Origin of the sequence: Pseudomonas sp. Irchel s3b6 (genome assembly GCF_900187415.1) — a bacterium.
Lineage (GTDB): Bacteria > Pseudomonadota > Gammaproteobacteria > Pseudomonadales > Pseudomonadaceae > Aquipseudomonas.
Genome location: NZ_FYDM01000006.1, coordinates 1 through 112895 on the forward strand (window position 1 = coordinate 1; position 112895 = coordinate 112895).

At 60.3% G+C, this 112895-nt stretch carries 103 protein-coding genes (1 of these 103 running past the window's edge); 45 read left to right on the forward strand and 58 right to left on the reverse strand.

The genetic code is table 11. From position 1 onward, the window contains the following. Nucleotides 1–188 precede the first annotated feature (188 nt). Together CKW07_RS12235 and CKW07_RS12240 are read right to left on the reverse strand one after the other, a co-directional pair. Complete coding sequence (locus CKW07_RS12235; RefSeq protein WP_095145136.1) at nucleotides 189–2597, reverse strand: glucose/quinate/shikimate family membrane-bound PQQ-dependent dehydrogenase; 2409 nt, start codon at nucleotides 2595–2597, stop codon at nucleotides 189–191. A gap of 89 nt (nucleotides 2598–2686) precedes the next feature. Beyond that, on the reverse strand, nucleotides 2687–4069 hold the full coding sequence (locus CKW07_RS12240) for a carbohydrate porin (protein ID WP_095145137.1): 1383 nt from the start codon (nucleotides 4067–4069) through the stop codon (nucleotides 2687–2689). 278 nt (nucleotides 4070–4347) lie between these two features. On the opposite strand from CKW07_RS12240, the gene CKW07_RS12245 reads away from it, so the two are divergent. Together CKW07_RS12245 and CKW07_RS12250 are read left to right on the forward strand one after the other, a co-directional pair. After that, a complete protein-coding gene (locus tag CKW07_RS12245; RefSeq protein ID WP_095079985.1) occupies nucleotides 4348–4578 on the forward strand; it encodes a VF530 family DNA-binding protein in 231 nt (76 codons plus the stop codon). A 9-nt stretch (nucleotides 4579–4587) separates the two neighbouring features. Then, entirely contained in the window at nucleotides 4588–5259 is a 672-nt protein-coding gene (locus CKW07_RS12250) for a Pr6Pr family membrane protein (protein WP_095145138.1), read from the forward strand. 135 nt (nucleotides 5260–5394) lie between these two features. Here CKW07_RS12250 and CKW07_RS12255 read toward each other — a convergent pair whose 3' ends face one another. The 3 genes from CKW07_RS12255 to CKW07_RS12265 form a co-directional block, all read right to left on the reverse strand. After that, nucleotides 5395–6180, reverse strand: coding sequence for a siderophore-interacting protein (locus CKW07_RS12255; protein ID WP_095145139.1), 786 nt, complete (start codon nucleotides 6178–6180; stop codon nucleotides 5395–5397). Beyond that, on the reverse strand, nucleotides 6177–6740 hold the full coding sequence (locus CKW07_RS12260) for a PadR family transcriptional regulator (protein ID WP_095145140.1): 564 nt from the start codon (nucleotides 6738–6740) through the stop codon (nucleotides 6177–6179). The genes CKW07_RS12255 and CKW07_RS12260 overlap by 4 nt, the downstream gene beginning before the upstream one ends. A 425-nt stretch (nucleotides 6741–7165) precedes the next feature. Further along, complete coding sequence (locus tag CKW07_RS12265) at nucleotides 7166–10282, reverse strand: transglycosylase domain-containing protein (protein WP_095145141.1); 3117 nt, start codon at nucleotides 10280–10282, stop codon at nucleotides 7166–7168. 657 nt (nucleotides 10283–10939) lie between these two features. On the opposite strand from CKW07_RS12265, the gene CKW07_RS12270 reads away from it, so the two are divergent. From CKW07_RS12270 to CKW07_RS12285, 4 genes are all read left to right on the forward strand, one after another. Further along, the gene (locus CKW07_RS12270) at nucleotides 10940–12361 is read left to right on the forward strand and encodes an amino acid permease (protein ID WP_095145142.1); all 1422 of its coding nucleotides are present in this window, start codon (nucleotides 10940–10942) and stop codon (nucleotides 12359–12361) included. Between the two features lie 182 nt (nucleotides 12362–12543). After that, nucleotides 12544–12924: a GtrA family protein gene (locus tag CKW07_RS12275; RefSeq protein WP_095145337.1), complete on the forward strand. Its 381-nt coding sequence runs from the start codon at nucleotides 12544–12546 to the stop codon at nucleotides 12922–12924. Then, complete coding sequence (locus tag CKW07_RS12280; protein ID WP_095145143.1) at nucleotides 12921–13874, forward strand: glycosyltransferase family 2 protein; 954 nt, start codon at nucleotides 12921–12923, stop codon at nucleotides 13872–13874. The genes CKW07_RS12275 and CKW07_RS12280 overlap by 4 nt, the downstream gene beginning before the upstream one ends. A 25-nt stretch (nucleotides 13875–13899) precedes the next feature. Further along, nucleotides 13900–15390, forward strand: a complete 1491-nt coding sequence (locus CKW07_RS12285; protein WP_095145144.1) for a glucosyltransferase domain-containing protein — start codon at nucleotides 13900–13902, stop codon at nucleotides 15388–15390. Here the strand turns inward: CKW07_RS12285 and CKW07_RS12290 are convergent. Genes CKW07_RS12290 through CKW07_RS12300 form a run of 3 tightly spaced genes read right to left on the reverse strand, consistent with a single transcriptional unit; the run spans nucleotide 15365 to nucleotide 18178 of the window. After that, complete coding sequence (locus CKW07_RS12290; RefSeq protein WP_095145145.1) at nucleotides 15365–15670, reverse strand: putative quinol monooxygenase; 306 nt, start codon at nucleotides 15668–15670, stop codon at nucleotides 15365–15367. The genes CKW07_RS12285 and CKW07_RS12290 overlap by 26 nt on opposite strands. A gap of 56 nt (nucleotides 15671–15726) precedes the next feature. Beyond that, nucleotides 15727–17343 (reverse strand): FMN-binding glutamate synthase family protein, encoded by a 1617-nt coding sequence (locus CKW07_RS12295; protein WP_095145146.1) that lies wholly within the window; start codon nucleotides 17341–17343, stop codon nucleotides 15727–15729. A 34-nt stretch (nucleotides 17344–17377) separates the two neighbouring features. After that, nucleotides 17378–18178 carry a helix-turn-helix transcriptional regulator gene (locus tag CKW07_RS12300; RefSeq protein ID WP_095145147.1) on the reverse strand — a complete coding sequence of 267 codons (801 nt, stop codon included), beginning with the start codon at nucleotides 18176–18178 and terminating at the stop codon, nucleotides 17378–17380. A gap of 148 nt (nucleotides 18179–18326) precedes the next feature. On the opposite strand from CKW07_RS12300, the gene CKW07_RS12305 reads away from it, so the two are divergent. After that, the gene (locus CKW07_RS12305) at nucleotides 18327–18761 is read left to right on the forward strand and encodes an NUDIX domain-containing protein (RefSeq protein WP_095145148.1); all 435 of its coding nucleotides are present in this window, start codon (nucleotides 18327–18329) and stop codon (nucleotides 18759–18761) included. A 24-nt stretch (nucleotides 18762–18785) separates the two neighbouring features. Beyond that, the gene (locus CKW07_RS12310; RefSeq protein ID WP_095145149.1) at nucleotides 18786–19424 is read left to right on the forward strand and encodes a LysE family translocator; all 639 of its coding nucleotides are present in this window, start codon (nucleotides 18786–18788) and stop codon (nucleotides 19422–19424) included. A gap of 29 nt (nucleotides 19425–19453) precedes the next feature. Here CKW07_RS12310 and metR read toward each other — a convergent pair whose 3' ends face one another. Then, a complete protein-coding gene (gene metR / locus CKW07_RS12315; RefSeq protein ID WP_095145150.1) occupies nucleotides 19454–20371 on the reverse strand; it encodes a transcriptional regulator MetR in 918 nt (305 codons plus the stop codon). Between the two features lie 108 nt (nucleotides 20372–20479). Between metR and metE the strand changes: the two genes are divergently transcribed. Together metE and CKW07_RS12325 are read left to right on the forward strand one after the other, a co-directional pair. Then, nucleotides 20480–22789, forward strand: a complete 2310-nt coding sequence (metE, locus tag CKW07_RS12320) for a 5-methyltetrahydropteroyltriglutamate--homocysteine S-methyltransferase (protein WP_095145151.1) — start codon at nucleotides 20480–20482, stop codon at nucleotides 22787–22789. 199 nt (nucleotides 22790–22988) lie between these two features. Further along, nucleotides 22989–24008 carry an alpha/beta fold hydrolase gene (locus tag CKW07_RS12325; protein WP_095145152.1) on the forward strand — a complete coding sequence of 340 codons (1020 nt, stop codon included), beginning with the start codon at nucleotides 22989–22991 and terminating at the stop codon, nucleotides 24006–24008. A 131-nt stretch (nucleotides 24009–24139) separates the two neighbouring features. Here the strand turns inward: CKW07_RS12325 and CKW07_RS12330 are convergent, their stop codons facing one another. From CKW07_RS12330 to CKW07_RS12380, 11 genes are all read right to left on the reverse strand, one after another. Beyond that, a complete protein-coding gene (locus tag CKW07_RS12330; RefSeq protein ID WP_172736522.1) occupies nucleotides 24140–24469 on the reverse strand; it encodes a GlpM family protein in 330 nt (109 codons plus the stop codon). A gap of 28 nt (nucleotides 24470–24497) precedes the next feature. Next, on the reverse strand, nucleotides 24498–25823 hold the full coding sequence (locus CKW07_RS12335) for a sigma-54 dependent transcriptional regulator (RefSeq protein ID WP_095145153.1): 1326 nt from the start codon (nucleotides 25821–25823) through the stop codon (nucleotides 24498–24500). After that, nucleotides 25820–27721: a sensor histidine kinase gene (locus CKW07_RS12340; protein ID WP_095145154.1), complete on the reverse strand. Its 1902-nt coding sequence runs from the start codon at nucleotides 27719–27721 to the stop codon at nucleotides 25820–25822. Before CKW07_RS12340 ends, CKW07_RS12335 begins: the two co-directional genes overlap by 4 nt. Nucleotides 27722–27959: 238 nt before the next feature. Then, the gene (locus tag CKW07_RS12345) at nucleotides 27960–28694 is read right to left on the reverse strand and encodes an amino acid ABC transporter ATP-binding protein (protein ID WP_095145155.1); all 735 of its coding nucleotides are present in this window, start codon (nucleotides 28692–28694) and stop codon (nucleotides 27960–27962) included. Continuing rightward, a complete protein-coding gene (locus CKW07_RS12350; RefSeq protein ID WP_095145156.1) occupies nucleotides 28691–29362 on the reverse strand; it encodes an amino acid ABC transporter permease in 672 nt (223 codons plus the stop codon). Before CKW07_RS12350 ends, CKW07_RS12345 begins: the two co-directional genes overlap by 4 nt. Then, nucleotides 29362–30108 carry an amino acid ABC transporter permease gene (locus CKW07_RS12355; protein WP_095145157.1) on the reverse strand — a complete coding sequence of 249 codons (747 nt, stop codon included), beginning with the start codon at nucleotides 30106–30108 and terminating at the stop codon, nucleotides 29362–29364. The genes CKW07_RS12350 and CKW07_RS12355 overlap by 1 nt, the downstream gene beginning before the upstream one ends. 355 nt (nucleotides 30109–30463) lie before the next feature. Further along, nucleotides 30464–31378, reverse strand: a complete 915-nt coding sequence (locus CKW07_RS12360; RefSeq protein ID WP_046041277.1) for a glutamate/aspartate ABC transporter substrate-binding protein — start codon at nucleotides 31376–31378, stop codon at nucleotides 30464–30466. A 365-nt stretch (nucleotides 31379–31743) separates the two neighbouring features. Further along, on the reverse strand, nucleotides 31744–33279 hold the full coding sequence (glpD, locus tag CKW07_RS12365; protein WP_095145158.1) for a glycerol-3-phosphate dehydrogenase: 1536 nt from the start codon (nucleotides 33277–33279) through the stop codon (nucleotides 31744–31746). A gap of 346 nt (nucleotides 33280–33625) precedes the next feature. After that, nucleotides 33626–34381 (reverse strand): DeoR/GlpR family transcriptional regulator, encoded by a 756-nt coding sequence (locus tag CKW07_RS12370; protein WP_095145159.1) that lies wholly within the window; start codon nucleotides 34379–34381, stop codon nucleotides 33626–33628. A gap of 275 nt (nucleotides 34382–34656) precedes the next feature. Continuing rightward, nucleotides 34657–36162 carry a glycerol kinase GlpK gene (gene glpK, locus CKW07_RS12375; protein ID WP_095145160.1) on the reverse strand — a complete coding sequence of 502 codons (1506 nt, stop codon included), beginning with the start codon at nucleotides 36160–36162 and terminating at the stop codon, nucleotides 34657–34659. 78 nt (nucleotides 36163–36240) lie between these two features. Next, nucleotides 36241–37092, reverse strand: coding sequence for an MIP/aquaporin family protein (locus CKW07_RS12380; RefSeq protein ID WP_095145161.1), 852 nt, complete (start codon nucleotides 37090–37092; stop codon nucleotides 36241–36243). Nucleotides 37093–37460: 368 nt separating this feature from the next. On the opposite strand from CKW07_RS12380, the gene ybaK reads away from it, so the two are divergent. Together ybaK and CKW07_RS12390 are read left to right on the forward strand one after the other, a co-directional pair. Beyond that, on the forward strand, nucleotides 37461–37931 hold the full coding sequence (gene ybaK / locus CKW07_RS12385; RefSeq protein ID WP_095145162.1) for a Cys-tRNA(Pro) deacylase: 471 nt from the start codon (nucleotides 37461–37463) through the stop codon (nucleotides 37929–37931). Between the two features lie 100 nt (nucleotides 37932–38031). Beyond that, nucleotides 38032–38814: a PhzF family phenazine biosynthesis protein gene (locus tag CKW07_RS12390; RefSeq protein WP_095145163.1), complete on the forward strand. Its 783-nt coding sequence runs from the start codon at nucleotides 38032–38034 to the stop codon at nucleotides 38812–38814. Between the two features lie 110 nt (nucleotides 38815–38924). Here the strand turns inward: CKW07_RS12390 and CKW07_RS12395 are convergent, their stop codons facing one another. Then, on the reverse strand, nucleotides 38925–40034 hold the full coding sequence (locus tag CKW07_RS12395; protein ID WP_095145164.1) for an ABC transporter ATP-binding protein: 1110 nt from the start codon (nucleotides 40032–40034) through the stop codon (nucleotides 38925–38927). After that, nucleotides 40031–40951 carry an ornithine carbamoyltransferase gene (gene argF / locus CKW07_RS12400; RefSeq protein ID WP_095145165.1) on the reverse strand — a complete coding sequence of 307 codons (921 nt, stop codon included), beginning with the start codon at nucleotides 40949–40951 and terminating at the stop codon, nucleotides 40031–40033. Before argF ends, CKW07_RS12395 begins: the two co-directional genes overlap by 4 nt. A gap of 452 nt (nucleotides 40952–41403) precedes the next feature. Here argF and CKW07_RS12405 point away from each other — a divergent pair, with 452 nt between their 5' ends. Next, on the forward strand, nucleotides 41404–43512 hold the full coding sequence (locus CKW07_RS12405; RefSeq protein WP_095145166.1) for a molybdopterin oxidoreductase family protein: 2109 nt from the start codon (nucleotides 41404–41406) through the stop codon (nucleotides 43510–43512). A 97-nt stretch (nucleotides 43513–43609) separates the two neighbouring features. Then, nucleotides 43610–43951: a Grx4 family monothiol glutaredoxin gene (gene grxD / locus CKW07_RS12410; protein WP_095080024.1), complete on the forward strand. Its 342-nt coding sequence runs from the start codon at nucleotides 43610–43612 to the stop codon at nucleotides 43949–43951. 98 nt (nucleotides 43952–44049) lie between these two features. Here grxD and bfr read toward each other — a convergent pair whose 3' ends face one another. Then, nucleotides 44050–44523, reverse strand: coding sequence for a bacterioferritin (gene bfr / locus CKW07_RS12415; protein ID WP_095080025.1), 474 nt, complete (start codon nucleotides 44521–44523; stop codon nucleotides 44050–44052). A gap of 200 nt (nucleotides 44524–44723) precedes the next feature. After that, nucleotides 44724–44942: a bacterioferritin-associated ferredoxin gene (locus CKW07_RS12420; RefSeq protein ID WP_093423249.1), complete on the reverse strand. Its 219-nt coding sequence runs from the start codon at nucleotides 44940–44942 to the stop codon at nucleotides 44724–44726. A gap of 316 nt (nucleotides 44943–45258) precedes the next feature. Between CKW07_RS12420 and CKW07_RS12425 the strand changes: the two genes are divergently transcribed. After that, a complete protein-coding gene (locus tag CKW07_RS12425; RefSeq protein WP_095145167.1) occupies nucleotides 45259–45861 on the forward strand; it encodes a peroxiredoxin in 603 nt (200 codons plus the stop codon). Between the two features lie 72 nt (nucleotides 45862–45933). On the opposite strand, the gene rnt is transcribed toward CKW07_RS12425, so the two are convergent. Both rnt and pyrC read right to left on the reverse strand, forming a co-directional pair. Continuing rightward, the gene (rnt, locus tag CKW07_RS12430) at nucleotides 45934–46605 is read right to left on the reverse strand and encodes a ribonuclease T (protein ID WP_095145168.1); all 672 of its coding nucleotides are present in this window, start codon (nucleotides 46603–46605) and stop codon (nucleotides 45934–45936) included. After that, nucleotides 46602–47648: a dihydroorotase gene (gene pyrC / locus CKW07_RS12435; protein WP_095145169.1), complete on the reverse strand. Its 1047-nt coding sequence runs from the start codon at nucleotides 47646–47648 to the stop codon at nucleotides 46602–46604. Before pyrC ends, rnt begins: the two co-directional genes overlap by 4 nt. A gap of 156 nt (nucleotides 47649–47804) precedes the next feature. Here pyrC and CKW07_RS12440 point away from each other — a divergent pair, with 156 nt between their 5' ends. Together CKW07_RS12440 and CKW07_RS12445 are read left to right on the forward strand one after the other, a co-directional pair. After that, on the forward strand, nucleotides 47805–48713 hold the full coding sequence (locus tag CKW07_RS12440) for an OmpA family protein (protein ID WP_095145170.1): 909 nt from the start codon (nucleotides 47805–47807) through the stop codon (nucleotides 48711–48713). Between the two features lie 128 nt (nucleotides 48714–48841). Beyond that, on the forward strand, nucleotides 48842–50059 hold the full coding sequence (locus CKW07_RS12445; protein WP_095145171.1) for an argininosuccinate synthase: 1218 nt from the start codon (nucleotides 48842–48844) through the stop codon (nucleotides 50057–50059). A gap of 112 nt (nucleotides 50060–50171) precedes the next feature. Here the strand turns inward: CKW07_RS12445 and CKW07_RS25715 are convergent, their stop codons facing one another. Beyond that, nucleotides 50172–50987 carry a hypothetical protein gene (locus CKW07_RS25715; RefSeq protein ID WP_256577047.1) on the reverse strand — a complete coding sequence of 272 codons (816 nt, stop codon included), beginning with the start codon at nucleotides 50985–50987 and terminating at the stop codon, nucleotides 50172–50174. Between the two features lie 390 nt (nucleotides 50988–51377). Here CKW07_RS25715 and CKW07_RS12455 point away from each other — a divergent pair, with 390 nt between their 5' ends. After that, nucleotides 51378–52004, forward strand: coding sequence for a response regulator transcription factor (locus CKW07_RS12455; RefSeq protein WP_095145172.1), 627 nt, complete (start codon nucleotides 51378–51380; stop codon nucleotides 52002–52004). A gap of 164 nt (nucleotides 52005–52168) precedes the next feature. On the opposite strand, the gene CKW07_RS12460 is transcribed toward CKW07_RS12455, so the two are convergent. From CKW07_RS12460 to metG, 8 genes are all read right to left on the reverse strand, one after another. After that, nucleotides 52169–52348 (reverse strand): PA3496 family putative envelope integrity protein, encoded by a 180-nt coding sequence (locus CKW07_RS12460; RefSeq protein ID WP_095145173.1) that lies wholly within the window; start codon nucleotides 52346–52348, stop codon nucleotides 52169–52171. Nucleotides 52349–52455: 107 nt separating this feature from the next. Continuing rightward, nucleotides 52456–53094 carry an endonuclease III gene (gene nth, locus CKW07_RS12465; RefSeq protein WP_095080032.1) on the reverse strand — a complete coding sequence of 213 codons (639 nt, stop codon included), beginning with the start codon at nucleotides 53092–53094 and terminating at the stop codon, nucleotides 52456–52458. Between the two features lie 25 nt (nucleotides 53095–53119). Further along, the gene (locus CKW07_RS12470; RefSeq protein ID WP_095145174.1) at nucleotides 53120–53710 is read right to left on the reverse strand and encodes an Rnf-Nqr domain containing protein; all 591 of its coding nucleotides are present in this window, start codon (nucleotides 53708–53710) and stop codon (nucleotides 53120–53122) included. Then, nucleotides 53707–54312, reverse strand: coding sequence for an RnfABCDGE type electron transport complex subunit G (locus CKW07_RS12475; protein WP_095145175.1), 606 nt, complete (start codon nucleotides 54310–54312; stop codon nucleotides 53707–53709). Before CKW07_RS12475 ends, CKW07_RS12470 begins: the two co-directional genes overlap by 4 nt. Then, a complete protein-coding gene (locus tag CKW07_RS12480) occupies nucleotides 54309–55307 on the reverse strand; it encodes an RnfABCDGE type electron transport complex subunit D (protein ID WP_095145176.1) in 999 nt (332 codons plus the stop codon). The genes CKW07_RS12475 and CKW07_RS12480 overlap by 4 nt, the downstream gene beginning before the upstream one ends. Continuing rightward, the gene (rsxB, locus tag CKW07_RS12485; RefSeq protein ID WP_095145177.1) at nucleotides 55294–56508 is read right to left on the reverse strand and encodes an electron transport complex subunit RsxB; all 1215 of its coding nucleotides are present in this window, start codon (nucleotides 56506–56508) and stop codon (nucleotides 55294–55296) included. Before rsxB ends, CKW07_RS12480 begins: the two co-directional genes overlap by 14 nt. Further along, complete coding sequence (locus tag CKW07_RS12490) at nucleotides 56505–57092, reverse strand: Rnf-Nqr domain containing protein (protein ID WP_095145178.1); 588 nt, start codon at nucleotides 57090–57092, stop codon at nucleotides 56505–56507. The genes rsxB and CKW07_RS12490 overlap by 4 nt, the downstream gene beginning before the upstream one ends. Before the next feature lie 119 nt (nucleotides 57093–57211). Continuing rightward, nucleotides 57212–59263 carry a methionine--tRNA ligase gene (gene metG, locus CKW07_RS12495; protein WP_095145179.1) on the reverse strand — a complete coding sequence of 684 codons (2052 nt, stop codon included), beginning with the start codon at nucleotides 59261–59263 and terminating at the stop codon, nucleotides 57212–57214. Between the two features lie 333 nt (nucleotides 59264–59596). Here metG and apbC point away from each other — a divergent pair, with 333 nt between their 5' ends. Next, the gene (apbC, locus tag CKW07_RS12500; RefSeq protein WP_095145180.1) at nucleotides 59597–60691 is read left to right on the forward strand and encodes an iron-sulfur cluster carrier protein ApbC; all 1095 of its coding nucleotides are present in this window, start codon (nucleotides 59597–59599) and stop codon (nucleotides 60689–60691) included. 70 nt (nucleotides 60692–60761) lie between these two features. Here apbC and CKW07_RS12505 read toward each other — a convergent pair whose 3' ends face one another. Further along, nucleotides 60762–61520 (reverse strand): SDR family oxidoreductase, encoded by a 759-nt coding sequence (locus tag CKW07_RS12505; protein WP_095145181.1) that lies wholly within the window; start codon nucleotides 61518–61520, stop codon nucleotides 60762–60764. A gap of 164 nt (nucleotides 61521–61684) precedes the next feature. Between CKW07_RS12505 and CKW07_RS12510 the strand changes: the two genes are divergently transcribed. The 4 genes from CKW07_RS12510 (at nucleotide 61685) to groL (ending at nucleotide 65189) form a co-directional block, all read left to right on the forward strand. Further along, nucleotides 61685–62416: a HugZ family protein gene (locus CKW07_RS12510; protein ID WP_095145182.1), complete on the forward strand. Its 732-nt coding sequence runs from the start codon at nucleotides 61685–61687 to the stop codon at nucleotides 62414–62416. Nucleotides 62417–62482: 66 nt separating this feature from the next. Beyond that, nucleotides 62483–62959 (forward strand): FxsA family protein, encoded by a 477-nt coding sequence (locus CKW07_RS12515; RefSeq protein ID WP_095145183.1) that lies wholly within the window; start codon nucleotides 62483–62485, stop codon nucleotides 62957–62959. A gap of 245 nt (nucleotides 62960–63204) precedes the next feature. Further along, nucleotides 63205–63498, forward strand: coding sequence for a co-chaperone GroES (locus CKW07_RS12520; protein WP_019827816.1), 294 nt, complete (start codon nucleotides 63205–63207; stop codon nucleotides 63496–63498). Nucleotides 63499–63548: 50 nt separating this feature from the next. Beyond that, a complete protein-coding gene (gene groL / locus CKW07_RS12525) occupies nucleotides 63549–65189 on the forward strand; it encodes a chaperonin GroEL (RefSeq protein WP_095145184.1) in 1641 nt (546 codons plus the stop codon). A gap of 98 nt (nucleotides 65190–65287) precedes the next feature. Here groL and CKW07_RS12530 read toward each other — a convergent pair whose 3' ends face one another. Then, nucleotides 65288–66031, reverse strand: coding sequence for a phosphatase PAP2 family protein (locus CKW07_RS12530; protein WP_095145185.1), 744 nt, complete (start codon nucleotides 66029–66031; stop codon nucleotides 65288–65290). 232 nt (nucleotides 66032–66263) lie between these two features. Here CKW07_RS12530 and colR point away from each other — a divergent pair, with 232 nt between their 5' ends. The 5 genes from colR to CKW07_RS12555 all read left to right on the forward strand — a co-directional run bounded on the left by colR (nucleotide 66264) and on the right by CKW07_RS12555 (nucleotide 70015). After that, nucleotides 66264–66947, forward strand: coding sequence for a two-component system response regulator ColR (colR, locus tag CKW07_RS12535; RefSeq protein ID WP_095145186.1), 684 nt, complete (start codon nucleotides 66264–66266; stop codon nucleotides 66945–66947). Beyond that, complete coding sequence (locus CKW07_RS12540) at nucleotides 66937–68223, forward strand: HAMP domain-containing sensor histidine kinase (RefSeq protein WP_095145187.1); 1287 nt, start codon at nucleotides 66937–66939, stop codon at nucleotides 68221–68223. Before colR ends, CKW07_RS12540 begins: the two co-directional genes overlap by 11 nt. A gap of 175 nt (nucleotides 68224–68398) precedes the next feature. Then, on the forward strand, nucleotides 68399–69067 hold the full coding sequence (locus CKW07_RS12545) for a class I SAM-dependent methyltransferase (RefSeq protein ID WP_095145188.1): 669 nt from the start codon (nucleotides 68399–68401) through the stop codon (nucleotides 69065–69067). Nucleotides 69068–69071: 4 nt separating this feature from the next. Next, nucleotides 69072–69785, forward strand: coding sequence for a lipopolysaccharide kinase InaA family protein (locus CKW07_RS12550; protein WP_095145189.1), 714 nt, complete (start codon nucleotides 69072–69074; stop codon nucleotides 69783–69785). Between the two features lie 2 nt (nucleotides 69786–69787). Further along, a complete protein-coding gene (locus tag CKW07_RS12555) occupies nucleotides 69788–70015 on the forward strand; it encodes a hypothetical protein (protein WP_095145190.1) in 228 nt (75 codons plus the stop codon). A gap of 106 nt (nucleotides 70016–70121) precedes the next feature. On the opposite strand, the gene CKW07_RS12560 is transcribed toward CKW07_RS12555, so the two are convergent. From CKW07_RS12560 to CKW07_RS12605, 10 genes are all read right to left on the reverse strand, one after another. Then, nucleotides 70122–73148 carry a multidrug efflux RND transporter permease subunit gene (locus tag CKW07_RS12560; protein ID WP_095145191.1) on the reverse strand — a complete coding sequence of 1009 codons (3027 nt, stop codon included), beginning with the start codon at nucleotides 73146–73148 and terminating at the stop codon, nucleotides 70122–70124. Between the two features lie 13 nt (nucleotides 73149–73161). Continuing rightward, a complete protein-coding gene (locus CKW07_RS12565) occupies nucleotides 73162–74313 on the reverse strand; it encodes an efflux RND transporter periplasmic adaptor subunit (protein WP_095145192.1) in 1152 nt (383 codons plus the stop codon). Nucleotides 74314–74581: 268 nt separating this feature from the next. Continuing rightward, complete coding sequence (locus CKW07_RS12570) at nucleotides 74582–75679, reverse strand: DUF1513 domain-containing protein (protein ID WP_095145193.1); 1098 nt, start codon at nucleotides 75677–75679, stop codon at nucleotides 74582–74584. A gap of 14 nt (nucleotides 75680–75693) precedes the next feature. Next, nucleotides 75694–76758 (reverse strand): imelysin family protein, encoded by a 1065-nt coding sequence (locus CKW07_RS12575; protein WP_095145194.1) that lies wholly within the window; start codon nucleotides 76756–76758, stop codon nucleotides 75694–75696. A 45-nt stretch (nucleotides 76759–76803) separates the two neighbouring features. After that, nucleotides 76804–78231 (reverse strand): di-heme oxidoredictase family protein, encoded by a 1428-nt coding sequence (locus CKW07_RS12580; RefSeq protein WP_095145195.1) that lies wholly within the window; start codon nucleotides 78229–78231, stop codon nucleotides 76804–76806. 182 nt (nucleotides 78232–78413) lie between these two features. Further along, nucleotides 78414–79754 carry an imelysin family protein gene (locus CKW07_RS12585; RefSeq protein WP_095078616.1) on the reverse strand — a complete coding sequence of 447 codons (1341 nt, stop codon included), beginning with the start codon at nucleotides 79752–79754 and terminating at the stop codon, nucleotides 78414–78416. 149 nt (nucleotides 79755–79903) lie between these two features. After that, on the reverse strand, nucleotides 79904–81955 hold the full coding sequence (locus CKW07_RS12590; protein WP_095145196.1) for a bifunctional diguanylate cyclase/phosphodiesterase: 2052 nt from the start codon (nucleotides 81953–81955) through the stop codon (nucleotides 79904–79906). A 329-nt stretch (nucleotides 81956–82284) separates the two neighbouring features. Then, entirely contained in the window at nucleotides 82285–82881 is a 597-nt protein-coding gene (locus tag CKW07_RS12595; protein ID WP_095078614.1) for a superoxide dismutase, read from the reverse strand. A gap of 175 nt (nucleotides 82882–83056) precedes the next feature. Further along, the gene (locus CKW07_RS12600) at nucleotides 83057–83659 is read right to left on the reverse strand and encodes a LysE/ArgO family amino acid transporter (protein ID WP_095145197.1); all 603 of its coding nucleotides are present in this window, start codon (nucleotides 83657–83659) and stop codon (nucleotides 83057–83059) included. 5 nt (nucleotides 83660–83664) lie between these two features. Next, on the reverse strand, nucleotides 83665–84066 hold the full coding sequence (locus CKW07_RS12605) for an ACT domain-containing protein (RefSeq protein WP_095145198.1): 402 nt from the start codon (nucleotides 84064–84066) through the stop codon (nucleotides 83665–83667). Between the two features lie 96 nt (nucleotides 84067–84162). On the opposite strand from CKW07_RS12605, the gene CKW07_RS12610 reads away from it, so the two are divergent. From CKW07_RS12610 to CKW07_RS12625, 4 genes are all read left to right on the forward strand, one after another. Next, nucleotides 84163–85062: a LysR family transcriptional regulator ArgP gene (locus CKW07_RS12610; protein ID WP_095145199.1), complete on the forward strand. Its 900-nt coding sequence runs from the start codon at nucleotides 84163–84165 to the stop codon at nucleotides 85060–85062. 95 nt (nucleotides 85063–85157) lie between these two features. Continuing rightward, nucleotides 85158–86162 carry an NAD(P)-dependent oxidoreductase gene (locus CKW07_RS12615; RefSeq protein ID WP_095145200.1) on the forward strand — a complete coding sequence of 335 codons (1005 nt, stop codon included), beginning with the start codon at nucleotides 85158–85160 and terminating at the stop codon, nucleotides 86160–86162. A 93-nt stretch (nucleotides 86163–86255) separates the two neighbouring features. Then, the gene (locus CKW07_RS12620) at nucleotides 86256–87092 is read left to right on the forward strand and encodes an ATPase (protein ID WP_176465310.1); all 837 of its coding nucleotides are present in this window, start codon (nucleotides 86256–86258) and stop codon (nucleotides 87090–87092) included. A 96-nt stretch (nucleotides 87093–87188) separates the two neighbouring features. After that, on the forward strand, nucleotides 87189–88037 hold the full coding sequence (locus CKW07_RS12625) for a cache domain-containing protein (protein ID WP_095145201.1): 849 nt from the start codon (nucleotides 87189–87191) through the stop codon (nucleotides 88035–88037). Between the two features lie 66 nt (nucleotides 88038–88103). On the opposite strand, the gene CKW07_RS12630 is transcribed toward CKW07_RS12625, so the two are convergent. Together CKW07_RS12630 and pobA are read right to left on the reverse strand one after the other, a co-directional pair. Then, entirely contained in the window at nucleotides 88104–89621 is a 1518-nt protein-coding gene (locus CKW07_RS12630) for an MDR family MFS transporter (protein ID WP_095145202.1), read from the reverse strand. A gap of 78 nt (nucleotides 89622–89699) precedes the next feature. Next, nucleotides 89700–90893, reverse strand: a complete 1194-nt coding sequence (gene pobA, locus CKW07_RS12635) for a 4-hydroxybenzoate 3-monooxygenase (RefSeq protein WP_095145203.1) — start codon at nucleotides 90891–90893, stop codon at nucleotides 89700–89702. Nucleotides 90894–91070: 177 nt separating this feature from the next. On the opposite strand from pobA, the gene CKW07_RS12640 reads away from it, so the two are divergent. Next, nucleotides 91071–91958, forward strand: coding sequence for a helix-turn-helix domain-containing protein (locus tag CKW07_RS12640; RefSeq protein WP_095145204.1), 888 nt, complete (start codon nucleotides 91071–91073; stop codon nucleotides 91956–91958). A gap of 9 nt (nucleotides 91959–91967) precedes the next feature. On the opposite strand, the gene CKW07_RS25465 is transcribed toward CKW07_RS12640, so the two are convergent. Both CKW07_RS25465 and CKW07_RS12650 read right to left on the reverse strand, forming a co-directional pair. Beyond that, complete coding sequence (locus CKW07_RS25465) at nucleotides 91968–92144, reverse strand: hypothetical protein (protein ID WP_176465311.1); 177 nt, start codon at nucleotides 92142–92144, stop codon at nucleotides 91968–91970. A 138-nt stretch (nucleotides 92145–92282) separates the two neighbouring features. Next, nucleotides 92283–93188, reverse strand: a complete 906-nt coding sequence (locus CKW07_RS12650; protein ID WP_095145206.1) for a LysR family transcriptional regulator — start codon at nucleotides 93186–93188, stop codon at nucleotides 92283–92285. A gap of 115 nt (nucleotides 93189–93303) precedes the next feature. Between CKW07_RS12650 and CKW07_RS12655 the strand changes: the two genes are divergently transcribed. The 4 genes from CKW07_RS12655 (at nucleotide 93304) to CKW07_RS12670 (ending at nucleotide 97550) form a co-directional block, all read left to right on the forward strand. After that, nucleotides 93304–94188: an MBL fold metallo-hydrolase gene (locus tag CKW07_RS12655; protein ID WP_095145207.1), complete on the forward strand. Its 885-nt coding sequence runs from the start codon at nucleotides 93304–93306 to the stop codon at nucleotides 94186–94188. 95 nt (nucleotides 94189–94283) lie between these two features. Continuing rightward, complete coding sequence (locus CKW07_RS12660) at nucleotides 94284–94898, forward strand: NAD(P)-dependent oxidoreductase (RefSeq protein ID WP_095145208.1); 615 nt, start codon at nucleotides 94284–94286, stop codon at nucleotides 94896–94898. A gap of 372 nt (nucleotides 94899–95270) precedes the next feature. After that, a complete protein-coding gene (locus CKW07_RS12665; RefSeq protein WP_141234449.1) occupies nucleotides 95271–96494 on the forward strand; it encodes an alpha-xenorhabdolysin family binary toxin subunit A in 1224 nt (407 codons plus the stop codon). Between the two features lie 33 nt (nucleotides 96495–96527). Next, entirely contained in the window at nucleotides 96528–97550 is a 1023-nt protein-coding gene (locus tag CKW07_RS12670) for an alpha-xenorhabdolysin family binary toxin subunit B (protein WP_095145210.1), read from the forward strand. Nucleotides 97551–97629: 79 nt separating this feature from the next. Here the strand turns inward: CKW07_RS12670 and CKW07_RS12675 are convergent, their stop codons facing one another. Continuing rightward, nucleotides 97630–98511: a LysR substrate-binding domain-containing protein gene (locus CKW07_RS12675; protein WP_095145211.1), complete on the reverse strand. Its 882-nt coding sequence runs from the start codon at nucleotides 98509–98511 to the stop codon at nucleotides 97630–97632. A 159-nt stretch (nucleotides 98512–98670) separates the two neighbouring features. On the opposite strand from CKW07_RS12675, the gene CKW07_RS12680 reads away from it, so the two are divergent. From CKW07_RS12680 to CKW07_RS12705, 6 genes are all read left to right on the forward strand, one after another. Further along, the gene (locus tag CKW07_RS12680) at nucleotides 98671–100308 is read left to right on the forward strand and encodes a 5-guanidino-2-oxopentanoate decarboxylase (protein ID WP_095145212.1); all 1638 of its coding nucleotides are present in this window, start codon (nucleotides 98671–98673) and stop codon (nucleotides 100306–100308) included. Continuing rightward, the gene (locus tag CKW07_RS12685; RefSeq protein WP_095145213.1) at nucleotides 100305–101756 is read left to right on the forward strand and encodes an aldehyde dehydrogenase family protein; all 1452 of its coding nucleotides are present in this window, start codon (nucleotides 100305–100307) and stop codon (nucleotides 101754–101756) included. The genes CKW07_RS12680 and CKW07_RS12685 overlap by 4 nt, the downstream gene beginning before the upstream one ends. Nucleotides 101757–101973: 217 nt before the next feature. After that, a complete protein-coding gene (locus CKW07_RS12690) occupies nucleotides 101974–103077 on the forward strand; it encodes an ABC transporter substrate-binding protein (protein ID WP_095145214.1) in 1104 nt (367 codons plus the stop codon). Nucleotides 103078–103284: 207 nt separating this feature from the next. Continuing rightward, nucleotides 103285–104193, forward strand: a complete 909-nt coding sequence (locus CKW07_RS12695) for an ABC transporter permease (RefSeq protein ID WP_095145215.1) — start codon at nucleotides 103285–103287, stop codon at nucleotides 104191–104193. After that, nucleotides 104190–105038: an ABC transporter permease gene (locus tag CKW07_RS12700; protein WP_095145216.1), complete on the forward strand. Its 849-nt coding sequence runs from the start codon at nucleotides 104190–104192 to the stop codon at nucleotides 105036–105038. Before CKW07_RS12695 ends, CKW07_RS12700 begins: the two co-directional genes overlap by 4 nt. Before the next feature lie 15 nt (nucleotides 105039–105053). Then, complete coding sequence (locus CKW07_RS12705) at nucleotides 105054–106109, forward strand: ABC transporter ATP-binding protein (protein WP_095145217.1); 1056 nt, start codon at nucleotides 105054–105056, stop codon at nucleotides 106107–106109. 50 nt (nucleotides 106110–106159) lie between these two features. Here CKW07_RS12705 and CKW07_RS12710 read toward each other — a convergent pair whose 3' ends face one another. Beyond that, nucleotides 106160–107089 (reverse strand): AraC family transcriptional regulator, encoded by a 930-nt coding sequence (locus CKW07_RS12710; protein ID WP_095145218.1) that lies wholly within the window; start codon nucleotides 107087–107089, stop codon nucleotides 106160–106162. A 335-nt stretch (nucleotides 107090–107424) separates the two neighbouring features. Between CKW07_RS12710 and CKW07_RS12715 the strand changes: the two genes are divergently transcribed. Then, the gene (locus CKW07_RS12715) at nucleotides 107425–107790 is read left to right on the forward strand and encodes a putative quinol monooxygenase (protein WP_095145219.1); all 366 of its coding nucleotides are present in this window, start codon (nucleotides 107425–107427) and stop codon (nucleotides 107788–107790) included. 9 nt (nucleotides 107791–107799) lie between these two features. Then, nucleotides 107800–108063 (forward strand): hypothetical protein, encoded by a 264-nt coding sequence (locus CKW07_RS12720; RefSeq protein WP_095078590.1) that lies wholly within the window; start codon nucleotides 107800–107802, stop codon nucleotides 108061–108063. Here the strand turns inward: CKW07_RS12720 and CKW07_RS12725 are convergent, their stop codons facing one another. From CKW07_RS12725 to CKW07_RS12745, 5 genes are all read right to left on the reverse strand, one after another. Next, entirely contained in the window at nucleotides 108064–108696 is a 633-nt protein-coding gene (locus CKW07_RS12725) for a flavin reductase family protein (protein WP_095145220.1), read from the reverse strand. 139 nt (nucleotides 108697–108835) lie between these two features. Next, nucleotides 108836–109171: a hypothetical protein gene (locus CKW07_RS12730; RefSeq protein WP_095145221.1), complete on the reverse strand. Its 336-nt coding sequence runs from the start codon at nucleotides 109169–109171 to the stop codon at nucleotides 108836–108838. Nucleotides 109172–109571: 400 nt separating this feature from the next. Further along, entirely contained in the window at nucleotides 109572–110891 is a 1320-nt protein-coding gene (locus CKW07_RS12735; protein ID WP_095145222.1) for an MFS transporter, read from the reverse strand. A gap of 189 nt (nucleotides 110892–111080) precedes the next feature. Next, a complete protein-coding gene (locus tag CKW07_RS12740) occupies nucleotides 111081–112409 on the reverse strand; it encodes a sigma-54 dependent transcriptional regulator (protein ID WP_095145223.1) in 1329 nt (442 codons plus the stop codon). Continuing rightward, nucleotides 112403–112895, reverse strand: the 3' portion of a protein-coding gene (locus CKW07_RS12745) for an ATP-binding protein (RefSeq protein ID WP_095145224.1). It continues 1274 nt past the right edge of the window; 493 of the gene's 1767 nt are visible here — the last part of the coding sequence; its start codon lies off the right edge, out of view; the stop codon is at nucleotides 112403–112405. Before CKW07_RS12745 ends, CKW07_RS12740 begins: the two co-directional genes overlap by 7 nt.

Sequence of the window (112895 nt, forward strand, 5' to 3'; positions counted from 1 at the left end):
TCGACCTGATCGACGACCGACAGTTTAAAAGCCAGCGTGTAATCCCGCTGACTGCGCCTTTTGCCTGAATCCATTGTGTCCTCCTGAAAATAGGTCAGAAGGTGTAAACCTTATTCAGGACGGGACATTGCTCACAAAAAAGGCGGCTACCTTGCGGTAGTCGCCTTTTTCGTTGTCGCTGCTGGCGTTTAGTTGGCCAGTTTGTACGCGATCACATAGTCGCCCATTTTGGTTCCCAGGGAGCCGTGACCACCGACCACCAGCAGTACGTACTGCTGGCCATTCTTGCCGGTGTAGGTCATGGGGGTGGCTTGGCCGCCGGCCGGCAGGCGTGATTTCCACAGTTCCTTGCCGGTGTTGACGTCGTAGGCGCGCAGGTACTGGTCCAGGGTGCCGCTGAGGAAGCCCACGCCACCGGCGGTGACGATCGAGCCGCCCATGCTTGGCACGCCGATGGGCAGGCCGATTGGCAGTGGCGAGCTGTCGCGGCTGGTGCCGTTCTTGCGTTTCCACACCACTTTGCCGGTGGTCAGGTCGATACCGGCCACGTAGCCCCAGGCCGGTGCCTGGCACGGTACGCCGATCGGCGACATGAACGGGTGCATGATCACCGCGTAAGGTGCGCCCGTGTTGGGTTGCACGCCAGCGGTTTCGCTCTCGCGCTTGCTGCCTTCCGCCACTTGGGCGCGGGGCACCATTTTCGAGACGAAGGCCATGTAGTTCGGGCTGGTGAACAGCATCTGGCGCACCGGGTCAACGGAGACGCCGCCCCAGTTGAACACACCGACGTTACCCGGATAGATCAGGCTGCCTTGTTCCGACGGCGGGGTGTACTGACCGTCGTAACGCAGTTCCTTGAACTGGATGCGGCACAGCATCTGGTCGAACGGGCTGGCGCCCCACATGGCTTTTTCAGTCAGGTCCGGAGCCAACAGGTTCAGGTCCGAGCGCGCCTGGGTCGGGGCGGTACGGTCGCCAGGCACCGCGCCTTGTGGCGCCGCGACCTCGCGAATCGGCACGATCGGCGTGCCGTCGCGACGGTCGAGCACGTACAGGCTGCCCTGTTTGGTCGGTGCGATCAGCGCCGGCTTGATGCCGTCGGCGGTCTTCATGTCCAGCAGGGTCGGCTGGCTGCCGACGTCCATGTCCCACAGGTCGTGGTGGGTGAACTGATAGTTCCAGCGCACCTTGCCGCTGGACAGGTCCAACGCGACGATGCCAGCGCTGAATTTCTCGGCGCCCGGGGTACGGTCGGCGCCCCATTGGTCAGGGGTCTGGTTGCCCAGTGGCAGGTAGACCATGCCCAGCTTCTCATCGACGCTGGCCAGGGACCACATGTTGGCCGAGTTGCGGCTGTAGTGCTCGCCCGCCGGCAAAGGCTCGGTGGCGTCTGGCTTGTCGCTGTCCCAGTTCCACACCAGGTGACCGTCACGCACGTCAAAGGCGCGGATCACACCGGAGGGCTCGTTGGTCGACTCGTTGTCGGTGACGTGGCCACCCATGATCACCAGGTCGCGAGTGATCGCGGCAGGCGAGGTGGAGTAGTAGCCGCCCGGGGTGAACGGGCCGATGCCCTGGGTCAGGTCAACCACGCCTTGATTGCCGAAGCCTTCGCAGAGTTTGCCGGTGTCGGCGTTCAGGGCGATCAGACGTGCATCGGCGGTCGGCAGGTACAGGCGACGCGGGCAGGCCTGGGCAACGGCCTTGCCGGCTTCGGAGATGACGGCGGCCGAGGTATCCGCTTTGGCGTAGGCATTCTCGTCGTAGTAGGAAACGCCACGGCAGGTCATGTGGGCGAAGCCCTTGAAACCCACCGGGCTCTTGATCTGCGGGTCGAAGCGCCAGATTTCCTTGCCGGTATCCGGGTCCAGTGCCAGCACCTTGCTGTGGGCGGTGCAGGCATAGAGCATGCCGTTGGCCTTGAGCGGGGTGTTCTCGTTGGTCAGCTCCACCGGGTCACCGGCGGTCGGCAGGTCGCCAGTGCGGATGCGCCAGGCTTCCTGCAGCTGGCCAACGTTGTCCGGGGTGATCTGCTTGAGTGGCGAGTAGCGGTCGCCGAATTCGGTACGGCCATAGGCCTGCCAGTCGCCATCGGGCATTTGCGGTGCGGTACTGCTCATGTCGGCGCTGTCGCGACCCAATTCACCGAGGATTTCACCGGGGTGAGTGAACTGGCTGGCCAGGGCCGTGGCCCCCGCCAGCACCACGGCCACGCTCAGCGCGCCGGTGCCCAGCGGTGCAGCGCCGTTGCGCAGCAGCGGGCGGCGGAACCATGGCAGCAGCATCACTACGCCGAGGGCGAACCACAGTGACAGGCGCGGCACCAGTTGCCACCAGTCCAGGCCCACTTCCCACAGCGACCACGCGGTACTGGCCAGCAGCACCAGTGCGTACAGGCCCAGGGCAGCGCGATGGCCGGCCAGCAACAGAATGCCGGTCAGTACCAGGCCGATGCCGGCCAGCAGGTAGTACAGCGAGCCGCCGAGCAGGCTCAGCTTGATCCCCCCGGCCAGCAAGGCCAGGCCCATGAGTAGCAGCACAATGCCGAGCAGGCTCGGCATCAGGCGGCTTGGACTTGAAGCACCTTCAGTGCTCATAGTGCGATTCTCCGTGACGTTTCAAGTAGTCCCGCGCCTGTTCACTGTAGATGACGAACAGGCGTGGGCAGGGTTCGGTTACTGCGGGGTTAGAAGGACGACTGCACCTTGATCCCGCCGATCAGCGCGTCGTCGACCTCATTCACGCCACCCGGGTGGCGGATGTATTGCAGGTTCGGGCGCACGGTCAGCCAGTTGGTGACATGCACGCCGTAATAGAGCTCGGCGCTGTATTCGGTGTCTTGCGGCGGCAGATACGTCGGGTCGTCGTAGTCGAAGGCAGCGTGGGCCTGGTTGCTCGCCTCGGCGTTCTTGCGGTAGGCCGGGTTGACGTGGACCCGGGCGATGGCTGCGCCGATATCGTCCTTGGCACGGGCATCGAACAGGCCTTTGTAGACGACGCCGGCCTGGACGTAGTTATCGATGGCGTTGGTTTTCTTGTCGTGCATCGTGCCGTTGGCGAACACGCTCAGGCCGCGCGAGTGGTCGCTGGCAACGCTGGTCAATTGCTGCTGGATGCCCAGCCACATGCCGTGCTTGCTCGATGCGCTGCGGTACGCCTCGCCACTCAAGGCCGCGGGCTGGCCGTTGCTGTCCTTGTAGACATCGCTGGCGCTGGCGCTGCTGTAGTAGTAACCGGCACGGTATTCGCCCGGCAGGTCATTGAGTGTCGGCGTCCATACCAGCTCCACCGGCACGACGGTGCCCTGGGTGCCGCTGCCGCTGAGCTTGAAGCCGTTGTCCTTGTCCAGGTTCGAGGGGTTCTGCTCATAGGCCCCGATTTGCGCGTACAGCTCGGGTGTCAGGTGATACTTGACCCGCAGTGCCCATTGGCTGACCGGCCAGTTGTACCAGATGCCTCCAGCCCAGTTGCCGACCTGGGAGCCACAGAACGCCAGGTTCTGGAAGTCGCAGGGGAAGCTGTTGAAATCTTCGCCTTCACCAAAGCGGCCGGCCTTGATGTCGAGTTTTTCATCGAGGAATTTCTGCTGGTACCACATCTGCGTCAGGCGCGTGGTCTGGCCACGCCCCCAGACTTCCTGGGCCGAGGTGAAGCCACCGACCCGTGGATCGTTGATCCGGTCGTTGCTGATGTTGTTGCCGCTGCGCTTGGTGATGGTCAGTTGAAACTCGGCATCGTTCCAGCCGAGGATCTTTTGCAGGTCCAGGTGGCTGCCGAAGGCGAACTGGTCGCTGTAGCGCGCGGTGCGGTCCTGGTCGTAGCCGCCGTGCAGGTTACTGCCCATTTCGCCGGTGTAGTCGATTTTGAAGTCGTAACCTTGTTCCGCCAGTTCGCTGCGTGTGCCGTTCCAGTCACCGAGCATCCACGGTGACTCGCTATCGAAGGCCGGGGCGGCATGGGTGCAGGTGGCGAGGCCCAGGGCGGTAAGACCACTGAGCAGGCTCAGGGCATTTCGGCGGGCAATCGCTGTTGAGACAGCGCTGTCTCGTAAGGTCTGAAGGTCAGGCATAAAGAAGAAATTCGGGTCTTTTTCTATAGGAGAGAGCTGAACGCGCAAGGGGGTGAAACGATTGGGAGAAACGTTTCAGCTTGAGGGCGCAAGGATAATGATCTGTTACAAATAGAGAAAGGGCTTTTCTCGACATGAATCCTTTCGGATTCGGTAACAGTCAGCCGGGGGGGAAACTTCGCCTAGAGTTAAGGCTGTGCCGCACAGAATCCTTCCACCGCGGGGCCCCCTCGGCTAAGGTGCGCGCCTTCCTTACTTTCTTTGTGCAAAGGCCCGGCATGACCGAACACAACACCAACCCGCTGCACGGCGTGACGCTTGAGCAGATTCTCAATGCGCTGGTCCAACACTACGAGTGGTCGGGGTTGGCCGAGCGTATCGATATTCGTTGTTTCAAGAGCGATCCCAGCATCAAGTCGAGCCTGACCTTCCTGCGCAAGACACCATGGGCCCGCGAGAAAGTCGAAAAGCTCTACGTGAAACTGATGCGCACCAAACGTCCGCTCTAAGGAAAATCGATGCCTGTCGAGTTGACTCGAGGCTCCCCCGCCCAGAGCGGTTTGATCCGTCTGGTTGCTGTGCTGGGCTGGCTGGGCCTGAGCATTCAGATGTACCTGGTGTTGTACGGGCGCTGGAGCGTCGAGGCCAGCTTGCTGGGCGGGCTGGTGAGTTACTTCAGTTTCTTCACGGTGCTGACCAACACCCTGGCGGCGGCGGTGCTGACCTGTGCCGTGACCTCGCGGCAGTCCAGAGGCCGGCGCTGGCTGTTGCAGCCCTGGGTCAGTAGTGGCATCGCCGTGAGCATTGCCGTGGTCGGCCTGGCCTACAACCTGTTGCTGCGGCACTTGTGGCACCCGCAGGGTTGGCAGTTCGTGGCTGACGAATTGCTGCACGACATCATGCCGCTGGTGTTTTTGCTGTACTGGTGGCGCTGCGTGCCCAAGGGCACCTTGTACCTGGGGCACATCGGGTTGTGGGTGATCTACCCGCTGCTGTACTTCGCCTATGTCTTGCTGCGCGGGCACTCGCTGGGGTGGTACCCGTATCCCTTCATCGACGTCGACACGCTGGGGTATGCCCAGGTGTTCATCAATGCCGGTGGGGTATTGCTGGGGTTTGTGTTGATGGCGCTGCTGGTGGTGGGGCTGGATCGCTGGGGCGGGCGACGGAGTATGGCTCAAGGCCGGTAGTGCCGCCGATGCCGCCCGGCCCGCGCCCACCCTCAATCAAGCTTGCTCGCCACAGGGGTAAGTGTTCGCTATTCCTCTGTGTGGCGAGAGCAAGCCATGCAATCAAGACCGTTAGCGGGAGCGCGCTGGCGACGATCAGGTTTCGTCGCTGTCTCCCAGCCGCCAGTAGCCGACGGCTTTGATCTGTTGTTCGTCCAGGCCATGCTCATCGAGCAGTATCCGGCGAATCTGCCGCGAGACTTTGCTTTCCGTGGCGACCCAGGCATACAGATTGCCCTTGGGCACCTGCAGTTGTTTGACCGTGGTCAGCAGGTTGTCCTTGCCTGCTTCACGCAGCACCCAGATGACATTGACCTGGGCTGAGCTTTTCAGGGCTTGCTGCTCGGCAGCATTTTCCACCTCGACCACTACCAGCGCGCATCGGTTGGCTGCCAGGCCTTCCAGGCGCCGGGCGATGGCGGGCAGGGCGGTTTCGTCACCGATCAGCACATAGCTGTCGAAGATGTCCGGGACTACCATCGAGCCTCGCGGCCCTCCGATGTGCAGGCACTGGCCGGGTTTGGCCTGCGCCGCCCATGTCGCGGCAGGGCCGTCGCCGTGCAGGACGAAGTCGATGTCCAGTTCCAGGGTGTCCAGGTCATAACGGCGGGGCGTGTAGTCGCGCATCGCAGGCATCGGCCCGTTGTCCTTGCCGGAGCCCAGCACCAGAGTTTCCAGCGCTGCTTGCTCCGCGGCGGTTTGCGGGAAAAACAGTTTGACGTGGTCGTCGGTTCCCTGGCTGACAAAGCCCGCCAGTTCCGGCCCGCCGAGGGTGATGCGGCGCATGCGCGGGGTCAGGTCGACCACCCGCAGCACATGCAGGCGGCGACGTTTGAGTTCGTGGCTGACGCGGTGAATGGTGCTGGCAATCAGTTCGCTCATTCGGCGTGCTCCTGAGGGCCGTCAACGATGGCCTTGGCAGTATTGTTGAGCAGGTCACGTACCCGCAGGATTTCTGCCGGGCTCCAGCGCCCGTGATGCATCTGCAGGGCATGGCGCAGGTTGTGCACCGCTTCGTGGATCTCGGCGGGGCGGTCGTGGCCGCGCAATGAGCGCTTGCTCACCTCGATGCGCATGCGCACGCCGTCCAGGGCAACGGCCTGTTCGCTCAATGACAGGCGCCCGGCCTCGGTGATGGCGTAGCGTTTTTTTCCGCCAGCGGCATCGCCCAGGATCATTTCGCTTTCTTCAAGGAAGGTCAGGGTCGGGTAGATCACCCCGGGGCTGGGGCTGTACGCACCGTCGAACATGCCCTCGATCTGGCGGATCAGGTCGTAGCCGTGGCACGGCTGTTCGGCGATCAGCGCCAACAGCAACAATTTCAGATCGCCAGGAGCGAAGACCCTAGGGCCGCGTCCGCCCCGTTCACGGCCGGGACCAGGGCGTTTTTCGAAGCCGTCGCGGCCTTCAAGGTGTTCACGGTGGACATGATGGTCGCTCATTTTTCTTTCTCTCGTCGTATTTAGATATAACTTAAGATATATCTTTATAGAAAATCAAGAGAACAGGACCAACGGTGCGTGGCGAGCGCACCCTTGCGCGCTGAAGTCAAATGAGGGCCATAGGCCGAAGTGTCGTCCGTGTCAGTGGCGGTGATTGCATTTCCAGGTCATCCAATGATCAAGAATGGAATGGCCAGACCAGGCAAGGGCGTGGGTGAACAAAAGTTCAAGTACAGGCGTAATGCTGTTCAGTTCAGCGAGCGTCGACCTTTGTAGGAGCAGCCGGTCTCATCGCCTTAACTGAACAGCATTGCAACGACAGGCGGGTTTTCCGGGGGGGTCGGAAAGATCGAAGAGTAAAGAGTGCAAAATACATGACTACCGCCCTCGAACCGGTTTCGATTCGAGGCGGTGTTTTTGTCTGCTCAGGGCTTGGCACTGGCCATCGTTGGCTGACACTGTGTATTGCTTCCCGGTTGCAGGTAAGGGTTGAGAATGGGTGCCATCCCCTTGAGCACCTGCACCGGCAGTGCCGAGGTGAACTTGAAGTCCTGGGCCGATGCACCCGGGACGTAGGCGGTCAGGGTGCCGAAGTGGTGGTCGCCGATGTAGAACACAAAGGTCGCCGTGCGGTTGATCGCCTTGGAGCTGAGAATCCGCCCGCCAGAGCCGACGGCTTCGATGCGGTTGTCGCCGGTGCCGGTCTTGCCGCCCATGGCCAGCGGTGTGCCGTCAGCCAGCTTGAAACTGCCCGCCACGCGTCTTGCCGTACCGGCGTCGACCACTTGCGAGAGCGCATCGCGCAGGGCGGTCGCGACTTCCGAGGGCATGACTCGCTTGCCCTTGTCAGGGTCGTTGATCAATCTGGTTTCATAGGGTGTGTCGACGGCGAAATGCAGGGTGTCGATACGCAAGGTTGGCATGCGTACGCCATCGTTGAGAATGGTCCCGACCAACTCAGCCAGAGCGGCGGGACGGTCGCCGGAACTGCCAATGGCCGTGGCCAGTGACGGCACCAGGTGATCGAAGGGGTAACCCACTTGTTGCCAGCGCTGGTGGATGTCCAGGAACGCTTCGATCTCCAGCATGGTGCGGATACGGCTGTCGCGAGCGCTTTTGTGCCGGCTCTTGAACAGCCAGCTGTAAACCTCCTGGCGCTCGAATTGGCTGGCTTTGACGATCTGGCTGAACTTGGCGTCGGGGTTGTCGATCAGGTAGCCAATCAGCCACAGGTCCAGTGGGTGAACCTTGGCGATGAAGCCTTGGTCGGGCAAGTCATAGGAGCCGGGGCCATAGCTGTTGTAGAGCCGTTCCAGGCGTTCGTCGGTGAGACTTTCCTTGGTCTTGGCGGTTTTCAGGTGGGAGCGCACGAAGCTGTTGAAACTCTCCTGAGTGGCTTCGGGCAGCAGGTAGCGGTGCACGGCGGCCAAGCGAATCGGGGTCGGGTGCATGCTGTCCAGGAAGGTATCAAGGCGAGCCTGGGTATCCTTTTTCTGGTACTTCTTCCAGAACTTGAGCAGGAACGAAGTGCCCTCGCGGTCGGCGAACTGGGCCAGGTATTCCTGGCGCCGCGGGTTCACGTCATCCTTGAGCAACTGGCCGCTGTTGTCAGGCCCCGAATAGGTGGTGTAACGCACCAGGTCGCGCATCAGCCGGATAAAGGGCAGGTTGATCGACTCGCGAAGCGCATCGCGCAGGGTCGGCAGGCGGCCGTTGTCCTCTTTGCGGAAGTTGTGGAAGGTGTGCAATCCGCCCCCTGTGAAAAAGGCTTCGCCGGGGCTGGCCGAGTATTTGCGGTCCAGCGCGGCGCTGAGCATTAGCGGCAGGCTGCGGTCGGTGTTCTGGATCAGGTAGTCGACGGCCCAACGGCTCAGCCGGTCCTGCTCGGCGACTTCGACCGTTTTCAGTTCGGCCGGGGTCTTGGTTGCGTAACGGTCATGCAGCTCGGCCATGATTTGCAGGTAAGTGGTCAGCACGCGCAGCTTGGCGGTGGACCCCAGTTCCAGTTTGCTGCCTTCGTTGATGTCGAAGGGCTGGTCGGTGCTATCGGTCTGCACCCGCACCCGCGATCCGTCGGGGGTCAGTTCCAGCAAGGTAAAGCTGTAGCGCACTTGTGCGGTGCTGGTGGGGGTGAGCAGGCGTTCGCCGAACAGGCCGATTTCGGCGGCAAAGGTCGGGTCGGCGAGGCGCTTGAGGTAGGCGCTTGCCTGGGTTTGCAGATCGCCCTGCAAGGTGCTGGTGGCGGACAGATCGAGACGGTCCAGGTCATACAGCGGGCGGTTGAGTATCGAGGCCAGGCGACTGCGCGCAACGCTGATGCCTTTGTTGGTTTCAATCGGCTGGATGGTCGGTTGTTGCAACCAGTCACGGTAGCTCACCTTGCTGGCGAGCGCCGCGGTGGTCAGCGCGCTGTCGATCACGCCGTTCTGGGCCAGCAGGCGGATATGGCTATCGGTGAGGTCTGCCAATTCTTCTCGCCCCTTGGTCAGGTAGTACGATGGCCGGCGCTGGGCGATCATCAACGACAACACCTGACGCAGGGCCAGACCGCGTTGCGCCAGGCCTGCCGAGTCAGCGGCATCGCTGGCCAGGGCCTGGTTGACTTGATTGAAGTCGGCGCCGTACCAGACCCGCAATCCTTCGGCCATGCCATGCACTTCGCCATGGCCAGGCACGGCCGACAATGGCACGCTGTTGAGGTAGTCGCGCACGATGTTCTGCCGGGCTACCAGGGTCTGCGGGCCACCTTGATAGGCGCGCACGCTGGCGGAAATCATCTGGCGGATTTTTTCGCCGCCCGACACGGTCAGGCCGTCAGGCGAGTGGCGGTATTTTTCCAGCTGGGTGGCCAGGGTACTGCCGCCGGCTGTCTGGCCGGGCAAGTGAAGCATTTTGGCAACCTGCGACCAGGCGGCCTTGGCAAAGCGCGGCCAGTCTACGGCGGGGTTGGCCTTGGGCTGTTTAGGGTCCAGCAGTTCACGGTTTTCGATGAACAGCAGGCTATGGGTCACCAGCGGCGGGATCGTCGCGAAGCTCGAGTACAACTGTTGCGGGTACTTGAATTGATAGAGCGGGGCAGCGGTGCAATCGGTGATCGACAAGCCGGCCTGGATTTTCTCGGCATAGGGCACGAAAAAGCCGTTGAGGCTGTACTTGAGCAACTGGGGTGAAAAGCGGGTTTGCGCGGTTATCACGTAGTCACGCTTGAGCAGGCGGGGCAAAAACTCGCCCAGGGCGCTGTAGCCCAGGCGTTTGTCGAAAGGGCCGGCACCGGGGTAGAGAATCGAGTTGCTGGGGCCTGGCTGCATCGAATAACTCAACGAGGCTGCAAACCGGCTGAACTCGCGAGCCTGGAACCTGGAGGTGCGGACCTCCTTTTCGATGGCAAAGCCGAGCACGATCAGAATGATCACCAGCAATAGCCAGAATGACCCCCAGGCATAATGGCGGCGGGGTGATTTTTTCGGCGGTAAAGGCGCTTCGTCCACGCTGTCAGTTGGCACCACAGTTTTACTCGAATCGGTTTGCCACAAAGCGCCCATAGTCGACTGATCCATTCACGCAGATTTATCGGACTTGCCTGAAGCTTAGACGCTGGTTGGCGCGGGTGAAAAATTTGTGAAGGGATAAAGTGTGATGGCAGGTATTGGCCTCTGCGTGGTCAGCGAGCTTACTCGCGCTGGACGGCGCAGCCGTCCCGATACAGCCATTGAAGCGTGCCAGGTAATCCGCATTCAGCTGCATTGCGGTGGTTGCGCCACCGAGCGGGAGCAAGCTCCCTCGCCACGGGGGTAAGTGCTGCCTGAAAGTAGTGAGCCTGAGCCACAGGGATAGTCCTAGCCTGAAAGTACTGAGATAGAGCCATCAATCTGGTAAATACGGCCTAGGTAGGGGCATGACGTTGCACCATGGCTGTGCAATACTCGGCGCCGCTTTGCTGGCGAGTTAATGCCAGTTTCCAGGTAATGCACCTCCGTAAATGCCGCTTTCGCCGAGATTTCTTTCTGAATATTGGTTTTTATTGAGTGAAAACACCTGTTGATGGCTCTTTATACTGCACGTCCCGCTGATCTTGCAGGATTTGTCCTACAAGAAGGCTCTGCTCACGAAGTGGATCCGGTATCACGGCGCACAGGCTTACCGGTCTGTACGTCGACGCTCGGTGGTCATATCCAATAACAAGACGAGGATGTCCCCCTATGCCTGTTGGCAATCACCAGCCCCACGGCGAGACCGCTCAAGGCGGCCCGCTCAAACGCGAACTCGGCGAACGGCATATTCGCTTGATGGCGCTCGGCGCCTGTATCGGTGTCGGCCTGTTCCTCGGTTCGGCCAAGGCCATTGAGATGGCGGGCCCGGCAATCATGCTGTCTTACATCATCGGCGGTCTGGCGATCCTGGTGATCATGCGCGCCCTGGGCGAGATGGCGGTGCACAACCCGGTGGCGGGTTCGTTCAGTCGTTACGCCCAAGACTACCTTGGCCCGTTGGCGGGCTTTCTCACCGGCTGGAACTACTGGTTCCTGTGGCTGGTGACCTGCGTCGCGGAAATTACCGCGGTGGCGGTGTACATGGGCATCTGGTTCCCCGATGTGCCGCGCTGGATCTGGGCGTTGGCGGCGTTGGTGAGCATGGGTTCGATCAACCTGATCGCCGTGAAGGCGTTCGGTGAGTTCGAGTTCTGGTTCGCCCTGATCAAGATTGTCACCATTATCGCCATGGTGCTTGGCGGTATCGGCATCATCGCCTTCGGCTTCGGCAACGACGGCGTCGCGCTGGGGATTTCCAACCTGTGGGCCCACGGTGGCTTCATGCCTAATGGTGTGCAGGGCGTGCTGATGTCCCTGCAAATGGTGATGTTCGCCTACCTGGGTGTGGAGATGATCGGCCTGACCGCCGGTGAAGCGAAGAACCCGCAGAAGACCATCCCGAATGCGATCGGCTCGGTGTTCTGGCGCATTCTGCTGTTCTACGTTGGCGCGCTGTTCGTGATCCTGTCGATCTACCCATGGAACGAAATCGGCACCCAGGGCAGCCCGTTCGTGATGACCTTTGAACGCCTGGGCATCAAGACCGCTGCCGGCATCATCAACTTCGTGGTGATCACGGCCGCACTGTCGTCCTGCAATGGCGGTATCTTCAGCACCGGGCGCATGCTCTACAGCCTGGCGCAAAATGGCCAGGCCCCGGCCGGTTTCGCCAAGACCTCGAGCAACGGCGTACCTCGTCGTGCCTTGCTGCTGTCGATCGGCGCACTGCTGCTGGGTGTGCTGCTGAACTACCTGGTGCCGGAAAAAGTCTTTGTCTGGGTCACTGCCATCGCGACCTTCGGTGCGATCTGGACCTGGGTCATGATCCTGCTGGCACAACTCAAGTTCCGCCAGGGCCTGAGCCCGTCCGAGCGTGCCGCCCTCAAGTACCGCATGTGGCTGTACCCGGTAAGTTCCTACCTGGCGCTGGCGTTCCTGGTGCTGGTAGTCGGCCTGATGGCGTACTTCCCGGACACCCGCATCGCGCTGTACGTAGGGCCTGCGTTCCTGGTGCTGCTGACCGTGCTGTTCTATGCGTTCAAGCTGCAACCCACGAACCTGTCGCAAGGTGCAGTGCGCTCGGCTTCCTGAGTCGCTGACACGCTGTCCTGACCTGTTTCGCCCAAACGCCCGGTGCACTGCATCGGGCGTTTTTGTTTGCAACGAAGGGATGTCCGCCGGTCTGTTTGCCGCCGGGAAAGTAGACAAGCCGGGAAGCAGTGCCAAGCTGGATGAACTATCCGGTGCCGGCAGGCAGGTTGGAAACCAACGTCATGCTCAGAACGCCTGCGTTTCGCGGCTTTTCCAGGTTCGCTTCCATTGGCCTGCTCAATACGCTGATTCACTGGACGGTTTTTTTCGTCCTGTACGGGCTGCTGGGGCTGCGCCAGGCACCCAGTAATCTGGCGGCTTTTTGCCTGGCGGTGACGTTCTCTTTTTACGCCAATGCCCGATACACCTTTCAGCGCCGGGCAACCCTCCCGCGTTATCTACTGTTTGTGACCTTCATGGGGGCGCTGAGCTTTGGCGTGGGCTACGGCGCGGACCACTGGCGGTTGCCCGGGCTGCTGACCCTGATGGTGTTTTCGGCCATCAGCCTGGTCTGCGGTTTTCTCTTTTCCAGGTTCCTGGTCTTTCGGGAGCCCGAGGCATGAAAATCTCGTTGATCGTCCCGGTGTTCAACGAGGAGCAGGCGATCAACCTGTTCTATCAGGCCGTTCGTCAGCAATTGGTACTGGCCGATGGCGTGGTCGAGATCGTGTTTATCAACGACGGCAGTTCGGACCGCACCGCGGAGCATGCCAAAGCGCTCGCGCTGGCGGACGAGCATGTGTTGCTGATCAACTTCTCGCGTAACTTCGGCAAGGAACCGGCGCTGTTTGCCGGGTTGGAATACGCCACTGGTGATGCGGTGATTCCAATGGATGTGGACCTGCAGGACCCCATCAGTGTGATCCCCTTGTTGATAGCCGAATGGAAGAAGGGGGCGGATGTGGTGCTCGCCAAACGTCACGGGCGCGCCGCCGACAGTTATCTGAGACGCCACAGTGCGGCGTTGTTCTATCATCTGCTGAACCGGATTGCGTACACCCGGATTGAAGAGAACGTCGGCGATTTTCGCCTGATGGACCGCAAGGTGGTGAACGTGATCCGTACGCTGCCGGAGCACCGATTGTTCATGAAGGGAATCTTGTCGTGGGCGGGGTTCAACACGGTGGTGGTCGAGTATGAACGGGCCGGGCGTGTGGCGGGGACCACCAAGTTCAACTTCTGGAAGTTGTGGAACCTGGCACTGGAAGGCATTACCTCGTTCAGTACCGTCCCGTTGCAGTTGTGGACCTACGTGGGCAGTGCGGTTTCCCTGTTCGCCCTGGTCTATGCGCTGTACATGGTTCTGGACAAGATTTTCTTTGGCAACAGCGTGCCCGGCTACCCGTCGCTGATGACCGCTATTCTGTTTCTGGGCGGTGTTCAGCTGATTGGCATTGGCATATTGGGTGAGTACATCGGCCGGATTTATATCGAATCCAAGCATCGTCCGCGTTATGTGATCAAGGACATTGTCGGCCGCCCGGGCAACGTGAGCCCTGCGGAGCGTCAGTGAGGTCCGGGCCAGGACAGGAGCGCGAATGAACGTGGCCAACATTGCGAACAAGGAACTGCCCTGGCGTGATGTGTTGGCGTTCTTTGTGTTGGCTGCGTTTATGTACATCTTGCCGTTGATCCTGGCGGACTATTACTACATCGACGACAACTGGCGATCATTGTCCGCCGGTACGGCCTGGGCAGAACAGGGCCGCTGGGTGGCCGAGTTGTTCTACCGCGGCCTGACGTTTTCCTCGGGTGCTCCCCATGTCTTCCCGTTGCCCCTGCTGATAGCCGTCATTGCCATTGCCCTGGCCATGACTCGCCTGACATTTCACTACTACCCCCGGCCCACGTTGTCGTGCTGCCTGGTGGTACTGCCGCTCTGGTACAACCCGTTTTTTCTACAGAACCTGTCCTATCAATACGATGGTCCGACCATGGCGTTGAGCCTGGTGGCCATGGTCTACGCCATTACCGTTAGTGCGAAATCGGTGCTGTGGCGGGTGTTGGTTCCTGGCGTCCTGGTCACCCTTGGCATGGGGTTTTATCAGCTCAGCATCAACGTGTTCCTGGGGCTGTGCTGCATAGAACTGGTCAGGGCGGCCAGTGAAGGCCGCTCATGGCAGGACATTCGTGGGTTGTGCCTGATGAAGGGCGCACAGTTGATCTGTGGGGTGTTTTTTTACTCTGTGACGACGCATCAGTCGATCATTGCCGAGCGCTTGCCGATGCAGTCCCTGAGCGCCAACGGACTCGTTCAGGTGGGCGTGAATATCAACACCGTGGCGGACAAGGTTGTGCTGTTGTTCGAGGGTGGCAATCGCGGGTGGCTGTGGGCGGTGCTGCTGTGTGCGGCGCTCGGCGCGGTGCAGGTCACGGTTGCGTTGTGCAAGCGACCAGACCGCCTGTGGCGCAAGGGATGTCTGGGCCTGCTGTGCCTGCTGACACTGCCGCTGCTGCTATTGCTGGTGTGTGGTGCAACGCTGTTGTTCAGGGACTTCAATGAAGGCGCCAGGACCCTGTTGGGCTTTGGTGTCTTGTGGGTGTTTGTCTACTACTTGAGCCGGCGCGGGCTGGAGGCTGTCGACTCACGGCTGGGGTTGTTGCTGGCCATTCCCTTGCTCAGCATGTTGGTACTGTCCTTTGCCTACGGGCGAGTACTGACGGTGCAGAAGGAGTTCGCCACCAGTGCGCTGTTTTCACTGGGCCATGACATCGCTTCCAACCGCCCGTTGCGCGAGGCCAAGCGCATCTACATGGCGATCAATTATTCCGACCGTTGGCTGGCGAAGGCGAGCGGATCATTCAAGGTCATGCCGGTGCTGGGGTACATCCTGAATGTCGACTTCTACATGTTGGCCGAGAACCTGCCCAGGGTCGGCATCAACAATGTGTTTCCCGAGAAGGAGCGACTCAACGCGACCCTCGTGGGATACCAAGGGTTCGCGCCGGTGGTCGACAGCCAGTTTTACAATATGTATCTGGTGGGCGATTACGGCTTCATTGTCATGAAGGAACCGCCACGTCCGTAAACGCGTCCATCAGCACCACGATGCAGTCCCGGGCCTGATAACGATTGATCTGCGGTACCAGCCGGCGGAAGTGCTCCGACTGGCAATGGGCATCCAGGGCGGCCTGATTCGGCCATTGTTCGATGAAGATGAAATGCCCAGGGTCTTTCTGATCGACGAACAGATCGTAGGTGATGCAATCCGCTTCCTGACGGGTTTTCTCCACCAGTTCGGCGTACCACGGGCGGACGGTTTCGAGGTGTTCGGGTTTGATGAAGTCCTGGGCAATCACTTTGAGCATGGGTTCTTCCTTGATGCTGGGCCCGTCCTCTGGGAGGACGGGCGTTGGGTGAGGTTTCAGGCCGCCACGTCATTGGCCTCGAAGCTGTCGGCCCGTGCCATTTGCCACATCCGCGAATAGAACTCGCCGTTCACTTCGCCAGTGAGCAACTCACCGGGTTTGAGGAACACGTGCAGCTGGGAAAACAGTTTGATCTCGGTGGCGGACATACGTCGCACCAGGTGCTTGGCTGACAATTGCGAGGGGTGTTCGAGCCCGGCGGCGGCGAGCATTTCGGCCAGTGCCTTGAGGGTGCTGCGGTGGAAGTTGAAGACCCGCTCGGCCTTGTCCGGTACCACCAGGGCGCGCTGGCGCAGGGTGTCCTGGGTGGCGACACCGGTTGGGCATTTGTTGGTGTGGCAGCTTTGCGACTGAATGCAGCCGATGGCGAACATGAAGCCACGGGCTGAGTTGGCCCAGTCGGCGCCGATGGCCAGGACGCTGGCAATGTCGAAGGCGCTGACGATCTTGCCGCTGGCACCGAGCTTGATCTTGTCCCGCAGGTTCAGGCCCACCAGGGTGTTGTGCACGAACAGCAGGCCTTCGCGCATCGGCACGCCGATGTGGTCGGTGAACTCCACCGGTGCGGCGCCCGTGCCGCCCTCCTTGCCGTCGACCACGATGAAGTCCGGCAGGATGCCGGTTTCCAGCATGGCCTTGGCGATGCCCATGAACTCCCACGGGTGGCCCAGGCAGAACTTGAAGCCCACCGGTTTGCCGCCGGAGAGTTCACGCAGTTGCTGGATGAAGTGCATCATTTCGATCGGCGTAGAAAACGCGCTGTGGCGCGACGGTGATACGCAGTCCTGACCCATGGGGACGCCACGGGTGTCGGAGATTTCCCGGGTGACCTTGTGCTTGGGCAGGATGCCGCCGTGGCCGGGCTTGGCGCCTTGGCTCATCTTGATTTCGATCATCCGCACTTGCGGGTCCTGTGCCTGGGCGGCGAAGCGCTCCGGGTCGAAACGTCCGTCGGCGGTGCGGCAGCCGAAATAGCCGCTGCCCAATTCCCAGGTCAGGTCGCCGCCGTGTTCGCGGTGATAGGGGCTAATGCTGCCTTCACCGGTGTCATGGGCGAAGTTGCCGAGTTTGGCGCCCTGGTTCAATGCCCGAATGGCGTTGGCGCTCAGCGAGCCGAAACTCATCGCCGAGATGTTGAACAGCGACGCCGAGTACGGCTGGCGGCACTGCGGGCCGCCGACGGTCACCCGGAAACCGCTAGGGTCGCTCAGGGGCGCGGGGCGCATGGAGTGGCCAATGAACTCGAAACCGGACTGGTACACATCGACCAGCGTGCCGAAAGGTTTGTCGGCACTTTCATTTTTGGCGCGCGAGTAGACCAGTGAACGCTGGGCCCGGGAGAAGGGCAGGGCGTCGCTGTCGGATTCGAGCAAGTACTGGCGGATTTCCGGGCGAATGCCTTCCACCAGGTAGCGGATATTGCCCAGGATCGGGTAGTTGCGGCGCACCGCGTGGGGGCTTTGCAACAGGTCGAAGATACCCAGCAGGCTCAGCAGGCCGGTGACGATGGAGATCGGCCACACCCAGTCGTGTTCAAGAAACGGCAGGCTGGCGAGGGTGAAGATCACGCAGAGGGCAAAGAAGGCGTAGCGGCTCAGGAGTGACAGGCTCATACGGGTTCCTTGGGTTCGGAATCATCAGGTTTCGTCAGGCATTTTGTGCCTGGAGAAAGATCGAAAACAGCTCGGACTGGGATTTGATCCCCAGCTTGCTGTAGATGTGTTTCTTATGGACTTTCACGGTTTCAGCGGAGATTTCCAGCTTACGGGCGATTTCCTTGCTGGAGCAACCGCTGAGCATCCAGCGGCCGACATCCAGTTCCCGGGCCGTCAGTTGTGCGCCCTTGATCTGTTTGAGCGAGTCTTCGAGACGGATGCGCCAGTCACCCTGGCGGGCCGTTGGATCAGGGACCGATGCCGCTGCGGATTCGTAGGGCAGGCGCTGGCGCAGCAGGCTCAGGACCCATGGCTGGATCAGCGACAGCAGGGCAATCTGCTCGCTGCCAAAGCGCTGTTTGCTGCCCAGGGAAAGGCACAGCGTGCGGTCTCCCTCCAGCTGGCAATTGAACTGGATTTCATCGGCCACCACATTCAAGCGGAAGTAGCGCTGGTAGTACTCGGTCAGTTCGAAGTGCTCCGGCGCTACTTCGGCCAAGCGATAGAGGCCGGTGCGCGATTGCTCGCGGCAGGCGATGTAGAACGGGTCCAGCAGGAACAACCCCATGAGGTAGTCCTGAAACAGCGGGTCGGGGCGGCCGTCCTCGCTTGGGCATTCGGCGAAGACCCGGGGGCGTTGGTCGCCGTCGTACAACAGCACCACCCAGCTGTCGAAGCTCACGTACTGATCCAGCAAGCGCAGCAGTTGAGTCCAGAAGTTGGGCTTGTCCAGAGCGTCGATCAGTTGCCCGATCGAGCGGTGCCAGGCGATGTCTTCCAGCGATTGATTCATTGAGCGTTCCCTATCGGGTTACCCCGGCCAGGCGACATACTGGCTCACCCGGACTGTCCGGGCAATCTCGCTGCCGGCAGACGGGGCGTGACGCAGACGCGGCGCGCATGTGATCCTTGGCGTTTTTCTCTAGGGCCATCGTTGATCCATGACGCTTTCATCTTCTGCTTCGCCTCGCATTATCCGCATCGCCGCTGCCCTGCTGATCGGCCCCGACGGCCGAACCCTACTGGTGCGCAAGCGCGGTACCCAGGCCTTTATGCAGCCGGGCGGCAAGATTGAAGCCCATGAGTTGCCCGTGAATGCCCTGGCCCGTGAACTGGAGGAAGAGTTGGGGTTGGTGATCAATCCGGCGCACGCCAGGTTCCTGGGACAGTTTTCAGCCCCCGCGGCCAACGAGCCGGGATTCATCGTACAAGCCGACATCTTCCAGCTGGCTGTCGACGTGCCGGTGTCCCCGGCCGCGGAGATCGAAGAGGTGATCTGGATCGATCCTGCCGGCGACGGCGAAGTGGTCCTGGCGCCATTGACAAGGGACCTGATCCTGCCGTTTTATCGCAGTTCTCTGCAGGCTTCGGCCTGATCGCTCACGGACAAGGATTGCGCCATGATTGCCACCCACGACCTGTTGATTTTCGCTGCGGCTTCCCTGCTGCTGGTGCTGACGCCCGGGCCGAACATGATCTACCTGATCTCCCGTTCGATCTGTCAGGGGCGCAAGGCCGGCGTGACGTCGTTGCTGGGGGTGGTGGCGGGATTTTTCGTGCACTTGTTCGCGGCGGCGGCAGGTTTGACCGCAGTGTTCCTGGCGGTGCCGATGGCCTACGAAGCGCTCAAGTGGGCAGGTGCGCTGTACTTGCTGTGGATGGCCTGGCAGGCGGTCAAGCCGGGAGCACGTTCGCCGTTCGAAGCCCGGCAACTGCCACCGGACTCGTCGCGCAAACTGATGCTCATGGGCTTTTTGACCAGCGCGCTGAACCCGAAAATCGCAGTGTTCTATCTCTCGGTCTTCCCGCAGTTCATCAACCCTGAAAACGGCTCGATCTTCTTCCAGAGCATCGCCCTGGGCCTGACCCAGATCAGCGTGAGCTTTACCGTGAACCTGTTGATCGCCCTGTTCGCGGCGGGCATCGCCTCCTGGTTCGTCAACAACCCGACCTGGCTGGCGGTGCAGCGTTACTTCATGGGCTTCGTGCTGGCGGGCCTGGCGGTACGGCTGTTGTCCGAGCCGCGGCGGATGGTCTGAAGCTGCAAGCTTTAAGCTTGCGGCTGCTTCTAACGTACCGCACTCACCCCATCCAGGGTCGAGAACGAGGTGTCTTTGGCCGTCAGCAAGAAGTCGCGCATGTACGGCGCGTCGAGCATGTCGGCGCGGATGCCGGCGTACAGCGTGGCAAACAGACCTTTCTCACCCAGCCGCTTGGCCTTCACATAGCCACGTGAGCTGTATTCATGCAGTGCCCAATGGGGCATGCCGCAGACGCCACGGCCGCTGGCCACCAGTTGCATCATCATCACGGTCAGTTCCGAGGTGCGCACTTGCGCCGGCTCGATGTCGGCTGGCTCCAGGAAGCGGGTGAAGATGTCCAGCCGGTCACGCTCTACCGGATAGGTGATCAGGGTTTCAGTGAGCAGGTCTTCGGGCACGATGTAGGGCTTGTTCGCCAGCCGATGCTGGTTGGCCACCGCGAGCATCGCTTCGTAGGTGAACAGAGGTACGTAGGTGATCCCGGTCAGCTCCAGCGGGTCGGACGTCACCACCAGGTCCAGGTCGCCACGGGCCAGGGCAGGCAGCGGGGCGAAGGAAAAACCGGAGGCCAGGTCCAGTTCGACTTCCGGCCAGGCATCGCGGAACTGGTCGATGGTCGGCATCAGCCACTGGAAGCAACTGTGGCATTCGATCGCCATGTGCAGCCGTCCGGCGGTGCCGCCCGCCAGGCGCGCGATGTCGCGCTCGGCGCCACGCAGCAGCGGCAGGGTGGCGTCGGCCAGTTGCAGCAGGCGCAGGCCGGCGCTGGTGAAGCGCACCGGCTTGGTTTTGCGCACGAACAACGGCATGCCCATGCGCTCTTCCAGCTCCTTGAACTGGTGGGACAGGGCTGACTGGGTCAGGTGCAGGCGTTCGGCGGCTTCGACCAGGCTATCGGCTTCGCGCAAGGCGTGCAGGGTCTTCAGGTGACGGATTTCGAGCACCGTGGCCTCCATGAGTAAATTTTGTGATCAACACGAAAAGGTTGAGTTTGTCTCATGATGGGTCGGCTGTCGACAATAGCGCCATCATTTACTCAGGAGTTACTCGCCATGGCCTTGGCCCACACCCTCGGTTTTCCTCGCATTGGCGCCGACCGCGAACTGAAAAAAGCCCTCGAAGCCTATTGGAAGGGTGATCTCGACCAGGCCGCGCTGCAAGCCGTTGGCCGTGAACTGCGAGCCAGGCACTGGCAATTGCAGAAGGACGCCGGCATTGACCTGCTGCCGGTTGGCGACTTCGCCTGGTACGACCAGGTGCTGACCCATTCCCTGAGCTTCGGTGTGATCCCCGAGCGTTTTGACCGTACCAAGGATGAGCGCGGCCTGCCGACCCTCGACACGCTGTTCGCCATGGCCCGTGGCGCCAGTAGCGCGTGCTGCGGTGAACACGGCAAAGCGCAGTACGCCCAGGAATTGACCAAGTGGTTCGACACCAACTACCACTACCTGGTCCCGGAATTCAGCGCTGACCAGCAGTTCAAGTTGAGCTGGGAACAGTTGTTCGATGAAGTCGAAGAAGCCAAGGCCCTGGGGCACGACGTCAAACCGGTGATCATCGGCCCGCTGACCTACCTGTGGCTGGGCAAGGCCAAAGGCAATGACTTCGACAAACTCGACCTGCTGGAACGCTTGCTGCCCATTTATGGCGAAATCCTTGGTCGCCTCGCTGCCCAGGGCGTGGAGTGGGTGCAGATCGATGAACCGATCCTGACCCTGGACCTGCCGCAAACCTGGAAAAATGCCTTCGAACGCGCTTACCACATCCTGCAGTATTCACCGCTGAAAAAACTGCTGGCGACCTACTTCAGCGGCCTGCAAGACAACCTCGGTCTGGCCGTCGGCCTGCCGGTGCAGGGCCTGCACATCGACGCGGTGCGCGCGCCGGATCAGCTCGGCCAGGTGCTGGACCGCCTGCCGATCTACAAGATTCTCTCGGTGGGCCTGGTCAACGGTCGCAACGTCTGGCGCTGCGAACTGGAGCCGGTGCTTGCACAACTGCAATTTGCCCAGGAACGCTTTGGCGACAACCTGTGGGTCAGCAGTTCCTGTTCGCTGCTACACAGCCCGGTGGACCTTGAGCGCGAAGACAAACTCGATCCCGAGCTGAAAAGCTGGCTGGCGTTTGCCGTGCAAAAGTGTGGCGAAATCGCTGTGCTGCGCGATGCCTTGAACGACCCGCAAGCGCCCAGGGTACAAGCGGCTCTGGCTGAAAGTCGCGCGATTGCCGCTAGCCGCGCCGAGTCGCCACGCATTCACAAGGCTCAGGTGCAAGCACGCATCAGCGCCATCGGTGCGGCGGATAGCCAACGTCAGTCGCCGTTCGCCAAACGCATCGAACAGCAGCGTGCGCGACTGAAGTTGCCGGCGTTCCCGACCACCACCATCGGCTCGTTCCCGCAGACAGGTGCGATTCGTCTGGCGCGTCAGGCGTTCAAACAAGGCAAGTTGTCGGCCAATGACTACACCGATGCCATGCACACTGAAATTCGTCACGCGGTGCACATCCAGGAGCGCCTGGGGCTAGATGTGCTGGTGCACGGCGAAGCCGAGCGCAACGACATGGTCGAGTACTTCGCCGAGCAGCTGGATGGTTATGCCTTCACCCGTTTCGGCTGGGTCCAGAGCTACGGTTCGCGCTGCGTCAAACCGGCGATCATCTACGGCGACCTCAGTCGTGTGAACGCCATGACGGTGGACTGGATCACTTACGCCCAGAGCCTGACTGGCAAGGTTATGAAGGGCATGCTCACCGGCCCCGTGACCATGCTGATGTGGTCGTTCCCCCGCGAGGACATCTCGCGCAAAGTCCAGGCGCAACAACTGGCCCTGGCGCTGCGTGACGAAGTGCTCGACCTGGAAGCCGCCGGGATCAAGATTGTGCAGATCGACGAGGCCGCATTCCGTGAAGGTCTGCCGCTGCGTCGGTCGCAATGGCAGGAGTATCTGGATTGGGCGGTGGAAGCCTTCCGCTTGAGTGCCAGCGGTGTGCGCGACGAAACCCAGATCCACACCCACATGTGCTACAGCGAGTTCAACGATGTGATCAAGGCTATCGCCGCCATGGACGCGGACGTGATCACCATCGAGACCTCACGCTCGGACATGGAGCTGCTGGAGGTCTTCAAGGCTTTCGACTACCCGAACGACATCGGCCCGGGTGTCTACGACATTCACTCGCCGCGGGTACCGGACACCTCTGAGATCGTCGCGTTGATGCGCAAGGCCGTTGAGCGTGTCCCGGCCGAGCGGCTGTGGGTCAACCCCGATTGTGGCCTGAAAACCCGCGCCTGGCCGGAGACCGAGGCGGCACTGGTGAACATGGTGGCGGCGGCCCGTCAGTTGCGCAGCCAGTTGGCTTGACGTCCTGCGGCGCCTTGTCAGGCGCCATCGCGAGCCGAAGCGCTGCCCACGCGTTACCTGCTCGCGAAGAGCGAGCGTGCGGTCATTGAAAATGACCGTTCGGCGGCCTTCATCAAATTGTCACGCAACTGTGGCAGCGCGCTTGAACAAACATCATCAGACTCGCGCTCTACTGGAGTTCTGCGTTTCGGTGTTTTTCATGCGGGTGTTCATACTGCTGGTCGGACTGTGGTTCGGCCTGCCTTCCTTTGCGGCGTCGCGCTGCGACGTCAATGTAGCGACCCAGCGGGTCGATCTGCCACAGGTGAGCCTGGCGTACCAGAGCATCGGTCGCGCGTCCGATCCGGCGTTGCTGCTGGTGATGGGCTTGGGCGGGCAACTGATCCACTGGCCGGACGAGGTGGTGCAGGCGCTCTGTGAGCAGGGTTTTCGGGTGATTCGCTACGACAATCGCGATGTCGGCTTGTCGACCTGGCGCCAACCGCCCGCCGACGCCAACCTGGCCTTCGAAGCGCTGCGCTACAAGCTGGGCTTGCCGGTATCGGCACCGTACACCCTCACCGACATGGCGGAGGACGGCCTTGGCCTGATGGATGCCCTGCAGGTGGAGCAATTCCATGTCCTGGGCGCGAGCATGGGCGGGATGATTGCCCAGCATATGGCGGCGATGGCGCCGCAGCGGGTGGAAAGCCTGACGCTGATCATGAGCAGCTCCGGGGCCGAAGGGTTGCCGGCACCGAACGCGGCGCTGGTGCAATTGCTCTCGCGCCGCAGTGCACCGAACCGTGAAGTGGCCCTGGAGCAGCAGGCTGATCTGCTGGCCGCGCTCGGCAGTCCGAACATCGCCGATGATCGCCAGGCGTTGTTGCAACAGGCCGCGCAATCCTATGACCGGGCGTTCAATCCCGAAGGCGTGAAGCGCCAGATCATGGCCATCCTCGCCGAGCCGAGCCGGGTTGCGCTGCTCAATCAGTTGCGGGTGCCCACCCTGGTGGTGCACGGCACGGCCGACCCGTTGCTGCCGGTGATGCACGGCATTCACCTGGCGGCCCATATCCAGGGCAGCCAACTGAAGCTGATCCCGGGGCTGGCCCATCGTTTCCAGGAGGCGTTCAAGGCGCCGTTGCTGGCGGCGGTGTTGCCGTATCTGCAGCAACACCGGGAAGACATCTCGCACTGGGCGCAGATTGATCCATTACCGGGTGTGAATATGCTTTAAGACAACGCCACCCGAAGGAGCGAGCGCGCTCGCGATGGACGTTAACGATAACGCGAGCTATCTGGATAAACGCGCGTGGTCCTCACGCTTTTCGTCGGAACGCCGCCCGGAGCAAGCTCGCTCCGACAGTGTCAGGCATGCACCCGCACCCAGACGCTGACCAGGACGGTGGCGGCCATCAACCAGGCCACGGCGGCCACGGCCAGCGAAGCCTCTAGGCGCATTTTGTCCACCATCACATACAGGGTCGCCAGGTACACGAAGTACGGAATGATCGACCACATGCCAAACACGATGGTGGTCTTGAGGTCCTCCAGCGAGCGGCCTTTGCCGACGATGTAGTGGGCGATCAGGGCGAAGGTCGGGAACAGCGGCACCAGGCCTGCGATGTAGTAGTTCCTGGTCTTGGCCAGTGCGGCGAGAATAACCACCACCGCGGCGCCCAGCGCAGCTTTTAACAGTAGATCCACACGTATTCTCGATTCGGGGTTAGTGACTCAGGCCGTATTTCTTGACCTTGTCGAATAGGGTGGTCTTGGCCATTCCCAGCTCCAGGCTGGCCTGGGTCAGGTTGCCGCCACTGCGCTGCAAGGCGTCGTTGAGCAGGTTGCGTTCGAAGGCTTCCACCGCTTCGGAGAAGGCCAGGCCCTGGGCGGCGCCGCTGCCGGATTTCTTGAAGGCCGGCAAGCCGAGGGCAAAGCGTTCGGCGACGTTGCGCAGTTCGCGCACGTTGCCCGGCCAGTCGTGGCTCATCAGGTTGGACAGGGTCTGGTTGTCCAGTTCCGGCGGGCTGCGGTCAAAGCGCAGGGACGACTGCTGCAGGAAATGCTCGAACAATTGCAGGATGTCTTCGCGACGTTCGCGCAGCGGCGGCAGTTCCAGGGTCACCACGTTCAAGCGGTAATACAGGTCGCTGCGAAACTGACCGGCGCGGCCCAGTTCGTCGAGGTCGGACTTGGTGGCGGCAATCACCCGGCAGTCGACGGCCACGCTCTGGTTCGAACCCAGTCGCTCCAGGGTGCGCTCCTGCAACACCCGCAGCAGCTTGATCTGCAGTGGCAATGGCATGCTTTCCACTTCGTCGAGGAACAGGGTGCCGCCATTGGCGTGTTCGATCTTGCCGATCCGTCGTTTGCCGGCACCGGTAAAGGCATTGGCTTCGTGGCCGAAGATTTCGCTTTCGAACAGGTTCTCAGGCAAGCCACCGCAGTTCAACGCGACAAACTGCTGGGACTGCCGGCGACTGAAATCGTGCAGGCAGCGGGCAACCAGCTCCTTGCCGGTGCCGGTTTCACCTTCGATCAGCACGTTGGCCGAGGTGTCGGCGACGTTGGCAATCAGCTCACGCAGGTGTTGCATGGCGGGCGAGCGACCGATGATTCGCCCCTCCAGCGAGTCGCGTTCGGCCAGTTGCCGGCGCAACGACGTCACTTCACGGGCCAGGCTGCGCTGCTCCAGGGCACGGCGCGCAACGTCCACCAGGCGCTCCGGGGAGAAGGGTTTCTCCATGAAGTCGTAGGCGCCTTTTTGCATCGCGTCGACGGCCATCGAAATGTCGCCATGACCAGTGATCAGCACCACCGGCAGGCTGCGATCGCGGGCCTTGAGTCGGCCCAGCAGCTCCAGGCCATCAATGCCCGGCAGGCGAATGTCGCTGATGACGATACCGGCGAAGTTGTCGCCGACCTGTTCCAGGGCTTCTTCGGCGCTGCTGACGCCTTGGCAGGGAATGTCTTCCAGGGCCAGGGCCTGCTGGCAACCGAGCAGGACATGGGGATCGTCTTCGACGATCAGCACACTAAGATTGTTGTTCATATTCGCTCGGCGGGAAGGGGGCTTACCCACGGTAAACTGAGGACAAAAGCGGTACCACCGCTGGCCGGGTGCTCGACACCCAGGCTGCCGCCCGTGGCGGCCGCCAGGCTTGCCGACAAGGTCAGGCCCAGCCCCAGGCCTTGTTCGCCGGGTTTGGTGGTAAAGAAGGGTTCGAACAGATGTTTGCGGGTCTCGGCGTCGATGCCGTGACCGTTGTCGCGTACGCACAGGCGATACTTGCCGTCGACGATGTCGCCTTCGAGCCACAGCTCGGGCGCGGGCTGGGCGTGCATGGCGTCCAGGGCGTTGCCGATCAGGTTGACCAGGATCTGTTCCAGGCGGGTTTGGTCAATCTGCACCTGCTCGTCACTGAACGCACGGTGCACTTGCAACGGCGCATTTTCCAGGCGCGGGCCAAGCACTTGCAGGGCGGCATCGATCGCTTTGCCGAGGCTGGCCTGGCCCTTGTCTTCACCACGGCGGGCGAAGGAGCGCAGGCTGGCGGTGATCCGGCCCATGCGGTCGATCAATTCGTTGATGGTTTTCAGGTTGGCACTGGCGGTGTCCAGTTGCCCGCGCTCAAGGAACCGCACGGTGTTGCCGGACAAGGTGCGCAGGGCTGCCAGCGGCTGGTTCAATTCATGGGCAATGCTGGTGGACATCTGGCCGATGGCGGCGAGCTTGCCGGCCTGTACCAGTTCATCCTGCGCGTGGCGCAGGGTTTCTTCGGCCTGGCGCCGTTCACGGATCTGACTCTTGAGCCGATCGTTACTGGCCCGCAGGTCGGTGGTGCGTTCGGTAATCCGACGCTCCAGTTGATTGTTGGCTTCTTCCAGCGCCTCGCGAGCCGCCAGACGGGTCGCGACCACCTTGCGTCGCTCATTCCAGGCAATCAGCAGGAAGGCACACAAGGCGAACGCCACGGCCACCAGAATCCCCTGGTTAATGGCCTCGCGTCGCAGGTCTTGCAGCGGCGTGAGCAGGGTGAAATTCCACGGCGTGTCGCTCAGCGGCCGGGTCTGGGACAGGTAGCTGATGGCTTCTTCATCGGAGGCCACTTCGGAGTTGGCCGGGAAGGTCAGCTTCTCCACGCCTTCGGCCAGTCGTTCGCGGGCCAGCGGTTCCAGCTGGTTCAGCGGGAACCAGTAGTACTGCAGGCTGCGGGCCAGGCGCTCCTTGGTGTCCTCGCTGAGCGGACGCACCGCCTTGAGTCGCCGCGCCGGGTCGCTGGAGAGAATGATAATGCTGTTCTCGTCGCTGACAAAGGCTTCCAGGCGGGCGCGCTGCCAGCGTTCTTCCAAGGCTTCCAGGCGTACCTTTACCACGGCGACGCCGATGATCTTGCCCTGTTCTTCCAGGCCATGGGCCAGGTAGTAGCCGGGTTCGCCGTTGGTGCTGCCGATGCCATAGAAGCGTCCGGGCTGACCCCGCACGGCATTCTGGAAGTAGGCACGGAAGGACAGGTCTTCCCCCAGGTAGCTGTCGAAATCGCGCCAGTTGCTGGTGGCCAGCACTCGGCCGGTGGTGTCCATCACGTAGATCGCCCGACTGCGGCTGCGCCGGTTCAGGCCTTCGAGGTAAGTGTTGACCGTTTGCCGGAGCTCTGGCGTCGGGTCGGCCAGCAGTTGGGAAACGCTCGATTCGAGCTCCAGCAGGCTGGGCAGGTAGGTGTACTTGCTGATTTCGCTTTCCACGGCACGGGCGTGCAGTTCCAGCTGGCGTTGGCCGTTTTCGCTGAGGCTGCGAACACCGTAATGCTCGCTGACCCAAAAGCCGAGGTAGCCTAATGCGGCCATCAACAGGATGACCAGCGGCGGCAGAAACAGATGGCGAATCAGACGGGGTTTCACGGCGAGTGATGGCGGTGCGGCGCGATAATGGCTAGGGTCGCATTTCATCACAGATGCCTTGGGTCAACCAGTGTGGCAGCGGGCTTGCCTGTTGGTTGGGTCGAACGCAGAACTTGTGGCGAGGGAGCTTGCTCCCGCTCGGCTGCGAAGCAGTCGTAAAACCGGTCAATGCGGTGTGTCAGTCAACATGCATTTGCAGGTTTTGGGGTCGCTACACGACCCAGCGGGAGCAAGCTCCCTCGCCACAAGGGCAAGCCTGCCCTCCTAATTGAGGGCAGTGCCGGTTTTAGTGTTGCAGGATCTTGTTGAGGAAGTGCTGTGTACGTTCGGCGCGGGCGTTGATGTCGCCGAAGAACTCCTCTTTCTTGCAGTCTTCGATGATCTTGCCGGCGTCCATGAAGATCACCCGGTCCGCCACTTTACGGGCGAAGCCCATTTCGTGGGTCACGCACATCATGGTCATGCCTTCGTGGGCCAGTTGCACCATGACGTCGAGCACTTCGTTAACCATTTCCGGGTCGAGGGCCGAAGTCGGTTCGTCGAACAGCATGACAATCGGATCCATCGCCAGTGCACGGGCAATCGCCACACGCTGTTGCTGACCACCCGAGAGCTGGCCCGGGTGTTTGTGGGCGTGAGCCGACAGACCGACGCGCTCAAGCAGTTGCAGGCCTTTCTTGGTGGCTTCTTCCTTGCTGCGGCCCAACACCTTGATCTGCGCGATGGTCAGGTTTTCGGTGATGGTCAGGTGCGGGAACAGTTCGAAGTGCTGGAACACCATGCCCACGCGCGAACGCAGTTTCGGCAGGTTGGTCTTCGGGTCGGCGATGGAAGTACCGTCGACCACGATGTCGCCTTTCTGGAACGGTTCCAGGGCGTTGACGCACTTGATCAGGGTCGATTTGCCGGAGCCGGACGGCCCGCAGACCACGATCACTTCACCTTTTTTGACCTCGGTGCTGCAATCAGTCAGCACCTGGAAGTCCCCATACCACTTGTTGATGTTCTTGATAGAGATCATACGGCGAACCTTTTTTGCAGACGCTTGACCAGCTGCGAGGCGGCAAAGCTGATGATGAAGTACACGAGACCTGCGAAGATCAGGAACTCATTGGAGCGGCCAATGATGTCGCCACTGGCGCGCGAAGCATTGAGGAAGTCCACCAGGCCGACCGCGTAGACCAGCGAGGTGTCCTGAAACAGGATGATGCTCTGTTGCAGCAGCAGCGGGGTCATCTTGCGGAACGCTTGCGGCAGGATGATCAAGCGCATCATCTGGCCGTAGCTCATGCCCAGTGCCTGGGCAGCGCCCATCTGGCCCTTGGGAATCGACTGCACGCCAGCACGGACGATTTCGCAGAAGTACGCCGCTTCGAACATCATGAACGCCACGATGCACGAGGCGAACGCGCCGATCGGTGTGTCTTCGCCAGTGATCCAGCGCAGTACGAATGGTACCGCCAGGTAGAACCAGGTGATCACCAGCAGCAGCGGGATCGAGCGGAAGTAGTTGACGTAGGCACCGGCAATGTTCGACAGCAGTTTGCTGTGGGACAGACGCATCAACGCCAGGATAGTACCAAGGATGATCCCGCCGACGACGCCCAACGCCATCAGTTGCAGGGTCATGACCATGCCGTTCCACAAACCCGGCAGGGACGGGATGATGCCCGAGAAGTCGAATTCCATCATTTACCCCCTACGGAAATCAGGCCCGGTACGGCGACTTTCTTCTCGACCAAACGCATCAGCAGCATCAGGCTCATGTTCAGGGTGAAGTAGATCAGCGTTGCCAGGGTGAAGGCTTCGAACAGGTTGGCGGAGAACTCGGCGGTCTGCTTGGTCTGCGCGAGCAGTTCCATCAGGCCGATCAGCGAGGCTACGGAGGTGTTCTTGAATACGTTCAGGAATTCCGAGGTAAGCGGCGGAATGATGATCCGGTAGGCCTGGGGCAGCAGCACGTTCCAGTAGATCTGTGGCAGCTTGAAGCCCATGGCGCGGGCCGCGGATTCCTGGCCGCGAGGTAGCGCCTGGATACCGGTACGCACCTGTTCGCAAACGCGGGCCGTGGTGAACAGGCCCAGGCACACAACGACGCTGAGGAAGGCCGAGGTGGTCGGGTTCAGGTCCTGCTTGTACCACTCCTGCAGGTCCGCCGGCAGCAGGTCGGGTACCAGGAAGTACCAGATGAACAGCTGAACCAGCAGCGGCACGTTACGGAAGAGTTCGACGTAGCAGGTGGCGATGCCCGATACGATGCGGTTCGGCACGGTACGCATGACGCCCAGGATCGAGCCCAGTGTCAGGGCAATGATCCAGGCCGCGATGGCGATGCCGATGGTCCAGGCCAGACCGGACACGTACCAGTCGAGATACGTCTCGCTGCCCACGCCGGTGGACTTGAAGAACACGCCCCAGTCCCAGTTGTAATTCATTAGGGTCTCCCCTCGGATTCGATCAATGTACAAATACCCGCTTGGGGGAAGCTCCGTTCCCGCCCGACCCAGGTGGCCTGTGTGGTCAGTTCTGTTAGCTCAACTTCGGCGCCAGAGGTCCATATCCTGCGTTGCTGTTCCTCGCCATAGCGGGCTATGACTCGTCACAGCGCCTTGGCTATGAACTTCTGGCATCCGAATTTGAGCCAACGAACTAACCGTACAGGCCACTCCGATCAGGCACACACGCTCGGCTCGACAGCCACCGGTTCGAGTGTTTCCAAAAAATGCCAGCAGGGAGTGACAACCTCCTGAGAGGGCCGCGGCCCCCTCAGGAGATAAGGTTAGTCAGAAATCAGGACTTCTTGTCGTCAGCCGCTTTATCGGTCGGTTTGGCGATCAGGGCCTTGAGCTCGTCGCTCATCGGGAAGTTCAGGTTCAGGCCTTTTGGCGGGATCGGTTGCATGAACCATTTTTCGTAGATCTTGTTGATCTCGCCCGATGCGTAGGTGGCCTTGATGGCGTCATCCACAGCCTTTTTGAACGGCTCGTCGCCTTTGCGCACCATGCAGCCGTAGATTTCGTAGGACTGTGGAGTGCCGGTCACGGCCCAGTCGCTTGCTTTCTTGGCCTTGGCCGCTTCACCCGCCAGCAGGGCGTCGTCCATCATGAAGGCCACTGCGCGGCCGGTTTCCAGCATCTGGAACGACTCGCCATGGTCTTTGGCGGAGATGACGTTCATGCCCATCTGCTTGTCGGCGTTCATCGCCTTGAGGATGCGCTCGGACGTGGTGCCGGCGGTGGTCACGACGTTCTTGCCGGCCAGGTCAGGGAAATCCTTGTACTTGGAGTCTGCCTTGGACAGCAGGCGAGTACCGATTTCGAAGATGCCCACGGAGAAGTCAACTTGCTGCTGACGCTCGACGTTGTTGGTGGTGGAGCCGCACTCGAGGTCCACGGTGCCGTTCTGCACCAGCGGGATACGGGTTTGCGAAGTCACCAGGTTGTATTTGACCTGGAGGTTCGGCATGTCCAGGTCTTTTTTCAGCGCTTCAACGACTTTCAGCTGAATATCGTGGGAGTAGCCGACCGGTTTGCCGGAAGCGTCTGCAATGTAGGAAAACGGAATGGAAGCGTCGCGATGGCCCAGGGTGATGGTGCCGGACTCTTTGATCTTCTTCAGGGTGCCGGTGAGTTCGGCGGCGAAAACTGGCGTGCTGATCAGAGCGGCAGCAATGGCTGCGCCCAGGATATGGGGAACGATGCGCATCAAATTTTCCTCGACATTGTTATTTTATGGAGCCAGTTCTTCGGCTCTCTTGTGCAGCGGAATGCCTGGAGGGCTCCTGAAGTGTTGGCACCTCAGGCATTCGTCCAAGAGTGTAGAGCATGAGTCGTGCCAGGCTAGGGCTTTCAAGTTAACTTGTTGATTTATAAGGATATTAAATATTTGTGGCGACGATGTTCGAGGAGGAAGGTCCGGTTAACCGAATCGACCGCAGAGTCGCGTTCGGAAAACCGAATGCATTTCCGTCGGTATTGCCCACTTTGCCCGGGAGCGATCAGGGGGCATCAGAATGTACAAAGCCCCTGGACCTTTCGGTGCCAGGGGCTTTTGATCCATCGAATCGGCAATCAGGCCGCTTCGATCTTCCGACGGTTCATTTCAACCGTGTCCAGGTATTGCTGAACCTTCGCTTGCTCGTCCTGGGTGGTGAACAAGCCCAGTTTGCTGCGGCGCCACAGGATATCGTGAGCGGTGGTAGCCCATTCTTCGCTGCACAGGTAATCGACTTCGCGGCTATAGAGACCGCCGCCCAGGTGTTCACCCAGGTCGTTCAGGTTCTGCACGCCTTCGAGCATGCGCCAGGTGCGGCTGCCGTAGGTGGTGGCCCAGCGTCGGGAGATTTCCGTTGGTACCCAGTCGAATTTGTCGCGAATCAACGCACTCAAGGCCTGGGGGGTGGTCATGTCTTCACCGCCTGGTAGGGTCGCACTGGCGGTCCAGCTTGGCTTGATGTCCTTGAAGTAAGGGGCCAGTTGCGCCATGGCCGATTCGGCCAACTTGCGGTAAGTGGTCAGCTTGCCGCCGAACACTGACAGCAGTGGGGCTTCTTCGCCGCTGCCGGACAGCGCCAGGGTGTAGTCCCGGGTCACGGCCGACGGGTTGTCGGACTCGTCGTTACACAGTGGGCGAACACCGGAATAGGTGTGCAGGATGTCCTCGCGGCTGATCTGTTTCTTGAAGTGCGCATTGACGACCTTGATCAGGTAGTCGGTCTCGCCCTCGGTGATTGCGACTTTGGCCGGGTCGCCCGTGTATTCACGGTCCGTAGTACCAATCAGGGTGAAGTGATTGAGGTACGGGATCGTGAACACGATGCGCTGATCTTCGTTTTGCAGGATATGCGCGTGTTCGCCTTCGTACAGTTTTGGCACGATCAGATGGCTGCCCTGGATCAGGCGGATGCCGTAAGGCGATTCCATCTTCAGGTCGTCGCGAATGAATTTGGCGACCCATGGGCCGGCAGCGTTCACCAGCGCCTTTGCGCAGATCGAGAACAGGCTGCCGTCGGCACGCTCCAGATGCAGGTGCCACAGGCCTTTACTACGACGGGCGCTGACGCAACGGGTCTGGGTGTGGACGTGGGCACCTTTTTCTCGGGCAGCCATGGCGTTGAGTACTACGAGGCGGGCGTCGTCGACCCAGCAGTCGGAGTACTCGAAGCCCTTGGTGATTTCGCTTTTCAGTGCGCTGTCGGCGCCGAATTTCAGGCTTCTGGAGCCGGCGAGTTTCTCGCGCTTGCCCAGGTGGTCATACAGGAACAGGCCGGCACGGATCATCCACGCCGGACGCAGGTGCGGGCGGTGAGGTAGCACGAAGCGCATCTGCTTGACGATGTGCGGTGCCTTGGCCAGCAGCACTTCCCGTTCTGCCAGGGCCTCGCGCACCAGGCGGAATTCGTAGTGTTCGAGGTAGCGCAGGCCGCCGTGGATCAGCTTGCTGCTGGCGGACGAGGTATGGCTGGCCAGATCGTCCTTTTCGCAAAGGAACACCGAGAGACCGCGGCCGGCGGCATCCGCTGCAATCCCGACACCATTGATCCCACCACCGATAACGGCAATGTCATAGATCTCGGCAAGTGGGGGCGTCAGGGTGGAAGTGCGCATTGGCTGGCCTCGGACTCTTTTGATTATCTGTATTTGAATTCGAACATTAATGTTCATTTGCGAAAATGTTAGCTCATAAAGGCGGGCACGGCCAGTCGGCTTCGATTGAAAAAACTCATCGAAGTGCCGCTAAAGGAAAATTTTCGAACATTAATGTGAGGTGCAGCTCTTTTGTGGCGAGGGAGCTTGCTCTCGCTGGGCCGGTCCGCGTTCGGGCACGGCAGCCCCAGAACCATTCAATCGAACTCATTCAGATGCACCCGACCCGCCGCCGGGTGTGCGACGGCTTCGCCGCCGAGCGGGAGCAAGCTCCCTCGCCACAGGGGAGCTTTACCGTCGGGTGGGATTAAACGACTTCCAGGCGAATCTTGTGGTGGTTCAGCAGTTGCGCCAAGGCAGGTACCGGCTGCTGGTCAGTTACCAGGCAGTCGATCAGGCTGATGGGGCCCAGGCGAATCATGGCATTGCGCCCGAACTTGCTGGAGTCGGCCGCCAGGATCACTTGCCGGGCGTTGGCGATGATCGCCTGGGAGACCCGCACTTCCTGGTAGTCGAAGTCCAGCAGGCTGCCGTCCTCGTCGATGCCGCTGATGCCCACCAGGGCATAATCGACCTTGAACTGGTTGATGAAGTCGACACTGGCCTGACCGACGACGCCGCCATCGCGGCGTACGTTGCCGCCGGTGAGCAGCACATCGAAGTCGTCCTTGGCGCTGAGCATCGAGGCAACGTGCAGGTTGTTGGTGATGATCTTCAGGTGGCTGTGGTTGAGCAGCGCCCGAGCGATGGATTCGGTGGTGGTGCCGATATTGATGAACAGCGAGGCGTGGTCGGGGATTTGCCGGGCAATGGCTTCGCCGATGCGCTGTTTTTCGTCGCGCATCTGGTCGGCGCGCATGGCATACGCGGTGTTTTCCACGCTTGAGTCATAGGCCGCGCCGCCATGGTAGCGACGCAACAGGTTGTCTTCGGCCAGTTGGTTGATGTCGCGGCGGATGGTCTGCGGTGTCACAACGAACAGTTGGGCCATTTCCTCGATGCTGACGTAGCCGCGTTCGCGGACCAGTTCGAGGATTTGCTGCTGACGGGGAGGCAGATTCATGGGGCTTCCTTTGGGCTGCCGTGCAAAATTTGCCCATGATGACGCAGGAATCTGCTCCCTACCAGTTTCCAAACAACGTGAAAGCTACTTCGTGCTGGACGCCTTCGGCGTTACGCAAGCTATCCTGCGTTAAAAACAGGCTCGGACTACTCATTTACAACCTCGTAAAGTCGTGTGCGACCTCAGCCGGTCCTCGCCTGTTTTTGCCTTGTCTTTCCTTCGCTCGCTACGCTTTCACGCTGTTTGGACATACCGATACGAGTGCTCAGTCTGGCTTACTCAGCACCTTCGTGCGGCTCCCAGTCGCGGGTGCGGCTGACGGCTTTTTTCCAGCCAGCGTAGAGTTTTTCCTTCGTGGTTTCGTCCAGCTGCGGGTCGAACTCGCGTTCGATCACTGCCTTGCCGCGTAGTTCTTCCAGGCTGCCCCAGAAGCCACAGGCCAGGCCGGCCAGGTAGGCGGCGCCGAGCGCGGTGGTTTCGCGCATTTGCGGGCGTTCGACCTGGGTACCGAGGATGTCGGCCTGGAACTGCATCAGGAAGTTGTTGGCGACAGCGCCGCCGTCCACGCGCAGGGCCTTGAGGCGTTCGCCGGAGTCCTGTTGCATGGCGTCGAGTACGTCGCGGGTCTGGAAGGCAATCGACTCCAGGGCGGCACGAATGATGTGGTCCACCCGTACGCCGCGGGTCAGGCCGAATAAAGCACCGCGGGCATAGGGGTCCCAGTATGGAGCGCCCAGGCCGGTAAAGGCGGGCACCAGGTACACGCCGTTGCTGTCCTTGACCTTGTTGGCGAAGTACTCGGTGTCGTGGGCGTCGTTGATGATCTTCAGCTCGTCGCGCAACCACTGCACGGTGGAGCCGCCATTGAATACCGCACCTTCCAGCGCGTAAGCGACTTCACCCCGGGGGCCGCAGGCGATGGTGGTGAGCATGCCGTGGCTGGATTTCACCGCTTTGGTGCCGGTGTTCATCAGCAGGAAGCAGCCGGTGCCGTAGGTGTTTTTCGCCTGGCCTGGTTCCACGCACATCTGGCCGAACAGGGCAGCCTGCTGGTCACCGGCGATACCGCCGATGGCGATGCCGCTCTTGGTGTGCCCATAGATTTCCGACGAAGACTTCACCTCTGGCAGCATCTCGCGCGGGATGTCCAGCACCTCCAGCATCTTCGCGTCCCACTCCAGGGTGTGGATGTTGAAGAGCATGGTGCGCGAGGCGTTGGTGTAGTCGGTGACGTGGGTCTTGCCGCCAGTGAATTTCCAGATCAGCCAGCTGTCGACGGTGCCGAACAGCAACTCGCCCTTGCGCGCCCGCTCGCGGCTGCCCTCGACGTTGTCCAGGATCCACTTGAGCTTGGTGCCGGAGAAGTACGGGTCGGTGACCAGGCCCGTGGTGTCGCTGATGTATTGCTCGTGACCGTCGCGCTTGAGTTGCTCGCAGATCTCGGTGCTGCGGCGGCACTGCCAGACGATCGCGTTATAGATCGGGCGGCCGGTGGTCTTGTCCCAGACCACGGTGGTTTCACGCTGGTTGGTGATGCCGATGGCGGCCACCTGGTCATGGTGCAGGCCGGCTTGTGCCAGGGCCTCGACCATCACCGCGCTTTGGGTGGCGAAGATTTCCATCGGGTCGTGCTCGACCCAGCCGGCTTGGGGGTAGTGCTGGGCGAATTCGCGTTGTGCGGTGCAGACCACGTTGGCGTCACGGTCGAAGATGATCGCGCGCGAGCTGGTCGTACCCTGATCGAGGGCAATGATGTAGTTCTTATTCTGTGTGTCGGTCATGTCGATTGCCTTGGACGAAATAAGGGAGTGGATGGGGGGCGCGTGGTCAAGGATGGGCAGGAACGCGCGCCGCCGCTTTCAGGAAACTCGTGGTTTGCCGTCAATGGCTGGTTCTGCATCCTTTGTAGCAGGTTCGGCGCCAGGCAGATGACGGGCAATGAGCCCGCGATAGGCCGCGGCACCGAGGCAGGCACCGACAATCGGTGCAAAGACAGGAATCAGGAAGTAAGGAATATCGCGGCCGCCAGTGAAGGAAATTTCACCCCAGCCAGCGAAAAAAGTCATCAGTTTCGGACCGAAGTCACGTGCCGGGTTCATCGCGAAGCCGGTCAGCGGGCCCATCGAACTGCCGATCACCGCGATCAGCAGGCCAATCAGCAGCGGTGCCAGCGGGCCTTTCGGCAGGCCATTGTTGTCGTCGGTCAGGGACATGATCACGCCCATCAGGATCGCAGTGATGATGACCTCGACGAGGAACGCCTGACCTGTCGACAGGGCAGGGTTGGGGAAGGTGGAGAACACGGATGCCAGTTCAAGGCTGGCCTGGCTGCCACGGACCATTTGATGGCTTTGTTCGAAATCGAAGAACAGGTTGCTGTAAAGCGTGTAAACCAACAAGGCGGCGCAGAAGGCGCCAGCGACCTGAGAGAGGATGTAGAACGGCAGTTTGCGTTTTTCAAAGTCGGTGAAAATGCTCAGGGCAATACTGACGGCCGGGTTCAGGTGCGCGCCGGAAACACCCGCGGTCAGGTAGATCGCCATGCTCACGCCAACCCCCCAGATAATGCTGATTTCCCACAGGCCAAAGCTGGCACCGGCGACTTTGAGCGCGGCAACGCAACCGGTACCAAAGAAGATCAGTAAGGCAGTGCCCAGGAACTCGGCCATGCATTGGCTCGAGAGCGAAGGTTGCTGTAAAGCAGTTGTCATTGAAAACCTCGGTTTTTGTTGTTGTCTGGCGCTGTTTCCGAAAGGACTGAGCGCGATTTTCACCGAGGCAGGATCCCCATCCTGGTCTCGGCTTGCTGCCGGGTGTTGCTAGGAATCTTCGCATATATTCAGATTCGAAAAAATATAGACAAGAAACGCTGCTGTCAAAGGTCGAAAGTGAACTGTCAGTCACTTTTAAACTGACGGCTTGATGAATGACTGCGGGTTCGAGGTGTGGAACAGTCCTGGTCTGGCTCTCCAGGTTGGCGCCTGCGGAGGGATAAAACGCTGGCCATGAAGCCTTTTGCTGTCTGATGTCCTAGAATCCGGCGCAACATTTTTGTTGTTTTGCCACGCTTGGAGCTGCCATGACCCCCGCATTGGATCTGCTGAAAAAAGTTCGAGCCGAACATCGCGTGCACAGTTATGAACATGATCCGAAGGCCGCCTCGTATGGGCTGGAGGCTGCGGAAAAGCTGGGGCTGGACCCCGCGCAAGTGTTCAAGACGTTGCTGGCGGCGAGTGAAAAGGGCGAGTTGCTGGTCGCTGTGGTGCCAGTCGTCGGAAGCCTGGACCTCAAGGCGCTGGCCCAGGCCGCGGGGGTGAAGAAAGTCGAGATGGCTGACCCTGCCGCCGCGCAACGGGCGACCGGCTATTTGTTGGGTGGCATCAGCCCGCTGGGACAAAAGAAGCGCCTGCGCACCTTCATCGATAACAGTGCCCAACCTTTTGCAAGTGTTTATGTCAGTGCCGGGCGGCGGGGCCTGGAGGTCGAGTTGGCGGCGTCGGTGCTGGCCGAGCACACCCAAGCCAAGTTTGCCGATATCGGTCGCGGCTGACGGTTGCGCTGTATGGTGAAAATTGGCCGGCTCTGTCTCTGCCCGGCTGGCGACGGTTACTGCATGCTCGCGTCCGACTTATCACAAGGAGGTCCGCGCCATGCAGTTAGCGTTTCATCAGGTCGATGCGTTCAGCGAGCGCCCGTTCAGTGGCAATCCGGCGATGGTCTATCGGCTCGATACCTGGCTCAGTGATGAGCTGATGCAACAAATCGCCGCCGAACACAACCTCGCCGAAACGGCGTTTGTGGTGCGCGAAGCCGAGGGTTGGCGTATCCGCTGGTTCACGCCTGCTACCGAAGTACCTTTGTGTGGGCATGCGACGCTGGCCAGTGCCTATGTATTGTTCGAGGTCTTTCACGAGCCGGCCGAGCGCCTGGACTTCATCAGCCAGTCCGGCCCCTTGAGCGTGACTCGGGAAGGCGAGCGGCTGTGGCTGGACTTTCCTGCCATCGATGCGCGTGAGGTGCAGGACTATCAGCAAGTGGCGCGGGCGCTGGGGGTGCAACCGGTCGAGGTGCTGGGTTCAAACGAATTGTTGGTGGTGCTGGAGTCAGAGCAGGCAGTCATCGATTGCCAGCCTGACATGGCTGCGCTGGCAAAGCTGCCTTGGTTGGGGGTGATCGTGACGGCCCGTGGAGCACAGCATGATTTCGTGTCGAGGTATTTTGCCCCGGCCATCGGTATCAACGAGGACCCGGTCACTGGATCGACCCATTGCCTGTTGATCCCCTATTGGGCGCAGCGTCTGGACAAAACCAGGCTGACGGCGTTTCAGCGTTCGGCGCGGGGAGGGGAGTTGTTCTGCCGCCTGGAAGGCAGTCGGGTGAAAATCGGCGGTCATGCGACGCTGGTGGCCAGCGGGACCTTGATGTTGGATTGATGATCTGCTCCCGCGTGGGAATGCAGTTCGTGACGCTCCGAGTCACTGGACGCGGAGCATCCCTTGAGGCATTCCCACGCAGAGCGTGGGAACGATCAAGCGAACTCTGTTCAGCTGGCAGTGCTGTACCGCCGAACCCCTGACTCGATCTGCGCAATCTGCGCGGCCATGCTGCCGGGCGCCTGGAACAGCACCAGGTGTTCAGCCGCCACACGAATGCCGACTTCGGCTCCGACCAGATGGTCGGCGTGGCTTGGAAAGATCGACTCCAGTTGGCTGCCCGTCGGCAGTTGCAGGCGATACAGGGTCGAGGCGCCGAGGAACGACTTACCCACGATCCGCGCTCTCAACGGGCTGTCGGGGGCATAGACAATGTCGTCGGGACGCAGTAACACGTCCACGGCACCGCCGATTGGCCAGGTGTAAGCACGATTACCGCGCAGTTCGCCGAGCTCGGTTTGCACCGATTCGGGGGTCTGCAACTGGCCGCGAATGAAGTAGCCCTGGCCGATAAAACTGGCAACGAAAGGTGTCAGTGGTTCGTGGTACAGGTTGTAGGGCGTGTCCCACTGTTCCAGTCGACCTTCCTTGAACACCCCGACCTGGTCGCTGACCGCGAAGGCTTCTTCCTGGTCGTGCGTCACCAGAATCGCACTGGTGCCCCGGCTCTTGAGGATATCCCGGACTTCGTGGCTCAACTTGCGGCGCAATTCGCCATCGAGGTTGGAAAACGGTTCGTCCAGCAACAAGAGTTGTGGCTCTGGCGCCAGGGCCCGGGCCAGTGCGACCCGTTGCTGCTGGCCGCCAGACAGTTCGTGGGGGAAGCGCTTGCCCAGGTGCTTGAGATTGACCAACTCCAGCATCTCGGCGGTGACCCGTTCTTTGTCCGGGTGCTTGCGAATGCCGAAGGCAATGTTGTCGGCCACGCTCAGGTGAGGAAACAGGGCATAGTCCTGGAACACCATGCCGATCCGGCGTTTCTCCGGGGCGAGGGTAAAACCGGCGCTGGAGATGGTTTCACCCGCCAGCTGGATTTCCCCTTCGTGAATCGGCTCGAAGCCTGCAATCGCGCGCAGGGTTGTGGTTTTGCCGCAACCGGATGAACCGAGCAGGCAGCCAATGTCACCGGCATTGAGGTGCAGGTTGAGGTTCTGAACGACCCGCTGGTCTTGATAGCCGCAGGCCAGGTTGCGCAGGTTCAGCAGTAATGGATGGCTCATGCGTGATGGTACGCAGGCTCGACGAGAAACTCGAGCAAGGCCTTTTGTGCGTGAAGACGATTTTCTGCCTGGTCCCAGGCGACCGAGCGCGGGTCGTCCAGCAGGTCGAGGCTGATTTCTTCGCCACGGTGGGCGGGCAGGCAGTGCATGAACAGGACATCCTCTGCGGCGAGATCGAGCAGGGTGCGATTGACCTGAAACGGCGCGAACAATGTGAGGCGCTTGGCGGTTTCTTCTTCCTGGCCCATGGAGGTCCAGACGTCGGTGCTGACCAGATGGGCGCCCAGCACGGCAACCTTCGGATCGCGGACGATGGTCACGCGGTCACCTGCTCTTGCCACGAATTCCGGGTTGGGCTCGTAGCCCTCGGGGCAGGCGATGCGCAACTGGAAGTCGAACTGGATGGCGGCTTCTATATAGCTGTTGCACATGTTGTTGCCGTCGCCGATCCAGGCGACGGTCTTGCCCTGGATCGAGCCGCGATGCTCAAGGAAGGTTTGCATGTCGGCCAGCAGCTGGCACGGGTGCAGGTCATCGGACAAGCCGTTGATTACCGGTACGCGCGAGTTGGCGGCAAATTCGGTCAGGGTGCTGTGGGCGAAGGTGCGGATCATCACCGCATCGAGCATGCGCGACATGACGATGGCGCAGTCGCCGATCGGCTCGCCGCGCCCCAGTTGGGTGTCGCGCGGCGAAAGGAAAATCGCCTGGCCACCCAGCTGGATCATGCCTGCTTCGAACGACAGGCGGGTGCGGGTCGAGGACTTCTCGAAAATCATGCCCAGGACGCGGTTTTTCAACGGCTCGAACAGTACGCCGCGGTTACGCAGGTCTTTGAGCTCAATGCCTCGACGGATCACGCTGACCAGCTCTTCGGGCGTGCAATCCATCAGGGAGAGAAAGTGCCTTGCGCTCATCATTGACTACCTTTTTGCAACGGACCGCAGATACTCAAAGCCTTGTTTCATTGGAAAACGGGCGAGACCTGCGGCGTAAGCCGCACGGGGCGACGAAATAGGGGAAGGCGCGATATTGACATTAAATGTCGCGTCTTACCAATAGGCTACAGTTTTTAGGGGATTTCAGAGGGGCTACGGGACGATCGCGGTAGCGCTTTTGAAGCCTGTTTCCTGACAGCAGCCAGTCCTTTGTACACTGCCCTCGCGCGCCTTGGCAATCGAGCGAGACGTTCAAGGTGTCGCCCTGGTCGGTTTCTGACTGATAGGGCCCGGTGCCCGGGGCCGCTATCGGCAGGCCTGATGGCTGGCGATTCACAAGACGAACGTCGCTGGCGCGGCGGCCGGTCACGGCCCATAGTTTTGTTCCCGCAACCGTGCGTTGGTTGCCCCGAATAAAACAGAGACTGGCCATGACCAAGACTCTCAATTACCGTGCGTGCCACCTGTGTGAAGCCATTTGCGGCTTGACCATCGAAACCACGGCAACCGACGATGCCGGCCTGCAGATCACCTCAATCAAGGGCGACGCGCAAGACAGCTTCAGTCGCGGCCATATCTGCCCCAAGGCGGTGGCCTTGCAGGATATCCAGAACGATCCCGATCGCCTGCGCCACCCCATGCAGCGCGTGGGCAGCGAGTGGCAAGCGATTGCCTGGGAAGACGCGTTTGCCCTGGTGGCTGAACGCCTTGCAGCGATTCAGGAGCGCCATGGCCAGAACGCCGTCGCGGTGTACCAGGGCAACCCCAGCGTGCACAACTATGGGTTGATGACCCACAGCAACTATTTCCTCGGCCTGCTGAAAACCCGCAACCGCTACTCCGCGACTTCGGTCGACCAATTGCCCCATCACCTGACCAGTCACTTGATGTATGGCCACGGGCTGCTGTTGCCGATTCCCGACATCGATCACACCGACTTCATGCTGATCCTGGGCGGCAACCCGCTGGCCTCCAATGGCAGCATCATGACCGTGCCGGATGTGGAAAAGCGCTTGAAGGCGATTCAGGCACGGGGCGGCAAAGTGGTGGTGGTCGACCCGAGGCGCAGCGAGACAGCTGCGATTGCCGACCAGCATCTGTTTGTCCGCCCGGGAGGCGATGCGGCGCTGTTGTTCGGCTTGCTCAATACCCTGTTCAGCGAAGGCCTGACGCGCGACAGTCATTTACCGGTCGATGGGCTGGAGGAGGTTCGCCAGGCGGTCAGCGGCTTCAGTGCTGAAGCGATGAGCCCGCTGTGCGCGGTACCGGCCGGGCAGATTCGGCAACTGGCCCGGGATTTCGCCGCCGCCAGGACTGCGGTTTGTTATGGTCGCATGGGCATTTCCACCCAGGCGTTCGGTACCTTGTGCCATTGGCTGGTGCAGCTGATCAACCTGGTCACCGGTAACCTGGATCGGGTCGGAGGCGCACTGTGCACCGAGCCGGCTGTCGATCTGGTGGCGTCGACCTCGGGTGGGCATTTCAATCAGTGGCAAAGCCGGGTGTCCGGGCGTCCGGAGTACGGCGGTGAGTTGCCGGTGTCGGCGCTGGCCGAAGAGATGCTCACCGAAGGGGAGGGGCAGGTGCGTGCGCTGGTGACCGTGGCCGGTAACCCGGTGCTGTCGACCCCCAATGGTCGACAACTGGAACAGGCGCTGGACGGGCTGGAGTTCATGGTCAGCATCGACCTGTACATCAACGAGACCACGCGCTATGCCGATCTGATCCTGCCGTCGACCTCGGCGCTGGAAAACGATCACTACGATACGACGTTCAATATGTTCGCCGTGCGCAATGTCAGCCGCTTCAACCGGGCCATCCTGCCCAAGCCCGAGGGCGCGCTGCACGACTGGGAGATTTTCGTCGGACTGGCCAAGGCGTTTGCGGTCCGGACCGGCAAAGAACTCAAACCCACGATGCCACCGGCGCAGATGATCGATTTTGGTTTGCGCGCCGGCCGCTATGGCGATGCCTCGCCGTACAAGCTGTCGGTGGCGAGCCTGTTCGATCACCCCCACGGCATCGACCTGGGGCCGCTCAAGGCCAACCTTGGGCCGCGCCTGAAAACCGCCAATCAGCGCGTGCAGGCCGCGCCGCCAGCGATCCTGGCGGACCTGGCGCGATTTGCCGCGCAACAGCTACCGGTCGCTGATGAGTTGTTGTTGATCGGTCGTCGCCATGTGCGCAGCAACAATTCGTGGATGCACAATTATCACCGCCTGGTGAAGGGTAAGCCGCGTCATCAGTTGCTGATGCATCCAGAGGATCTTGCCAGCCGTGGGCTCAACGACGGTCAGCGGGTGCGGGTCAGCTCGCGGGTCGGGGCGATCGAGGTCGAGGTGCTGGGCAGTGTCGAGATGATGAAGGGCGTGGTCAGTCTGCCCCATGGCTGGGGGCATGCGCGGCCTGGTGTGCAGATGACCATCGCCATGGGGCAACCAGGCTCCAGTGCCAATGACCTGACCGATGAGCAGCAACTGGATGAGTTGTCCGGCAATGCGGCGCTCAATGGGGTGCCGGTGACGGTGGCAGCCGCGTAGGCATGTCTGTCGGGGAGGCCGAGCATCGCGCCCGGCTTTCCGTTACAATGCGCCACCGTGCCGACAACTGAGTCGGAAAGTTCAGCCGAGGTGCTTCATGGATATCATCGAAACTATTAAAGAGCAGATTGCCAACAACACCATTCTGCTTTACATGAAAGGCTCGCCGAATGCGCCACAGTGTGGCTTTTCCGCGAAAGCCGCTCAGGCGGTCATGGGCTGTGGTGAGAAGTTCGCTTACGTGGACATCCTGCAGAACCCGGAAATTCGTGCCAACCTGCCAAAATACGCCAACTGGCCAACCTTCCCGCAACTGTGGGTAGGTGGCGAACTGGTCGGCGGTAGCGACATCATGATCGAAATGGCTGCAGACGGTTCGTTGCAGGCACTGATCAAGGACGCTTCGGCCAAAGCCGCTGCGGCCAAGACAGAAGCTTGATCCACCAGTAGGGGCCGCGGCCCCTGCAGGTAATAAAAAGCCCCGCCTCTCGTAAGAGGGCGGGGCTTTTTAGTGTGGCGGGTTTAACGAGTGATAACTTACTCGTCGCCCATCTGCGATTGCAGATAGTTCTCCATGCCCACTTTGTCGATCAGGCCCAGTTGGGTTTCGAGCCAGTCGATATGTTCTTCTTCGGATTCAAGAATGTCTTCGAGCAGTTCACGGCTGCCGAAGTCGCCGACGGTTTCGCAATGGGCAATCGCGACCTTGAGGTCGGCATGGCCGGTACGCTCGATACGCAGGTCGCACTCCAGCATTTCCTTGGTGTGCTCGCCGATCTGCAGCTTGCCCAGGTCCTGGACGTTGGGTAGGCCTTCGAGGAACAGGATGCGCTTGATCAGCTTGTCCGCGTGTTTCATCTCGTCGATGGATTCGTGGTACTCGTGCTTGCCAAGCTTGTTCAGGCCCCAATCTTCATACATGCGCGCATGCAGGAAGTACTGATTGATTGCGACCAGCTCATTGGCAAGAATCTTGTTGAGGTGCTGGATGACTGTGACGTCGCCTTTCATGATGGGGTCCTGCCCTTTAATTACCGTATATAAGGCAGAGTTTGAGCTGGCAAGTACTTAGTGTCAAACCTAAGTTATTGAATAATATATGAAAATTAATCGGAATAAGAATGTTTGTGTTCCGCATCCGAACGCTAAGCGATTGAATTATGGGCATAAAAAAACCGGACGCTGGGTCCGGTTCTTTGGAATGCTCTATTTCACGCTGCAGAAAACTCTACAGGGTAGGGGATGGCTGCCTGGCTCAACTGCAGGTCGGCGAGGGTTTCGCGGACTACTTGCTTGGCAAGGCAGGCACATTTGCCGCATTGACTGGCAACGCCGGTGGCTTCGCGCACTTCACGGTAGCTGCAGCAACCTTCGTAGATTGCATCGCGGATTTTACCGTCGGTGACGCCAGTGCAGAGGCAGACATACATAAGGTGAGAACCGTCGCTGGTTAGGGCTCAATTGCGATGGATCTTAATGTTAACGAGAATGATTGTCAAAGTGCTTTCCCGACGCTGTGTGGCGGATCCACGTTCGGCTGACGAACGGTACAAAGCGTGCCCTGAGTTTGTCTGCAACCCCCCTGCCGAGTTTTTGGGCTCATTGGAAAAACCGTTGAGGACAGGTCAAAAACGCAGTGTATGATGGCCGGTCCTCGCGAAGGGCAGTCGATTCATCAACCTGTCGTTTAATCCCGACAGACTGGCTCGATACCGTTCATCACGCCACCACACCAGGAAATTTTCAATGAGCGTACTCGTAGGCAAACAAGCCCCTGACTTCACCGTTCCGGCCGTACTCGGCAATGGCGAAATCGTCGACAGCTTCAACCTGTCGTCGGCCATCAAAGGCAAATACGGCCTGGTGTTCTTCTACCCGCTGGACTTCACCTTCGTCTGCCCGTCCGAGCTGATCGCTCTGGACAACCGCATGGCTGACTTCAAGGCGCGTAACGTTGAAGTGATCGCTGTTTCGATCGACTCGCACTTCACTCACAACGCCTGGCGCAACACCTCGGTCAACGCCGGCGGCATCGGTCAGGTCAAGTACATCATGGCTGCTGACATGAAGCACGACATCGCCAAGGCCTACGACGTTGAGTCCGAAGGTGGCGTGGCGTTCCGTGGCGCGTTCCTGATCGACGACAAAGGCGTTGTCCGCTCGCAGATCGTCAACGACCTGCCGCTGGGCCGTAACATGGAAGAGCTGATCCGTCTGGTCGACGCCCTGCAATTCCACGAAGAGCACGGTGAAGTTTGCCCGGCCAACTGGAAAAAAGGCGACAAAGGCATGACCGCTTCGCCAGAAGGCGTTGCTGCTTACCTGACCGAGCACGCTGCGGCACTGTAAGCCAAGCGTCAGGTATAAAAAAACCGGCCTCAGTGGCCGGTTTTTCATGGGCGCAAGAAACCTGCGACTCGATCAGTCGTTGAAGTCTTCCCAGCCGCCCATTTGTTTCCAGCGGTTGACGATGCCGCAGAACAGATCAGCGGTCTTCTCGGTGTCGTAGCGAGCCGAGTGGGCCTCGCGTCCGTCGAAGTCGATGTCGGCTGCTTGGCATGCCTTGGCCAGTACGGTCTGGCCGTAAGCCAAACCGGCCAGTGTGGCGGTGTCGAAGCTGGAGAACGGGTGAAACGGGTTACGCTTCATATCCAGGCGCGCGACCGCAGCGTTGAGGAAGCCCAGGTCAAAGCTGCTGTTGTGGCCGACCAGGATGGCCCGTTTGCAGCCGTTGGCCTTCAACGCCTTGCGCACACCGCGGAAGATATCGGTCAGCGCGCTCTCCTCACTCACCGCCATGCGCAGTGGGTGATCGAGCTTGATCCCGGTGAACTCCAGTGCAGCAGCTTCAATGTTGGCGCCTTCGAACGGCTCGACACGGAAGAAATAGGTGTGATCAGGGTACACAAACCCCTTTTCGTCCATGCTGATGGTTGTCGCGGCGATTTCCAGCAAGGCGTCAGTGGCACAGTTGAAACCACCGGTTTCAACGTCGACGACGACGGGCAGGTATCCACGGAACCGGGCTGCCATCGGGTGGCGCGAACCGCCGCCCTGGCCTTCCTGTTCGTCGTCGTAATGGTCTTCACTCACGCGTGTTCCTCCAGCAGGCGCCAGCGCAGTTTTTCACCGGCGCGCAGCGGGATGACAGTCAGCTCGCCGAACGGCAGGCTGGTTGGGGCGGTCCATTCTTCGCGGACCAGGGTGATGCGGTCGGTGTTCGCCGGCAGGCCATAGAAGCGCGGGCCGTTGAGGCTGGCGAAGGCTTCGAGCTTGTCCAGCGCGTTGCGCTGTTCAAAGGCTTCGGCATACATCTCGATCGCGGCATAGGCGGTGTAGCACCCGGCACAGCCACAGGCGGCTTCTTTGGCATGCTGGGCGTGGGGCGCCGAGTCAGTACCCAGGAAGAACTTATCGCTGCCGCTGGTGGCGGCATCCAGCAGGGCGACCTGGTGGGTGTTGCGCTTGAGAATCGGCAGGCAATAGAAGTGCGGGCGAATCCCGCCGACCAGCATGTGGTTGCGGTTGTACAGCAGGTGATGGGCGGTGATGGTCGCGCCCACGTTGGCCGAAGCCTCGTTGACGAACTGCACGGCATCGCTGGTGGTGATGTGTTCGAACACCACCTTGAGCGTTGGAAAACGCTCCACGACACGACGCATGTGCTCGTCGATGAAGATCTTTTCGCGGTCGAAGACATCGACGTCGCCACGGGTGATTTCACCGTGGACCAGCAAGGGCATCCCGACTTCGGCCATGGCCTCGATCGCAGGGAAGATCTTGTCGATGCTGGTCACGCCAGAATCCGAGTTGGTGGTCGCACCGGCCGGATACAGCTTGGCGGCGTGAACGAAACCGCAGGCCTTGGCCGTGCGAATTTCGTCGGCGGTCGTGCGGTCGGTCAGGTAGAGCACCATCAGCGGCTCGAAGCGGCTGCCGGCCGGGCGCGCAGCGAGAATGCGCTGGCGATAGGCGTCGGCTTCAGCGGCGTTTCGCACCGGTGGTACCAGGTTAGGCATGATGATGGCGCGACCAAAGGTGCGCGCGACATCCGCCACTGTATTGGGCAACACAGCACCATCGCGAAGATGAATATGCCAGTCGTCGGGACGCAGCAGGGTCAGGTGGTCGGACATTGGGGATTCCAGGCGGGTAAAACTCATGGGAATGCTACCGGAAAAGACTCTTGCAGGCACCCGCTATCAAGTTTTGTCGCACGCTTCCGATATTACAAAGGCATGCCGTAAACATATATATCGGTCTTTTTGTTGCAGAAGTCAGTGGAGCCTCCCGTGCGCCAGCGTTATCTAGCCTTGCTCAGTGTGTTTGCCAGCCTTCCCGCCATGGCGCTCACTTTCCAGACACGCCTGGAGAGCATTGAGTGGAAGGTCGAGGGTGACCAGTTCGAATGCCGCCTGACGCAGCCGGTTACCGATTTCGGCTCGGGTGAGTTCGTGCGGCGAGCGGGCGAGCAGGCGACGTTTCGCTTGAAGGCCAATAACCCGATGCTGGCCGGTGGCTCGGCGACCTTGCTGGCCGCCGCAGCGCCGTGGCAGCCCGGGCGGGGTGATATCAACCTGGGCTCGGTCAGGCTGGGCAGCGGCGACGTGTTGTTCAACAGTTCGCAGCTTCAGGCCGGGCGCCTCATCGGCGGCTTGATGGACGGGCGCAGTCCACTGGTTCGGCATTACGCGCGTGATGGCCGGGTGTCGGAAGTACGCCTGCTGCCGGTCAGGTTCAGCAAGGCCTATGCCGATTACCAGGGCTGTGTCGCCAAGTTGCTACCCATGAATTATGACCAGGTGAAGCAGGCCCAGGTCGGTTTTCCGGGCGGCGGTATCGAACTGGACGCACAGGCCAAGGCCAGGTTGCAGGTGATGCTGGCGTTCATGAAGGCTGATCCGACGGTCAATCACATCGAGGTCGACGGGCATTCCGATAACAGCGGCAACCGTCTGACCAACCGTGACCTGTCCCGGCGCAGGGCGCTGGCGGTGATGGATTACCTCAAGGCCAATGGTATTGCCGAGTCGCAGATTACCCTGCGTTTCCACGGTGAACGGTACCCCCTGGCGCCCAATACCAATACGGCCAATCGGGCGAAAAACCGTCGGGTCAATGTGCAACTTGAGCGGGTCGAGCCCGCGCAGGATCCTGCCCCGCAAGTCAGCTCCAGCGGCAGCACGGGCACGGCATCCTGAACGGCTGAAATCGTCGCCCACTCGACATAATCTGTCGCTTCGTCGTCATAAGCTGTCGCGCCTCTGTAAATTATCCTCTCGCAGCGTTAGACTTATCGGCTTTCCGTAGAACCCCGTGGAGTGATGGCATGGCGGACGTAAACAAGGTCGTTCTGGCGTATTCCGGCGGCCTGGACACTTCGGTGATCCTCAAGTGGCTGCAGGATACTTATAACTGTGAAGTGGTGACCTTCACCGCCGACCTGGGTCAGGGCGAAGAGGTCGAACCGGCCCGCGCCAAGGCACAGGCCATGGGCGTAAAAGAAATCTACATCGACGATCTGCGCGAAGAATTCGTGCGGGATTTCGTGTTCCCGATGTTCCGCGCCAACACCGTTTACGAAGGCGAGTACCTGCTGGGTACTTCCATCGCTCGTCCGTTGATCGCCAAGCGCTTGATCGAAATCGCCAACGAAACCGGCGCTGACGCCATTTCTCACGGCGCCACGGGCAAGGGCAACGATCAGGTACGTTTCGAACTGGGCGCGTATGCACTCAAGCCAGGCGTGAAAGTCATCGCTCCATGGCGCGAGTGGGACCTGCTGTCCCGCGAGAAGCTGATGGACTATGCTGAGAAGCACGCGATCCCGATCGAGCGCCACGGCAAGAAAAAATCCCCGTACTCGATGGATGCCAACCTGCTGCACATCTCCTATGAAGGCGGCGTGCTGGAAGACACCTGGACCGAGCATGAAGAAGACATGTGGCGTTGGACCGTCTCCCCGGAGAAAGCACCGGACAAGCCGCAGTACCTGGAACTGACTTACCGTAACGGTGACATCGTTGCACTGGACGGCGTCGAGATGAGCCCGGCTACCGTGCTGGCTACCCTCAACCGCATCGGTGGCGAACACGGTATCGGCCGTCTCGATATCGTCGAGAACCGCTATGTCGGCATGAAGTCCCGTGGCTGCTACGAGACACCTGGCGGCACCATCATGCTGCGTGCTCACCGCGCTATCGAATCGATCACCCTGGACCGCGAAGTGGCTCACCTCAAAGACGAGTTGATGCCCAAGTACGCCAGCCTGATCTACACCGGCTACTGGTGGAGCCCTGAGCGCCTGATGCTGCAACAGATGATCGACGCTTCCCAGATGCACGTGAATGGCGTCGTTCGCCTGAAACTGTACAAGGGCAATGTGATCGTTACCGGCCGTAAGTCTGACGAGTCGTTGTTCGACGCCAACATCGCGACCTTCGAAGAAGATGGCGGCGCGTACAACCAGGCTGATGCAGCCGGCTTCATCAAGCTCAATGCGCTGCGTATGCGCATCGCGGCGAACAAAGGCCGCAAGCTGTTCTGATGCTGCCTTGCTAGTCACGAACTGTGGCCCCGCGTGGTGCGGGGCCACAATTCGAGTGAAGAATTTTGTGTGTGTCGGTCGTGCGTCGAGTCCCTGTCACTGAAGTTGACGCTCAGTGGTCTGAAATTCCCCTGTCTTCCTTCTCTCTTGCGTTGATCTGTAGCGATTTTTCCTGATTCGGGTAGTCGGGTGGATTTGAGTTCTGATCAATGACTGTCACTGATAGTGTGCTCAAGTTGTAAACTATGTAAAAGTTGTTTGTGGGGTCGGATTTTATATCAGGGGCCTTGAGTGAGACTTCGTTGACTATGTGCGCGGATTCATGGCAGCTAAGAAATATGATGGCTTTGTGTTGAGGGTGTTTGCTTTTATTGACTTCGGAAACCAGGTGTCTGAATTCTTTTTTCTTGTGAATCCAGCGGGCATCCATGATGCGAATGTTCTGTATCGATTTCGGTAAAGAGATTTGATGTTGAACACTCAGATTGTCACGGGCAGCGATATCCGGAGGGTCTTGCATGCTTTGAAGCAGATAGTCAGACCTGGCTTTCAGTAATGCACGACGGCGCCGTTTTTTTGAGCGTTCTGCGTGCTCTTTCCTTGTTGGCGGTTGCAGGCTTTGTTCGTCTGTCTTGGCAAGGTGGTCGTCTCTGTTCATTTCTGATCGTGCAGTATCGTCAATGACCTTTAAAAATTGCTTGCTCTTTTGGAAGTCTGAGGGTGCGTACAGTGATTTGTAGTTAAAGTTTAAAGTATAGAAGAATAGGAAGAGCAGGTAGAAGGGGAAGCTGATCAGGAACCAGATGTAAATCTCCCGGTCTTCCCCGTCGAGGAAAGGGAGTGATACGGCTGCGGATGTTTCGGAGATAGTCGCGAATATCGCGATGATGGTCATCGGGTTTGTTATTTTTATTTGATGTTCTGTCATGTTGGATTCTCGCAAATACTGTGTTGTAGGATTACTCATGTGTGGAGCTTGTTAAGTTAGGGGGTGTTTTTTAGAAGGGTGTGTGTTTGGTGGTGAGTTGTAATGGTTGTTTTATGATAGATGAGTGCTGAAGAAGGTACAGCAGTGTTTTCAGTATGGCGGGTTTTGTGTTGTGTGCTGAGCAGGGAACTCCAAAGAAAACTGGCTTGTGGGTCATCAAGTAAACTTTAAGAGACATAGTTTTTTGTGGGTTTTTGTAGGAAGCGTCCTTGATGTTTGTAGGGAATGTCTCTCGGCGTGGATGGTTGGGCAGGTCACCATCCCAAGGTTGAAATGACTAGGCTATTGTGAGGGTTCTAAACATTCGAACAGCGAAAATTGGACTTGCCCATGAATAAAGTGCTGATCGTGGATGATCACCCCGTCATTCGTCTTGCTGTACGTATGCTAATGGAGCGTCATGGCTACGAAGTCATTGCTGAAACGGATAATGGCGTAGACGCGTTGCAACTTGCTCGTGAACATCTTCCGGATATTGTAATACTGGATATAGGCATCCCGAAACTTGATGGCCTGGAAGTCATTGCGCGATTGTCTTCGACTCCCTCGTCTGCGAAAGTGCTGGTCCTGACGTCTCAGGCTCCGGGACATTTTTCGATGCGCTGCATGCAGGCCGGGTCTGCCGGGTATGTCTGCAAGCAGCAGGATCTCACCGAATTGTTGAGCGCTATCAAGGCCGTGCTGTCGGGGTACAGCTACTTCCCGAATCAAGCGTTGCACACTGTCCGTTCAAGTTTGGGGAATGCCAGTGAGGCCGATATGGTGGATCGGCTTTCCGGACGGGAGATGATGGTGTTGCAGCAGCTGGCGCGAGGCAAGACCAACAAGGAAATTGCCGATGGGATGTTTTTGAGCAATAAAACCGTCAGCACTTACAAAACCCGCCTGCTGCTCAAGCTGAACGCGCGCTCGCTGGTCGATTTGATCGAGCTGGCACAGCGTAACGGCCTGGTTTGAGAACGTGGGGCTCGAGTGGTTTTGGCAAGCGCTCGGGAGCCAGGGAGGTTGTTGAACGGCTTCAGTCCTCCGGGGAGGAACCCAGAGAAAACTGTTCAGGTGATGGGTGAGGGCAGTGAGTGATAGCTAAATGAAAAGCCTCCCGTAAAGGAGGCTTTCAGGTGTTAAAGATCAAAGTCGTAGTCGGCCAGTTGTTTTTGCAGGCGGCGCTCCTCCAGGAGGTTATCGATGGTGCGACGCTTGCTCAGATTGGTCTTTGCCACCTCTGCCACAGGCTCAACATCATCGGTCTCAACAGGGGTGAAGTCGTCTTCTACGTCCAGTTGTTCTTTGCCAGTGCTCATAAGGTTAACTCCAGGCTAAGACTGCCATTGGCGCTTCTTATATCGACAATCTCCTGGCGGGTAAAAAAGATTTTTTCAATCGATAAATCAATAAAAGCAATAGCGCCTCAATCGTCGGAGGTTTTGTGCTTGTATTCACACAGGTCTTCGATCCGGCAACTGCCGCAGCGAGGCTTGCGGGCCAGGCATACGTAGCGCCCATGCAGGATGAGCCAGTGATGGGAGTCGAGCAGATACTCCTTGGGAACAAACTTCATCAGTTTGGCTTCCACTTCCAGCACATTTTTCCCGGGCGCCAGGCCTGTCCGGTTACTGACCCGGAAAATATGGGTGTCTACCGCCATGGTCAGTTGTCGAAAGGCGGTGTTGAGCACCACGTTTGCGGTCTTCCTGCCCACACCGGGCAATGCCTCCAGTTCTTCGCGGGTTTGCGGGACTTCGCCGCCATGGCGCTCCACCAGCAACCTGCACGTCTCGATGACATTCTTCGCCTTGCTGTTGTACAGGCCGATCGTCTTGATGTAGTGCGACAGGCCCTCAACACCGAGTGCATGGATTGCCGCAGGGGTATTGGCGACCGGAAACAGCCTGGCCGTGGCCTTGTTCACGCCGACGTCCGTGGACTGGGCGGAGAGGATCACCGCAATCAGCAGTTCGAAGGGGGAGGCATAGGCCAGCTCGGTTTTCGGTTCCGGATTGTCTTCGTGAAGCCGGCGGAAAATTTCCAGGCGTTTTGCGGCATTCATGGGCAGAGCAGTTCCTTGAAGACGTTCAGTGTGAAGTTGAGGGGCCAGGCCAGGCCCGTTTGGCTGCCAGGAGCAGTCCCAACAGAATAAACCCGCCAGGTGTGATGATGGCCAGTCGCAGGCCGCCACCTTCGATCAAAACCCAGCCTGGTCCATTCGAGTCCGTGATCCCGACCAACCATGGCAGGTGACTGGCGAATGAGCCGTGGCCCAAGCCTTCGCGCAAGGCACCCAGAATAACCATCGCGGCGGTGAACAGGGCAAACAGCCGCAATCGATCAGGCATGAGGGACCGGGTGAAAAATCCGCTGTGCTCCAGCACCACGCATTGCAGGGCCAGCAACCCGACATAAATACCCAACTGCTGGTGCAGTTCAAACGCCCAGCCTTGCAGGGCCAACGCAGCAAGGCTGGTCAACGCCGCCGCGAGCAGCGTACCGGTGATCAACTGCAGGGACGGCAGGATCCGGGGGCGCAGCAGGCTCATCTTCATGCCATAGACACTGATGACCAGCAGGGACAGCAGTGCCAGGCTCAGGGCGCTGACCAGTGTGTCGCTGGCACCGATCAACGGGGTGAGCATCAACGAGCTCTGTAATGCCCTGGCGTTGTTCATTGTCCGCTCCCGATCAGTTGGGGCTGATGTTCGTCGAAGTAACGTAGTGCATCGTGCACGGCACCGATCACCGCTCGGGAGGTGATGGTGGCACCGGCCAGTTGATCGAACCTGCCCTGATCCTTTTTCAACGCCCAGCCACTGTCGGTCGGGTCCTGACGGGACTTTCCGATAAAGCCCCGTAGCCACGGATTGGGCTGAGTGGCGATTGCGCCTCCCAGCCCTGGTGTTTCCGCTTGCTTGATGGCTTTTACGCCCAACAGTTTGCCGCGAGGATCGATGACGATCAGCAGGTCGATCGCCGCTTCATGGCCCATTGACCGGCTCAACAGCATGATTGCACTGGTTTTGCCCTCGAGGGTCGCCAGGTACCCGCCCAGCAACGTGCTGTTACTCAGGGCAACGTCTTTCAGCGCCAAGGGGTGGTCCAATGGCTGATTGTCGTAACTGCCTGTGGGCAGCATGTCGAGCAGGCGCTGGTTTTCGATCAGGCGCAGTTGGCTGGAAACATGGGGGGTGAGGGCCTGGTGCACAAGGAGCGTTGCACCGGCTCCCAGTCCGGCCACGAGCATCAGGATCAGTACGCTGAGGTATCTGTTCATGGCGTACGAGGCTCTGGTTGTCCAGCGAAGAGACGCTCCAGGGCCGGCACGCACAGGTTCATCAGCAGCACGGCAAAGGCTACGCCGTCGGGATACCCGCCCCAGGTGCGGATCAGGTAGGTCAGCACACCGACGCCGACCCCAAACAACAGCCGCGCCTTGGGGGCCCTTGCCCCCGACACCGGTTCGGTGACGATAAAGAATGCGCCGAGCATGCTCGCGCCGGTCAGCAGGTGGAACAGTGGAGAGCCATGGGAGTCCGAGCCCGAGCCGTTCCAGCACAGCAGGCTGATGATGAAAAGACTGCCCAGCATCCCGACCGGGGCGTGCCAAGTGAACACCCGCTGTTGCAACAGAAACGCGCCACCGGCAAGAAAGGCCAGGTTCACCCATTCGATGCCGGTGCCACCGACATGCCCAAACGCCGGATTGCCAGCGAAGAGCTCGTCCATGGTCAGGCTCTTGTTGATGCGCAGGCTGTCCAGCGCGGTGGCCTGCGCCCAGGCATCAGGAAGGGAGGAATCGCTGAAAGCGAAGCCGAAAATGCGTTGCAGGCCTTCAAGCAGGCCCATCCCTTGGGATGCTGGCCATTGGGTCATTTGTTGCGGGAAACACACCAGCACCAAGGCAAAACCGAGCATCGCCGGGTTGAACGGGTTTTTACCGACGCCGCCATACAGGTGCTTGCCGAAGATCATCGCGAAGGCCGCTGCGCTCACTGTCAGCCACCATGGGCAATACGGCGGTAATGCCAAGGCCAGCAGGGTGGCGCTGACCAAGGCGCTGCCATCGCTCAAGGATGGCTTGAGCGGGTACTTGCGCAGACGGAGCACGGCGGCTTCCACCGCCAGCGCGCTGCCACAGGCCAGCAGCAAGTTGATCAGAACTCCCCAGCCAAACCACCAGAACAACACCAGCACGCCGGGCACGGTGGCCAGCAACACCCGCTTCATCGCCTGTTGCAGGCGATCGTCGACCGGTTCAAGGGGCGACATAGTCGTTCACCCGACGTTCTGCTTCGCACAGCCTGGCGCGAGCCTGGGTCAGCAACGCTGTCGGCGTATCGACGCTGCGCTCGAGTTTAGCGAGGTCGGCGCGGGCGTAGGCCAGTTCGGTTTTCAGATGGCGCAGCTGCGGGTCGATCGGCCGTTTCTCAACGCGTACCAGATCCGGAGCCGGTTTTTCGCTGGCGTTTTCCGCCGCGTGCAGTGCCTGTTCAGCCTGGTTCAGCGCCTCACCGAGCGCGGCCAGTTGCTCGGCCGGGGCGTCGCCGGCCTGGGCTTTTTTAAGTTCGGCACGGCGCATGGCCAGCTGGATTTTCGCCCGTTTGAGCTCGGCGTCGTTGGCGGGCGGTGCGACCTTTGCGGGCACCGGCGTTGCGCTGGCCTCCAGGACCGCCAAGGCCTGCTCGGCGGCTTCGAACTGCTGCTGGAGAACGATTAACTGCGACTGTTGCTCGAAGGTCGGTGGGTGACCAAAGGCTTTCAGTGATTTGTGCAGTTGCGCCCGGCTCATCGCCACATCGATCTTGGCTTTTTTCAGCGCGGCATCGGCGGCTGCGGCTTTTTGCGCCTGCACCCGGGCGATGGCGTCTTGCACCGGGTTGTTGCCGGTCGTGCCGGGTTGCGCGGCTTTTTGCGCGCGAGCGGCGCGTTCAGCGAGCTTCTGTTCTTCTTCATGGCGCAGGCGCGCGTTGCGCTGCTCGAAGCGTTGCCGGGCATGGTCGCGCTTGACGCTTCGGGCGTCTCGTTGTTCCGGGGTGAAGGCCAGACCGCCGACAATGGGCACCACCTGTGGCGAGGGCAAGGGATGCATCTCGATGCAATCCACCGGGCAGGGTGCTACGCATAAATCACAGCCCGTGCATTCGTCGATGAGCACCGTGTGCATCAGCTTGGCCGCGCCGACAATCGCGTCGATCGGGCACGCCTGAATGCACTTGGTGCAACCGATGCACTCGGCTTCACGGATAAACGCAACCTGTGCCGGTGCCGTGCCACGAGTGGTGTCGAGCTCCAGCTCAGGGACGTTCAACAGTCTGGCCAGTGCGGCAAGGGTTTCGCGGCCACCTGGCGGGCACTTGTTGATGGCTTCACCGTTGGCAATGCCCTCGGCGTAGGGCTTGCACCCTGGGTGACCGCACTTGCCGCATTGAGTCTGTGGCAGAAGGGCGTCGATGCGTTGAATCAGACTCATAGTTTGATCAGTCCGCTGAAACCGAGAAATGCCACGGCGATCAATCCGGCGCTGATCAGGTCGATCGGCAAGCCGCGAAAGGGTAGGGGCACATCGTTATTGAGAGTGCGTTGGCGCAAATCGCTGAACAGGCTCAGTACCAGCCAGAACCCCAGCCCGGCACCGAGGCTCAACGCGGCGTGACCGGCAAAACCATTGTCATTCTGCAAACCGAACAGGCTCAGCCCCAGCACGCCCGCGTTACCCAGCAACAACGGCCACAGGCCTTCGAACGGTAGCTGAGGCAGCACGCGCGCCAGCACCTTGAGCAGCGGCGTGATGAGCAACACGCTCAGTGGCAAAAACACCATCAGGTGCAGGGACGCAAGCCCAAGCGGCTCGAGCAGCCAGTGATACACCCCATAGCCCAACACGCCATTGAGCAGCATCAAGCCTGTGGTCGCAATGCCCAGGGCATGCACTTGATGTCGTTCGGCCGCAGGATCGCGCGTCGACTGCAACAGTGGATCGACGCCCAGCGGCCAGTACAACAGGAAGTTGTTGATCAGGGCGGTGCTGATAAGCGTAAGTAGAATGTCGGTCATGGGTGAGCCGGGTTGAGCGAGGGCCTGTGCTTAAAGATTAGGCAGTATCCGGCGGCGCAGATATGAAAATCCCACCGTCGCGCGTCAGCGTGACGGTGGGATCGGTCCAGCCAGGCGAATTACTTGATGCGCTGGCCCGGCTTGGCGCCGCTGTCCGGGCTCAACAGGTAGATCTCTTCGCCGCCAGGGCCGGCAGCCATGACCATGCCTTCGGAAATACCGAAGCGCATTTTGCGTGGCTTGAGGTTGGCGATCATCATCGTCAGGCGACCTTCCAGCTTGGCCGGGTCCGGGTAGGCACTCTTGATACCGGAGAACACGTTGCGTTGCTCGTCACCGATATCCAGGGTCAGGCGCAACAGCTTGTCGGCACCGTCCACGGCTTCAGCCTTGAGGATCAGGGCCACGCGCAGGTCGACGGCCGCAAAGGTGTCGAACTCGATTTCCGGCGACAGCGGGTCCTTGGCCAGTTCGCCGTTACCTTGTGGGGCAACAGCGCCGGTGTCGGTCTGGCTGGCGGCCAGGTCTTCTTTCGACGCGTCGGTCATGGCCTGGACCTTGACCGGATCGATGCGGGTCATCAGCGGCTTGAACTCGTTCAACTGATGGTTGCCGAGCAGGGTGGTGTGATCGTTCCAGGTCAACGGGGCGACGTTGAGGAATGCCTCGGCGTCGGCGGCCAGCAACGGCAGGACCGGCTTGAGGAAAATCACCAGCTGGCGGAACAGGTTGACGCCCGTGGCGCAGATCGCCTGGACTTCGTCTTGCTTGCCTTCCTGCTTGTTCAGCGACCACGGTGCCTTGTCGGCGATCCAGGCGTTGGCGCGGTCGGCCAAGCCCATGATTTCCCGCATGGCACGGGCAAAGTCGCGGGCTTCATAGGCGTCGCAGATGCTTGGCGCAGCGGCCAGAAACGCGTCGGTCAGCTCCGGTGCGGCATTTTCAGCCACCAGTACGCCGGCGTTGCCCTTGTGGATGAAGCCTGCGCAACGGCTGGCGATGTTGACGACCTTGCCCACCAGGTCGGAGTTGACCTTCTGCACGAAGTCTTCGAGGTTCAGGTCCAGGTCGTCGACGCCACGGCCCAGCTTGGACGCGTAGTAGTAGCGCAGGTATTCCGGAGACAGGTGGTCCAGGTAGGTACGGGCCTTGATGAAGGTGCCGCGGGACTTGGACATTTTCTGGCCGTTGACGGTCAGGTAGCCGTGAACGTTGATGCCGGTCGGCTTGCGGTAACCCGCGCCCTCGAGCATGGCCGGCCAGAACAGGGCGTGGAAGTTAACGATGTCCTTGCCGATGAAATGGTACAGCTCGGCGGTGGAGTCCTTGGCCCAGTAGGCGTCGAAGTCCAAATCCTGCCGGCGCGCGCAGAGGTTCTTGAAGCTCGCCATGTAGCCGATCGGTGCGTCCAGCCAGACGTAGAAGTATTTGCCGGGCTCGTCCGGGATTTCGAAACCGAAATACGGCGCATCGCGCGAGATGTCCCATTGTTGCAGGCCGACATCCAGCCATTCGGCGATCTTGTTCGCGACCGCGTCCTGCAGGGTACCGCTGCGGGTCCATGTCTGCAGCATGGCCTGGAAGTCTGGCAGCTTGAAGAAGAAGTGCTGGGAATCCTTGAGCACCGGGGTGGCGCCAGAGATCGCCGACTTTGGATCCTTCAGGTCAGTCGGTGCGTAGGTCGCGCCGCATTTTTCGCAGTTGTCGCCGTACTGGTCTTCAGTGCCACATTTCGGGCAGGTGCCCTTGATGAAGCGGTCGGCCAGGAACATTTTCTTTTCCGGGTCGAAATACTGGGTGATCGAACGCGTGGCAATGTGCCCGGCGTCGCGCAACTTCAGGTAGATCTGGCTCGACAGCTCACGGTTTTCTTCGGCGTGAGTGGAGTGGAAGTTGTCGAAGTCCACCAGGAACTCGGCAAAGTCGGCGCTGTGTTCAGCCTGGACGTTGGCGATCAGTTGTTCCGGGGTGATGCCTTCTTTTTCGGCGCGCAACATGATGGCCGAACCATGGGCGTCGTCGGCGCAGACGTAAGTGCATTGATTGCCGCGATGCTTCTGGAAGCGCACCCACATATCGGTCTGGATGTACTCAAGCATATGGCCAAGGTGGATTGAACCATTGGCATAGGGCAGGGCGCTGGTGACGAGGATCTTGCGTGGCTCGGACATGGGGCTCGGCTACTTGATGAAACGGAGGTCGGCCACTATAAAGCGCCGGCGAAGTTTTTTCACCCTCAAGGCCTGTTTCCGGACGTATCGATTGCCAAAACCTGTGGCGAGGGAGCGTGCTCCCGTTCGGCTGCGCAGCAGTCGTAATCAGACGGATGCGATCGATCTGTCGAACCGGGTAGCCGGAATTGGGGCGGCTTTGCCACCCAGCGGGAGCAAGTTCCCTCGGCACAGGATTTCCTGGGCAACAAATAATCTACAGGCATGCCGCCTCGGTCGCGGAACAGGTACGATACCCGTCATCTTTTCCAAGTCTTGTTATCGGAGTTACCCATGAGCGCCGTCAATCGCGCAGCGGTGGAAGCCGTCCTTCGCCAGTACACCGACCCTTACCTGAACCAGGATCCGATCAGCGCCGGTTGCCTGCGTGGCATCGATATCCAGGGCGATCGCGTCAGCGTTCAGTTGGAGCAAGGTTATGCCGCGGGTCTGTTCAACAGCGGCTGGGCGCAGATGCTGCAGATGGCGATCGAAAGCCTGGACGGCGTGGCCTCGGCCCGCGTCGAGATCACCACCCGGATCGCGGCACACAAGGCGCAGGCGCAGATCCCCGGGCTTGCCAACGTCAAGAACGTGGTCGCCGTGGCATCCGGCAAGGGCGGCGTGGGCAAATCCACCACCGCCGCCAACCTCGCGCTGGCCCTGGCCCGTGAAGGCGCCAGGGTCGGGATTCTTGACGCGGATATCTACGGTCCGAGCCAGGGCATCATGTTTGGTATCCCTGAAGGCACCCGGCCCAAGGTCAAGGAGCAGAAGTGGTTCGTGCCCATCGAGTCCCATGGCGTCGAAGTGATGTCCATGGCGTTCCTGACCGATGACAACACCCCGATGGTCTGGCGCGGCCCGATGGTGTCCGGTGCCTTGCTGCAATTGGTGACGCAGACCGCCTGGGGCGACCTGGACTACCTGGTGATCGACATGCCGCCAGGCACCGGTGACATCCAGTTGACCCTGGCACAAAAGGTCCCGGTGGCCGGTGCGGTCATCGTCACCACGCCGCAGGATCTGGCATTGCTGGATGCGCGCAAAGGCGTGGAAATGTTCCGCAAGGTCAACATCCCGGTGCTGGGCGTGGTGGAAAACATGGCTGTGCACATCTGCTCCAACTGCGGTCACGCCGAGCACCTGTTCGGCGAAGGCGGTGGCGAGAAGCTGGCCAGCCAGTATGGCGTCGAGTTGCTGGCCTCGTTGCCGTTGTCGATGGTTATCCGCGAGCAGGCCGATGGCGGCAAGCCAACGGTGATCGCAGAACCCGACAGCCAGATCGCCATGGTCTACCAGGAACTGGCCCGTCATGTCGGCGCACGGATCGTGTTGCAAGAAGCTTTGTCGCCAGCGATGCCGAATATCAGCATCAGCGACGATTGATGCAGCAATACGAGGGGAGTGTTTTTGTGGCGAGGGAGCAAGCTCCCTTGCCACAGAGCGTGCGTAAAACCTAGATCCGCAACCCGCCATCCATTTCCAGAATCCGGCCGGTGTAGTAGTCGTTCTCGAAAATGTAGGCCGCCGAATGGGCGATCTCTTCCGGCTTGCCCATGCGTTTGAGCGGGATACCGGCGGTCATTTTGTCCAGGGCTTCAGGCTTCATGCCCAAGGTCATTTCGGTTTCGATGAACCCCGGTGCGATGCCGGCCACGCGGATGCCGTAGCGTGCCAGTTCCTTGGCCCAGGTTACGGTGGCCGCAGCGACACCGGCCTTGGCGGCGGAGTAGTTGGTCTGGCCGACGTTGCCGGCGCGCGAGATCGAGGAAATGTTGATGATCGCGCCGGACGACTTCAGTTCGATCATCTTCGCCGCCACTTCACGGGTGCACAGGAACACGCCGGTCAGGTTGACGTCGATGACGGCTTGCCATTGGGCCAGGCTCATTTTGCTCATTTCGCCGTCCTTGACCTTGATCAGCAGGCCGTCGCGCAGGATCCCGGCGTTGTTGATCAGGCCGTGGATCGCGCCGAAGTCTTCGGCTACCTGGGCGACCATGTGGGTCACCTGTTCTTCATTGGCAACGTTGCACAGGTAGGCGCGCGCCTCGACGCCGGCGGCTTTGCACGCGGCAACGGCCTGGTCGAGCTTCTCCTGGTTCAGGTCGACCAGTGCCAGCTTCGCGCCCTTGGCGGCGAAATACTCGGCCATCGAGCGGCCTAAACCCTGGCAGCCGCCAGTGATAATGATTACTTTGTCAGTGAGTTGCATTCGCATGCCTTAATTGCAGGTCTGAGTGGATTCCTTTTAGAGAGCCTCTCGATCTGCGCCTGACGTGGCCTGGCTGCACATGAGAACTGCCCCGAAGGCATTGCTGGAACTTTCTCCAGAAGCCTGTCCGTTTTTTCGACTAGTTCTATATAAGGAGTCATAAATTGAGCGTTGAAGCTGCCAAGCATGCACGAGAATTGCTGCTCAAGGAATACCGCGGGGTGCTCTCGACACTCTCCAAGGCGATGCCCGGTTTCCCGTTTGGCTCCGTGGTTCCATACTGCCTGAACGAGCAGGGCCGCCCACTGATATTGATCAGTCGAATCGCCCAGCACACGCACAACCTGCAAAAAGACCCTAAATGTTCACTGCTGGTGGGCGAGCGCGAGGCCGAAGACGTACAGGCCGTGGGGCGACTGACCTATCTGGCCGAGGCGCGGATGATCGAGGACGCCGCCGCGATCGAAGCCGCCGCCGAGCGCTACTACCGCTATTTCCCGGACTCGAGGAACTATCACAACGCCCATGATTTCGACTTCTGGGTGCTGGAGCCTGTCCGTCATCGCTACATCGGCGGTTTTGGCGCCATTCACTGGGTCAACGAACTGACCCTGGCCAACCCGTTTGCCGGCCTGGCAGAGGCGAGCATGATCGAGCACATGAATGCCGACCACGCCAAGGCCATTGCCCATTACGTCGAGTTGGCCGGTCTGCCGAACACCTCACCGGCGGAAATGGTTGGTATCGACCCCGAAGGCATGCACCTGCGGATTGGCCAAGGGGTGTACTGGTTGCCGTTCCCGACGCTTTGCAATACGCCGACACAAGTACGTGAAGCCCTGGTTTTACTGGCTCGCGCCGAGCATTGGCCAACAAATGAGACGAGCGAGGCTTGAAATCACGAAATGGCGACGTCATCTAAGGCTTACTTGCAAGGCATTCTTGCGTTGAGGAACCTTTTGATGCGCCCTTTTCTGTTGCTCTTTCTGCTGTTTCCGGTGCTGGAGCTGTTCGTATTCGTAAAAGTCAGTGCGGCCATCGGGTTTTTCCCGGCGCTGCTGCTGATCATCCTCGGCTCGATGTTCGGGGTGTTTGTACTGCGTATCGCCGGCCTGGCAACCGCGTTGCGTGCCCGTGAAAGCCTGAGCCGTGGCGAACTGCCCGCCCAGACGATGCTCGAAGGCCTGATGCTGGCCCTGGGTGGCGGCCTGTTGATCATCCCAGGCTTCATCAGCAGTGTGCTGGGCCTGGTCATGATGCTGCCGCTCACCCGGCGCCTGCTGGCCAACAAGATGCGCCAGCGCGCCGAGGAGCAAGCCATTCGCCAGCGCGCCTTTGCCGATGACCTGCAACCGCGTGGTGGCCCGGTTCCGCGGCAACCGTTGGGGCGTGAACCTGACGTGATCGAGGGTGAATTCGAGCACCGTGATTCCAAGTAAACCCATCCACCACACGGCACCTTCGGGTGCCGTGTTCGTTTTGCCGGGCCGTGCAGTAAAAAATTTCGCTGTGCTGCCCTTGTAATGAGCTTGCGCGCCCTTATGTAACGGTCACCGCAAGGTTTCTGGCGATGATCGCCAGACAGACTTCCGCGTCTCGCTCGACGAGCCGCAACCGGCCACGCCGGAAATTAACCCGCCGGGACTACACCGGCCGCTGAAACCACAATTAGGAGAGATCGACAATGAAGCTTCGTCCTCTGCATGACCGCGTCGTCATCCGTCGCAGCGAAGAAGAAAAGAAAACCGCTGGCGGTATCGTTCTGCCAGGTTCGGCTGCTGAAAAAGCCAACAGCGGCGAGATCCTCGCTGTCGGTACCGGCCGCGTGCTGGACAACGGTGAAGTGCGTGCGCTGGCCGTGAAAGTGGGTGACAAGGTTGTGTTTGGCCCGTACTCGGGCAGCAACACCGTCAAAGTCGACGGCGAAGACCTGTTGGTAATGGCTGAGAACGAGATTCTCGCTGTTATCGAAGGCTGATACCCCGCTCATTTTCCCGCGACTACTCAAGTATTTAAGGAATATCGATCATGGCTGCTAAAGAAGTTAAATTCGGCGATTCCGCCCGTAAGAAAATGCTCGCCGGTGTCAACGTCCTGGCTGACGCAGTAAAAGCGACCCTGGGCCCTAAAGGCCGTAACGTGATCATCGAGAAGAGCTTCGGCGCTCCGACCATCACCAAGGACGGCGTTTCGGTTGCCAAGGAAATCGAGCTGAAAGATCGCTTCGAAAACATGGGCGCGCAACTGGTCAAAGACGTTGCCTCCCGTGCCAACGATGACGCAGGCGACGGCACCACCACCGCTACCGTTCTGGCTCAATCGATCGTCAACGAAGGCCTGAAAGCCGTCGCTGCCGGCATGAACCCGATGGACCTCAAGCGCGGCATCGACAAAGCGACCATCGCTATCGTCAAAGAGCTCAAGGCCCTGTCCAAGCCATGCGCTGACACCAAGGCAATCGCTCAGGTCGGCACCATCTCGGCCAACTCCGACAACTCCATCGGCGACATCATTGCCGAAGCCATGGAAAAAGTCGGTAAAGAAGGCGTGATCACCGTTGAAGAAGGCTCGGGCCTGGAAAACGAACTGTCGGTTGTTGAAGGCATGCAGTTCGACCGTGGCTACCTGTCCCCGTACTTCGTCAACAAGCCAGAGACCATGACTGCCGAGCTGGATGGTCCGCTGATCCTGCTGGTCGACAAAAAGATCTCGAACATCCGCGAAATGCTGCCAGTGCTGGAAGCCGTTGCCAAAGCCGGCCGCCCACTGCTGATCGTGGCTGAAGACGTTGAAGGCGAAGCCCTGGCGACTCTGGTTGTGAACAACATGCGTGGCATCGTCAAAGTCGCAGCCGTCAAGGCTCCAGGCTTCGGCGACCGTCGCAAGGCCATGCTGCAGGACATCGCCGTTCTGACCGGCGGTACCGTTATCTCCGAAGAAATCGGCCTGAGCCTGGAAAGCACCACCCTGGAGCACCTGGGTAGCGCCAAGCGCGTGACCCTGTCCAAGGAAAACACCATCATCGTTGACGGTGCTGGCGTACAAGGCGACATCGAAGCGCGCATCACCCAGATCCGTGCCCAGGTTGCCGAAACCTCCTCGGACTACGACCGTGAAAAACTGCAAGAGCGTCTGGCCAAGCTGTCTGGCGGCGTTGCAGTGATCAAGGTTGGCGCTGGCTCCGAAGTTGAAATGAAAGAGAAGAAAGCCCGCGTTGAAGACGCTCTGCACGCTACCCGTGCAGCTGTTGAAGAAGGCGTGGTACCTGGCGGTGGCGTGGCACTGGTTCGCGCTCTGCAGGCCATCAGCGAGCTGAAAGGCGACAACGATGACCAGAACGTGGGCATCCAGTTGCTGCGTCGCGCTGTTGAAGCGCCACTGCGTCAGATCGTTGCCAACTCCGGTGACGAGCCAAGTGTAGTCGTCGACAAGGTCAAGCAAGGCGCGGGTAACTTCGGTTACAACGCAGCGACCGGCGAATACGGCGACATGATCGAAATGGGTATCCTGGACCCGGCCAAAGTGACTCGTTCGGCTCTGCAAGCGGCTTCGTCGATTGCCAGCCTGATGATCACCACCGAAGCCATGATCGCCGAGATCAAGGAAGACGCTCCAGCTGGCGGCATGCCAGACATGGGCGGTATGGGCGGCATGGGCGGCATGATGTAAGCCAGCCTTACCCTGTACGAAAAAACCCCGCTGGCGTTAAGCTAGCGGGGTTTTTTATTGCCTTCATTCTGGTCTGTCAGGAGAGCGATGGCGTCAGCTCAGGCGCTGACAGATTCTGCCTTGGTCGCTCGCTCAGTTTTGGTCGCCGGCCGATACAGCACGTAGTAGTAAGACCCCAGGCAAATCAGCCAGCAAAACACCGCTGTCCATACGTTGTGCGAAAAGAAGTGCGCACCCTGCATCATCCGGCTGATGGAAAACACCGTGCCCAGACCGAATGCAAGGATGAAGGCTGCGCGGGCCAGTTTCGGCCGCCGGTCACGTAATACGAAGAACAAAGCAAACAAGGCAAAACCCGTGGCCGCATGCCCCCCCGGCCAGCAACGCCCAGGCTTGTCAGTGACGGGACGGGGGCTGAGCAGTTCGCTGTAGGTTTCCTTGCCGCCGAACTCTTTCAGGCTCCATGGGCATTGCACGGCAGTCACCGCTTTGACGGGCGTGACGAACGCGGTTGCCAGCCCCAATGACAGCACCAGGCAGCCCAGCTCACGTTTGAACGGCTTGAGCCGTGTCAGCATGAATGAGCCGATGAAGCCAAGGATGGCAAGCACCGAAAATCCGATAACCACCTGCTTGGCCCGGTCGTGCAGGATATTTTCCAGAAAGTAGCTGTGGCGACCGATGAAGCCTCCGGCCGTTGGATCGTAGAACAGCTGGGCCAAGCTCATGTCCAGCGACGTCAGTTCCAGCAATACCAACGTGACAGCCGTCACGGCGGGAATGCCCAGGCAGATCCAGAAGTTCAGGGGGCGTGAGGCCGGGTGTGAAACAGTGGATGGCATGAGGGAGTCCTGAACGAGGAAGAGAGGGCCAGCGACGGTTCGTGTACTCAAATGGCCGCACTCTGCGCCTGACGCCGTAAGCTGTACGTGAACTCCGGGTGAAAATTTCGTGATGCCTTTCGTGGACGGGTTTGACGGGATTTGGCCCGTCAGACAGCGCTGGCCCTGAGCCAGACTTGGCCTTAAGCTGCGCGAGCCAAGACGGCCGTAACTGTGTACGGAGCAGATGCCCATGCGAATTCTATTGGTTGAAGACAACCGCGATATCCTCGCCAACCTGGCGGATTACCTGGGGCTCAAAGGCTACACCGTGGATTGCGCGCAGGATGGCCTGTCAGGGTTGCACCTGGCGGCCACCGAGCATTACGACCTGATCGTGCTCGATATCATGTTGCCCGGTATCGACGGTTACACGCTTTGCAAACGCCTGCGCGAAGACGCGCGGCGTGATACGCCAGTGATCATGCTGACCGCCCGTGACCAGTTGGATGACCGCTTGCAGGGCTTCAAGTCCGGTGCCGACGATTACCTGATCAAACCCTTTGCGCTGTCGGAACTGGCCGCACGCGTCGAGGCGGTCATGCGTCGTACCCAGGGGGGCGGTCGGCGAGCGTTGCAGGTCGGCGATTTGAGCTATGACCTCGACACCCTGGAAGTGACTCGTGAAGGGCGCCTGCTCAAGCTCAACCCGGTAGGCCTCAAGTTGTTGGCCGTGTTGATGCAGAAGAGTCCGCATGTGCTGCGTCGTGAAATTCTCGAAGAGGCTCTGTGGGGCGATGATTGCCCGGACAGTGACAGCTTGCGCAGCCATGTTCACCAATTGCGCCAGGTGATCGACAAGCCGTTCAACAAGCCGTTGCTGCATACCGTGCATGGCGTTGGTTATCGCTTGGCCGAGGGGCGTGATGGAGTTTAAGCAGAGCCTTGCACAACGGATCATCATCGCCTTTGCGTTGATGAGCGCGTTGGTAGCAGGGGCATTCGCCATGGGCATCGTGGCGACCGTGCACGTGGTTGAAGAGAAGCTGATCTCTGCCGGGCTGGGGGGCGATTTGCAGCGGATGCTGCTGATGGACAACATGTCTGAATGGAGCCACCGGCCAGAGCCTGACCAGCTGTTCTATTTCAGTGGCGGCCCCGGTGACTTCGACTTGCCCAAGGACCTGCGTCATCTGGACTCCGGGTTTCACGAGGTGTTTCGCGAGCAACTGTCGTACCACGCGATGGTCGAGATCGTCGACGGCAGGCGTTACGTGCTGTTGCAGGATCAGAGCGATTTTGAAGAGCGTGAACGGGTGCTGTTTGCCGTGGTGCTGGTGGGGTTTGTGCTGAGCCTCGCATTAGCGGTATTCCTGGGCTGGGTCCTGGCTCGTAAGGTGATGGCGCCGGTGGTCCGGTTGGCACGTCAGGTGCGCCACCGTGACCAGTTGCTCGGTCTGGCCCCCCCTTTGGCTCCAGACTATGCCGCCGATGAAGTGGGTGAACTGGCGGTTGCCTTCGACGCCACCCTGGGCCGCTTGCGCCAGGCTTTGAACCGCGAGCGGCTGTTTACCAGCGACGTCAGTCATGAGTTGCGCACACCCTTGATGGTGCTGGCCAGCTCTTGTGAGTTGCTGCTGGAAAACCCGGGCATCGACCAGCGCGGCCGGGCCCAGGTCGAGCGCATTGCGCGGGCCTGTGTCGAAATGCGCGAGCTGGTGCAGACCTTCCTGATGCTGGCTCGCTCCCAGCGTGACGAAACCAGCGTGGCGCCGCAGATGACCCTGGGGCAGGTGGCGCAGGACCTGATCAGCCTGTGGCGCGCACCGATCGAGGCCAAGGGACTGGAACTGGTTTACAACGCCGGGAACCCGATGGATACGCGTTACAACGCAACATTGCTGCACGCCGTCATGGGCAACCTATTGCGCAATGCATTGCACTACACCGACGGCGGCTTTATCCGGCTGACGCTTCTGCCCAGCGGCTTTCTGGTCGAGGACAGTGGCGTGGGGATCCCCGAGGAGAAGCGCGAGGCCATGTTCGAACCCTTCGTGCGAGGCTCTGAAAATCGCGGTGAGGGCTTGGGGCTTGGCCTGTCGCTGGTACAGCGGATTTGTGAAAACCAGGGGTGGAGCGTCAGCCTCAGCACCATGGAGCCCAGCGGTTGTCGCTTCCATGTCGAATTGCTCCACGAGGGAGGAGAGGTGTAGGTATGCGGGCTTTCTTGGGGCGTTTCCTACGTAGCCGGTTATCTATGCCTACCCTGAGCCTGTAAAATTCTGTAATGGTTTTTGGCTTTTTTCAACGAAATTTTCACAATTGGATGACCTGGAACTCACATTGCGCTCCCTAAGGTAGCTGTCATCAGCTCAGGAGACATTGATAATGGATGACCCGGTCAAACTTGAATTTTCCGAAAAGTACGATGACGAACATGCCAAGCGCTATCTGCTCAAGCATAAGGACGGTCTCGGCCGTCAACTGTCACACAAGCGTGACTTGCAACTGGCACGTACCGCGCTCAAACGCGTAGGTGAGCCGGGTCTGGTGCTGGACCTGCCCTGCGGTGCCGGGCGTTTCTGGCCCATGCTGGCGGAAAAATCCAACCGTGTGATCATCGGGGCAGACAACTCCGCGTCAATGGTGAAGATCGCAACCCAGGCGCAACCTGCCGACGTGGTCAAGCGGGTACGCCCTTTGCAGACCTCTGCATTCGATATCGCGTTGCCTGACAACTCCGTGGACAGCATCTTCTGCATGCGTTTGCTGCACCACATCGGTGAGGCCGAGCATCGACTGGCCATCTTGAAGGAATTCCAGCGTGTCACCCGCGACAGCGTCATCCTTTCCTTGTGGGTCGACGGCAATTTCAAGGCCTGGAAACGCAAGCGTTTGGAGAAAAATCGTGCGCAACAGGGCTACCAAAACCGCTTTGTATTACCAGCCGCTACGGTAGAAGCAGAGTTTGAGCAGGCGGGTTTCCGCGTTCAGGAATATTTGGACTTCATTCCGCTCTACGCCATGTGGCGCGTATATATTTTGCGAAAGAGGTAACAGCATGGCAGTTGAACAGGTATCGGAAACGCAACACGCGCCCGACGATCGCTTCGAGTATTTCTGGAGCCAGCGTGGCGAATGGGTGGAAGAGCCCAATGTACGTCGTGGCGGAGAAAGTGGCGTACAGCGTATCCATACACCTAGTGGCCAACTGCTGTATGCCAAGCGCCAGACCGGGCATATTTATCGAAGCTGGTTGCACCCGTTCGGCCGTCCGACCGTGTTGCGCGAGCTTGATGCCCTGACCGGCCTGCATGCGTTGAAAGTCCGGGTGCCGGAAATCGTGTTCTGTGGTGCCCAGCCCGATCCAGTACACCAGTGGCGCGCGTTGCTGGTCACCAAGTCTCTGGACGGCTTTACCGAGATTGAAGACTGGTATGCCAGTGGTGGCCGCGAGCGTCATGGCGAGGCCTTGCATGACAGCATGCTCAAGGATCTGGCTGAAAACCTGGCGCGGATGCACAAGGGCCGCTGGCAGCACAGTTGCCTGTACATCAAGCATATCTTTGTGCGGGTCACCGGCGAGGGCGCAGCGGCCAAGGCCGAAGTGGCATTGCTGGACCTGGAGAAGTGCCGCCAGCGGCTGTTGAGCAAGCAGGCGGCAGCGCACGACATGGAGCAATTACGTCGCCATTCGTCGTGGAAGCCGGCAGACTGGGACAAGCTCGTCTATTTTTATAAGACGGCGTTTGGCAGCGCTATCAAAGGTTTATAGCGATGAAACTCGAAGTTGCACGAGGTTTGTTTCTAATAGGAGCCTTGGCAGTTGCTTCATTGGCGGTGGCCGCATGGGAGCAGCCCCGCACGCAAGTCCTCAGTACCGCGCACGGCGACGAGCATTGTTTATTGCCACGGGTTGAGAAATCATCGGTGGCGGCACAGCCTGATCATGATTTGTTGTTGTTCATGTTCAGTATGAGCCAGGGAATGAGACCGCAGAGCTGAAGACATTGAAGCGCAACGAAAAGGCCTCGCACATGCGGGGCCTTTTGTTTTTCAGGCGCAGGCGCGCCTGCGAAAATGGTGTCTCAGGCACGCCGCCTGGCCGTCCTTACGGTTGATCGGATTTGGCCAACACGGTGTAGACACACGGCAACACGAACAGGGTGAACAGCGTCCCGATGGACATCCCGGTGGCGATGACGGTGCCGATATCGAAGCGGCTCACGGCCCCTGCGCCTGTGGCGAGGATCAGCGGCACCATGCCAAACACCATGGCGGCCGTGGTCATCAATACCGGGCGCAAGCGAATGGCGGCGGCTTCTTCCACGGCTTCACGGGCGCTCAGGCCTTTGTCCTTGCGCAGTTGATTGGCAAACTCGACGATCAGGATCCCGTGCTTGCTGATCAGGCCGATCAAGGTCACCAGCCCGACCTGGGTATAGATGTTCATGCTCGACCACCCCAGAAACAGCGGAATCAACGCGCCGCAGATCGACAGCGGTACGGTCACCAGGATCACCAGTGGATCACGGAAACTTTCAAACTGCGCGGCCAGCACCAGGAAGATGATCGCCAGTGCCAGGGCGAAGGTCACCCACAACGCTTGGCCTTCCTGAATGTACTGCCGTGAGGCCCCCGCGTAATCAAAGGCAAAGCCGGGTGGTGCTTCTTCCTCGGCGATCTGGCGCACGGAATCGATCGCTTCGCCCATGCTGACCGTCGGGAAGCCTGAGAGTATCGCCGAGTTCAATTGCTGGAACTGGTTGAGCTGGCGCGGTCGGGCACGGTCGTTGACGGTGATCAAGGTCGACAAGGGCAGCAGTTGCCCTTGGGTGTTTTTCACGTAGTAGTGGCTCAACCAGTCGGGGTTGTCCCGGTAGGCCCGCTCGACCTGGGCGATCACCTTGTAACTGCGGCCTTCGAGGGTGAAGCGGTTGATCTCGGCCTCCGCCAGCAACGTTGCCAGCGTGGTGCCCAGGTCGAGCATCGATACGCCCATCTGCGCGGCCTTGGCGCGGTCGATATCCACCACCACTTCCGGTTTGTCAAAGGCCAGGTCGATGTCGACGAACGCGAACTTGCCAGACTCCAGCGCACGCTTTTTCACCCGGTCGACTACGGCTAGCAGCGCCTCATAGTCATTGGCAGTGTTGATCACGAACTGGAAGGGCAGGCCTTCGCCGGTACCGGGCAGTGAGGGCAGGTTGAAGCCGAAAATCTGCAGCCCGGAGATCGCCGCCAGCCTGGCCTGGACCTCGGGTAGGATTTCCATCTGGGTGCGGCTGCGTTCGTTCCAGGGCTTGAGCAGGAAGCCGCCGATACCCGACTGGACGCCGTTGAAGCCGTTGATCTGGAACGAGGAGTAGTACTCGGGAAATTCCTTGAAGATCGTGATGAACTGATCCGTATAGGAATTCAGGTAATCCAGGTTGGTCGGTTGCGGCGCATTGGCCATCATGAAAATGATGCCCTGGTCCTCATCCGGTGCCAGTTCCGACTTGGTGAACATCAGCAGCACTGGAATCAGGCATAACACGATCGCCGCAAACACCAGCACCACCGGCCGGGTGTTCAGCGTGCCGTGCAGCAGGCGCTGGTAACGCTGCTTGAGGCCTTCGAAAATCAGGTCCAGGCGATGGGCGAGCCCCGTCGGGTTTTCATCGTGGCGCAGGAGCATGGCGCACATCATCGGCGACAGGGTCAGGGCCACGACCCCCGAAATCACCACGGCACCGGCCAGAGTCAGGGCGAACTCCTTGAACAACGCCCCCGTCAGCCCCGTCAGGAAGCCGATAGGCGCGTAAACCGCGGCCAGGGTGATGGTCATCGAGACCACGGGCATGGCAATCTCCTGCGCGCCCTCAAGCGCCGCGTCCAGCGGCGTTTTACCTTCTTCGATGTGGCGGTGAATGTTCTCCACCACCACGATGGCGTCGTCCACCACCAACCCGATGGCCAGCACCATGGCCAGCAGGGTCAGCAGGTTGATCGAGTAGCCCATCAGTTGCATGAAAAACATCACGCCGATCATCGACAGCGGGATCGTGATCACCGGAATGACTACCGAACGCAGTGCGCCCAGGAACAGGAACACCACGACAATCACAATCAGCACCGCTTCGAACAGGGTCTTCACCACCTCGTCGATCGAGGCCTGGATGAACTCCGTGGCGTCATAGGCGATGTCGGCCTTGAGGTTGGGCGGCAGCTGGGATTCCAGCTCCGGCATGAGCTTTCGCACTTCCTTGATCACGTCCAGCGGGTTGGCGCCGGGGGTGGGCCTGATCCCTATGTACACCGAGGGGGTGCCGCCGAATGAGCTGATGGTGTCGTAGTTTTCCGCCCCCATTTCCACGCGAGCGACATCGCTGAGCAGTACTCGGCTGTCGCCATCGACTTTTAGCGGAATCGCGGCAAAGGCTTCGGCGGATTTCAGTTCGGTGTTGGCGTTGACGCTGGTGACGACATACTCGCCTTTTACTTCACCGGCGGCGGAAAGGAAGTTGTACTGGCGTACGGCAGTTGTCACGTCGGCGGCGCTCAAGCCGAAACCTGCGAGCTTTACCGGGTCCAGCCACAGGCGCATGGCAAACACCTGATTGCCGAGGATTTCGGCTTCGGCCATGCCGGGCAGGGTGGCGAGCTTGGGCTGGATCACCCGCGACAGGTAGTCGGTGATCTGCGGATTCTTCAAGTCCTCGCTGAAGAAACTGATGTACATCAGCACCGAGGCGTCAGCCGCCTCTTTGCTCAGAACCGGGTCTTCGGCGTCTTGCGGCAGCTGGTTCTTGACCTCGTTGGCCTTGGCCAGCAACTCGGTGAACAGGCGGTCGGTGTTGGCGCCGATGCGGGCGTAGATCGAGATCACCGAGAAGTTCTGGCGGCTGACCGAGGTCATGTAGTCGATGCCTTCGGCACTCGCCAGGCTTTGTTGCAAGGGCTGGGTGATGTAGCCCTGAATCGTTTCGGCGTTGGCCCCGGGGTAAGCCGTGGTGACGGTGATCAGGGCGTTTTCCATCTGTGGATACTGGCGCAGCTGCAGCTTGCTCCAGGCCTGGAAGCCCAGCAGCACGATCAGCAGGCTGACCACGGTCGCGAGCACCGGGCGGCGGATGAACGGGTCGGTAAAAGCCATGGTGATTCCCTGATCAGTCAGCGTGCGGCTGGCTGTTCTGTTCGGCCGGCAGGTTCTTGTCGGGGCTGATGACGATGTGAGCGCCGTTGTCGAGCTTGATCTGGCCGGCACTGATCACTTGCTCGCCGTTGCTCACGCCTTTGTTGATCAACACCAGACCGTCGCGGCGCTCACCGGTTTCGATGAACCGACGCTCGGCGACCAGCACCGGCTGACCCTGGTCGTCTTTTTCGAGGTTGCCTTGCGCGTCTTTTTTCTGCGCCGCCACATAGAGTGAGTTGCCGTACAGGGTGTAGGTGATCACGCTTTCAGGGACGACGATCTTTGGCTGAGGGTCGGGCAGCAGCACCTGCAGGCTGGCAAACATGCCGGGCAGCAGTTTGCCGTCGGGGTTGGCCAGCGTGGCGCGCACCAGCACGTTGCGGGTAGTGTTTTCGACCTTGGGATTGATGGCGCTGATGGTGCCGGGGAAGTTGAGGGTCGGGTAGGCCGAGACGCTTACCTGCACCGGCTGGCCGAGGGCGATTTTCGGCACCGCCTGTTCCGGAACGTAGAAGTCGACATACAGGCTGCTGAGGTCCTGCAGGGTGGCAATCACGGTGCCGCTGGCCAGGAAGTCGCCGACGTCGGCCTGGCGAATCCCGATGGTGCCGCTGAAGGGGGCAACGATGTGTTTCTTTTCCAGGGAGGCCTTGAGTTGATTGACCGTCGCCTTGCTCTTGGCCAGTTGTGCGGTGAGTCGGTCGAACTCGCCCTTGGAAATGGCCTCGCTGCCCACCAGTTGGCTGCCCCGGCCATAGTCCAGTTGCGCCAGGCCAAGGTCGGCCCGGGCGGTTTCCAGCAGGGCGCTTTCAACGGCGCTGTCGAGCTGGAGGATCGGCTGGCCCGCCTTGACCTTCTGCCCAGACTGGAACTGCACCTCGGTGACGGTGCCAGCGACCTCCAGGCTCAGGTCGACCCCTTGCAACGCCTTGAGGGTGCCGACGCTGGGCAGGCGCACTTGCCAGGGGCGTTCGGTGGCGGTGGCCACGGCAACACTTACCGGTGGTTTCGGCGCAGCGAAGGTCTGCATCACCTGGTAAATGGAAAAGGCCTTGTAGCCTCCCAGCGCCAGGACGATCAGCAGTACACCCCCCAACATGATCAGCATGCGGCGACGCAGCATATTCCACTTCCTTGGAAAAAATCAGGTGAGACAGGCCGCACATTACTCCGAGAGTGCTGGCGTTTCCAATGGATGTTTTGGGGGCTGTCGCAGCAACGGCCTTGAACTCACGAACACCTGCCTGTGGCGAGCGAGCTTGCTCGCGCTGGGCTGCGCAGCAGCCCCTAAAAAAGTGGACGAGGGCTTGCTGAAAGACCGCGGTCGCCTGAATGGGGGCACTGCGCGCCCCAGCGCGAGCAAGCTCGCTCGCCACGGGGCAGCATGACGATCAGACCAGGTGCAGATGGTTATCCCAGAGTCCTGCGGGGAGTTCGAGGGGTTTGGCCACCAACGTTGCCTGGCGACAATCGTAGTAGCGGCAACGGCCTTGACCCGAGGTCACGACAAAACCATCGGCCACCGCGCCAACCCCGGCGCAATCGGGGAGCGGCGCATCGAGTTTTACTTCACCGCTGTCCAGGTCCCAGATGAAAAACCGGTTACCCCGTGGAGCGGTCAACGCCACCAGTCGCAGGTCACTGTGCACCGCGACGCTGGCGGTGTAATGCCCCATGGCTTGCAACTGCTGCTCATCGACCGGGAACGGGACAAAGGGCTGGCCGGGCCGCTTGATCGCCAGCAGTTCGGACGATTCGTGGGCGGCCCCCATGAATTGCTGGCCGGTGACGATGGTGCCGTCGCTGGCAATGCCCATGTGCCGCACGCTGTTCATCTGCTGGGCCAGGGTTTCCTTGCTCAGCAGGCTGCCATCGCGCTGCATCAACACCAGGCTCGGCTCCATGGCATCGAGGTTCATCTCCACCCGGCTTTCGGCCTCGGTGCGGATGCCGCCGTTGGCCACCACCAGGGTTTCACCATCAGGCATCCACGACACCTGATGGGGGCCGATGCCGTGGGTGGAGATTTCACCGTGGTGCACCAGTCGTTCGTTCTCGAAACGGTACACCCCGAGCAGGCCGCGGCCCGGGTCGGTGGTGTCATTTTCCGTGGCGTACAGCCACTCACCGCCTTTGTGAATGACCGCATGGCCATAGAAGTGCCGGTTCGCTTGCGAGGCCAGGGTCTGCAGCAGCGTGCCGTCGCGCAGGTCGAGCAGGTAGCTCTCGGTACCCGGTCGCCGGGCAACGAACAGCGCAATCGGCAGCTCGGGGTGATTGATGATGTCGTGGCAGCGCTGGCCGACCTCGGTGGCGAACACGCGCGTGCCGTCCAGTCGATAGCCGACGGCGTAGTGCTTGCCGTCGCTGTCGTCGCGGGCCGAAAGCAGCAAAGGACCGGTGTCCTTTTGCTTGAACAGCTTCCAGCCGCCCAGTGTCACGGCACCCAGCAACAAACTGCCGAAAGTCAGAGCCTGGCGTCGCAGCATGGAGCTAACCCTCATCAGTCACCGTCGTTGGCGTTGAAGCCCAGTTGAATGCCCAGCGCCTTGGCCAGTTCGCCCTCGTGCAGGCGATGCACGACGTTGAGGCTGTCGTAGAGGTCGTTGAGTTGCTGGCGGCCGGCATCGTCGTTGAGCATTTCGGTCAGTGAACGCTGGCTGCTGTCGAACAGCTTGATCGAGGCGGCATAGGCAGCATCGATCTTGTCGGCCAGTGGCTTCTGCTCGGCGGGCAACAGGCCGCGCAGGCCTTTGTTGTCGACGCCAACCCAGACGGTCCGGGCGGCCGCGAGGCTGGCTTCCAGGCTTTGCAGCGAGGATTGGCTGCGCCAGGCGTCCGCCTGGAAGGGTTGCGGGATACCCTTGCTCTGACGTCCCATCGGCGTACCGAGTTTTTTCTTCAAAGTGTCCAGTGCCGTCACTTGCGCGCGTAGCAAATCGGCGATGGCCTCATGGGAGTCGGCGTAGCGCTGGTTCGGGAACTTGGTCATCTGCGCGAGCATGCCGTCGGTGCTGTTCCAGCTCGCCAGGATTTCTTCGGCCAATTGCTTCTGGCGCTCGCCGATGGCAGTCAGTAGCGGGCAATAACGGGCTTTTTGCGCCGCATCGGCGACGTTGCTCTTCTCGTCGAACAGAATGTACTCATAAGCCGAGAGACCCTGGACGACCACGCTGGACTTGGCCAGGGCCGCGGCATCGATTTGCGGCTGCGCGGTCAGCAATTGTTCGACCTGGCGGCCGACCAGGTTTTTCTTGTCCGGCCAGAACTGGATCTGCCAGGAGCGGTTGCCCTCGGCCAGTGGGCCTACGAGCAGGGGCTGCAGTTCGGCCCAGGCTTTTTGCGCATGCAGGAAGTCGGCACGGGCGGTCGCCAGATCCGACTTGCCTTCGCAGTAAGCCAGCGCACTAACGGCCAGTTGACGGTCGGCGTCGACCCAGCGGCTGTAGGTCGGCAGGATCACTTGCTTGGCAATGGCGGCCGAGGTGACGGCTTGTGGGTCCTGGGGCGAACAGGCGCCGAGGGCGAGGGCGGCAAGGCTGGTGAACAACAGCTTGGGACGGAACATGTCGGGCTCCCTATTGGTCTGGGGCAAGGCGTATGGGAAATGCGTTCAAAGCGAATTCAAAAAGGCCAGCAACGCAGCCCGCTGCTCGGCATTGAAAGCTAAAACCTGTTGCTGCGCCGCCTGGGCTTCACCGCCATGCCAGAGCACGGCTTCAAGCAGGTTGCGGGCGCGGCCGTCATGCAGGAACTGGGTGTGGCCGCTGACTGTTTGCGTCAGGCCTATGCCCCACAACGGCGGCGTGCGCCAGTCGCGGCCAGAGGCCTGGAATTCGCTACGGTGATCAGCCAGGCCTTCGCCCATGTCATGCAGCAGCAGATCGCTGTAGGGGCGAATCACTTGATTGGCCTGTTCAGGTTCGGCGGCATTGGCGGCGGTGGTGAAGGTCGGGGTGTGGCACGACTGGCAGCCGGCCTGGAAAAACAGATTCTTGCCGGCCAGCACTTGCGCACCGTTGACGTCACGGCGGGCGGGCACGGCCAGGTTACGGCTGTAGAACAGCACCAGGCGCAAGATGTTGTCGCTGACTTCCGGCTCGCCATCCGGGCCATTGCCGTTGGGGGCCTGCAGGCAATCGGTCTGGGCCTGGGTGCAGTCATCGACGGGGCTCAGGTGAGTGGTGAGGCCCATATCACCAGAAAACGCGTGAACGTTTTGTTGATTGAGATTCGGTTGCCCGGCTTTCCAGCCAAATCGGCCCAGGACGGTCTTTTGCTGCGCATCATCCCAGACCAGGTTCGGCCGACCGGCAATGCCGTCCTTGTCTTTGTCCAGCGGGTCGGCGTTGGCCAGAATGTCCGCATCGGCAATCGCCTCGAGCAGGCCCAGGCCAATCATCGGCGGGGCGACCCGAGCGGAAAAACGCGTGTCGGGGTGCATTGGTCCGTAGCCCAGCTGGGTGATCTGCAGCTTGGGTTTGCGCAGTTCGACTTCACTGCCGTCGGCAAAGCGCACTAGTACCGGCTCGTAGTCGACGCGAACCTTGCCTTCCGGGGTGACGCCTGGCACCGCCATGTCCTGGAGTTGTCCGCCGTAGACCGGCTCGGGCACCACACCGACTTGCTCGATGAGCTTGGCGTCGGCCGGGGTGTCGGGGATCGACAGGCGCACCAGCATCGACACCGAGTTGTTGGCATCGGGCGCCGGTGGATGGCCGCGACCATCCTTGATGTGGCAGTTCTGGCAGCCGTTGGTGTTGAACAGCGGGCCGAGACCGTCACGGGCGGTGGTGGTCGAGGGGGCCGTTACCCAAGGGCTGCGGAAAAAACTGTTGCCGACGCTGAAGTCCAGCCGTCGGGTCGGCGAGAGGTTGGCCGAAGGCATCGAGAAGGCATTCTGGTCAGTCTTGCGAACCGTTGCGGTGCCACCTGAGCGGGCCTCGCCGGGCTCGGCCTTGGTAAAGCGCGGGGCGTCATCGCAGGCACTCAGGCCCAGGGCCAGAAACAGTGCGGACAGGCGAAGAGACAGCGAGGGCATCAGAGATCCTGAAAGACGAGCAAAACAAGGGCGCAAAGTCTAACAGGGCAGGGGAGTTTGAATAAGAGGAATTATCGTTTGGTTGATGTACATCAGCGGATCGTTCCCGCGCGGGGGTGATGGGCGGGGCACAAAAAAAGCGACCCGAAGGTCGCTTTTCTCAATGACTCAGCCAGCGTTGATCAGAACTCGTGATCAGCGTTGTCCGGGTTCAGGTCGCTGATGCCCAGTTTGCCCGCGGCCTGTTCGATCGAGCCGGTCTGCTTGACCAGGGCCGCGATGGCGTCACGCACCACTTGGTTGCCAGCGGTGTTGCCGGCGGCGATCAACTGGTCGTAGTGCTCGCCCTTGGTGGCGTGGTCAACCATGACCTGCAGCTTGGCTTCGGTCGCGGCCAGGTCGGCCTTGAGTGCGGCGTCTGCAGCCGGGTCGGCCTTGGCCACTAGCGACGACAGGCTGGCGCCGGTCATTTTGCTGCCATCGACACGGGTGTATTCGCCCAGGTACACGTTACGAACGCCTTTGGCATCGTAGAAGTGCGAGTAATGGGTGTTGTCGCTGAAGCAGTCCTGTTCGTCTTCTGGAGAATTGGCTTCCAGGGAGACTTTCATGCGCTCGCCTGCCAGTTCGCCCAGCGACAGGCTGCCCATGCCGAAGAGCATTTTGCGCAGGCCGGTATCAACAGGCTCGGCTTCCAGGGTGGCGCGATAGTTGTCGGCCACGTTCGGCTTCCAGTTGCCGACCATTTCTTCCAGGTCGCTGACCAGCAACTGGGTCACGGCTTTGAGGTAGGCACGGCGACGCTCGTTGTGGCCACCGGTAGCGCCTTTGCCTTCCAGGTAGTCGGATGCAGGACGGTTGCCGGCGCCCGGGCCGGTGCCGTTCAGGTCTTGGCCCCACAGCAGGAATTCGATGGCGTGGTAGCCGGTAGCGACGTTGGCTTCGGAACCGCCCAGCTCGTTCAGGCTGGCCAGTTTTTCCGCGGTGATATCTTTCACATCGACTTTGTCTTCGCCGACCTGTACCTGGGTGTTGGCGATGATGTTGGCGCTGGCGCCCGGGTTACCCAGTGCGTGCTCATAGGTCTTGTCGACGTAGTCGATCAGGCCTTCGTCCAGTGGCCAGGCGTTAACCTGACCTTCCCAGTCGTCGATGATGGTGTTGCCGAAGCGGAACACTTCGCTCTGCAGGTAAGGCACGCGTGCCGCTACCCAGGCAGCCTTGGCGGCTTTGAGGGTGTCGGCGTTCGGCTTGGCCAGGAACGCGTCGATCGCGGTCTGCAAGGTTTTCGCGGTGGATTCGGCATCGCTGTAGACGGCGTAGACGATGTCGGCGTAATGCGCGACAACGGCTTTGCCAGCAGCTTCGTCGACTTTACCGGCGGTAGCTGCAGCAGCCGGCGCTGCGGTGCTGGCGGCCGGAGTAGGCGCGGGTGCAGCCGCCTTGTCTTTGCCTTCGCCGCAACCGGCGAGGGAAATAGCGATGGCCAGCAAACTGGCGGTAGCCAGAGGCATACGAATCATGGCGAACATCCTGCTTCGGGAGATGATGGACAGGCGCGGGGTGCGCAAAACCGCAACATAATGCAAATCTTTCGCATTATGTGTAAAGGGCTGTGCTTGTAAATATTTCTTATTAACGGACTCAATGCGTGGGGCCAGGCCCCGACGCATTACAGGATGGCGGCGTTACTGCGTTGCGCCTGCTTGAGGTAGGCGCTCAGTTCGCGTGCCGGCAGCGGTTTGCTGTAGTGGTAACCCTGACCTTCGTGGCAGCCCTCGGAGATGATGTACGCCTCTTGTTCGGCGGTCTCCACGCCTTCGGCGATGACCTGCATGCCCAGGCTTTTGCCCAGCTGGATGATGGCGCGGACGATGGTTGCGTCGTCATCGTCGTCCAGCAGGTCCTGGACGAAGCTCTTGTCGATCTTGATCTTGTCCAGCGGCAGGCTTTTGAGATAACTGAGCGAGGAGTAACCGGTGCCGAAGTCGTCGATGGCGATCAAGGCTCCGGAACGGCGCAGGCTGAGCAGGTGCTGTGCCGCGGTGCTGATGTCTTCCATCAGGCCGGTCTCGGTGACCTCCAGCTCCAGGCTGCGGGGCGGCAGGCGATAGATTTGCAGCAGGTTATTGACCACCCGGGGCAGTTCGGCGTGGTGCAACTGCACGGTAGACAGGTTGACCGCCATGCGCAGGTCGCTGAACCCCTGGTCGTGCCATTCGCGCAGCTGGCGGCAGGCCTGGTCCAGCACCCATTCGCCGATGGCGATGATGGTGCCGTTCTGTTCGGCCAGCGGAATGAACAAGTCCGGTGGAACCAGGCCATGTTCGGGATGTTGCCAGCGAATCAGCGCCTCGACGCCGACGACGCGGTGATCGCGGTAGCTTATCTGCGGCTGGTAGACCAGGTAGAACTGCTCGCGGCCGAGGGCGTCACGCAGGTCTTTTTCCAGTTCGCGGCGCCGGCGCATTTCACTGTCCACGCTGGCGATGTAGAACTGATATCGGTTGCGCGAACGGGTCTTGGCCAGGGTCATGGTCTGTTCGGCTTTTTGCAGCAGCTTTTCGGTGCTGTCGCCATCCTCGGGGAACAGGGTGATGCCGATGGTTGCACGCAGGCGGATCTCCTGATGATCGAGGGCGAAGGCCACTTCCAGGTCGTCAAGAATGCTTTGTGCCAGTTCGGCTGCTTCGTAAGGCTGCTCGATGTCAGCCTGAACCAGTGCGAACTGATCCCCCCCGAGGCGAGCCAGGGCGCCGAGGCGGCCACTGTGGGCGCGCAGGCGATCGGCCAGGGCCAGCAGCAATTGGTCGCCGGTCTGGTAGCTGAATTGCTCGTTGATACCTTTGAAGTCGTCCAGGCCGACGCAGATCACCGCGACCCGACGCTGCAGGCGACCGGCATCCACCAGAATCTTGTCCAGCTGCTGCTGCAATTGCTGACGGTTCGGCAAGCCGGTGAGGAAGTCGTACTGGGCCATGCGCAGCAGGCTGTTTTCGGCCTCGTGGCGCAGGTGGGTATTGCGCTCGATGGACTCCAGCAACTGGTTGGCGGTGTTGATCCAGAGCCCCAGTTCGTTCTTCTCGTGGCCCTTGAGCAGCGGAATCTTGTGTTCGCTGGGACGGTCGGGGTTGATATTGGTCAGGTGCTCGATGATCCGCGACAACGGCTTGGTCAACAGCCAGTGATAGACCAGGTACAGCACCAGCCCCATGGCCATTGCCCTGAGCACACCGGAAATGAAGATGATGACGGAGCTGACAATAAACCCCTGGCCATAGGTGGCGGTGTCAAGGGTGATGCTCAGGTCACCGTAATACTCACTGTAGGGACCACGGCCCACCAGTGGGGTGGTGAAGGTGCGCTCCTTGCCCAGAATCAGGTCAGTCAGCCAGCGACTGTCGGACTGCTGCGGTTCACGGCTCTTTTGCGCGAGCATGGTTTCGTTGGGGTGGCCGATGGAGGCCATGCGCACCGCGTCATCCTGGAACAGGCCTTCGATGACCTGCATACCCATTTCACGGTCGAGGCTATACACCGCCTGGGTCGAGGGGTCGCGAAACATGTCGAGGATGCGGTCGGCATCGTTGGCCACCGCCTGACGGGTTTTATAAGCATCGAAGACAATCTGTGCGCAGCTTAAAACGACACCGACGATCAATGCCGACAAGAGCACGACCCGGAGCAACTTCACCGACAAGCTGTTTTTGAGTTCCAGCTTCAAAGGGTAATTCCTTGTTCCATGCGGGTAACGTCAAGTTGTCAGGAGTATTGGCAATCCTGTGATGGCAGTCAAAGGGACAATCTTAACGCGGTTGTCTGCTGGCTTGACCGCATCGCCCTGTCAGCTGGCAATTGGAGACCATTGATAATGTGTCGGTAAGCACCTCCTGCAACTTGAGGGGCAGGGGAGAATATTTCCATCTGGTTGATGGTAGACGCCTGTGGCGCTGCGGCAAGGCGTTCTTTGTTTTCAGCCTGTTTGCGGGGACGTTCACCAGGGCCGGGAATAAAAAAACCCGGCGATGCCGGGTTTTTTCACTGCAAGCCGACTCAAGCGGTGAAGGTTTTGCCTTCGAACTGCTCAGCCACGAACTTCCAGTTGACCAGGTTCCAGAACGCTTCGACATACTTTGGACGAACGTTGCGGTAGTCGATGTAGTAAGCGTGTTCCCAGACGTCGCAGGTCAGCAGCGGGGTGTCGCCGCTGGTCAGCGGGTTGCCGGCGCCGATGGTGCTGGCCAGGGCCAGGGAACCGTCAGCCTTTTTCACCAGCCAGCCCCAACCGGAACCGAAGGTGCCGACGGAAGTCTTGGTGAATTCTTCTTTGAACTTGTCGAACGAACCGAATGCCGCGTTGATGGCTTCAGCCAATGCGCCGGTAGGTTGGCCGCCAGCGTTTGGCGCCAGGCAGTTCCAGTAGAAAGTGTGGTTCCAGACCTGAGCGGCGTTGTTGAAGATGCCACCCGAAGAGGTTTTGACGATTTCTTCCAGGGTCTTGCCTTCGAACTCGGTGCCTGGCACCAGGTTGTTCAGGTTCACGACATAGGTGTTGTGGTGCTTGTCGTGGTGGTATTCCAGGGTTTCCTGGGAAATGTGCGGCTGCAGTGCGTCGTATGCGTAAGGCAGTGGCGGCAATTCGAAAGCCATGGTGATTCTCCTAATCAGGTCAGTTGCGGTGGGCGCAAGGCCGATCACGGGCGGCCAGACAAGCGCCGGGGAGTTTGTACTCTTTGCGGCGCAGGTCTCGGATCATAGCACCGGGGGGGCGGCATAACCACGCAACAACTGTGTGGGATAGAGGTTCCAGAGCTGTCGGGAGCAATCAACCGGCCATGATCAGTTGAAAGGCCACCGCGTACATCATCACCGCCACCAACAGGTCGAGTACCCGCCAGGTACTCGGGCGTGCCAACCAGGGTGCCAGCCATGCCGCGCCGAGGGCCAGGGTGAAGAACCACAGCAGCGATGCACTCGCCGCTCCCACGACATAGGCACCGGGTTCGGTCTGTTGTGCGCCGAGGGAGCCGATCAGCAGCACCGTATCCAGGTACACATGGGGGTTGAGCAGCGTGACCGCCAGGGCGCTGAGCATCACCGCGCGTAATGAGCGAACGGTCTGGTTCTCGCCTTGTTGCAGGCTTTGTCTGGAAAAAGCCCGACGCAGTGCCTGGCTGCCGTACCACAGCAGGAACGCCGCGCCACCCCAGCGGGCAAAGGCCAGCAAGGTCGGGTTCTGGGCCAGCACCGTGGCCAGGCCGAATACCCCGGCGGCGACCAGCAGGGCATCGCAGGTGACGCAGAGTGCGGCCACCGGCAGGTGATGTTCGCGACGCAGACTCTGCGCCAGGACGAACGCGTTTTGCGTGCCGATCGCCATGATCAGCCCCGCAGCGACCAACAGGCCGTTCACATAGCTTTGCCACATAGGAATTACTCCGCGTCTGCCGCCAGTTGCCGTAGCACTGACATGGCACGTTCAGCGTCGGCCAGGCCGACAAACAAATGGTCGTGGTAGTAGCCGGCAATCACGTTGCAGCTGATGCCGGCCTTGCCCAGCGCAGTGGCGAAGGCGGCGGTAAGGCCGACGGCGGAAAGGGCCGAGTGCACCTTGAGGGTGATCCATGCCGCCCGGTAGTCGAAGCTGAAGCCGGCCTTCTCGGCTTCGGATCGCGCAAGGATCAGGGTCAGGCCTTCCTGTTCCCGGAAACTGCCGATGATCTCGCAGCCTTGTGGCAACTGGCCGTCGCGAATCGTGCAGAACACATACTCACCGTCGTTGAGGTGGGGGCTCATGCTGCGCAGCAGGGTGTCGAGTGAGGTTTCGCCAGCCATGACGCTGATCCTTGTCCAAGAGTTCTTGCTGGCTATTCTCCTGTTCCAGGCTGTATAAGAAAAACCAATATTGCTGATCGCTCATTAGGAAAACTGATGTTCGACTATAAATTGCTGTCCGCCCTTGTTGCCGTGGTCGAGCAGGCCGGATTCGAACGCGCGGCACAGGTGCTGGGGTTGTCCCAATCGGCGATTTCCCAGCGCATCAAATTGCTTGAAGCCCGCGTCGGCCAGCCGGTGTTGGTACGGGCCACGCCACCGGCACCCACGGAGATCGGCCGGCGCTTGCTCAACCATGTGCAGCAAGTGCGCTTGCTGGAGCGCGACCTGCAAAGCCTGGTGCCGGCGCTTGACGAAGAAGGCTTGCCCGAGCGTTTGCGCATCGCCCTCAATGCCGACAGCCTGGCCACCTGGTGGGCTGGGGCCGTGGGGGAATTTTGCGCCGAGCAGCATCTGTTGCTCGACCTGGTGGTGGAGGACCAGACGGTCGGCCTCAAACGCATGCGCGCCGGAGAAGTGGCCGCGTGCGTGTGCGCCAGTGAGCGGCCGGTGGCCGGGGCCCGCAGTGTATTGCTGGGGGCGATGCGCTATCGCGCCCTGGCCAGCCCGGCGTTCATCGCCCGGCATTTCCCGGATGGGGTCAAGGCCGACCAGTTGGCCCGCACCCCGGCGCTGGTGTTCGGCCCGGACGATTTCCTGCAGCACCGCTACTTGGCGTCATTGGGCGTCGACGGTGGTTTCGAGCACCATTTGTGTCCGTCTTCCGAAGGCTTTATCCGCCTGACCGAAGCCGGCCTGGGATGGGGGCTGGTGCCGGAACTGCAGGTTCGGGAACAGCTTGAGCGGGGTGTCCTGGTGGAGTTGTTGGCAGATAAACCCATCGATGTGCCGCTGTACTGGCATCATTGGCGCAATGGTGGCCAGCTGCTCGGCTTACTCACTGAACATCTGGTGCGCCTGTCCCGACAGTGGTTGGTGCCGTTGGAGTCGCGGTGAGCGTCAAGCTGCAAGCGGCAGGTGAAGCGCTGGGCACCGTTTTTAACTTGCAGCTTGTGGCTTGAAGCTTGTAACTGCATCTGTAGGAGCAATAAATGAAAATTCTGGTCACCGGCGCAAGCGGTTTCATTGGCGGGCGCTTTGCGCGGTTCGCCCTGGAGCAAGGCCTGGACGTGCGGGTCAACGGGCGCCGGGCCGAAAGCGTCGAACATCTGGTTCGACGCGGAGCACAGTTCGTTCAGGGCGATCTCACCGACGCGCAACGGGTGCGCGACTTGTGCGTGGATGTCGATGCCGTGGTGCATTGCGCCGGAGCTGTGGGGTTATGGGGACGCTATCAGGACTTCCACCAGGGCAACGTGCTGGTCACTGAAAACGTGGTCGAGGCCTGCCTAAAGCAGAACGTCCGGCGCCTGGTGCACTTGTCGTCACCGTCCATCTATTTCGATGGCCGCGATCACCTGGGGTTGACGGAGGAACAGGTGCCCAAGCGCTTCAAACACCCGCATGCCGCCACCAAGTACCTGGCCGAGCAAAAGGTCTTCGGGGCCCAGGAGTTTGGCCTGGAAGTACTGGCTCTGCGCCCGCGATTCGTCACGGGGGCCGGTGACATGAGCATCTTCCCGCGCCTGCTTAAGATGCAGCGCAAGGGCCGCCTGGCGATTATCGGCAATGGTTTGAACAAGGTCGACTTCACCAGCGTGCAGAACCTCAACGAGGCCATGCTCAGTTGCCTGCTGGCGACCGGGTCGGCGCTGGGCAAGGTGTACAACATCAGCAACGGGACGCCCGTGCCGCTGTGGGATGTGATCAATTACGTGATGCGTCAGATGGATGTTCCCCAAGTGACGCGTTATCGTTCCTACGGCCTGGCCTACAGTGTCGCGGCGCTGAACGAAGGGTTTTGCAAGCTCTGGCCTGGGCGTCCCGAACCGACGCTGTCCCGTCTGGGCATGCAAGGGATGCACAAAAACTTCACCCTGGACATCAGCCGCGCCCGGCATTACCTGGACTACGACCCCAAGGTCAGCCTGTGGTCGGCGCTGGATGAATTCTGCGGTTGGTGGAAGGCTCAGGACATCGGTACACGACAGGGGTGAACCGAGTCCAGGGTTCGAGGTCGATCAATGCGGCGGGTTCAGGGTTTATACTCGTCGCATTTAGCCATCACTGTGGTTCAAAAAGGTTGACTCATGTCCATGCGTAACGATGCCAACGACGACTTCGATGATGTACCGAGCCTGCGCGCGGACAGCTTCGATCACGACGACTTCCCGAGCACGGCCGCTGCCCGCGAGCGCACCAGCGTGCATTCGCGCCCGGCGCCGCAGGTCAAGGGGCCGAGTACCGGGCCGTTGTGGGCATTGGTCGGTGCATTGTTCTTTGCATTCATTGGCCTTGCCTGGTGGAGCTTCCAGCAGATTTCGCTGATGGAGCAACAACTGGTGGCCACCCAGGAAAGCTTCGCCCGGATCAGTGAAGAAGCGGCCGGGCGTTTGCAGGACATTTCCGGCAAGGTCGTAGCCAGCCAGTCCCATGTCACCAACGACAGCGAAGCGCTCAAGCTGCAAATCAGGCAACTGGAAAGCAAGTTGCTGGAGCAGGGCCAACAACAGCAAGGCGTGGTGGGGCAGGCGACGGACCTGGACAAGCGCCTGGCGCAGATCGTCGCCCAGAGCGCCGAGCAGCGTGGCGTCAATACTCAGCTGCAAAGCGAGCTCAAGGTCCTGAGTGCTGACGTGGCGACACTCAAGAACACGCCGGCCGACACCAGCAAAGTCGAGGCTGAGCTCAAGAGCCTCAGCGCCGACATTGCGGCCTTGAAGAAACAAGGCAATCCAAGCGCGGCCATCGAGCGCCTGGAGCAAGACTTGATCGTGCTCAAAAGCCAGCAGGACAACCGCCCGACGCCTCAAGGTGGCGCCAATGTCGCCGAGTTCGATGCCTTCCGTGGCCAGGTCACGCGCAATATCACGACCTTGCAGAGCCAGATCAGGAACCTGCAGCAGCAAATCAGCGCGCGACCGTGACACCTGGCCACCGCATGCCTGGGTTGTCCTGAACAGTCGTACATAGCCTCAAGCCGTCTACGCTCTTGAAACATATACAAGAACGAGGGACGCACAATGAGGTTTGCGCAAAAGATCGCCTTGCTGGGCTGGCTGCTGGTGGTGTGCCTGGGGCAGGCCCAGGCGGCCGGGAAGGAGGAGGCGCAAGATAAGGCCGCGCTGGCCCTGCTGGATAAAGCCCTGGCCTATTACCACGACAATGGCGACAAGGCGTTTGCCGCGTTCAGTCGCCAGGGCGAGTTTGTGGTCAAGGACATGTATGTCTTTGTGGTCGATACCAAGGGCATCATGCTCGCCAGTGGCGGGCCATCGTCGGCACTGATCGGGCGGGACGTGTCCGAGGTGCTGGGGCCGGACTTGCAGAAAGCCTTCAAGAACGCCTTGCTGGTGCCTGAGGGGAACGGCATTCAGCAGGCCGATTACCGTTGGCAGAACTGGTCTGACGGCAGGGTTGAGCGCAAGCATGTGTTCTACCAGCGCATCGGCCAGAGGATCCTGGCGGTCGGCTACTACTTGCCGCGGGCTTCGGCCGAGCAAGCCAAAGCGTTGCTCGACAAGGCCGCCGCGGACCTGGGCAAGGACGAAAAGGCCACGCTCAAGGCGATCAATTCGCTGCAGGGCGGCTTTCTACAAGATGACCTCTATGTGTTCGTCGTCGATCTCGACGGCCAGCGTTATCTCGCCCATGGCACCAACCTGCGGTTGATCAATACCGATTTCGGCCGGATCCAGGGCCCGGACGGTAAACCCGTCGGTGAGCCGATCCTGGCGCTGATGGCCGGCCAGGATCAGGGCGAATACGATTACCGCTGGAAAAACCCGGTCACCGGCAAGGTGGAAGACAAGCATGCCTACCTGAAAAAGGTCGGTAACCGGCTGGTGGCGGTGGGGTACTACAGCCCTTGAAGCGAGGCAAATCCCTTAAGGATGATTGTTTGTCTTGCTCTCGCCACCCAGGGGAGTGCCGAACACCTACAGGGCCCTGTCTTCCCGACCGCGCAGCAACAGGTTCGGCATGGCGATCGCCGCCGCCAGCCCCAGTAACGAAACCGCCGCACTGACCATCAGCAAATGCCTGAAGGTCAGCAGCAGTTCGCCACGCAAGGCGTCCTGTGCATCGCCCGGGGCCGCGTTCAAACCGTCGAGCAGCACATTCCCGGAGTGGCCTTCTCCGATCAGTGAGGCGCCGGTCAGGTGGGCGAAGCTTGAGTCCTGCAACAGCGCCAGCAGCAACGCCGACATCAAGGCGACCCCCACCGCGCCGCCGAGCGAGCGAAACAGGTTGGTGGTGCTGGTGGCAACGCCGATGTCCCGTTGCGCGACCGAGTTTTGCGTGCCCACCAGGGAGGTCGGGAACTGCATGCCGGCGGCGATACCGCTGAGCAGCATGAACAGGCTGCTGAGGACCACCGCGTGCGGCGAGCTGAAGGCCATGCCGAGGATCGCGAGCGGAGTGAGCGCCGCGCCGGTCAGGATCATCGGTTTGTAGCGACCGGTCACCGACGTCCGGCGCCCGGCATAGTAGGCCCCCATCGGCAAGCCCATCGCCAGGGGCAACAGGTGCAGCGCAGCGCTGTCGGCACCGGCACCGGTGACGCTCTGGAAGCGCAGCGGCATCAGCACGATCAGCGAAATCGCCTGAAAACTGGTGAAGAAAATCGTGCACCAGCACAGGACTGCGTTGCGGTTGGCAAACAGGTGCATGGGCAGCAGCGGCTCGGGAGCCCGACGCTCATGCCCGACGAACAACGCCAGGCCCAGCACCGCGCACAGCAGCAGTGCGAGGACTTCACCGCTGCGCCAGGAATGACCCTGGCCCACCTCGGTGATGCCCAGCAACAAGGCGGTCAGGCCAAGGATCATCAACAGCGTGCCCAGATAGTCGATCACCGGCTTGCGGTGCGGCACTGGCAACCCCACCAGCGTGCGATTGGCCACCAGCCAGGCCCCGACGCCCAGCGGCAGGTTGATCAGAAATACCCAGCGCCACGACAGGTACTCGGTCATGTAGCCGCCGAGTACTGGCCCGGCCACGCTGGCCACCGCGTACATGCTGCTGAAGTAACCCTGATAACGTCCGCGCTCACGGGGAGGCACGATGTCACCGATGATCGCCTGGCTGACCGAAATCATCCCGCCGGCCCCGATGCCCTGGATGATTCGCGCCAGTACCAACTGCTCCATGCTCTGGGCGATGCCGCAGAACAGCGAGGCCAGGGTGAACAGCCCCATGCCGAACAGCATGAGCTTGCGCCGGCCATACAGGTCGCCAAGCTTGCCGTAGATCGGTACCGCGACGGTCATCGCCACCATGTAGCCGGAGATCACCCAGGCGAGCAGGCTGACGTCCTTGAATTGCGCGGAAATGGCCGGCATCGACACGGCGACGATGGTCTGGTCCAGCGCCCCGAGAAAGATTGCCAGCATCAAGGCAATCAACACGCTGCGAATGGCCGGTCTGGAGGTGTCGGGCTGGTTCAGATGGGTCACGGGTAAACCTGCGGGCAGTGATTGACCCGCAGGGAGCATGGCGAGCGGGGATGCTCGGCAGTTTAAGTCGGTAGGGGGCTATTCGATAGCCTCGTAAGGAAGACCGACGTAATTTTCGGCGATAGTCTTGCGCCCGGCCTCGGAGTCGACGAAGTATTCCAGTTCCGATTCGCTGATGCGCTGGCTGAAGGCGTCACTGTCTTCGAAGGTATGGAGCATCGAGGTCATCCACCAGGAGAATCGCTCGGCTTTCCACACTCGGCGCAGGCAGACTTCGGAGTACTTTTCCAGCAAGTCGGTACGGCCGTCACGCAATACCTTGAGCAGGATGTTGAACAGGGTGCTGACATCGCTGGCCGCCAGGTTCAGGCCCTTGGCGCCGGTTGGTGGGACGATGTGCGCGGCATCGCCGACCAGGAACATGCGCCCGTACTGCATCGGTTCGACCACAAAGCTGCGCAGCGGCGCGATGCTTTTTTCGATGGACGGCCCGGTGACCAGGCGTTCGGCAAGCGCCGAGGGCAGGCGTGCTTTCAACTCATCCCAGAAGCGCTGGTCGGACCAGTCCTGCACTTTTTCCTCGGTCGGCACTTGCACGTAGTAGCGAGTGCGGGTGGGCGAACGCATGCTGCACAAGGCAAAGCCGCGAGCATGTCGGGCATAGACCAGCTCTTCGTGGACGGGAGGGGTGTCGGCGAGGATGCCCAGCCAGCCGAACGGATACACTCGCTCGAAGACCTTCAAATTGTCGGCGGGAATCGATTGGCGAGCGACGCCATGGAAACCGTCGCACCCGGCGATGTAGTCGCAATCCACGCGCCAGGCTTCGCCATCCTTTTCAAATGTCAGGAAGGGCTCGTCGGATTTCATGTCGTGGGGCACGACGTTGCGGGCTTCGTACAGGGTCGTGGCCCCGGCGTTCTGACGAGCAATCATCAAGTCGCGGGTGACTTCGGTCTGGCCGTAGATCATCACGGTCTTGCCACCGGTCAGGGCATGCAGGTCGATGTGCACCTGGCGCTCGCCCAAGGCCAGTTGAAAGCTGCCATGCACCAGCCCTTCGGCGTCCATGCGCTGACTGACCCCGGCCTGGCGCAGCAGGTCGACCATGCCTTGTTCCAGGACTCCGGCGCGGATTCGTTGTTGTACGTAATCAGGTGTCTGGCGTTCGACAATCACCGTGGCGATGCCGGCGTTGTGCAGCAACTGGCCGAGCAGCAGGCCAGAGGGGCCGGCGCCGATAATGGCGACTTGGGTCTTGAGGATTTTCATTGTTGTTATGGCTCGCAAGCTTCACGCGGACAACGCCGGTGAATAGTTATCAAGAATCGAGTGCTTGCATTTTTCGCTTGTGAGTCTGTCAATTGAAGGTGAAAACTGAGCCGATACCTGTACATTTCGCCAATCGGGGCGATTATCGCCCGTTATGCTGAGGCCTGGACTGAAGTTATGAACAAGCCTGCGATTCCTGTGTTCAAGCTCTATGGTGAAAGTCTGGACTGGCCGACCCCGGACTTGCTGCATTGTGAAACCATCTCCAAGCGTAGCCGCGAACACCACTGGGAAATCAAACCCCATCGGCACGCCGATTTATGTCAGTTACTGTTTGTATTCAAAGGCCAGGCAGAGCTGGAGATCGAAGGCCAGCGCACCCAGCTCAACGAGGCCGCGATCCAGATCCTGCCACCACTGTCCGTGCATGGTTTTCGCTTCCATGAAGACGTTGAAGGTTTTGTGGTGACACTGGCGGCACCGCTGGTGGCTCACCTTCAAGCGCAGCTCGGCAACTCGGTGAATGCATTGGCGCAGGCCGCCAGCTACCCTGCCGGCACCGAAGCCGATTACCTGAACAGTCTGTTCAGTGCCTTGCAGAATGAGTACACCGGGCATCAGCCCGCGCGTGAAATGCTCATGCATTCGCTGGTCAGCGTCATCATGGTGTGGGTCAGCCGGCAGGTGATCCAGCGCCGAGCGGCCAACCAGCGGCCCCAGCGCGCGCGGGAGTACCTCAACGGGTACATTCAACTGGTGGAAGAAAACTATCGGCAGCACGTCAAGGTCGAGGATCTGGCGCACCGGCTGGGGATCTCCGTGTCCCATCTCAATGGCACGTGCCGCGAACTGGCGGGGCAGCCGGCGCTGCAGATCATGCACGAGCGCCAGTTGCTGGAGGCCAAGCGTTTGTTGACCTACACCAGCATGACCATTTATGAGATGTCCGATTGGCTGGGCTTTTCCGATCCGACCAATTTCACGCGGCTGTTCCGGCGGCGTGTCGGGATCTCGCCCAAGGCGTTTCGTGATGGCTTGAAGTCCGATCAGGGCAGCGACGATTGAGACGGTCCGTTACCTGAGGGAGTTCAGGGTTGCGTTGTGTGGAATGCACTGGTCAATTCCACAGCTGGCGGCGACTCTGGGTTGCTGGCGGGCTTGTTCGACCCGGTAGGCAGCGGTGCCATACAACGCCAGGGTGGCGGTGCAGGTAATGAAAATGGAGAGGTATCTTCTTGTTCTGATGTTCATGGCGCTGACCTCTGAACGAATACCCGTGGGTATTACTGTCAGCATAGGTCAGGCGCAGGGACTTGCCATGCACGCGGCCCTCGCGTGTAGCCGGGTATTCAGGGTCGTGATGTCGAAAACGATCACTGCCCAAAGCACCTACAGGTTCGCGTCCCATTGCGGAGTTTCCGGGAACCGCGCCACCAGGAAATCCAGCATGCTGCGCAACGCCGCCGGCATGTGTTTGCGTGATGCATAGACCGCATACATGTTCATTTGCCGGGGCTCGGCATGGGGCAGCAGGCGTACCAGTTCGCCGCTGTGAATATGCACGTAGGCCTGATAGCTGGGCAGCATCGCCACCCCGGCACCGGCCATGGCCGCACGCAGCAAGGTGCTGGCTTCGTTGGCGCTGATGTTGCCCTGCACCGGTACCGACACCTGCTCGCCATCCTGTTCGAAATGCCAGAGGCTTTTGCCGAAGTAGGAGTGGGTCAGGCAATTGTGCAGGCGCAGGTCCTCCACCCGCAGGGGTGTCGGGTGTTCGCGCAGGTAGGCGGGGGAGGCACAGATCACCGAGCGGCAGACGGTCAGGCGCCGGGCGATCAGGTTCGGGTCCAGGTCGTTGCTGGTGCGGATCGCCAGGTCGATGCGCTCGTCCACCAGGTTCACCGTGCGGTCGAGCATCTGCAGGTCAATGCTGACGCCGGGAAAGCGCTTGACGTAGGCGGCCACGGCGTCGGCCAGTTGCGCCTGGCCGAAGGAGGTGCTGACGCTGATGCGCAGCAAGCCCCGTGGTGTATCGTCCGGCTCGCTCACCGCGGCCTGCATGTCACTCGACAAGTCGAGCATCTGCCGACAACGCGGCAGGATTTCGCTGCCGGCCGCGGTCAGGCTCAGTTTGCGTGTGGTGCGGTGCATCAACCGCGCACCGACCCAGTCTTCCAGTTCCGCCAGGTAGCGCGAGACCACCGGACGCGACAGGTCCAGATGATCCGCCGCGGCCGACTGGCTGCCCAGGTCGACCACCGTGACGAACACCCGCATTGCTTGAAGTCGATCCATGATTTGCCCGCTTTCAGAAACAAACTATGTCCAAGCATCGCATTTTTTGTACTGAGTCAGGCAACTAAGCTCTGTCCCATCGCCAGATACGGCCTACGGAACACGGAGCAACACCATGATCGGCTTCACTTCGCTCAAGCGTCTTTTACTCGCCACCGCCACCCTGGGCTTCGCGGCTCATGCGGCCGCCGCCACGCCCGCGCTGACCCTGGATGTCTACAACCCCGGCACCGCCGCGATTTTCCCGGTGACCTCGGTACTGGTCAGCGGTGAGCGCGAAGCGATTCTGGTGGACGCACAGTTTGGTAAATCCCAGGCCGAGCAGGTGGTGGAAAAAATCCGCGCCAGCGGCAAGCAACTGACCACCATTTACATCAGCCACGGCGACCCGGATTACTACTTTGGCCTGGACACTATTACCGCGGCGTTTCCCAAGGCCAAGGTGCTGGCGTCGCAGCCAACGGTCGACCACATCAAGGCGACCGTTGCCGGCAAGGTTGCGTTCTGGGGGCCGAAAATGGGCACGGATGTACCGGCCAGAACCATCGTCCCGGGTGTGCTCAAGGGCAATAGCCTGACCCTGGAAGGCAAGCAACTGGAGATCATTGGCCTGGACGGCCAGCAACCGGACCGCAGTTTTGTCTGGATCCCTTCGATCAAGGCCGTGGTCGGCGGCGTGGTGGTGGCAGAAAACATCCATGTCTGGATGGCCGATACTCAAACCCCACAGTCCCATGCGGATTGGTTGACGACCTTGAATACCATCGAGCGCTTGAAACCCGAGACTATCGTTCCCGGCCACTACCTGGGTGACAGCGCCCGGTCGCTGGCAGCCGTGCATTTCACCGCCGACTACATCAAGGCATTCGATGAAGAAACAGCCAACGCCAAGGACTCCGCCGAGCTGATCGGCGCCATGAAAAAACGTTACCCGACCCTGGGCGAAGAAAGCTCCCTGGAGCTGAGCGCAAAAGTCGCCAAGGGCGAGATGAAGTGGTAACTCGTGTTCACCGAGTAACTGAATGATCGTTCCCACGCTCGCGTGGGAATGCCGCCAGTGACGCGCTGCGTCACACCTGAACTGGAGCACTGTTCATGAGCAAGATCGCAATCATTGGTGCCACCGGCCGTGCCGGCAGCCAACTGCTGGAAGAGGCCCTGCGTCGTGGTCACAGCGTCACCGCCATTGCCCGCGACACCTCGAAACTCAGCCCGCGTCCGGGTGTGGTGAGCAAGAACGTGGACGTTCTCGATGCAGCCGCCTTGCAAGCGGCAGTGGCCGGCCATGACCTGGTGATCAGTGCCGCACATTTTGCGACCATCCCCGCCGGCGCCATCACCGCTCCGGTGAAGCAAGCCGGGGTCAAGCGCCTGCTGGTGGTCGGTGGCGCCGGCTCGCTACTGTTGCCCACCGGCAGCAGGGTCATCGATAGCCCGGACTTTCCGGCTGAGTACAAGGCCGAGGCCAGTGCCGGCGCGGTGTTCCTCGACACCTTGCGCCAGGAGCAGGAGCTGGACTGGACCTTCCTCTCGCCGTCCGCGCTGTTCGTTGAAGGCGAGCGCACCGGGACTTTTCGTATCGGCCAGGATGACTTGCTGGTGAGTGCTGAAGGCAAGAGCTGGATCACTTTCGCCGACTATGCGATTGCGATGCTGGATGAAGTGGAGAGACATGAATATTCCCGGCAGAGATTTACGGTAGGTTACTGAGCAGATGTATGAAAATGGCCACTTCAGTGGTCATTTTTTTTTGCGTGTGCTTTATCGGATTGAGTGTGTTGAGTGCAGTTTGGTGATCTTGTGAATATTTGTTGAAGGAGGGTTTTTGAAATGGATAGTTACGGGTTGGTAGTGAATAAATGTAGGTTGCTTGGCGTGGGAGTTGTTTTTGTTTTTTGATGATTTTTTTGCCGACAATGTTAAGGGCGAAGTCCTACATTGTCTGGTCCGAACGGGAGGTTGTGAGTGAGGGGGCAGCGCGATACTGTTACTTGGTATTTAAGGCGTATTCATCGACTCATGATATGAATGAGTAAGTGCTTAAGTGCGGGTTATATGTCCTGGTTATACATCGGAGAATATATGAGGCAAGATTTAGAATTGGCCGCTGAGCAGTTGCAGGCGATAGCGGTGAGCGTTGTTCCAACGCTGAAGGGCGTTGATAATGTGATGGCGGCCTCCTGGTTTGTGCCGGAGCAGTACTTTGGTCAACGGACGAAAAATATTGATGAAGAAACGTTTATCGTCAAGAAAAGCCATGTGCTGTCGATTAAACGCTATGTTGGCGTGGGGCTTGCCTTGCCGCTAGATATCAGAGAGGTTGAATCTTATCTCGGCTACAGTGAGTCGAATTATAAAGAAGTTTCCCCGGAGAGCATACAGCAGTTTCATCAGCGTATTCATCAGCATGCCTTGTCGTGGGCAACGCTGGAGCGTGAAACCAAGAATATTGGAAATCAACTCGATCTGTTTGCCAGTACCTTTTTCAAGTCAGGCTCGGCCATCATCGAGCTTCTGAAGGGCAGCGAAGCCTACAAGCGTGTGCAGGGAGGTGTTGACTCGTTGGACGATGATGAAAAAGCACGCCTGGCAGCTATTCCGCTGAGCAGCACCGATTCAAAACGTGTTGAGAGTCTCAGTAAGGCTTTGGCACGGGCGAAAATTGATATCGCGGTTTTTTACCTGGCTGTTGCCGGCGTCAATGCATTGGCGATTGAATTTTCACGCAAGATATCGAATGAGTTGTTGATTGAGGTTGCCTCCAAGTTAAAAGCTGCTGATGAGGCAGGTCTCGACAAGCATGAAGGGGTTGATGAGCTTCGTGAGCAAATAAGAGCACTTGATGAGGCGATCGCCGAAAAGCAAACAGAGTATGACTATCAGGTGGGCTACGCTTTTACCGGGCTGGTGTTCGGGCCCCTTGGGTTGTTGGTGACCGGTGGTATATTCGGCGCCAAGGCGGAAGAAACCAGGGCGCAGAAAAATGAGTTGTTAAATCGTAAGGAGCGGTTGGTTGAAAAGTTGTCGAAAGCCCGTCTGTCACAGAGCCTGATAATCCTGGCGACCAACTTTACCGAAATGCGCGCATTGATGAAAGACGCTGAGAAAGGTATCAAGTGTCTTGAGGATGTGTTGGGTATTGTCTGGAGTAGTCTGGGTGTGTCTTTGGAGGCGTTTGAAGACAACGCGAGCGAATTGGATTTGATTTTGTTGGTCCTTAATCTTCAGGCCATTTTTGAGCCGTGGAAAACCATTCAAGGGCATGCTCGCGCGCTGTCAGATGTTTTTAATCAGGTTGCGGATTAATTGGAATATCTTAATTCAAGGATGAGTGTGGTCATGAGTGATTATGAGTTTGCGATGGCTGGTCATTACGTAGTACCCGACCCTGCTGTAATGAGGCGCGCCAAGGACCGGCTGAATATGAGTGTGGTAGGTCCGGAATTTGATTTTTTACCCTCATTGCAAGATAAGCTTTCGTATGTCGGTAACGAGATAAATAACGCGGACCAACAGCTGTTTGACGATCTCAAGAAGGTTGCTGCGTCATTGACCAACACTGGACTCGTCGCGACGTTAACTAGCATTCAGGAGGTCGAAAGTAACACGGGTTTGTCCTCCGAACTGAAAAACGAACAAATAGTCAGACTCCTGAAGCATGGTATTGAACGGGTTGCCGGTTCGCAGGTTGCGTTGGACTCTGCCAATCGCTATCTGGCGCAGGTGACCCAAGAGTTTGACACGATCAGTTTCGCTGAATCGGCCGGTAATTTGCGTCAGACCTTCGGTACTGAGGTGGCGGCTATCGAGCGACGCATGGAGAGCGACAAGGGTGACCTTGAGAAGCTTGCGGCGGAGAAGCGTTTTATCGACGATGCCATTCAGCAATTCAAGGCCCCGGGTTGGTTGGCTATCGTCAAAAGCCTGCTGCCGAGCGCAGAGGAGATTGAGGCCGCGATAAAGCTGGTAACCACCAAAAAACCGGATCAGGACTTCCTGAAAATGGTGCTGAGCAAGCTCCAGGGAAATCTCGAGGGCATAGATCAAGGGCGGCAGTTCACCAATCTGGCAGAAGCCAGGGATGCGGTGCGCGAGCGTATGAGTACCCTTAACGACAGCGCCAAGTCAGATGAGCTGCAAGTACGTGATTTGCGGCGCAAGCTCAATGCATTGGATGAACTGGACGCGTTGGACCCGGTTATCCGTAGCTGGACGGAAGAAGTCTCGAAGGTTGCTGCAGCCTACACGCATTTTCTCCAGGTCAATCACCCTGAGTCGATTGCGGATGTGCCGGCATTGAACGCGACCGCGGCACGTTATGAGGCATTTCTGATCTATTTGAAAGCCATCAAAAAAAGCTGAACCGTGATGTCAGTAGAAGGCCATGCATTGCGCATGGTCTTCTCGGTTGAACAGGCACCACTGCGATACGATCAAGTGATTATCGCGCTTGTGCCTGTAACACCAGCCACTCCATCAACTCACGCAGCTGCGGCGACGGTCCCGGCTTTTGCGGGAACACCAGGTAGTACGCCAGCCCGGTACTGACCTTCAGATCAAAGGGCATGACCAGCCTTCCGGCACTCAGGTCATCGCCGATCAACGACCAGTCACCAATCGCCACGCCCGTACCCTGGGACGCCACAGACATGGCCAAATCCAGGGTTTCGAAATGCTGGCCCTTGCCCAGGGTACTGAGGTTGACGTCCGCCGCTTTCAGCCAGGTTTTCCAGTCCCGTTGATCACGCGTGGGGTGCAGCAGCAGGTGCTTGCCCAGGTCGTTCGGGCTGTGCAGCGGCACCGGGCCGTCGAGCAGCGGCCGGGAGCAGACTGGCGTGAGTTGTTCGTCAAACAGACGCAAGGACGCCAGTGAGCTGTCCGGTGGCGCGCCGTACATGACGGCCGCGTCGAACTGTTCGCGATGAAAGTCCACGCCGTGCTGCACGGTGGTCGTCAGTTCCACCGGCACGTCCGGGCGCTCTTTCTGCCATTGCAGCAAACGTGGCAACAGCCAGCGCATGACACAGGTCGGCGCCTTGAGTTGCAAGGTTTCACGGTGCTTGCCGGCTTGCTCCACCGCCTCATCGATCAGGCCGAACACCTGCTGGATCCGTGGCAGCCACTCCAGCCCTTCGGCGGTCAGGCTCAACCCGCGCGCCTGACGGTGAAACAGGGCGTAACCCAGATGTTCTTCCAGGCCGGCGATCTGCCGGCTCACCGCGCCTTGGGTGATGTGCAACTGCTCGGCTGCCCGGGTGAAGTTGCAGCATTGGGCCGTGATCAGAAACGTGTGCAGGGCGGGAAGGGGAGGAAGTCGTTTCATGGGACGCCAAGGCATGAGGTGAGGACATGGCGAGTATGACTTTTTATCGATTGTTGCGGCTACCCGCGGACCGTTCCAATAACGCCATGACTGAGCCTCGCCGCGCACACTGGGTTGGCGCGTGGGGCCAGTGTCTCGACAAATAAAAAGGGCAAAGACATGGCGACGTGTGGCGAAGTATTGGTCAAGTTACTCGAAGGCTACGGGGTCGAGCAGGTGTTCGGCATTCCCGGCGTGCATACCGTTGAGTTGTATCGCGGGCTGGCCCGTTCGAGCATCAACCACGTCACCCCCCGTCACGAGCAGGGCGCCGGCTTCATGGCCGACGGCTATGCCCGCACCAGCGGCAAACCGGGGGTGTGTTTCATCATCACCGGCCCTGGCATGACCAATATCACCACCGCCATGGGCCAGGCCTATGCCGATTCGATCCCGATGCTGGTGATCTCCAGTGTGCAATCGCGCAGCCAATTGGGCGGCGGTCGCGGCAAGCTGCATGAGCTGCCGAACCAGGGTGCGCTGGTGGCCGGTGTGGCGGCGTTCTCCCATACGCTGATGTCGGCGGCTGAATTGCCAGGCGTGCTGGCTCGCGCCTTTGCCTTGTTCCAGGCGGGCCGCCCGCGTCCGGTGCACATCGAAATTCCACTGGACGTGCTGGTGGAAGACGCCGATGCACTGTTCGACAGCCAGCCGGTAAACATCACTCGCGCCGGTGCAGCCCCAGCGGCCGTGGCGCAAATGAGCGAATGGCTGGCCAACGCCAAGCGTCCGCTGATCCTAGCCGGTGGCGGTGCGATCGATGCCGCTGCCGAACTGATGCAACTGGCCGAACGGCTCGACGCCCCGGTGGCACTGACCATCAACGCCAAAGGCATGCTGCCCTCGCTGCACCCGCTGCTGATCGGCTCGACCCAGACCCTGGTGGCCACCCGTGCCTTGGTGGCGGACGCGGACGTCGTGCTGGCCATCGGCACCGAACTGGCGGAAACCGACTACGACGTGACCTTTGCCGGTGGCTTCGAGATTCCGGGGGCTTTGTTGCGGGTCGACATCGATCCCGACCAGACCGTGCGCAACTACCCGCCCCAGATAGCGCTGGTGTCCGACGCCCGGAACGCGGCACAGGCGTTGCTCGATGGCGTGGCCAGGCATGTGCTGGCTGAACGCAGCAGCGACTGGGGCCAGGCTCGGGCCGCGACCTTGCGTGCCCAGCTCGACACGACCTGGGATGCGCCAACCCGTGCCCAGACGCTGTTCCTGAAAACCGTGCAGGACACGCTGCCTGAGGCGGTGTTTGTCGGTGATTCGACCCAGCCGGTGTACACCGGCAACCTGACCTTCAACCCGGAACGTCCGCGTCGCTGGTTCAACTCGTCCACCGGTTACGGCACCTTGGGCTACGCCTTGCCAGCCGCCATCGGCGCCTGGCTCGGCGGTGGAACCGAATGCAATTCTCGTCCGCCCGTGGTGTGCCTGATCGGTGATGGCGGCCTGCAATTCACCTTGCCGGAGCTGGCCAGCGCGGTGGAAGCCCGTACCCCGGTGATCGTCCTGCTGTGGAACAACCAGGGCTATGAAGAGATCAAGAAATATATGGTCAACCGCGACATTGAGCCGGTAGGCGTCGACATCTACACCCCGGATTTCATCACCGTGGCCAAAGGCCTGGGCTGCGCGGCGCTGGCTATCAACGGCGTCGAAGAACTGCAGTCAGCCCTGCGGGCGGCGGTTGATCGTCAGGGCCCGACCCTGATCGAAATCGACCAGAGCCAGTGGATGAAGGCGGTGTCGGCATGAGCTTTCCTGTCACGTTGGACGGCCTCTATATCGATGGCCGATGGTCGGCGGGCGACGAACACCTGCGGGTCATCAACCCGGCCACCGAAGCCTTGCTGACCACGGTCAACGGCGGCGATGAACGCGCAGTCCGGCACGCGGTGACCGCGGCCAGCGCGGCGTTTGCCGGTTGGTCGAAAACCACCGGTAGCGAGCGTGGCGCGATCCTGCGTGCCATCGCCAGCGGTGTGCAGACTCGCCGTGAGCGTCTGATGTACTTGCAGTCGATCAACAACGGCAAGCCACAGTTCGAAGCGGGGATCGACGTCGATGACGTGATCGCCACCTTCGACTATTACGCCGGCCTCGCCGAAGCACTGGATGCCGGGCTGGACCGCACGGTCGAGCTGCCGAGCGACGACTTCGCCGCCCGCGTGCGCCGCGAGCCGTGCGGTGTGGTGGGGTTGATCGTGCCGTGGAATTTCCCGATGGTCACTACCGCCTGGAAACTCGCCCCGGCCCTGGCGGCAGGTTGCTGCGTGGTGCTCAAACCGTCGGAAGTCACCCCGCTGGCGGAGTTGGAACTGGCGACGATCATCGCCGAGAGTGGCTTACCCAAGGGCGTGTTCAACCTGGTCTGCGGGACGGGCCTGGCGGTCGGTGCGCCGCTGTCGGGCGACCCACGGGTGGCGAAGATTTCCTTTACCGGCAGTAACGTGGTCGGCGTACAGGTCATGCAGCGCGCGGCGGAAACGGTGAAGGGCGTGAGCCTGGAACTGGGCGGTAAATCCTCGTTGCTGGTGATGGCGGATGCCGACCTCGACCTGGCGGTAGAGCTGGCCAGCGGCGGTGGTTTTTTCAACGCCGGGCAGATGTGTTCCGCCACCAGCCGGGTACTGGTGGCCGATGAACTGGCGGATGAATTCCTGCAGCGGCTGAAGGCCAAGACCGAATCGATTCGGGTGGCCGATCCATTCGACCCGGACGTGGAAATGGGCGCCCTGGTCAATCAGGCGCAGTACCAGCGGGTGCTGGGCCACATTGATCGCGGCCTGAGCGCTGGCGCCCGCCTGGTCTGTGGTGGTGGTGGTCGTCCTGCCGATCTGCCGCGCGGTTATTTTTTGCAGCCCACGGTCTTCACCGACGTGCCCCTGGACAGTGCGCTGTGGTGTGAAGAGATTTTTGGCCCGGTGCTGTGTGTGCGCCGTTTTGCCTCTGAGCAGGAGGCCATCGGGCTGGCCAACGACAGTCAGTTCGGCCTGGTCGCCAGCGTGGTCAGCCGTGATGTCGAGAATGCCGAGCGGGTCGCCAACGCCTTGCAGGCCGGGCTGGTATGGATCAACGCGCCCCAGGTGATCTTCCCGCAGACCGCTTGGGGCGGCTACAAGCAGAGCAGCATCGGCCGCGAATTGGGGCCTTGGGGCTTGCAAGCGTTTCAGGAAATCAAGCACGTGATTCGCGCCGTCTGAGAGCACGAAAACGGGCCACGCATGCCTCGTAACGAGGCATGCGCGCGGGACATGGCACCAATGATTTTTTTTCGATTGTTGCGCGTTTTGCGTGACCTCAGGATGAGCCCGAAGACCCCGCCCAAGCCCTTGTAATTCGGGGGCTTGCCGCAAGTCGAACCGCGCGGTCGCAAGGGATGCAGCCACCTTATACCTACAACAATAAAGGGAGTCCTCCATGGGCGAGCATGATCTGAACAGAAGACAATTCATCAAGACCGTAGGTGTCGCCTCGGTTGCCGCGGCGGCCATGAGCATGCCGTTCATCCGCGCCAGCGCCAGCGATACCCGTTTCCAGGGCAAGACCCTGCGCCTGCTGACCTGGTCCGATGACACCGGGCTTGCCGCGCTGCGCAACATTGCCGCGACCTTTGAAGCCAAGACCGGTGCCAAGGTCATCGCCGACCGCACTGGCAGCACCTCGGAGATGGTCGCCAAGCTCAAGGCAGGGGGGGATCGTCCGCAATACGACATCATCACCCTGGCCGGTGTCGGTGCCGAAGGCCTGGCCGCTGCCGGCCTGCTGGAGAAGCCCGACCTCAACCGCATTCCCAACCTGCTCGACGTACCGGAGAAATACCGCACCGGGGCCAACGGCCACGGCATTGGTTACCTGCTCTGGTGCAACAGCCTGGTCTACAGCACCCGTACCTTGAAAGAAGCCCCGGACAGCTACGCGGCGCTGTGGGACGCCGACATGGCGCCGAACATCTTCCTGCCACCGCCGAACTGGACCGAGGCGATGGACCTGATCATCATCGCGGCGAAACTGGCGGGCGGTGACGAACACAACATCGAACCTGGCTTCAAGAAGCTCGCCGAGCTCAAGGACCGTGTCGTGACCCTGGGTGAAAACCCCAACCAGATCGCCGAACTGTTCCGCACCGGGTCCCTGGACATGGGTGGCCTGTACGCTCCGGCGTTCTTCCCGAAGCAGATCCGTGACCCGGCCTACGGCCTGGGCGCCACGTTTGGTATGAAGGAAGGGTTCTACACCGACCTGATGTTGTCGGTGATGCCCAAGAACCGTCCCGGTGACACTGACCTGGCCTACGCCTTCATCGACCACTCCCTCGACCCGCTGGTGCAGGGCAAGATGGCCGAAGACATCTTCAACGGTCCGGTCAACGCCAAGGCGATCATCTCCGCCGAAGCGCGCAAGAGCCCGTACATCCTGACGCCGGAGCAGATCGCCGAGAAGGCGATCATGCACGACAACGCCTTCCTGGCGAGTGTGCATGACCAATGGATTCGTCGTTACACGGAAATCTTCTCTTCCTGACGCCTGTCGTCTGGAGATCCATTGTGGTGAGGGAACTTGCTGCCGCTCGACTGCGTAGCAGTCGTGAAGCGGGCGGTGCGGTGTGTCAGAGGAACACCGGTCAACAGGTTCTGGGGGGCGCTTTGCGACCCAGCGGGAGCAAGCTCCCTCGCCACGGTTTCTCGTGCGACTCCAGGTTTTTTGTTTTCCATTGACGAGACCCTTGCTATGGAACACCAACCCCTGACCCACCCGGTCGGCGCAGCTGTCGTGCGCCGCCACCTCGGCGTTTCACCGACGCTGCGCGCCTGGTTTCTCCTGACGCCCTCGATGCTGTTTCTCGGTGTGCTGATTGCCGCCAGCCTCTTGGTGCTGCGCATGAGCGTTGGCACCAAAGGCGCGGAGTGGAGCGGTTTCAGCCTGGCCAGCTACGCCCAGTTGCTGGAGCCTTACTACCTCAAGTCCTTGCTGCTGACCCTGCGCCTGGCATTGATCAGCGCGGTGATCGCGGTGCTGCTGGCGATTCCGGTGGCGTACACCATGTCGCGCCTGACTTCACCCTTGCTGCGCCGGGTGTTTCTGGCGGCGGTGCTGTTGCCGTTGCTGGTCAATCTGCTGCTGCAAAGCTATGGCTGGCTGGTGATCCTGGGCCCCGGTGGCATGCTCAACCAGGCCTTGATGGGCCTGGGCCTGATTCAGCGCCCGATCATGCTGCTGTACAACCAGAACGGCGTATTGATGGGGCTGGTGCAAACCGCGTTTCCGTTGGCCGTCCTGCCGATTGCCAGTGCCATGCGCGGCGTTGCCCGGACCTATGAAGAAGCCGCCGCGACCCTCGGCGCCAGCCGCTTGCAGGTGTTCCGCCAGGTCGTGTTGCCCATGAGCCTGCCGGGGATCATCACCGGTGCGACCCTGGTCTTCGCCTACAACGCCAGCAGTTTTGTGGTGCCGTTGCTGCTCGGCGGCCGACGCGTGCCGATGCTGGCGGTGATGGTGCACGACCAGATTGCGCCGCTGATGAACTGGCCGGCCGCGTCCGCGGCAGGCGTGGTGTTGATCGTTACCACCCTGGCCATCATGACCCTGTCCGAATACATCACCGGCCGTCGTCGGCGCATGCTGGAGGCTTCGCAATGAGCACCTTGATCAAGAAGCGCCAGTCGTTGTTGCCCGGCGATACCGGCAGGTTTGCCGGCGTGTTGTCCGGTTTCATCCTGCTGCTGGCGGTGCTGCCGATCCTGACCATGATCGTCATGTCGTTCAGTGGCGCGTCGAACCTCGACTTCCCGCCCAGCAGCTACAGCCTGCAATGGTACAAGGCCGCCTGGCACACCTTCGTTTCGCCGGACGCCAGCGATGTGCTGAGCCTGGGCACGGCCATGAGCACCAGCCTGATGGTGTCATGCCTGACCATGATCTTCGCCACGCTCATCGCGGTGCCGGCTGCCTATGCGCTGACCCGTTGCGAGTTTCGTGGCAAGGCCGTGGCGTTGCAATTGATGTCGCTGCCGCTGGTGTTTCCGATGGTGGTGCTGGGGCTGGCCTTGCTGTTGGTGTTCGACAGCCTGCCATTCCAGATGACCACCTCGCGGCTGGTGATTGCCCACGTGATCCTGGCCCTGCCATTCGTGGTGAAGAACTGCACGGCGGCAATGCTTTCCATTGGCAGCGAAGTCGAAGAAGCAGCGCAGATGCTTGGTGCTTCGCCGACCCGGGCCATTTTCGATGTGGTGGTACCGCTGATGAAGTCGGGGATCCTGGCGGGGATGCTGCTGGCATTCATCGTCTCGTTCAACGAATTCACCGTGACCTACTTCCTCTACACCATCGATGTCATGACCGTGCCGATCTGGATGTACAGCCGCACCGTGTCATCGCTGGACCCCACCGTATTTTCGTTTGCCGTGCTGATCGTGCTGATCGACTTCGTCCTGATCTGGGCGTTGGAGAAGCTGGTCGGTGAAGGTGGCGTTTCCTTTTGATTTGAGGTGAGCAACATGACTGGTCTGATTCTGGAAAACGTCGAGAAACATTACGGCTCGGCTTGCGCGGTAAAAGACGTCAACCTGCATTTGCCCGAGGGCAAGCTGGTGTGTTTTCTCGGGCCCTCGGGCTGCGGTAAAACCACCTTGCTGCGCATGATCGCGGGCCTGGAAACCCTTAGTGGCGGGGAGATTCGCCTGGACGGCGAAGACATTGGTAATACACCCGCGCACCTGCGCAACTTCGGCATGGTGTTTCAATCCCTGGCGCTGTTCCCGCACATGACCGTCGGCGAGAACATCGCCTATCCCTTGAAGCTGCGCGGCGTGAGCAAGAGCGACCAGCAGACGCGGGTCACTGAGCTGCTGCAACTGATTCAGCTGCAGCAGATGGTCGACCGTCCGGTGTCGAAACTGTCCGGCGGCCAGCGTCAACGAGTGGCGATTGCCCGGGCGATTGCCGCGCATCCGAAAATCCTGTTGCTCGATGAGCCGCTGTCAGCACTGGACGCCAAGCTGCGTGAGTCGATGCAGGTGGAAATCCGTCAGTTGCAGCAACGCCTGAACATCACCACCATCCTGGTCACTCACGACCAGCGTGAAGCCATGACCATGGCCGATATCGTGGTGGTACTGGGTGAGCACCGGATCCAGCAGATTGGTACGCCGATCGAGATCTACCGCCACCCGGCCAACGAGTTTGTGGCGGACTTCATCGGTTCGGGCAACATTTTCCCGGCCACCGCATTGGGTGATGGCAAGGTCGGCTTGCCAGGTGGCGATGCCCTGCAGGTGCCGATCTGCAGTAGCATCGTGGTGGGCGAGAAGGTCAAGATGCTGGTGCGTCCCGAGGACTTGCAACTGTCCCATCCTCAGGCGACGGCGGGTAACCGGCTACTGGGCAAAGTGACTTTTGTACGGGATATCGGCGCGACCATCGAAACCACGGTCGAGTGTTCCGGCGTTTCGCTGACTGCCCTGAGCACACCGTGCCAGGACATCGGCCTGAGCATCGGCAATCCGGTGTCGGTGACTATTCCGTCCGAAGCCTGTCGGGTACTGGGCGCCTGAGGTCAGAGGTGGTCACGGGCGGTGTTCCATTTGCCCGCCGAAGATTCTGATTAAACCGATATCCGCAACCGCGCCAGATCCCGCAACGGCGGAGCGCCGAACAGCCTGCTGTATTCACGGCTGAACTGTGAGGGGCTTTCATAGCCGACACGGTAACCGGCGGCGGAGGCGTCGATGCCCTCGGCCAGCATCAGGCGCCGCGCCTCTTGCAGGCGCAGTTGCTTCTGATACTGCAGTGGACTCATGGCCGTCATCGCCTTGAAGCGGTGGTGCAGGGTCGACACACTCAGGTTCACTTCCCGGGCCAGGTCGTCAATGCGCAAGGGTTGCTCGTAGTTGCCGTTGAGCCATTTGATGGCCTGGCTGATGCGATGGCTCTGGCTGTTGGCGATCGCTATTTCATACAACCGGTGGCCTTGGGGGCTGCGCAGCAAACGATAGAGAATCTCCCGGCGCACCAGCGGTGCGAGCATGGCGATGTCTTTCGGTGTGTCGAGCAGGCGTGCCAGGCGCAGCACGGCATCGAGCATCGGTTGATCCAGTTGCTCGACATACAGGCCACGCCCGACGGGGCGGGTGGGGACGCCGAGGGGGCCAGCGTCGGCGATCAACGTGGTGATCTCCGCGGGGTCGATGTCCAGGCGCAGGGCAAGGATTGGCTCCTGGGGCGAGACATTCACCACCCGTCCGCTCAGCGGCATCGAGACCGAGACCACCAGGTAGTTGAGTGGGTCGTAGTTGAAGACTTCGTCCGCCAGGTGCACCTCTTTGCGGCCTTGGGCCATGATGCACAGCGCAGGTTGCGCGAGCACCGGGGCGAACTCGTGGGACTGGCTGTGGCGCGACAGGAACAACGAACCGATGGCGGTCGCGTAGCTGCCGTCCTCGCAGGTGTTACGGCCAATGATTGCCGAGAGTTCCACGCGTTGTTGTTCCAGATTGGCGTCCAGCGGGGCGTGGGTGGAATCCAGAGACGTCATGGGCACATCCTCGGCAAGGTTGATGGAATGGGCACAGCTTAAATTTGTGCAAGGCAGGGTGGTAGGTCGATCCTGCGCAAAACTTGCCTGATCCTGCCGTGTCGTCCAGTGGAGCATGGAAAATCTGCCGGGTGCACTGAAAAACTTGCTCGAAACACCCAGTGGCGTTCATTGCTCAGGTGGGGATGGGTGTGGCAGCGATCCCGTGCCGATGCAGGATTGTGCAACAAGCCGGCAGGAATCGACTAACGCCCCTTGAGCCAGGTGCTTAACCTCTGTTCCTGTCGCCGCCTCTCTCAAGGCTGCGGACCGTCGACACCCAGGGAGACTCGAACATGTCCATGCAAATCCCCGTCAGCCATATGGCGTTTGTCCGTGCCCGAGCGGGACGCTCGATGGAGTTGGGTGCGCGCTTGAGCAGCCTGATCGAACCTTCGCGCCAGGCGCGCGGGTGCCTGCACTTCGCCTTGCAGCACTCGTTGTGCGACCCCGATTTGTGGCTGGTGTCTGGCTTCTGGGCCGACCAGCAGGCCATGACTGCCTATTTCGGCAGTCCGGCCATGGCGATATTCGGCGAGTTGGTGCAGGAACTGGTGGTCAATCACCTGGATTTTCACACCTTCAGCGACGTGTCGGCGCAACAGGCGCGCGGTGAGTACCCACAGTTCAACGCCTCGGCCATGCAGCAGTTGGCCTGCTGAGGGTTTAGAATGGCCGACTTTCCATTGGCCAGGATCCGCAACATGGCACGTAAAGAGTTTGCACAATTCGAAGCCGTTTCAGCCGCGGTACGCGCTGAGGAAGGCTACAACGCCGCGATCGCCGTCAAGGCACTGGGTGGCTCGGGCGCCCCGCGCTTTAATAAAGTCCTCATCGAACAGACGTTCAAGACCGCCCTTGAGGCCGATCAGGCCGCCGAGCAGCAACTCGAGCACTTGGCCGACGTCAGCGAAGACGGTGAACTGGTCTGGTAATCACCGCCCGCTTGCCCCCGGACGGAACATTTTGAACAAGGCCTCCGGGCCCACCTGGAAATAGTCCGCCGGGCCGCCGCCGCGCAGAATCGGCTCTGCCGCGGCGGTGTCGTAGACCCCATCCTTGAGCAACCACTTGGCGATATGCACGGCGACCACTTCGCCGAGGACCAGCCAGCTCGGCACCACTTCCTTGTCTGCGCGCTGCAACTGAATGATCTGGGTGACCTTGCACTCGAAGGACACCGGGCTTTGGGCGACGCGCGGTACCTGAATGATCTTCGAGGCCACGGTCGTGAGCCCGGCCAGTTCGAATTCGTTGACGTCGGGCGCCACCATGGCGCAGCTCTGGTTCATCTGCTCTGCCAACGGGCGAGTGGCCAGGTTCCAGGCGAACTCGCCGGTCTGTTCGATGTTGTTCAGGCTGTCTTTGCGACCCACGCTCGAGAACCCGATGATCGGCGGAATGTAGTTGAACGCGTTGAAAAAGCTGTAGGGCGCCAGGTTCAGCCGGCCTTGAGTGTCCTGTGATGAAATCCAGCCGATAGGCCGTGGGCCGACGATGGCATTGAACGGGTCATGGGGCAGACCGTGGCCCAGGGCGGGTTCGTAGAAGTGGATATCGTCAGGCATGGGCGCGGTTCCAGGGCGGGGAAAGGGTGCAATAGTGCAAGGCGTGCGCGGATTACTCCAAGGCTTTTTTGCTCGGGTTCCTGCCCCGTAAAAACGACTAAGCCCGGCCGAGGCCGGGCTGTGATGCCGCGTTCAGCTGTCAGCTGATGGAAGCCGAGCCGGTGCGATCGAAGCCGTCAGAGGCGAGAGTGGCGGAGCCGGTGCGGTCAAAACCATCTTGAGCGACGGTGGCGGAACCGGTGCGGTCGTAGCCATCTTCAACCAGGCCTTTTTCTTCCAGGCGATCACGACCACCTTCGGCAACGGTCTGGCCTTGTGGGGTGCGGTCGAAGCCGTCGGCGGCGAGAGTGGCAGCGCCAGTGCGATCGTAACCATCAGCGGCGACAGCAGAACCGGTGCGCTCAAAACCATCGGCGGCAAAGGTGTTGGCGGCCAGTACGGAGAAGGTCAGGGCGAGGATCAGTTTGGTTTTCATGGTGTGTGCTCCAGATGCGTTGACGTGTTGTGCGTTGGGTATGGAATTCATACTACGCGGATGAATTTGATTAAAAAGCGCAAATATTTGCCTTTAAGTATCGATTTATTAGATGTATTCAGTGTCGCAGATTGCTTTCAGGCACGGCTTCCCAGGCCTGCATTCTCTGTACGGACGAGACGTCGATAGGGATTCAGATGGCAGCAGAATGACAACCGGGAATTAACCGATCATTAATCATCGCGGGATGAACGAGTGGTGTCTTTTTCGAGGGAGCGGGGGGAGTGCGGCGAGGGGAGATTGCAGGAGCGGTATGTCGAAGATTCACGGGCGAAAGCGGTGTGGCAGGTGTACCCGCCGGCTCCTACAAGGCCTGTAGAAGCCGGCGGATGAGTGGCCGTCAGTCAGTCACGATCCGCGAGTGTTTGCGAGTGTCCTTCATAGTGATGTACACCACCAGCGACACGGCGATGCACGCAGTTACGTACCAGTAGTAGCCGGTTTCCATGCCGATGCTCTTGAACCACAGGGCGATGTACTCGGCGGTGCCGCCGAAGATCGACACGGTCAGCGCGTATGGCAGGCCTACGCCCAGTGCGCGAATTTCGGTCGGGAACAGTTCGGCTTTGACCACGGCATTGATCGAGGTGTAGCCGCTGACGATGATCAGGGCGGCCATGATCAGGAAGAACGCGCCCCACCAGGTCTGGATGGTGTGCAGGGTCATCAGGATCGGCACGGTGAACAGGGTCCCCAGCACACCGAAGGCGATCAGGATCGGGCGACGACCGATTTTATCCGACAAGCCGCCAATGATCGGTTGCAGGCACATGAACAGGAACAGGGTGGCCGCCGAAATGGTGGTGGAGTCGCTGATGCTCATGCCCACCGTGTTCACCAGGTACTTCTGCATGTACGTGGTGTAGGTGTAGAACGCCAGGGTGCCGCCCATGGTCAGGCCGACCACGGTCAGCAACTCCTTGGGGTGACGCATCAGCGTGCGCATGGTGCTTTCTTTGGACTTTTCTTTCTTGGTGAACGACTCGGTTTCTTCCATCCCGCGACGCAAATACAACGCTACCACTGCACACAGGGCGCCGATGGCGAACGGGATACGCCAGCCCCAGGCATACAGCTGTTCGGTGGTCAGGGTGTTTTGCAGCACGATCAGCACGCCCAGTGCGATGAGCTGGCCGGAAATCAGGGTCACGTACTGGAAGCTGGAGAAGAAGCCACGGCGCTCCTTGGTCGCCATTTCGCTGAGGTAAGTGGCTGAGGTGCCATACTCGCCGCCGACCGACAGGCCTTGCAGCAATCGGGCAAAGATCAGCAGGATCGGCGCACCAATACCGATGGTTTCGTAACTAGGGCTCAGGGCGATAAGTAACGAGCCGAAGCACATCAGGTAGACCGAGGCCATCAACGCGGCTTTACGGCCGACACGGTCGGCGTAAATGCCCATCAGCCAGCCACCGATAGGACGCATCAGGAAGCCGACGGCGAAGATCGCTGCGGTATTCATTAACTGTGCAGTGGAAGAGCCGGCAGGGAAGAAGGTTTTTGCAAAGTACAGGGAGAATGCGGCGTAGACGTACCAGTCGTACCACTCGACCATGTTGCCGACGGAACCGCTGAAAATCGATTTGATGCGGCTGGCCGTGGTTCTTACTTTGGCAGGCGAAGCAGCCGACCCAAGAGGCAGGGCTTGTGAGTTATCCATGACGGATCCTTCATTTAATTGTTTTTGTGGAGCGCGCAAAAACGCAGCCTGCAGGGTCTATTGCAGGAGCTGTGCCAAGTTGGAGAGGGCCGGTTTAGAGGGGTGTGGTTGTTTTTGTGAGCGAGATATCGCTCATCACCTGAAATTGATGAGCGGAAATCCGCTTATAGGTGTTGATCGCTCGAGGGTTCAGGGCAGGAACATTTCTCGGGTGAGGCCGTGGCGCTGCATTTTTTCATTGAAGGTGCGGCGCGGCAGGTGCAGCTCTTCGAGGACGGCCTTGATATCGCCATTGTGGCGGGTCAGCGCGGCGCGCAGGCATTGGGCTTCGAAGGCTTCCTGTTGGGCGGCGAGGGACTGGCCGGTCTCGATTGCGGCGGGTTCCGGTTCATCCAGCCCCAGGACCTGACGCTCGGCCACGTTGGCCAGTTCGCGCACGTTACCGGGCCAGTCGTGACTCAGCAGCCGGCTCAATTGCGCACCGCTCAGGGGCCCGTGGCTGCGCCCCAGTCGTTGCGCCGCGGCCTGGGCGAAATGTTCGTACAGCAAGGGAATGTCTTCACGGCGCTCGCGCAACGGCGGCAGGCGCAATTGCGCAACGTTCAGCCGATAGGCCAGGTCTTCGCGAAAACGTCCGGCGCGGGCTTCATCCAGCAGATCGGGTTTGGTCGCGGCGATGATGCGCAGGTCGACATCAATGCTCTGGTTGGCGCCCAGTCGCTCAAGCTTTTTGTCCTGCAGCACTCGCAGCAGTTTGACCTGCTGCGCCAACGGCATGCTTTCGATCTCATCGAGGAACAGGGTGCCGCCATCGGCGTATTCCAGTTTGCCGATGCGTTTGCCCTGAGCGCCGGTGAAGGCGCCGCTTTCGTGACCGAACAGCTCGGCCTCGAACAGTTGCTCGGGGATCGCCGCACAGTTCAGGGCCACAAAGGGTTTATCGGCGCGTGAGCCAAAATCATGCAGGCAACGGGCTACCAGTTCCTTGCCACTGCCGGTTTCGCCGCGGATCAGCACATTCACCGGCAGCGCCGCGAGGTCCAGCACTTGTCGGCGCAGGGTCTGCAAGCCCTGGGAAACACCCAGCAGGCTGGCCTCGAGTCGGCTGCGGTGGTCGGCCTGTTCGTGCAGGGCCCGGTTTTCCAGCACCAGCCGCCGCTTGTCCAGCGCCCGGCGCAGGCTGTTGAGCAAGGTCTCGGGGCTGAAGGGCTTTTCGAGGAAGTCGTAGGCACCCTCGCGCATGGCTTCGACCGCCATCGGCACATCGCCATGACCGGTCAGCAGGATCACCGGTAAGTCCACGTCCTGGTGTTGCAGTTTCGCCAGCAATTCAAGGCCACTCATGCCCGGCATGCGCACATCGCTGAGAATCACCCCGGGGAAGTGGGCCGGCAGGTGCGCCAGGCATTCCTCGGCGCGGCTGAACAGTTTCACGTCGAACCCCGAGAGGCTCAGCCACTGCTCGACCGCGTCGCGGATACTGCGTTCGTCATCAACCAGGATTACCGAGTTCAGCATTGAATGTGCGCCTCCAGATCGATCGGCAGGGTGACGGTGAAGATCGCGCCGTCGCCCTGGTTGTCGGCGCTCAGGCGGCCACCGAGTTCATGGATGATGGCAAAGGATACGGCCAGTCCGAGGCCCAGGCCATCACCCACCGGCTTGGTAGTGAAGAAGGGGTCGAACACATTCGGCAGGTCCTGCTCGGCGATACCGCCACCGCTGTCGGCAACGCTCAGGCGCCACAGTTGATCATCGGCTTGCAGCTGGATGTGCAGCCGCTTGAGCGGTTTGTCACGCATGGCGTCGAGGGCGTTGCGCAGCAGATTGATCATGACCTGTTCCAGCCGGATCGCGTCGCCACGGACCCAGGCCGGGCGAGTCAGTTGCACCACGCAATCGACCTGTTCATCGCGCACGCGGGTATCGAGCAACTGCAAGGATTGATCGACCACTGCCGCCAGGTCCAGCCGCTCGCGCAAGCCGCTGGGGCTTTTGCGGGCG

What these genes read in the sequence shown, in the direction of transcription:
- CKW07_RS12570 (WP_095145193.1), bottom strand. Translation starts at nt 75,679, where the DNA reads ATGCTGCGACGCCAGGCTCTGACTTTCGGCAGTTTGTTGCTGGGTGCC.
- grxD (WP_095080024.1), top strand. Translation starts at nt 43,610, where the DNA reads ATGGATATCATCGAAACTATTAAAGAGCAGATTGCCAACAACACCATT.
- CKW07_RS12260 (WP_095145140.1), bottom strand. Translation starts at nt 6,740, where the DNA reads ATGAGCGACCATCATGTCCACCGTGAACACCTTGAAGGCCGCGACGGC.
- CKW07_RS12405 (WP_095145166.1), top strand. Translation starts at nt 41,404, where the DNA reads ATGACCAAGACTCTCAATTACCGTGCGTGCCACCTGTGTGAAGCCATT.
- CKW07_RS12445 (WP_095145171.1), top strand. Translation starts at nt 48,842, where the DNA reads ATGGCGGACGTAAACAAGGTCGTTCTGGCGTATTCCGGCGGCCTGGAC.
- CKW07_RS12640 (WP_095145204.1), top strand. Translation starts at nt 91,071, where the DNA reads ATGAACAAGCCTGCGATTCCTGTGTTCAAGCTCTATGGTGAAAGTCTG.
- CKW07_RS12695 (WP_095145215.1), top strand. Translation starts at nt 103,285, where the DNA reads ATGGAACACCAACCCCTGACCCACCCGGTCGGCGCAGCTGTCGTGCGC.
- CKW07_RS12585 (WP_095078616.1), bottom strand. Translation starts at nt 79,754, where the DNA reads ATGATTCGTATGCCTCTGGCTACCGCCAGTTTGCTGGCCATCGCTATT.
- CKW07_RS12625 (WP_095145201.1), top strand. Translation starts at nt 87,189, where the DNA reads ATGAGGTTTGCGCAAAAGATCGCCTTGCTGGGCTGGCTGCTGGTGGTG.
- CKW07_RS12390 (WP_095145163.1), top strand. Translation starts at nt 38,032, where the DNA reads ATGCAGTTAGCGTTTCATCAGGTCGATGCGTTCAGCGAGCGCCCGTTC.
- CKW07_RS12380 (WP_095145161.1), bottom strand. Translation starts at nt 37,092, where the DNA reads ATGACAACTGCTTTACAGCAACCTTCGCTCTCGAGCCAATGCATGGCC.
- CKW07_RS12340 (WP_095145154.1), bottom strand. Translation starts at nt 27,721, where the DNA reads ATGAAATGCGACCCTAGCCATTATCGCGCCGCACCGCCATCACTCGCC.
- CKW07_RS12595 (WP_095078614.1), bottom strand. Translation starts at nt 82,881, where the DNA reads ATGGCTTTCGAATTGCCGCCACTGCCTTACGCATACGACGCACTGCAG.
- CKW07_RS12565 (WP_095145192.1), bottom strand. Translation starts at nt 74,313, where the DNA reads ATGCTGCGTCGCCGCATGCTGATCATGTTGGGGGGTGTACTGCTGATC.
- CKW07_RS12705 (WP_095145217.1), top strand. Translation starts at nt 105,054, where the DNA reads ATGACTGGTCTGATTCTGGAAAACGTCGAGAAACATTACGGCTCGGCT.
- CKW07_RS12700 (WP_095145216.1), top strand. Translation starts at nt 104,190, where the DNA reads ATGAGCACCTTGATCAAGAAGCGCCAGTCGTTGTTGCCCGGCGATACC.
- CKW07_RS12620 (WP_176465310.1), top strand. Translation starts at nt 86,256, where the DNA reads ATGTCCATGCGTAACGATGCCAACGACGACTTCGATGATGTACCGAGC.
- CKW07_RS12355 (WP_095145157.1), bottom strand. Translation starts at nt 30,108, where the DNA reads ATGAATTACAACTGGGACTGGGGCGTGTTCTTCAAGTCCACCGGCGTG.
- CKW07_RS12505 (WP_095145181.1), bottom strand. Translation starts at nt 61,520, where the DNA reads ATGCAACTCACTGACAAAGTAATCATTATCACTGGCGGCTGCCAGGGT.
- CKW07_RS12580 (WP_095145195.1), bottom strand. Translation starts at nt 78,231, where the DNA reads ATGCCCTCGCTGTCTCTTCGCCTGTCCGCACTGTTTCTGGCCCTGGGC.
- CKW07_RS12360 (WP_046041277.1), bottom strand. Translation starts at nt 31,378, where the DNA reads ATGCGCATCGTTCCCCATATCCTGGGCGCAGCCATTGCTGCCGCTCTG.
- CKW07_RS12370 (WP_095145159.1), bottom strand. Translation starts at nt 34,381, where the DNA reads ATGAATCTGCCTCCCCGTCAGCAGCAAATCCTCGAACTGGTCCGCGAA.
- CKW07_RS12455 (WP_095145172.1), top strand. Translation starts at nt 51,378, where the DNA reads ATGAATAAAGTGCTGATCGTGGATGATCACCCCGTCATTCGTCTTGCT.
- CKW07_RS12680 (WP_095145212.1), top strand. Translation starts at nt 98,671, where the DNA reads ATGGCGACGTGTGGCGAAGTATTGGTCAAGTTACTCGAAGGCTACGGG.
- CKW07_RS12310 (WP_095145149.1), top strand. Translation starts at nt 18,786, where the DNA reads ATGATTGCCACCCACGACCTGTTGATTTTCGCTGCGGCTTCCCTGCTG.
- CKW07_RS12270 (WP_095145142.1), top strand. Translation starts at nt 10,940, where the DNA reads ATGCCTGTTGGCAATCACCAGCCCCACGGCGAGACCGCTCAAGGCGGC.
- CKW07_RS12655 (WP_095145207.1), top strand. Translation starts at nt 93,304, where the DNA reads ATGATCGGCTTCACTTCGCTCAAGCGTCTTTTACTCGCCACCGCCACC.
- CKW07_RS12265 (WP_095145141.1), bottom strand. Translation starts at nt 10,282, where the DNA reads ATGGGCGCTTTGTGGCAAACCGATTCGAGTAAAACTGTGGTGCCAACT.
- pobA (WP_095145203.1), bottom strand. Translation starts at nt 90,893, where the DNA reads ATGAAAATCCTCAAGACCCAAGTCGCCATTATCGGCGCCGGCCCCTCT.
- CKW07_RS12605 (WP_095145198.1), bottom strand. Translation starts at nt 84,066, where the DNA reads ATGGCTGGCGAAACCTCACTCGACACCCTGCTGCGCAGCATGAGCCCC.
- CKW07_RS12520 (WP_019827816.1), top strand. Translation starts at nt 63,205, where the DNA reads ATGAAGCTTCGTCCTCTGCATGACCGCGTCGTCATCCGTCGCAGCGAA.
- CKW07_RS12615 (WP_095145200.1), top strand. Translation starts at nt 85,158, where the DNA reads ATGAAAATTCTGGTCACCGGCGCAAGCGGTTTCATTGGCGGGCGCTTT.
- CKW07_RS12255 (WP_095145139.1), bottom strand. Translation starts at nt 6,180, where the DNA reads ATGAGCGAACTGATTGCCAGCACCATTCACCGCGTCAGCCACGAACTC.
- CKW07_RS12240 (WP_095145137.1), bottom strand. Translation starts at nt 4,069, where the DNA reads ATGCCTGACCTTCAGACCTTACGAGACAGCGCTGTCTCAACAGCGATT.
- CKW07_RS12395 (WP_095145164.1), bottom strand. Translation starts at nt 40,034, where the DNA reads ATGAGCCATCCATTACTGCTGAACCTGCGCAACCTGGCCTGCGGCTAT.
- CKW07_RS12540 (WP_095145187.1), top strand. Translation starts at nt 66,937, where the DNA reads ATGGAGTTTAAGCAGAGCCTTGCACAACGGATCATCATCGCCTTTGCG.
- apbC (WP_095145180.1), top strand. Translation starts at nt 59,597, where the DNA reads ATGAGCGCCGTCAATCGCGCAGCGGTGGAAGCCGTCCTTCGCCAGTAC.
- CKW07_RS12290 (WP_095145145.1), bottom strand. Translation starts at nt 15,670, where the DNA reads ATGCTCAAAGTGATTGCCCAGGACTTCATCAAACCCGAACACCTCGAA.
- metE (WP_095145151.1), top strand. Translation starts at nt 20,480, where the DNA reads ATGGCCTTGGCCCACACCCTCGGTTTTCCTCGCATTGGCGCCGACCGC.
- CKW07_RS12470 (WP_095145174.1), bottom strand. Translation starts at nt 53,710, where the DNA reads ATGAACAACGCCAGGGCATTACAGAGCTCGTTGATGCTCACCCCGTTG.
- CKW07_RS12425 (WP_095145167.1), top strand. Translation starts at nt 45,259, where the DNA reads ATGAGCGTACTCGTAGGCAAACAAGCCCCTGACTTCACCGTTCCGGCC.
- CKW07_RS12650 (WP_095145206.1), bottom strand. Translation starts at nt 93,188, where the DNA reads ATGGATCGACTTCAAGCAATGCGGGTGTTCGTCACGGTGGTCGACCTG.
- CKW07_RS12325 (WP_095145152.1), top strand. Translation starts at nt 22,989, where the DNA reads ATGCGGGTGTTCATACTGCTGGTCGGACTGTGGTTCGGCCTGCCTTCC.
- CKW07_RS12285 (WP_095145144.1), top strand. Translation starts at nt 13,900, where the DNA reads ATGAACGTGGCCAACATTGCGAACAAGGAACTGCCCTGGCGTGATGTG.
- metG (WP_095145179.1), bottom strand. Translation starts at nt 59,263, where the DNA reads ATGTCCGAGCCACGCAAGATCCTCGTCACCAGCGCCCTGCCCTATGCC.
- CKW07_RS12670 (WP_095145210.1), top strand. Translation starts at nt 96,528, where the DNA reads ATGAGTGATTATGAGTTTGCGATGGCTGGTCATTACGTAGTACCCGAC.
- CKW07_RS12305 (WP_095145148.1), top strand. Translation starts at nt 18,327, where the DNA reads ATGACGCTTTCATCTTCTGCTTCGCCTCGCATTATCCGCATCGCCGCT.
- CKW07_RS12480 (WP_095145176.1), bottom strand. Translation starts at nt 55,307, where the DNA reads ATGTCGCCCCTTGAACCGGTCGACGATCGCCTGCAACAGGCGATGAAG.
- CKW07_RS12600 (WP_095145197.1), bottom strand. Translation starts at nt 83,659, where the DNA reads ATGTGGCAAAGCTATGTGAACGGCCTGTTGGTCGCTGCGGGGCTGATC.
- argF (WP_095145165.1), bottom strand. Translation starts at nt 40,951, where the DNA reads ATGAGCGCAAGGCACTTTCTCTCCCTGATGGATTGCACGCCCGAAGAG.
- CKW07_RS12300 (WP_095145147.1), bottom strand. Translation starts at nt 18,178, where the DNA reads ATGAATCAATCGCTGGAAGACATCGCCTGGCACCGCTCGATCGGGCAA.
- CKW07_RS12720 (WP_095078590.1), top strand. Translation starts at nt 107,800, where the DNA reads ATGGCCGACTTTCCATTGGCCAGGATCCGCAACATGGCACGTAAAGAG.
- ybaK (WP_095145162.1), top strand. Translation starts at nt 37,461, where the DNA reads ATGACCCCCGCATTGGATCTGCTGAAAAAAGTTCGAGCCGAACATCGC.
- CKW07_RS12245 (WP_095079985.1), top strand. Translation starts at nt 4,348, where the DNA reads ATGACCGAACACAACACCAACCCGCTGCACGGCGTGACGCTTGAGCAG.
- CKW07_RS12250 (WP_095145138.1), top strand. Translation starts at nt 4,588, where the DNA reads ATGCCTGTCGAGTTGACTCGAGGCTCCCCCGCCCAGAGCGGTTTGATC.
- bfr (WP_095080025.1), bottom strand. Translation starts at nt 44,523, where the DNA reads ATGAAAGGCGACGTCACAGTCATCCAGCACCTCAACAAGATTCTTGCC.
- CKW07_RS12715 (WP_095145219.1), top strand. Translation starts at nt 107,425, where the DNA reads ATGTCCATGCAAATCCCCGTCAGCCATATGGCGTTTGTCCGTGCCCGA.
- CKW07_RS12490 (WP_095145178.1), bottom strand. Translation starts at nt 57,092, where the DNA reads ATGACCGACATTCTACTTACGCTTATCAGCACCGCCCTGATCAACAAC.
- rsxB (WP_095145177.1), bottom strand. Translation starts at nt 56,508, where the DNA reads ATGAGTCTGATTCAACGCATCGACGCCCTTCTGCCACAGACTCAATGC.
- CKW07_RS12675 (WP_095145211.1), bottom strand. Translation starts at nt 98,511, where the DNA reads ATGAAACGACTTCCTCCCCTTCCCGCCCTGCACACGTTTCTGATCACG.
- nth (WP_095080032.1), bottom strand. Translation starts at nt 53,094, where the DNA reads ATGAATGCCGCAAAACGCCTGGAAATTTTCCGCCGGCTTCACGAAGAC.
- CKW07_RS12475 (WP_095145175.1), bottom strand. Translation starts at nt 54,312, where the DNA reads ATGAACAGATACCTCAGCGTACTGATCCTGATGCTCGTGGCCGGACTG.
- CKW07_RS12460 (WP_095145173.1), bottom strand. Translation starts at nt 52,348, where the DNA reads ATGAGCACTGGCAAAGAACAACTGGACGTAGAAGACGACTTCACCCCT.
- CKW07_RS12235 (WP_095145136.1), bottom strand. Translation starts at nt 2,597, where the DNA reads ATGAGCACTGAAGGTGCTTCAAGTCCAAGCCGCCTGATGCCGAGCCTG.
- CKW07_RS12530 (WP_095145185.1), bottom strand. Translation starts at nt 66,031, where the DNA reads ATGCCATCCACTGTTTCACACCCGGCCTCACGCCCCCTGAACTTCTGG.
- CKW07_RS12710 (WP_095145218.1), bottom strand. Translation starts at nt 107,089, where the DNA reads ATGACGTCTCTGGATTCCACCCACGCCCCGCTGGACGCCAATCTGGAA.
- colR (WP_095145186.1), top strand. Translation starts at nt 66,264, where the DNA reads ATGCGAATTCTATTGGTTGAAGACAACCGCGATATCCTCGCCAACCTG.
- CKW07_RS12345 (WP_095145155.1), bottom strand. Translation starts at nt 28,694, where the DNA reads ATGATCTCTATCAAGAACATCAACAAGTGGTATGGGGACTTCCAGGTG.
- CKW07_RS12690 (WP_095145214.1), top strand. Translation starts at nt 101,974, where the DNA reads ATGGGCGAGCATGATCTGAACAGAAGACAATTCATCAAGACCGTAGGT.
- CKW07_RS12660 (WP_095145208.1), top strand. Translation starts at nt 94,284, where the DNA reads ATGAGCAAGATCGCAATCATTGGTGCCACCGGCCGTGCCGGCAGCCAA.
- CKW07_RS12555 (WP_095145190.1), top strand. Translation starts at nt 69,788, where the DNA reads ATGAAACTCGAAGTTGCACGAGGTTTGTTTCTAATAGGAGCCTTGGCA.
- CKW07_RS12420 (WP_093423249.1), bottom strand. Translation starts at nt 44,942, where the DNA reads ATGTATGTCTGCCTCTGCACTGGCGTCACCGACGGTAAAATCCGCGAT.
- CKW07_RS12730 (WP_095145221.1), bottom strand. Translation starts at nt 109,171, where the DNA reads ATGAAAACCAAACTGATCCTCGCCCTGACCTTCTCCGTACTGGCCGCC.
- CKW07_RS12560 (WP_095145191.1), bottom strand. Translation starts at nt 73,148, where the DNA reads ATGGCTTTTACCGACCCGTTCATCCGCCGCCCGGTGCTCGCGACCGTG.
- CKW07_RS12545 (WP_095145188.1), top strand. Translation starts at nt 68,399, where the DNA reads ATGGATGACCCGGTCAAACTTGAATTTTCCGAAAAGTACGATGACGAA.
- CKW07_RS12275 (WP_095145337.1), top strand. Translation starts at nt 12,544, where the DNA reads ATGCTCAGAACGCCTGCGTTTCGCGGCTTTTCCAGGTTCGCTTCCATT.
- CKW07_RS25465 (WP_176465311.1), bottom strand. Translation starts at nt 92,144, where the DNA reads ATGAACATCAGAACAAGAAGATACCTCTCCATTTTCATTACCTGCACC.
- CKW07_RS12335 (WP_095145153.1), bottom strand. Translation starts at nt 25,823, where the DNA reads ATGAACAACAATCTTAGTGTGCTGATCGTCGAAGACGATCCCCATGTC.
- CKW07_RS12735 (WP_095145222.1), bottom strand. Translation starts at nt 110,891, where the DNA reads ATGGATAACTCACAAGCCCTGCCTCTTGGGTCGGCTGCTTCGCCTGCC.
- glpK (WP_095145160.1), bottom strand. Translation starts at nt 36,162, where the DNA reads ATGACCGACACACAGAATAAGAACTACATCATTGCCCTCGATCAGGGT.
- CKW07_RS12725 (WP_095145220.1), bottom strand. Translation starts at nt 108,696, where the DNA reads ATGCCTGACGATATCCACTTCTACGAACCCGCCCTGGGCCACGGTCTG.
- CKW07_RS12280 (WP_095145143.1), top strand. Translation starts at nt 12,921, where the DNA reads ATGAAAATCTCGTTGATCGTCCCGGTGTTCAACGAGGAGCAGGCGATC.
- CKW07_RS12350 (WP_095145156.1), bottom strand. Translation starts at nt 29,362, where the DNA reads ATGGAATTCGACTTCTCGGGCATCATCCCGTCCCTGCCGGGTTTGTGG.
- CKW07_RS12550 (WP_095145189.1), top strand. Translation starts at nt 69,072, where the DNA reads ATGGCAGTTGAACAGGTATCGGAAACGCAACACGCGCCCGACGATCGC.
- CKW07_RS12740 (WP_095145223.1), bottom strand. Translation starts at nt 112,409, where the DNA reads ATGCTGAACTCGGTAATCCTGGTTGATGACGAACGCAGTATCCGCGAC.
- glpD (WP_095145158.1), bottom strand. Translation starts at nt 33,279, where the DNA reads ATGCGCACTTCCACCCTGACGCCCCCACTTGCCGAGATCTATGACATT.
- groL (WP_095145184.1), top strand. Translation starts at nt 63,549, where the DNA reads ATGGCTGCTAAAGAAGTTAAATTCGGCGATTCCGCCCGTAAGAAAATG.
- pyrC (WP_095145169.1), bottom strand. Translation starts at nt 47,648, where the DNA reads ATGTCCGACCACCTGACCCTGCTGCGTCCCGACGACTGGCATATTCAT.
- CKW07_RS12665 (WP_141234449.1), top strand. Translation starts at nt 95,271, where the DNA reads ATGAGGCAAGATTTAGAATTGGCCGCTGAGCAGTTGCAGGCGATAGCG.
- CKW07_RS12610 (WP_095145199.1), top strand. Translation starts at nt 84,163, where the DNA reads ATGTTCGACTATAAATTGCTGTCCGCCCTTGTTGCCGTGGTCGAGCAG.
- CKW07_RS12575 (WP_095145194.1), bottom strand. Translation starts at nt 76,758, where the DNA reads ATGTTCCGTCCCAAGCTGTTGTTCACCAGCCTTGCCGCCCTCGCCCTC.
- CKW07_RS12515 (WP_095145183.1), top strand. Translation starts at nt 62,483, where the DNA reads ATGCGCCCTTTTCTGTTGCTCTTTCTGCTGTTTCCGGTGCTGGAGCTG.
- CKW07_RS12685 (WP_095145213.1), top strand. Translation starts at nt 100,305, where the DNA reads ATGAGCTTTCCTGTCACGTTGGACGGCCTCTATATCGATGGCCGATGG.
- CKW07_RS12295 (WP_095145146.1), bottom strand. Translation starts at nt 17,343, where the DNA reads ATGAGCCTGTCACTCCTGAGCCGCTACGCCTTCTTTGCCCTCTGCGTG.
- CKW07_RS25715 (WP_256577047.1), bottom strand. Translation starts at nt 50,987, where the DNA reads ATGACAGAACATCAAATAAAAATAACAAACCCGATGACCATCATCGCG.